We start from the raw sequence: 115,343 nt of genomic DNA, 5'->3' as shown, positions 1-115,343 counted from the left end.
GGCTGCCCTACAACAACGGGTTGCGCCCCGAGCCGGTGGTCGCGGTCTGCGTATTGCTCACCTGGTGCCTGGTGGAACGCTCCATCGCCACCCACCGGCTGTTGCCGTACGCCCTCGCGATCCTCGTCGCCGCCTTCAGTTTCACCGCGGCCCCGTCCGGAATCATCTGCCTGGCGCCGTTGCTGGCCGGCCTGCGCTCGGCGGTGGGATTCGGCGTCCCGCGAGCACGCGAGATGGCCGGCGCGGGCCCCGGCGCCGCGGTGTCGTCGAGCGCCTGGATCAAGGCCTACGGCGCGTTGCTGGCACCGCTGCTGGCGTCCGGAATGCTGGTGCTGGCCTTCGCCTTCGCCGTCGAACCGCTCTCGGCGATGTCGGAGATGCAGCGCGTGCACAATATCGTCGGGCCGTCGGACCCCTGGTACAACGACTACCTGAACTATCAGTGGCTGTTCATGCCGTCGGCCGACGGGTCCATCGCCCGCCGCTTCGGCATGGTCGCGATGTGGCTGGGCCTGCTGGTCTGCGTATTCGTCCTGCTGCGCAAGGGCGGCCGGATCCCGTTCACCGCGTCCGGCCCCGCCCGGCGGCTGCTCGGCGTGACGTTCGGGGCCATGGTGCTCATGGCGACCGCGCCGACGAAGTTCACCCACCACAACGGGGTATACGCCGGATTGGCCGGAGCGGTCGCGGTGCTGACCGCGGTCGCGGTGGGGCCTCGGGTCATGCGCTCGCCGCGCAATCGAGCGTTGTTCGCCGCGGTGGTGTCACTGGCGATGGCGCAGATCTTCACCAGCGTCAACCAGTGGTGGTGGGTATCGAGTTTCGGCGTTCCGTGGTGGGACGAGTCACCGTCGGTCCTCGGCATCGGGTTCAGCAGGATATTCCTGGTGGTGGCCGCACTGTGCCTGCTGCTCGCGATCTGGTGGCACGTGCGGGCGCCGAAACCCGGCACCCCGCACCGGGTATCCCCGCGCGCCTGGCGCCTGGCCAAGTTCCCGCCACTGACCGCGGCCGCCGCGATCCTGGTGGTGTTCGAGGTCGTCTCGTTCACCGTGGGGGCGCTCACGCAGTACCCCGGCTTCTCCCTGGCTTCCTCGAACATCCATGCCGCGGTCGGCAATCCGTGCGGCTTGGCGAACAAGGTGATGGTCGAGACCGACCCCAACGCCTCGATGATGACGCCGCTCGTCGGTGACGAGTTCTCCACCTTCACCGGCGGTGCCCGGGGCTTCGTGCCCAACGGTGTGGGCGACATCATGTCCCCCGACGAGAAGGAGGAGACCAGCAGCATCTCCAAATCCTTCGGCGACAAGTCCGGCAAAGGCAACCAGGCCGGCGACTCGGCCACCCAGACCGGCGGCGCCCCACTGCCCTACGGCCTCGACGCGGCGACCACACCGGAACTCGGGACCTACGAGCAACAGGAGCCCGCCGACCTCGTCACCGGCTGGTACCGCCTGCCCGATCAGCACGACCGCGGCGACATCATCTCGATCGCGGCGGCGGGCCGCGTCCAGGCGGTAGGCCCCGACGGCGCATACGTCGGCGGTGAGCCGGTGGAAATCGAGTACGGGACCACCGATTCCGCGACGAGTGCACACCCGCAGGGACGGGTGACCCCGATCGACATCGGCCCGGCGCCGTCATGGCGCAATCTGCGAGTGCCGCTGGACCGGATTCCCGCGCAGTCCAACGTGATCCGCATCGTCGCCAAGGACCACAACCTCGATCCGCAACGGTGGGTGGCGCTGACCCCGCCGCGCATCCCGCAGACGCACACCCTCAACGACCTGGTCGGTTCGAAACAGCCGGTGCTGCTGGACTGGGCTGTGGGCCTGCAGTTCCCATGCCAGCGCCCGTTCGACCACAAGGACGGCATCGCCCAGGTACCGGGCTGGCGCATCCTGCCCAACCGGCTGGGCGCCCACGACACCACGATGTGGGAGAGCCACGTCGGCGGCGGCCCGCTCGGCTGGAGCCAGCAGTTGCTGCGGTCGCAGACGCTGGCCACCTACCTCGAATACGACTGGGATCAGGACTGGGGCGAGCTGCAGCGCCTGACTCCCATCGACCCGTCGGCGGTGCCCGCGGCCCCGGCCGTCACCCAGGAGACCCACAGCGGTACCTGGTCACCCGGCCACATCTACACCTGGTAGCCCCCTCGGATACGCGAAGGACCGCCGGATGTTCCGGCGGTCCTTCGCGATCGGCCCGGCGCCCGGCCCGCGCTAGGCGGAGACCTCGCTGCGGTCGCCGCTCCACAGCGTGTGGAACTTCCCGGCGGCGTCGACCCGCTCGTAGGTGTGGGCGCCGAAGAAGTCACGCTGCGCCTGCGTCAGCGCCGCCGGAAGGCGCTCGGCGCGCAGGGCGTCGTAGTAGGACAGCGAGGAAGCGAACGCCGGGACCGGAATTCCGAGCATCGTCGCGGTGGCGATGACGCGCCGCCAGCTGTCGATGGCGTGTTCGATCGCTTCCCGGAAGTAGGGGGCGAGAATCAGGGTCGGCAGCACAGGATCCTGCTCGTAGGCCTCCTTGATACGGTTCAGGAAACGGGCACGGATGATGCACCCCCCGCGCCAGATGGTCGCCAGGTCGCCCGGGCGCAGGTCCCAGTCGTATTCGGCGCTGCCGGCCGCGATCTGATCGAACCCCTGCGCGTAGGCGACGATCTTGGACGCGTACAGGGCCTGCCGGATGTCCTCGGTGAATTGCGCTGCGTCAGCGGGCTTCTCGGCGAGAGTGCCGGAGGCCAGTCCCTGTGCGGCCTTGCGCTGCGCGCGGGAGCCCGACAGGGCGCGCGCGAAGACGGCCTCGGCGATTCCGGTGACGGGGATACCGAGATCGAGCGCCGCCTTCACGGTCCAGCGTCCGGTCCCCTTCTGCTCGGCGGCATCGACGATGACGTCGACCAGGGGCTTGCCGGTCTTGGCGTCGGTCTGCGAGAGGACCTGGGCGGTGATCTCCACCAGATAGGACTCCAGCGGGCCGGAGTTCCACTCGGTGAAGACATCGGCGATCTGCTTGGCGTCGAAGCCGAGCGCATCGCGGAACAGATGGTAGGCCTCACCGATCAGCTGCATATCGGCGTACTCGATGCCATTGTGCACCATCTTGACGAAATGGCCGGAGCCGTCGGGGCCGATGTGGGTGCAGCACGGCGTGCCGTCGACATCGGCGGCGATCTTCTCGAGGATGGGGCCCAGCGACTCGTAGGACTCCTTGGGGCCGCCGGGCATGATGGCGGGACCGTTCAGCGCGCCTTCCTCACCACCGGAGATGCCGGCACCGACGAAGTTCAGGCCGCGCTCCTTCATGGCGGCCTCACGCCGGATGGTGTCGGTGTAGAGGGCGTTGCCGCCGTCGATGATGATGTCGCCGGGCTCCATCGCGGCCGCCAGTTCCTCGATGACGGCATCGGTGGCCTCACCGGCCTTGACCATGATCAGCACCCGGCGCGGCTTCTCCAATGCCGCCACGAACTCCTCGACCGTCTCGGTCCGCACGAAGTTGCCCTCGTCGCCGTGGGCTTCGAGCAGGGCATCGGTCTTGGCGACGCTGCGGTTGTGCAGCGCCACGGTGAAGCCGTTGCGGGCGAAGTTGCGGGCGATGTTGCTGCCCATGACCGCCAGACCGGTGACACCGATATTGGCAATTGCATTGGTGGAGGCCATAAATACAGCTCTTTTCAGGTCGGGTCGCAGGTGGTCGGTCGACGGTGCCCGAACTGCCGGGCATGCCGGTAGTGCATGATAAGTGCGTTCGTGGAGCTGTCGAAACCGGGTGACCGTTCGGATCGAAGCTCGTCGTGGATACGGGTGGCGAGCTTCTTGCCGAGCTCGACACCCCACTGGTCGAACGGGTTCACACCCCATATCCACCCTTGCACGAATACCTTGTGTTCGTACACGGCGATCAGTTGCCCGAGCTCGTAGGGGCCGAGGCGGGGCAGCAGGAGGGTGTTGCTCGAGCGATTTCCCGGAAACGATCGATGGGCGGGCACCTCACCGGAATCGTCGAGATCGCCGAACGCCAGGGCGCGGGTCTGGGCGAACAGATTCGATATCAGCAGATCGTGGTGAGCCGAGTGCGGGTGCCCCGGTTCGAGCACACCGATGAAGTCACAGGGGGTCGGGGTCGTTCCCTGATGCAGCATCTGGAAGAAGGCGTGCTGACCGTTGGTACCGGGTTCGCCCCAGATGATCGGGGCGGTATCGACGGCGACACGGTTTCCGTCACGATCGACCGATTTGCCGTTGCTCTCCATGTCCAGCTGTTGCAGGTACGCGGGCAGCAACGCCAGCCGCTGGTCGTAGGGCAGGACCGCACAGGACTGTGCCCCACCGAAGTTCCGGTGCCAGATTCCCAGCAGGCCGAGCAACACCGGCAGGTTCCGCTCGAAGGGTGCGGTGCGGACGTGATGGTCGATGGCGCGCGCTCCGGCGAGCAGTTCGGCGAAGGAATCGGGCCCGAGGACGACCATCAGCGACAGTCCGATGGCCGACCATACCGAGTATCGGCCGCCCACCCAGTCCCAGAATTCGAACATGTTGGCCGGATCGATCCCGAAGGCCGAGACCTCCTCGGCAGCGGTCGACACCGCGACGAAGTGCCTGCCGACCGCGGCGGGGTCACCCAGGGCGTCCAGTAGCCATCGGCGCGCGGTGCGGGCGTTGGTCAGCGTCTCGATCGTGGTGAAGGTCTTCGAGGAGACGACGAACAGCGTCGTCTCGGGGTCGATATCGCGCAGCACCCGGGTGATGTCATGGCCGTCGATATTCGAGACGAATCGCGCCTGCAGGCCGTCCTGGGCCCGTTCCCGCAAGGCGTGGTAGGCCATCGCCGGCCCCAGATCGGATCCGCCGATGCCGATGTTCACCACGGTCCGGATCGGGCGTCCGGTGGCCCCGCGCCACCGGCCCGAACGCACCCGATCGGCGAAATCGCGCATGCGATCGAGCACCGCGTGCACCGACGGGACCACATCCTCGCCGTTGAGCAGGACCGATGCCGACGCGTCGGCGCGCAGGGCGGTGTGCAGGACGGCACGATCCTCGGTCGTGTTGATCCGCTCCCCGGCGAACATGGCGCCGATTCCCTCGCGCAGGCCACGGTCCGCGGCCAGGCGGATCAGCAGCTCCATCGTTCGCGCGGTGACCAGGTTCTTCGAGTAGTCCAGGACCACGCCGTCGTACTCGACCGACATGGCGGTCCCCCGCCGCGGATCCAGTCGGAAGAGCCGGGCCAGCGACGTCGTCGCCAATTCCGCACGGTGCGCGCTCAATTCGCGCCAGGCCGGCGATTCGACCAGGTCGCCCTCGTCGGCCAACAGGTTCAGCGTGCGACTCATGGATCCCTCGGTCCGTCATGCGCGAAATCGCGCAGCCAATGCTCGAAATCATGCACTGTGGTGATGAGGCAAGTCAACCGCCGCTCCGAGTACCATGCACGAAACCGCAGTACAGCACGACCGACGCAGGAAACCTGGTCTCGGAGGCACAGTTGCACGCCAGCACCCGACGGCGCGAAATCATGCACAGGCTGGTCACGGACGGCTACGTCGAGGCCAAGGCCCTGGCCGACGAACTGGGCGTCGACGCATCCACGATTCGCCGAGATCTCGACGCACTCGAGCGTGCGGGGCAAGCGCAACGCACCCACGGTGGCGCCCGTCCGACTCCCGGCGCCACGGCGAAGCTGCCCTACACGATGAAAGAGGGCGAACGCCGCACCGAGAAGGCCGCGATCGCGGCGGCGGCAGCGCGCCGGGTCCACGACGGTGACACGGTGATCCTCGACAGCGGTTCCACCACCTACGAGGTCGCACGAGCCCTGCGGCAGCACGCGAATCTGACGGTGATCACCAACGACCTGCGCATCGCCACATTCATCGCCGAAACACCCGGCGTGCGCCTGCTCGTCACCGGTGGCGAACTACTCGGCTCGGTGTACACCCTGGTCGGCGAGCGCGCGATCGCATTCCTGTCCGACTACACCGCCGATTGGGCGTTTCTGGGCGCCGACGCCGTGGATATCGACGCCGGCATCACCAATATGAACACCCTCGAAGTGCCGCTCAAGCGGGCGATGATCGCCGCGGCCGCCCACGCGGTCGTCGTCGCCGACAGCTCCAAATTCGGCCGGCGCGCCCTCGCCAAGGTCGCCGGCCTCGACGAGATCACCCGCGTCATGACCGATTCCGAACTGCCCCCGGATATCGCCCGCCAGTTCGGCCGAACCCTCACCTGCGCGCACGTGGCTTCTCCCCCACCGCATTCCGGCGAGACGGCGAACGACGAGGGCGATCCTGCGCCCTACGGCACCTAGCGCGATATCCCTCAGCTCGCGGCCGCGATGACCGCGGCGAGACCGTTGGGACGCAGGAGCGCGGTGCTGTCGGTGATCTGCTGACCGTTGACGGAGACCGTGGGCGTGGACGTCACACCTCCGGCGAGCACTTCTTTCGTCTTGATACGCAGGTAATTGTCGTAGGCCCGAGCGGTGATGCATTGCGCCACAGCGGCATCGGCATATCCGGCCGATCTCGCGATACCGACCAATTCGTCGTCGGTCAGTCCGTCGCCGCCCTCCTCCGGCTGCCGGGTGAACATCTCCGACAACCACGACTGATAGTGCTCGACACCTTCGTTCGCGACACAGAACGAGGAGTTGCCGGCGCGCGAGGAGTACTGGGTCGTGCTGGCCCGATCGAGGAACGTGATGACGCTGTATTCCACCGCGGCAGTACCGTTGCGGACGGCATCGGTCAGCACGGAGCCGTTGGCCGCTTCGAACATTTTGCATGCCGGGCATTGCAGGTCCATGACGACCCGGACGGTCACCTTCGCATGCGGATCACCGACCCGGACCGCGCCGTTGTCCAGAACGTGCGCGGCGGAGGTCGCCGCGCCGGCCGCCGTCGCCGTTCCCGGGATCTCCCTGGCCAGGGCGGTGCGAGCCACCACACCGAGCCCGATCGCGACGACGATGACCAGCACGGCCACGACCGGCACCAGGACGGTGCGGGAGCGGCGGGAGATGCCGCGCGGCGACGGTTGCGGCGGCGGGCCGCTCGGATCAGTGCTCATTCGGATTCCCCCGCTCGTCCGGACATATCGCGGTCAGCCTATGCGGCCGCCGTGATCCGACCGGAGTCGGCCGGGCCGATGGAGGCCGGCCGGCGCCCGTTGCCTGCCGATTTGTAAGCGAGCACTCACTGGATTTTCGATTCGATCCTGGGCAATTTTCCGGACGAGGCGATCGCCGCCGCGAACGACACCGATTACGGACTCGCCGGTTCCATCTGGACCGAGAACCTCGGCCGCGCCCATCGCGTCGTCAACGAACTACGCGCGGGCCAGATCTGGGTGAACTCCGCCCTCGCCTCGGATCCCTCGATGCCGATCTCCGGGCACAAGCAGTCGGGCTGGGGCGGCGAGCGGGGCAGGAAGGGTGTCGAGTCCTGCTTCAACATCAAATCCGTCTACATCGGCCACTGACGGCACCGGCCGGGCCACTCGGTCCACGGGCCGGTGACTTTCGTCCATCACGAATCCGCCGCCGATCGGACACGCTGGGAGGAATGGAGACCAACGACCCGTTCGCCGCACTCGCCGAAACGCATTCGGCCGTGGTCGTTCTGTACGGAGATCGGGCCTACAAGATCAAGAAGCCCGTCCGTACCGACTTCCTCGACTTCTCCACGCGTGCGGCCCGGCGGCTGGCATGCGATCGTGAACTCGAACTGAACCGCCGCTTCGCTCCCGACGTCTACCTGGGCGTGGCGCAGCTGAGCGACCCGACGGGCGAGGGGGACGAACCGGTTCTGGTCATGCGCCGACTCCCGGATGCCACCCGGTTGTCGCATCGCCTCGACGAGTCGACGGTAGCCCGCGACACGCTCTCGATGCTGGTGCGGCAGGTGGCCGCCTGGCACGACCGAGCGCCGACAGGCCCGCGGATCGCCCGGGCCGCGACCGTGGACGCCGTTCGCGACCGCTGGCGGTCGCTCCTGTCCGGGCTCACCTGTCCACCGATCGAGCCCGCCTCGGCAGCACGTGTCGCCGACTCGGCCATGCGGTATCTGGCAGGCCGCACAGCGCTGTTCGACGAGCGCATCGCCACCGGTCGTATCGTCGACGGACATGGCGACCTGCGCGCCGACGACATCTTCGTCACCGACGACGGCATCCGGGTCATCGACTGCCTCGATTTCGACGACGAACTCCGTCATGTCGATCGACTCGACGACATCTGCTTTCTCGCGATGGACCTGGAGCGCCTCGGACACCCGGACGCCGCCGACAGCGTGGTCGCGGAGTACCTCGACACGACCGGTGACCCCGCACCGGAATCGCTGCGCCACCACTACATCGCCTACCGTGCGACCGTGCGCGCGAAGGTCGACTGCGTGCGTCACCGGCAGGGCGATCGGCACGCGGCGGCCAGTGCGGTCGCCCACCTCGAGATCGCGCGGCGACATCTCGCGGCCGGCGCGGTGCGGCTGGTGCTGATCGGCGGCCTGCCCGGCACCGGAAAGTCGACGATCGCCCGCCGGCTCGCCGAGGCCACCGGCGCAAACCTGTTGTCCAGCGACCACATTCGCGGCGGCGCACGAGCCGACGGCATACTCGCGGGCACGAACGCCGAATACGACCGCGGGCTCTACGCCCCGGCCGCACGCGACCACGTCTACACACTCATGCGGGCCGAGGCGCGGACCCTGCTCGGCGCCGGCCGCTGCGTCGTTCTCGATGCCAGCTGGATCGACGCCGCGCAACGCCGCCGCGCCGAACAACTGGCGGCCGACAGCGCGGCAGAACTGATCGAGTTATGTTGTCGCACACCGCAGCAGGTCGCGGCCGAACGCATCGCCGCGCGACTCGGTTCCGAATCCGACGCCACGCCCGCGGTCGCGGCGGCGATGGCGGCCGACGAAGATCCCTGGCCCGGTGCCGCGGTACTGGACACCACCGCACCGCTGGAACAGACCGCCGCGATCGCACTGCGGATCTACCGGCGGGCCGGCGATCGAGAAACATCGTGAGTCAGCGGGCCTCCGCCACCGGCTCGTGATCGGACACCAGCGCCTCGTACAACTGCTCGACGCGGGCGCGCAGCCCCGGGCCGGTACCCGAGGTGGTCAACGCCGCGGTGGCCGCGGCGATACCCAGCCGAACCGCGTCCTCGAGACCGGATCCCCGGGTCAACCCGACCGCGATACCTCCCACCATCGCGTCACCGGCGCCGATTCCGCTGCGCACCGGCACCGGGATCGGCGCGAACCACCGCGACAGCTCGGTGGTGACCAGCAACGCACCCTCGACCCCCAGGGAAACGACGACGACCTCCGCGACCTCGGCGGTCACCAGCTCGCGGGCCGCGGCCACCTGTTCCGCGCGGCCGGGCAGGGTGCGCCCGACCAGCTGCGCGAGCTCCCGCACGCTCGGTTTGACCAGGAAGACACCTCGGCGGATCGCGTGCAGCGCCGCGCCCGAGGTGTCGAGTATCATCCGGACACCTTGTGCGGCAACCATATCCGCGAGGATCTGGTAGAACTCCGGTCCGACACCGGGTGGCAGGCTGCCGCTGGCGACCACGTAGTCCGCTCCGGCCGCGTGCCGCTCCACCGCGGCCAGGCAGCGGTGCTGCTCGACCGGTGTGAGTCGCGGGCCAGGGAAGACGAACCGGTACTGCTCCCCCGTGTCGTCCGCGTGGACCGCGATATTCTCCCGGCTCGGCTCGGCGGTCGGCACCGTATGCGAGGGGATCCCGGCCGCGTGGACCAGTTGTTCGAGGAAGGCGCCGGTATGACCGCCCGCCGGGTAGATCGCGGTGACGGACTCGCCGAGCACAGCCACGGTGCGAGCCACATTGATACCGCCGCCGCCGGGATCGAACCGCGGCGCCTCACACCGCATCTTGTCGGTCGGTGCGACCCGGTCGGTGTGGCCGGCGACATCGATCGCGGGGTTCATCGTGAGCGTGACGATCGGCATACCGTCGATCTCACGCGATCGGCGCTTCGCCGAGTAGGGCATTCCGGTCGCCGTGGGCGGTGACCGAAGTCCCGCCACGGCCGAAAGTCACCTCGACGCGCGAAACCGGTCACTCGAGTGAGGTCCCCGCGGTCCCTCCCGATGCGCGGGCGCGACTTCTACAGTCGGAGACGGGCACGATCCACCGCACCGGCGAGGCGCCGGAGGGAGGCATTATGGGCCGCACCATCGTCCGACGGCGACGGTGATCGACGGTGCTCGACTCCGTCTCACCCGGCACCGACCGCGCCGCGACCGGCGTCTCCGCGCAGGTCGAGGCCACCGAACCGCTCGACCTGCTGCTCCGGGACCTGCGCAGCTCACGGGAGGGACTGTCCACTCGCGAAGCGCGACGGCGGCTGATCCACGCCGGATCCAACACGCTGCGCCGCCGCGGCACCCGGCAGTGGCCGCGCCGGCTGGTGCGCCAGTTCACCCACCCGCTCGCGCTGTTGCTGTGGGCGGCCGCGGCGCTGGCGTTCTCGGTGGGCATCGAGGCGGTGGCCGTCGCGATCCTGTCGGTGATAGTGCTCAACGCCCTGTTCGCCTTCGTCCAGGAACGCCACGCCGAACACGCCGTCGAGGCCCTCGCCGCGTTCATCCCCCTGCACGCCACCGTCGTTCGCGACGGCGCGCGGCAGAGCATCGATACGGCCGACCTCGTACCGGGCGATGTGCTGGTCGTGTCCGAGGGCGACAAGATATCGGCCGACGCCCGCCTGCTCGACGGTGCCGTCGAGGTCGACATGTCGGCCCTGACCGGCGAATCGGTCCCGGTCCACCGCAGTGCCGGACCGGTCGACTCCACGGTGCCCCTGCTCCAGGCCACCGACGTGATCTTCAGCGGTACCGCCTGCACGCAGGGCGAAGCCGTCGCGGTCGTCTTCGCCACCGGGATGCGCACCGAACTGGGACGGATCGCGTCGCTGTCGGAACGAGTGCACACCGAGGAGAGCCCCCTCGAACATCAGGTGCGCCGGGTGGCATGGCTGATCGCGCTGATCTCGGTGATCCTCGGCGCGGCGTTCATTCCCCTGGCCATCTTCGGCGCCGGACTGCCCTTCCTGGACGCGGTGATCTTCGCCGTCGGACTGCTGGTCGGCAATGTGCCCGAGGGGCTGCTGCCGGTGATCACCCTGGCGCTGGCCATCGGGGTCCGTCAGCTGGCGGCCCGGGGCGCGGTGGTCAAACGGCTGTCCGCGGTCGAGACACTCGGTTCCACGGACGTGATCTGCACCGACAAAACCGGAACACTGACCGAGAACCGCATGCGGGTCACCACCGTGCACACCAGCGGCGGCGACATCGATCCCTTCGCCGACCCCGACGCCGAGCCCGGTGCGCTCACCCGCCGTGCGGTCCGGGCGATGGCGCTGTGCAACAACGCCCACCCCTCTCCCGCCGGTCCTCTCGTCGGCGATGCGACCGATATCGCCGTACTCGCCGCCGCGACAGAGCTCGACCCCGCGGCGGCGCGCGGACATCGCTTGCGCCAGTTCGCGTTCGATTCGGTGCGCAAACGCATGTCGACTCTCGACGAGGGCGACGGCGCCCGCACGCTTCACGTGAAGGGCGCGCCGGAGACCGTGGTCCCGCTGTGCACATCGGAAGCCGGCCCCGACGGCCACGCACGGCCGCTGACCGAGCGCCGGCGCGCGGAGGTCCTCGCGACGGTCGACGCGCGGGCCCAGGACGGATATCGAATGCTGGCCATCGCCGATCGCCCCCTGACCGCCGATCGGCCGGATCCCGCCACGCCCGATGCGGCCGAGGCCGAGCTCACCTTGCTGGCGGTGGTCAGCATCGTCGATCCGCCACGGCGCGAGGTGCCCGGCGCCGTCGCCCGCTGCCATACCGCCGGAATCCGGATCGTCGTCATCACCGGTGATCACGGCGCCACCGCGGCGGCCGTGGCGCGACAGGTCGGCATCGTGCGCGGCACACCGGCCATCGTCACGGGATCCGAACTGGACGCGATGAGTGAGGATCGACTGGATCGGCTTCTCTCGAGCACCGACGAGGTGATCTTCGCCCGCTCCTCGCCCGAGGCCAAATTGCGCATCGCCGACGCGCTGCGAGCCACCGGTCACGTGGTGGCCATGACCGGCGACGGCGCCAACGACGCCCCCGCCCTGCGGCGCGCGGATATCGGAATCGCGATGGGACGCAGCGGAACCGACGTCGCACGGGAAGCCTCCACGATGGTGCTCACCGACGACGACTTCGCCACCATCACCGTCGCGGTGGAGTCCGGGCGCAGGGTCTACGACAACATCCGGAAGTTCATCTTCTACATCTTCGCCCATGCCACACCCGAGGTGCTGCCGTTCCTGGTGTTCGCGCTGTCCGGCGGCGCGGTGCCGGTACCGCTGACGGTGCCGTTGCTGCTGACCTTCGATGTCGGCACCGAAACCCTGCCCGCGCTGGCCCTCGGCCGCGAACGCGCCGAGCCCGGCATCATGCGGCGCCCGCCTCGGCCTCGCGGAGAGCCGGTCATCAAGCGCCGAATGATGGTGCGCGCGTGGCTTTTCCTCGGCGTCATCTGCGCCGTGCTCGCGCTGGCCGGATTCTTCGCCGTGCTGCTGGCGGCCGGATGGCATCCCGGCGCCCCCACCGGTGCGGGGACCGCACTGCACCACAGCTACCGTCAAGCGATCACGATGGCGTTCGTCGGCATGGTCGCCGGCCAGATCGGCACCGCCTTCGCCGCCCGCACCGAACGAGCCTCGCTACGGTCGATCGGGGTCTTCTCGAACCCGATGCTGTTGTGGGGCATCGCCTTCGAACTGGTACTGACCGCGGCCGTGGTCTACCTGCCGCCGCTGCAGAAGGTCCTGGGCACCGCCGCACTCGCGCCGTGGATGATCGCCTTCGTGCTCCCGTTCCCGTTCATCGTCTGGGGTTGCGACGAGCTGTACCGATGGCTGCTGCGCCGCCGGAATCCCGGTTCGCCCCAGGCAGTCGCCTCGCCCGGCTGAACCCCGCCCGGCTGAACCCCGCCCGGCTGAACCCCACGGATCAGGGTGCCGGATTACGCGCTCTGCGCAGCAATGCCTCGATCTCGCCGGTGATCGCCGCGGGGATCATGTCGATGTCGGGAGTGGTGTCGAAGTCACCGGTGATCCCGAAGGCGAACTGGTCGGCATAGCTGAGCATCGCCACCGTGGTCCGGATCCGCATGGCGATCGGTATCCCCGGCCAGACCTGCTGCACCTCGCCCCCCGCGATGCTGAGGCGGTGGCGGGGTCCGGGCACATTCGTCGCCAGGGCACTGATGCCGTGTTGCGGAAAGCGGGCCGCCGCCCGGAACACCCACGCCGCCACCCCGGCCGGAAGGCGATCGGCCAGTGTCAGCAAGGACGCCTCCGCCTCGGCCTCGCCACGCGACCGGTGCCGGGAGATGCGCTCGTGGACCATGCGCAGCCGGTCCACCGGATCACCGATATCGACCGGCAGTGCCGCGATCACCGCCGAAACCTGGTTTCCCATGGCGTATTTCGCCTCGCTGGGACGCATCGACACCGGAATCACGATCCGCACCGATCCCGGTGCGGGTTGTTCACCCCGCTCGCACAGCAGCCGCCGGTACGCGCCCGCGAGCGCGGCCACCGCCACATCGTTGACCGTCGCGTCGAACGCCACGCCGATCTCGCGTAGCTCCGGTAGCGCAGTGTGCGCGACCGCATACCGGCGACGGCGCCCCAACGGGCCGTTGAGGGAGGACGCCGGCGAGGGGACCACCGTGTCGAGCAACACCGGCACCAGAGTGCGCGCGGTCCGGACAGCGAAACGCGAAGCGGTATAGGGCAACCGGACCATCGTGCCCGCCGCGCCGATCAGACTCGGACCGGTTTTCGCGGGCTGCGTGGCCGGACCGGGCGGCCGGTCCGGCTCCGCATCGCAGAGACTTTCGAATACGGCCACCCCGGCGATCCCGTCGACCATGCTGTGATGGGCCTTGACGATCACCGCCCACCGATTCCCGGCCAGATTGTCGACCATCACGACCTGCCACAGCGGATGCTCGCGATCCAGGCGACGGGTCAGTTCGTCGGCGACCAGCTCGCGCAGCGCCCGCTCATCACGCGGGCTCGGTAACGCCGCCCACCGGATGTGGCGCGACAACGCGAAATCCGGATCCTCCTGCCAGCTGGGCGCGGTGAGGTCCAGCGGCGCGCGCCGCATCCGCTGCCGCAACCGCTCGTACCTGCTCAGGGCACGGACCATGATCTGCTCGAACTGCTGTCTTCCGGGTGGCGGCCCAGCGACGATCGCGATCGCGGCGATCGCGACGTTGACATGGCGATCGCTGTCCTCCAGCTCCAGGAAACCCGTATCCAGCGGGCCGAGTTCACTCATCGTGATGACCGTTCGTGAACGTGCCGGCGCGCTGCCGGCGCGGTGCTTCCAGCCCCACCGCTGAGCCCGGCGCCGTACCACATCATCATCGCGGCATTCCCTCCTGCGATGTCTCCGTCTCGCCGATCACATCGGCATCGTCATCGGGCAGATTCCCTGCTGGTGCAGCCACATCATGACCGCGTGCATGACCTGCATGATCGGCGATTGCATATCCATGGTGTTCCTCTCCCTGCCGAACGGGCGGCGAGATTCTCCCGGCCCGGTTCCCAGCGTCATCCCGGGGTATGGGCGCCGGGCAGAGGCGAATGCCACTGCATCCACCGCCGTCGGTCCCCTCGTCGCGCGCAGATCGCGCCCGGCGTCGCCGGCCGGTGACCGCGACCGTGTCGTGGCCATCGCCCACCGGAGCGAGGACCTTCGGCCATGTCCCGGCATCACCCGACGGACGAGTCTGAAAGCGACGCACCCGGAGCAGATCGGAGCCGTGATGGGCGACTATGTGGCAAGTCTGAACGATATTCGGCTCGTGGACGCCGATCAGGCCGGCGGCAAGGGAGCCAACCTGGGCGAGATGGTCGCCGCGAAACTGGCGGTACCGCCGGGATTCGTCATCCTGCGCTCGACCTACGTGAGCGCAGTCGTCGACGGGCCCAACGGCCACCGGATCGACACTCTGCACGCGGACGCGCTGCGATACGCGGCCGCCGGTGACGAATCCGGCCGGCAGCATCTGGAGCTACTGTGTTCGCACATGCGCGAGCTGGTGCACGACATCCGGTTCGACGGGGCGATCGGGGACGCGATCGTCGAGGAATACCATCGGCTCGGCGACCGGGTGCCGGTCGCGGTGCGATCGTCGGCCGTCGGTGAGGACAGCGCCGATGCGTCGTTCGCCGGAATGAACTTGTCACGCACCAATATTCGCGGCGACGACCACCTGCTGGACGCGGTACGGGACTGCTGGGCGTCACTGTTCACCCCGCGCGTGCTCACCTACCGTGCCCGCCGCGGCATGAGCGGACGTCCCGAGATGGCAGTGGTCGTCCAGCAGATGGTGGCGGCCCTGCGCTCCGGGGTGGCCTTCACCGCCGACCCCGCCACCGGCAGGCGCGACCGGGTGGTGATCGACGCCGCGCGCGGACAGGGCGAGGTCGTGGTGTCCGGTTCGGTCGAGCCCGACACCTATGTCTTCGATGCCGACAGCCTCGCCCTCGTGCAATCACGAAGGGGCAAGCAGAGTTTCGCCATCGTCGCCGGCGACGACGGTGATCGGCGCATCGACATCGCCGCCGAGGAATCCCAGCGGCCGGTCCTCACGACCGAACAAGCCACGTCGGTCGCCCGTCTCGCGCTCGACGTGCAACGGCATTACGACGGCCGCCCGCAGGACGTCGAATGGGCCTTCGACGAATCCGGCCTCTGGCTGGTGCAGGCACGCCCGATCACCACCCTTGCCGGCGAACCGTCATCGCAACCCGACGAAACGCCGGCCGCGACGGTGCTCGTGCAGGGGCTCCCGGGCGCACCCGGACACGCGCGCGGCGCGGTACGCGTATTGCACTCCCCCAGTGAGGGAACCACGCTGCGAGACGGCGAGGTGCTCGTCGCACCGATGACGAATCCCGACTGGCTGCCGACGATCTCCCGAGCGGCGGCGCTGATCACCGACAGCGGCGGGATGACCTGCCACGCGGCCATCGTCGCCCGTGAACTGGGCATCCCTTGTATCGTCGGCGCGCGCACGGCCACCACCACGCTGCACGACGGCCGACAGGTCGAGGTCGACGCCGCCGCAGGCCGGGTGCTCAGCGTCGTGGCGGCCGAACACAGCGCGACCACCGCCGAGCCCGCCCGCTCGGCCACACCGGCCGGCCCAGCGGCGGCGCCGTCCGGCGAGACCACCGGCACCAGGATCTACGTCAATCTCGCCCTCCCGGAGATCGCCGAACGCGTCGCCGACACCGAGGTCGACGGCGTCGGGCTGCTACGCGCCGAAACGTTGCTCACCCGGGCGCTGGGCGGGCGTCATCCCCGCGCCGTCCTCGCCGCCGGCGACGAGAAGGAATTCGTCGACATCCTGGCCGGTTCGCTGGAGCGGATCGCCGTGGCCTTCGCGCCGCGCCCGGTGGTTTATCGCGCAACCGACCTGCGCAGCAACGAATTCCGGGGTCTCACCGGCGGCGCGGATTACGAACCGGCCGAACGCAATCCGATGATCGGCTTCCGCGGCTGCTACCGCTATGTGCGCGAACCCGAACTGTTCCGGCTCGAACTCGAGGCACTGGCCCGAGTCCGCGACCGCACCCCGAACCTGCATCTGATGATCCCGTTCGTCCGCACCCGGTGGGAGCTGGCCGCCTGCCTGGAACTGGTGGACGGCTCCCCGCTGGGCAGCGACCGCACGATGCACCGGTGGATCATGGCCGAGGTGCCCTCGGTGGTGCACTGGCTACCGGAATACGTGGGCCTGGGCATCGACGGAGTATCCATCGGCAGTAACGATCTCACTCAGCTGATCCTGGGCGTGGACCGCGACTCCGAGCAGTGCGCGGAGCTGTTCGACGAATCCGATCCGGCCGTACTGCACGCCATCCGGCGCATCGTCACCCTCGCGCGTGAACTCGGCATCACCTCGTCACTGTGCGGCCAGGCACCCTCCACGCGGCCGGAATTCGCCGAACATCTCGTCGCCGACGGCATCACGTCGGTATCGGTGACCCCCGACGCCGTGTACGCGACCCGCCGCGCCGTGGCGGCCGCCGAACGACGACTGCTACTCGACCGCTGCCTCGGCGACCCCCTGCACGCGGATCGAGTCGACCATGGTCGCGGCGGCATCGGGACCAATGGCCCCTCCGTCTCCGCTCGGGGAGTTCTACCGTGAATTCCATGAGCACCGCACCCACCCGCGAGGATGTCGAAGCCGCGGTCGAACTGGCCGGACGGGCGCCGTCGCTGCACAACAGCCAGCCTTGGCGGTGGATATTCGACGGCACGGCCATGCGCCTGTACAGCGTGCCCGAACGGATGCTGCCCGCCACCGACAACACCGGCAGACAGCTGACCATCAGCTGCGGCATCGTCCTCGACCACCTGCGTGCGGCAATGGCGGCCCAGGGCCGGCGCACGATCGTCGCGACCTTTCCCGATCCCAACGATCACACCCACCTCGCCAACGTCCGCTTCGAGCCTTCCCACTACGTCACCGAGGGCGACCGCGAACGCGCCGCGGCCATCGCACACCGGTACACCGACCGGCTCCCCTTCGACGCCCCACAGGACTGGGGCCAATTCGAGACCGTCCTGCGCACCGTCTTCGACCCCGAGGACGCCATCGTCACGGTCCTGCCCGACGACAGCCGGCCGGAACTGGCCCGCGCGTCCGATCTCACCGCGTCGCTGCGCCGCTACGACTCCGACTACCACGCGGAACTACATTGGTGGACAGGGCATGTAGTGGACCACACCGGCGTTCCCCGCGAGGCGCTGGTGACCGAGGACGAACGTGAACGCGTCGATGTCGGGCGCAGGTTGCCCACGGTCGGCGGTGATCCACGGCGGCCCGAACTGCGCGAGGATCACTCAGCGATCGTGGCCCTGTCGACCTACGGCGATACCGCCGCCGACTGGCTCGCCTGCGGCCGAGTGCTGTCGACGGTGTTGCTGGAGTGCACCATCGCCGGGTACGCGACGTGCCCGCTCACCCACCTCACCGAGGTGCCGCGCAGCCGCGGCGTGGTGGCCCGTTTGATCGGCACCCACGCCTTCCCCCAGGTGCTGGTTCGTATCGGCAGCGTCCCACAGACACAGCCCCGGCCGGAGCCGACTCCACGCCTGCCGCTGCACGAGATCCTGCGCATCACCGACGGCGCCGACTAGCCGTGTCAGCGAGCGGTCCCCACACCGCTGATCGACGAGCCCGGCCGGTCGCCCGCGGCCCCCGCGTCTCCACCCGGCTCGGACTCCGACCGTGCGATGGGCGCACTGCTTCGGATCGCCCGACACGACTTCCACGCGCCGTAACCGCCGACCTCGCACCGGAGAGCTGAACCATGACCTACCACGACGATCCGTTCGCACCGGCCGTGAACACCGCGCATGTATGGCTGCGCACGGTCGCGGACCGGCTCGGCACCGACGACCGCGCCTTCGCCCTGCGAGCCATGCGTGCGTGGCTGCACACCGTTCGCGACCGCCTGGACGTCATCGGCGCGGCGCATTTCGGCGCCCAGCTGCCCGAGTTGCTGCGCGGGATCTTCTACGAGGGCTGGGTGCCCGCGCATGTGCCGGTGCACCACGACGCGGCGTCGTTCGTCGACGGGTTCGCGCACGAAGCGGGAATCTCCGGCGACGAAGCGGTCGCGCTGATCGGCGCGGTGACCATCGCGCTGTCCGACGTCTTCTCTCCCGGACATCTCGATCACGTCCTCGCGGTGGTACCCGACCCGCTGCGCGCGGTACTTCTCGGCAACGATTTCAACGGTCCCGCGGCCACTGCTCCGCAGCAGGCGTGACGGGCGCCGCTGACCTCGCGGTTCCACCGACCGGACCCGTTTCGAGCGCATCCGCCGGTCACACCCCGGCGCGGCGTCGACGAGATCCCCGGCTTCGTCCACCGTTGAGGACGTTGGTCCCACAGGCATCGGGAACGACGACTCTCACCGCGGCTCGCCGGCGAGCGCAGGCTCGACATATGAGCCGTGAAACTCCCCGCATCGCAATCATTTTCGCCTCCGCCGAAGGATCGACCAGGGAGATAGCCGAGTACATCGGCGCCGACCTGGCCAACCGCGGCGCACAGGTCCAGGTCGCCGACGCCGAGCACGCACCCGAGCTGTCCCGTTTCGACGCGATCGTTCTCGGCAGCGCCATTCACAACGCCGACGTGCTACCCGAGATGTCGGAATTCGCTCGCACCCACCGCCACGAACTGACAGGGATGCGGGTCTGGCTGTTCAGCGTCGGACTCGGTCCCGCCCTACAGGGGCCGATCGGGCGCCGACTGGGCCGGGCGGTGCCCAAGAGGATCGCCGCTCTGCGTGATTCGGTCGAGGCGATCGACTACCACGCTTTTGCCGGTCACTTCGAGCGAGCCGGCGTCTCGTGGCGAGCGCGTACGGTCTATCGACTGCTGGGCGGCCCGCGGTACGGAGACCTCCGGGACTGGCCGGCCGTCTCCGAGTGGACGGCCACCGTTGCCCGGGTGCTGCGGCTGCCCCAGGCCTCGACCAGCATCGTCTACCCGTAACCGCCTTCGAATTCCTTCACGGTCCGGCCGGGGCTCGGATGCCGGATCCGATCCGCCCGGACCGCCAGGTAACCCAACGCCGACGCGCCGGTCATCACCATCAGGTCGGTGACGGCGACCGGTTCGGTGTGCAGCAGGTCCTGCAACGGGACCAGGTACAGGGCCGCGACCTGTAGTGCGAAGGAGACCGCGACCGCGACGGGAAGCAAGGGATTGGCCGCCGACCACGGGCGGGTGCGAGATCCCAGTGCCACCCCGAGCTGGGTCGCCCCCAGGGTGAAGAATGCCATGCTCTGCCAGGGCCGGTCGGTGTGCAGACCCCAGATCGCGACGGCGAGCGTCACCACCGTCAGGACCACGGCGATACGAGGAATTCGCTGCCACAACCCGGCACCGAGAATGCTCTGCGTGGGCGGACGGGGTGGGCGCGACATGATCGCTCGCTCCGCGGGCTCCCCGCCCAGCGCGACACCCGTGACCCCGTGAGTGAGCAGATTGACCCACAGGATCTGACCGGCGAGCAACGGCAGGGCGAGTCCGAACAGCGGCCCGAAGAGCATGACCGCGATTTCGGTGGCCCCGCCCGACAGTCCGTAGATCAGGAAGCGCCGAATGTTGGCGTACACGCGGCGGCCCTCCTCGACCGCCACGACCAGCGTGTCGAGATTGTCATCGGCCAGTACCAGATCGGCGGCCTGCCGGGCGACCTCGGTGCCGCGTCCGCCCATCGCCACCCCGATGTCGGCGCGCCGCAGCGCGGGGCCGTCGTTGACCCCGTCCCCCGTCATCGCGACGATCTGTCCGTCGTTCTGCAAGGCGGCGATGATGTCGAGTTTGTGGTTCGGGGTCGCTCGGGCGAAGACCGAGGCGGTGCGCAGGTCCTCGCCGGTCGCGCCGCCGCAGTCGACCACGGCCTCGCCGACACCGAGGATGCCGAGCTCGGTGGCGATCGCGGCCGCGGTCCCGGGGTGGTCGCCGGTGATCAGAACCGGCCGGATCCCGGCGCGACGGCAGGCCGCGATGGCCGCCCCGGCCGCGGATCGCGGCGGATCGAGAATGGCGACCAGGCCCAGTAGCCGCAGCCCGCGCTCAGGTTCCTCGCCCGGCACATCCGCATGATCGGCGGCCGCGATCGCCAGCACTCGATACCCCGCCCGCGCGAACTCCTCGGCACGCACGAGCGCGCGGGTGAGGTCGGCCGGATCCCCACCGACGAGATCGGACCGCAGAACCGCTTCCGGGGCCCCTTTACACACCGTTCGGAAGCCGCCGCCCGGCCGTCGGTGCACCGTCGTCATGCGTTTGCGATCACTGTCGAACGGCCGCTCGACGATTCGCGGCATACGGCCGCGAAGAGTATCGGTGTCGATACCGAATTTCGCGGCCGCACACTGCAACGCGGCCTCGGTCGGATCGCCCAGCACCGTCCATTCGCCGTCCGCCCCCCGGGGTGCGACCAGCCGCGCGTCGTTGCACAACACCCCCGCGGACAGCAGCTGCGCCAGCGCCGGTTCACCAGGTCCCGGCGACTGCCCGGCACCGACCAGAACCTGTCCGTCGGGGTCGTAACCCGTCCCGGTCAGCCGCGCCCGCGCCCAGGGCGTCCAGATCTCTCGAACCACCATCCGGCCTTCGGTGAGCGTTCCGGTCTTGTCGGTCGCCAGGACCGTCACCGAACCGAGCGTCTCCACCGCGGGCAGGGTGCGGATCAGGGCCCGATGGCCGACCATGCGCCGCGCGCCCAGGGCCAACCCCATGGTCACCACGGCCGGCAGCGATTCCGGGACCGCCGCCACCGCGAGGCTGATCGCGGTCACCAGCATCAGTTCCGGCGGCTGATGCCGGATCAGGCCCAGGGCGAGAACCACCGCGCAGAGCGCGACCGTGACTCCGGCCAGCAACCGCCCGACGTCGACCAGACGCCGTTGCAACGGCGTCGGGCCGGTACCACGATCCAGTAGAGCCGCGATCTGCCCGGTCGCGCTGGCGGCCCCGGTCGCGGTCACCGAGGCGGCGCCGCGGCCGCGGACCACCACGGTCCCGGCGGACAGGCTCCGGTCACCGGACACCGATTTGTCGACCGGCACCGACTCCCCGGTCAACGCCGACTCGTCCACCAGCAGCGCGGCCGCGTCGACCAGGCACGCATCCGCCGCGACGATATCGCCCTCGGCGAGAACCAGCAGATCGCCGACGACGACGTCGGTGGCCGGCACCTGCCGCTGTGTTCGGTCCCGGACCACCCGAGCCGTCGGCGCCGTCAACTGCTCCAGCGCCGAGATCTCGTGCTGGGCCCGTACCTCCTGGCCGACCCCGACGGCGGTGTTGACCACGATGACCAGCATGATCACCGCCATATCCGCCCAGTCGCCGGTCGCGACGGTGAGGACGGCCGCGATCAGCAGCACCACGATCAGCGGGTCACGCAGCTGAGTCAGGACCCGGCGCCACCACGGCACGGGCGGCGGCCGCGGAACGACGTTCGCGCCGTCGCGGGCCAACCGGGCGGCGGCCTCGGCGCCCGCGAGCCCGGCGGGCATCGTGTCCACGGATTCCTCACTCATCGCAGAGCTCCGTCCGGTGCGAGGGGGGACGACAGTCCCTCCGCGAGCGTCGTGGCACCGCTACCGGGTTGCATCACCACGCCCCCGGCGCCCCGACCGACCCGCACGCCGTAGCCCGTTTCGCTCAGCGGCCCCGGAGACGCTGCCGCACGACGGTGATCGGGCACTCCACCGAGTGGACCAGTGCCGTGCTCGTGGAGCCCAGCAGCATTCCGGTGAAGCCGCCGCGACCGTGACTGCCGACGACGACCAGCTGCGCGTGCTCGGCCGCGTCCAGCAGTGACCGCACCGGCCGATCGAGAACCACCCGCCGGTCCACCTTCACCTCCGGATAGCGTTCGGCGAATCCGGCCAGGCTTTCGGCCAGCAGGGCGTCCTCGGACGCACGCATCTCGTCCCAGCCGATGATCGACGGATCCAGACCGCTGCTGCGGTCACTCCAGGCATGCAGCACCACCAGTCCGACATTGCGGCGTGAAGCCTCCTCGAACGCCAGCTCGAGTGCCGGCACGCTGTTCTCGGTGCCGTCCACACCGACCAGCACGGATTCGACCGCGCTCACCGCATCCGTCGCCGACATCGCATGCACCACGGTGACCGGACATTCGGCGTGCCGGATGATCTCCGAGGCCACCGAGCCCAGCAGACCACGGCGGATCGCTCCCAGGCCACGGCTGCCGACGACGATCGCTCGCGCGTGCTTCGACGCCTCGATCAGATGTCCGATGATGGCGTCGGTGGTGACCTCGGTGGTGATCACCGCGCGATGCTCACCCGTGGCGGCGCGAGCGATTCGAGCGGCCTCGAGCAGAATGCGCTCACCGTCGAGGTGTAACCAGCTCATATCGTCTTCGGTCGGAATCGGCGTCGGGCCGAACCCGCCCCCGATCGCGATGGACGTCACCAGATGCAGGGGTCTGCTGTGCAGCGCGGCTTCGGCGGCCGCCCACGCCGCGGCGTGGTAGCCGACCGCCGAGCCGTCGACCGCGGCGATGATCGGGGGCTCGGTGTGGCGCTGCGGTGCAGCGGGACGCGGGGCCATGGTGTTCTCCTCTGGAATCGGAGCTCTCTCTCGAGTTTCTCCGGGGCGGTTGATCATTCACACGCGGAGCGGACCACCGGGTGGTCCGCTCCGCCATCCTCAGAGCCTGGTGAGGACGTCGTCGAGCGGTCTGCGCGGAGTCGGCGACGGCCGCGGGGAATTCGTTGCGGCCCAGCCGGTCCGGACGATCATCTGCGGGAAGCCGCTGTCGTCGAGCAGACCGGTGCGCAGCTGTGCGCGCACCTCGGGCACCTCGAGCGGTTCGGTGAGCGGGCAGGTCGCCAGGCCCAGCGTCGTCGCGGTCAACAGGATCGCGCTGGTCGCCTCGCCGGTCCGCAGCCAGCTGACCCGATCGTCGCCCGCGGTGTAGAGCACCAGCATGCGATCGGCCTCCGCCATATCGCGGATCACCGCCTGCGGCAGCCGGGGATCGGCGAACGGCCTCGTCGCCGCACCGGTGGCGGCGACGGCGTTGCGGGCGGGCACGCCGTCCGGGGTCGCGTGATGCCCGCTCCAGCGCGCGAGCTCGGCCCGATACTCGCTGTCGGCGTCGTGCACCGCGGCGGCGTGTTCGAAGGCTCGCAGCAATTGCACCCGGCCGGCCTCGGAGGCGATGTCGCGCACGAGGACTCCACAGGCGGCCGCTGCGGCCGTGAGTGCCCCGAGGTGGGCGTCGGGCACCTCCCACGAGGTGTAGCGGCGGCGGTCGCTGCATCGTTCGGTGATCGCTCGCGACAGCCGTACCGTCTCCACCTCGGGTGGGGCCGGGCGGAATTCCACGGCGGCCAGATGTTCGGGCAACGCGGGATTCGGCAGCCGGTGCACCGTCGTCGCCCAGCCCAGCGCGGCGGCCGCTATCTGCAGATGGTGCAGTGCCGCACCGCAACTCACCACCAGATCGCGCATATCGGGATCGGTGTGCAGTCGCCGATCGGTATCGGCGTAGAGCTGAACGGTGTCCGCACCGATCCGCCACAACCAGGGCTGGCTGTTGTGCACCGAGGGTGCCCGTACGGCCAGCGCCACCGCGGCGATCAGGGTGTCGTGATCGGGATGTTTCGTCATAGGTCTTCACTCCCCTGCCGAACTGGGCATGTGCAGGACTTGGCCGGCCGTGGCGCCACCGTCGACGATGAACTCCGAACCGGTGGAGAACGTGGCCTCCGTGACGATGAACCGCACCATGGCCGCGACCTCCTCGGGCTCGCCGAATCGCGCCAAGGGTTGTGCGGCGATGGCGGAGTCGTCCATATCTGCCGTCATAGGGGTGTGGATCGGGCCCGGATGTACCGAACACACGCGAATATTCGACGACCCCCATTCGAGCGCGGCGGCCTTGGTCAGTCCACGCAGGCCCCATTTGCTGGCGACATAGGCGCCCACATCCGCGTAGCCGATCAGGCCCGCGGTCGACGAGATGTTGACCACGACGCCACCGCCCGCCCGGCGCAGATACGGACCCGCCAGATGCATCCCCAGCCACGGTCCGTAGAGGTTCACGTCCAGCACATGGCGGAACATCACCGGCGGCTCGACCTCCACGCCGCCGAAATCGACGATCCCGGCGTTGTTGACCAGCACAGCCAACGGCCCGAACATCGCCTCGGCATCGGCGATCACCGCTTGCCAGCCATCCTCGTCGGCCACATCGAGCCGCCGGAAGATCGCATGGGCGCCCAGTGACTCCGCGGTGGCCGTGCCGTCGCGGTCGAGCAGGTCCGCCACGACGACACCGAGATGTTCCTTCGCGAGAGCGGCGGCCACGGCGGCGCCGATACCGCGCGCGCCCCCCGTCACGATCGCGCTGCGACCGCTGAACATGCTCATTGTCGTCATCCCTTCGACCTTCGCGCCTTCCGACATCAGCATCGCGCCGGCGGCACGCTGCGGGCATGGCCGAAAGTCACCGGCGGCCGAGTCTTCGGACCGTCGTCCCGCCCGGTCGCACCGGTGGACCGACGCTGCGGCACTCCGGGACCAAAGGCCCTTCCGGCACCGCGCGCGTGCCGGGAAAGTTCACGGTATGGCGGGGATCCTCCGCCGCCCGGCCCATGCCCGGGAGTTCGAGTACAGCGCCACCGACGCTCGGCGAAGCGTTCTCGGCGAAAGGATTTCATGATGTCCGCACAGTTCACCGAGGATCCGCACCACCTGGCCTCCGCGCCGATCGTGGTCGGTGTCGACGGTTCCGACGCGGCCCGGACCGCGCTGCTGTGGGCGGCCGGCGTGGCGCGCGAACGCGAACGCGCACTGGTCATCGCCTACGGACTCGACCTCGACAGCGCGCGGCGGGTGTTCAATTCCTACGACATCTCGGAGCCGTCGGTCCTCGAGCAGGTGCACACACGCGGATCCGCACTGGTCGCCCATGCCGCCCTGGCGGTGCGCGAGGTCATGCCCGAGGTGCGAGTGACGACGGAGGTGTCCTCCGAACACCCGGCACGAATGCTGTTGCGTCACAGCGCTACCGCCTATCTCGTGGCCGTCGGCGCACGCGGCACCGGCGGCTTCGCGGCACACGTCGGCTCCATCATGTTGTCGGTGATCAGTCACGCCGAGGGCCCGGTCGTGGTGGTGCGCGGTGAACCGGCCACGCCGACGCGGCCGCGCACCAGCGGCCCCGTGGTCGTCGGGGTCGACGGCGGCCCGGTCAGTGAGGCCGCGGTGGCAGCCGCGTTCGAGGAAGCCTCCGAACGCGGCGCCGAACTCGTCGCGGTGCACGCCTGGAGCGATCTGCCCTTCGGCACGTTCGTCGGCGACCCGTACACGTGGTTCCCGACGTCGGATATCGAGGTGAACGAAGAAGCGATCCTGGCCGAGCGCCTGGCGGGCTGGCAGGAAAAATACCCTGACGTCTCGGTGCGCCGGCACATCAGCATCGCCGACCCGGCCCCGCAGCTCCAGCATTGGAGCGAATCCGCTCAGCTGATCGTGGTCGGCAGTCACGGGCGGGGCAGCTTTCGCGGCCTGCTGCTGGGCAGTGTGTCCAATTCCCTTGTCCAGCACTCACACTGCCCGGTGATGGTGGTCCGCCCCGGCACGGAGTCGCATGAGCGTGAGAACCACTGACACGCGTCGTCACCGCGGTGGCGCGCTGTCTCGTGGCGATACCGGGATCGCCCGCCCCGGACGGTGGGCCGTATGCCGTCGCCCCGGGCCGAAAGTCCCCGCGGCGAGAGACCGCCGACCCGGACATGCCGGACGTTGCGCCCTTCCGACCGGCCGGAGCTCTCGGCGATGCTGAATCCGGCCCGACTCTCGCTCGCCGCGGTGTGCCCCCTCAGCGAAACCATCCGCGAACGGCACCCGGCGCACGAGCAGTGACGCCTCGAGACAACGTCAGGAGTTCAGATGCCGCATTGGCGAACCCCGCTGCAGCGCCTCCGGCCCGCCGAAGTCGTTGTCGCACCCGAGGTTCCGAACGTACCTGCCGATCGAATCCTCGCCGCCGCGGCCGAACTCGCGGCGCCGGCGTCCTGGTTCGGGGTCCGGGAGCCGGATCACCATGTGGCAGCAGAGACGGACGCGACGCGGCCGACGCACCGTCGTTCTTCTCGACTGCGGTGGCGATCCATCCCGGTCCAGGGCCGCACTGCCCGCTACGCGGTCGGTGGTCACGGTCCTCCCGTGCTCTTTCTGCACGGCTGGGGACTGGGGGGACATGCCTATGCCCGCCCGCTCGAGCAACTGGTCCACCTGGGAGTGCGGGTGTACGCTCCGGCGCTGCCCGGTTTCGGCGGCACCGCCGGCCTGCCGGTCGAGGACCGGACTCTCGCCGGATACGCCCGCTGGGTCGGCGACTTCGCCGCCGCGATCGGCCTACCCCTACCGGTGACCGTGGTCGGGCACTCGTTCGGCGGCGGCGTCGCGATCGAAGCCGCGCACGATCTGCCCGATCTCGCCGAACGGCTCGTGCTCGTGAACTCCATCGGCGGCTCGGCGTGGACCGACGGCCGCGGAGTGGTGCGTGCGCTGCGCGAACGACCGCTGTGGGATTGGGGTCTGCATCTGCCGGCCGACCTGCTGCCCGGCCGCCAGCTGACCAGGGTCCTGCCGGTGATCCTGCGCGATGCCGTCCCGAACGTGCTGCGGAATCCGACGGCGGTGTGGGAAGTGGCCCACCTCGCCCGGACCGCCAACCTGACCTCCGAACTCGCGGCGCTCGCCGAACGTCGTCTGCCCATCTTCGTGGTGTGGAGCAAGCGAGACACGGTGATCCCCGAATCCACCTCGATGTCGCTCCAGACGGCTCTCGGCGACCCGCGCACGATCACCGTGCCCGGCGGTCACGGCTGGCTCTTGGACGACCCCCATACCTTCGGCGAACTGATCACGAACGTCCTCCGCGAACCGGGCGCCGGCCCCGAGCCCACCGCCCAGCCTTCCGGATAGGGCCACGGGCCATATCGGGCGGTGATCGTCGCGGCGTCGCGGCGTCTCGACGATCGGGGCCCGCCGGGCCAGCGTTCTCCGCGCGGGACTCGCCGTACCCGGGGCTCGGGGATCGTCTACCGGCCCCTGTCGGAGCGCTGGTGCCGAATACCCATCTGCGCGGCGGTGAGGACATGCGCGTCGGGGCCAGGGAAGGTCAGGGCTCGATGGCCGGTGTCGGACCAGTGCACGAGATAGGGCGGACCTCCCCCGGCGCCGTGCACTTCCTCGATCCGACCGTGGCGAACCGGGCCTCCGAGCCGACGTCCTTCGACGACCAGCCAGTCTCCGGGTTTCGCGTGCATCGCGGGTGCCTCCTCGAATCGGAAAGGATCCGGCGGTGGACACATCGTCCCCACTTCGGACACGGGTCGGGAAGAGTCGTTGGTCCACGGCCGATCACGGGGCGGCGATGCAGGCGCCGAGCCAGATGAGCGGACCGGACCGACATCCACGCCAATCGTCGGGACGGACGGCCATGACCGGGCAATCAGCATGTTGCACAAGAGAATTGGAGGCCGACCGGTGGATCACAGCTTGTAGCCGATGCTGCGCAACAGGCGTTTGCGGTCGAGTTGATCTTCGGCGCTTTCCACCCCCAGCGGCGGTGGTCCGTCCACGACGCCGACGATTCCCCGCCCGAGCCCGGTCTCGGCGACGAGCACCTCCACCGGATTGGCGGTGGCGCAGAAGATGCCACAGACCTCCGGAACCTGGCCGATGGCGTTGAGGACGTTGACCGGATACCCCTCGCGCAGGAACACGATGAACGAGTGCCCCGCACCGATCACCTGTGCGTTCTTCGTGGCCAGCTCGACAAGTCCGTCGTCGTTGCCCGAGTGCCTCACCAGCCGGGGGCCGGAGGCTTCACAGAAGGCCAAGCCGAACTTCAGATGCGGGCTGACACCGATCAGCGCTTCGTGGAGATCCTCGACCGTCTTGATGAAATGAGACTGGCCGATGACGACGTTGAGCTCATCGGGCTTGTCGACGCGCACCGCGGTCACTTCCATCGCCCTATGGTCCGCCCGCGCCGTACAGACCGGGCAGGGCCTTTGGTCCCTGTGTCGATTGCCAACAGCCCGTCGCCCGCACGGTGTTACCCAGGTCACAATGGGTTCATGCGTGAGTTCGGCATACCGGCCGAGTACGAAGTCGCTCCCGGTAGCAACCTCGGTGATCTGATCCACCGCAACGCCGAGCAGTACCCGGACGTTGCGGTAATCGCCCGTAAGACGAATGGCCGATGGCGGGGGCTGACGGCCACCGACTTCCGCGCCGACGTACGAGCGATGGCGAAAGGGCTTATCGCCGAGGGTATCCGGCCGGGCGACCGGGTGGCGATCATGTCGCGCACTCGCTACGAGTGGACGCTGCTGGACTTCGCGATCTGGTGTGCGGGCGCGGTCACCGTGCCGGTGTACGAAACCTCCTCGGCCGAGCAGGTCGAGTGGATCCTCGCCGACTCCGGTGCCCTCGCCGTGGTCACCGAGAGCGACCACCACACCGCCGTGGTCACCGATGTGCGCGACCGGCTACCGGATTTGACCCATCTCTGGCAGATCGACACCTCTCGGACCGATACGGATGTGACGACCGTCCTCGGCCGAGCGGGTGGTCGAATCAGCGATGCCACCCTGGACGAGCGCCGGTCCCGGACGACGGCAGACACTCTCGCGACGATCGTCTACACCTCCGGCACCACCGGGCGGCCGAAGGGCTGCCAGTTGACGCACGGCAATTTCCTCGCCGAACTGGGCAATATCATCGCCCGGGTGCCGTCGCTGTTCCACACCGGCGAATCGTCGGTGCTGCTGTTCCTGCCGCTGGCCCACGTGATCGGCCGGATCGCGGAGGTCGCGGCCGCGATGGCGCCCATCGAGATCGGTCATGTCACCGACGTCACCGATGTCACCGCGGAACTCGCGGCGTTCCGGCCGACGTTGATGCTCGGCGTGCCGCGCGTGTTCGAGAAGGTCTACAACGCGGCCGCGTCGCGGGCCCAGCTCAGCGGTCGCGGCACGATCTTCGCGATCGCCGCCGACACGGCCGTCGCCTACAGCCATGCCCTGGACCAGGGGCACATTCCGATGATCTTGCGGCTGCGGCACGCGGTTTTCGACCGGCTGGTCTACCGCAAGCTGCGGGCCGCCCTGGGCGGCCGGGCCACGCACGCGATCTCCGGCGGCGCCGCGCTCGGCGCACACCTCGGGCACTTCTACCGCGGCATCGGTTTCACCGTCCTGGAGGGGTACGGCCTGACCGAGACCTGCGCGGCCGCCACCTTCAACCCGGACGACAAACCGAAGATCGGCACCGTGGGACAGCCACTGCCGGGCTCGGTGGTGCGGATCGCCGAGGATGGCGAGATCCTGCTGCGCGGCCCCAACGTGTTCACCGGCTACTGGAACAATCCCGCCGCCACCGCCGAGACCTTCCGAGACGGCTGGTTCGCGACCGGCGACCTCGGCACCCTGGACGAGGACGGATATCTGACCGTCATCGGACGCAAGAAGGAACTGATCGTGACCGCCGGAGGGAAGAACGTCGCCCCCGCGGTGATCGAGGACCGCATCAGGGCACACCCGATCATCGGTGAGGTGATCGTCATCGGCGACGGTAAGCCGTTCGTCAGTTGTCTGGTGACCGTCGATACCGATCACTTCCCGACCTGGAAGCAACTCAACGGCAAGCCGGCCGACGCCACGATCGCCGATCTCGACGGTGACCCGGATCTGCTCGCCGCGATCCAGGCCGCCATCGACGACGGGAACCGGGCGGTGTCGCACGCGGAGGCGGTGAAGAAGTTCCGGTTGCTGCAGACCGAGTTCACCGAGGCCAACGGCTACATCACGCCATCGCTGAAGCTCAAGCGCAATATCGTGCTCCGCGACTTCGCACCCGACGTCGAAGCCATTTACACGCGATAGCCGGCAGCGTCCGCACGCCGAGTTTCGCCGTGGCCGAACCGCTCACTGCCCGTCGGCCGGCAGGACCACGGTGCTTCCGGTCGCCAGAATCGCTGTGCGGCCCCGGCATTCGATCGTGATCGGCGCTACCCCGTCCGCGTCGGAGGTGATCTCCACGGCGGCGGCGTCGATCCGGACGGTGAGCCGGTGGCCTCGATACCCGATGGCGAACACCAGCGGTCCCAGCTGCGACGGCCACCGCGGCGCGAATATGAGGCGATCGGCACGGATTTCGAGCCCGGTGAAGCAGCGCTGGACCAGATCGATGCTGCCCGCCATCGCTCCGAGATGGACGCCCTCGGCCGTCGTCCCGCCCTGGATGTCGGCGATATCGGACTCGAGCACGCTGTCGAAGAAATCCATGGCCCGGTCCCGGTTCGCGCGGGCCAGCACCCACGCACAGACGACCGCGCTGAGTGTGGATCCGTGGGACGTGCGGGCCAGGTAGTAGTCGACCGTGCGGGGAATCGCCTCACCCGCCAGGTCGTAGCCCAAGCGTTCGAGCAGTTCTCGTAACTCGTCGGACGAGAGCAGATAGAACAGCATGAGCACATCGGCCTGTTTGGTGACCTTGTACCGGTTCACATCGTCATCCGCGGCTTCGAGGATGCGATCCAGGCGGCGGATGTCACCATGCTGCCGGTAGGAGTCCCAATCCAGTTCCGCCAGTTCGTCATAGCCGGTGAACTGGCTGATCATGCCGTCGTGAAAGGGGACGAACATGCGATCGGCGACCTCGCCCCACCGCGTCGGCTCGTAGGCGGCCACATCGAGCCGGTCCAGCAGTTCGGACCGGACTCGGGGCGCCAGCAGTTCCAGCGCATCCATCGCACGCCGGATCACCCAGACCGCCATGATGTTGGTGTAGGCGTTGTCATCGATGCCGTCGTAGGGCGCGTCCGGATACCCGGAATGGAACTCGTCGGGGCCGATGACACCGCGAATGTGGTAGCGGTTGCCGGCCGGGTCGTAGTCCGCCAGCTCCGCCCAGAATCGCGCGATTTCGACCAGCATCTCGGCACCGAATTCGATGAGGAACGAACGATCGCCGGTGGCCTGGTAGAAGTGCCATACGTTGTAGGCCACCGCCAGCCCGGCGTGCCGAGCCCGCGCGCTCGGATCGGGATTCCAGTGTCCCGATCGCGGGTTCAGGTGCAGGCGCTGGCTCTCCTCCCGGCCGTCGCTGCCCGACTGCCACGGATACAACGCGCCTCGGCGCCCCAGGGCGCGGGCCGCCCGGCGGGCCTCGGGCAGCCGCCGGTAGCGGTAGTGCAGCAGTGCCCGGGTCAGCCCGGGCGCCCGCAGCGTCACCACCGGCAGGACGAACAACTCGTCCCAGAACACATGACCGCGGTAGGCCTCACCGTGCAGCCCGCGGGCCGGCACACCGACGTCCAGGTCCGCCGTGTGCGGCGACAAGGTCTGCACCAGGTGCAACATATGCAGGCGCAGGGCGCGAACCGCCTCGACGCTGCCGTCGAGATCGATGCGCAGCCGCCGCCACACATGCTCCCACGCCTCGACGTGGTCGGCGAGCAGGTCATCGAATGCGGGGAGATCGGCCAGCAGTCGAAGCGCGGCGTCATCGGGCGCGGAGATGGCCGGATCACGTCCGGTGAACAGCACCGCCGTCTTGTCGATGACGAGGGTTCTTCCGCTGGCGGCGGATAGCTCGAACCGGTGTCCGATCAGCCCGTCCGCGGCGAACTCCGCACTCGTCACCGTATCGGCCGCGATCGACGTATGCACTGCGACTGCGACGGTCAGCAGCGATCGGCTGGTCCGCATCACCGCCAGCGTGGTGTCCGGGGCGGGCGCGCACGACCGGAGCTCGCTCAGATGTGTTCCGGACAGATCGCGGTAACGGTTCACTCCCGCGTTGCGCACCGCGGTGTCGATTCCCGAGCGGATCGTGATCGGCCCCGCCCAGTTCTCGGCGACCAGCGTGGTCCGCAGCGCGCACACATGTGACGAGTGCATCGCGGCGAACCGGCGCTGGGTCACGGCGGTGATGCGCCCGGCCGGGTCGCGGTAGCGCATCCGCCGGGTGAGAACCGCCCGTCGAAGATCGAATTCTTGTGTGTAGTCCAGTAATTCGGCGGAGTCGGGATCGAACCAGGCGCCGTCGCCGACCCGCCAACTCAGTGCCAGCCAGTTCGGCAGGTTCACCAGGCTCTCGTTCTCGACTGTGCGCCCGGCGATCTCGTCGCTGAGCCGGTTGTAGACACCGGCGATATAGGTGCCCGGGTAATGATGTCCGGTTGCCACCGATTCCGGTGCGGCGCCGCGAGTGACGAGGTAGCCGTTGCCGACCGCGCACAGCGCCTCACGCAACCGCTCCGACGCCGGATCGTATCCGGAATAGGTGAGACTCCAGGAATCCGCTGCCGCCCAGCCGCTTTCACCGGCGAGCAGGCCGGCCAGCCGGTCCAGCAGCTCCGCGGCGCGTTCGGGATTGTCCAGTGCGAAACGGGCAGCGGTGCGCCGGTCGCCGATGTCGTCGTGCCGTACCACGATCGGGATTCCGGTGACGTCGATCGCGTCGAAAGCGTCCTCATCGGTCAGATCGTCACCCAGATACACCGCGGTCACGGGCAGAGTCAGATGATCCAGGATCCAGCCCAGCGCTCGGCCCTTGTCCCAGTCGACGTCCGGGCGCAACTCGGTGACCTTGCGGCCGGTGGTGACCCGCAGCCGGTATCGGCGAGCGACATCGTGGACGGTGCCGACCACCTCCGCCACTGCCTCGGGCGCGACCCGGCGATGATGGACGGCGACCGCGAAACGCTTGTGCTCGACCACTACTCCCGCGATCTCGCGCAACCGGCCGGTCAGGTCCGTCGCCGCACCGGTGAGTGCCTGTTCGGCCTGCGGCCCGGCATCGTGGACGTGCACGGCGCCGTCGGGATCGGTCAATTCGAAACCGTGGCTGCCCGCGTACCAGATCCCCTGGACGCCGACCCGCTCGCGCAGATCGTCGAGGTCGCGACCGGAGACGATGGCGACCGGGCAACATTTGGCGAGTCCGGCCAACGCGTCGCGAACGCCGACGACCGGGACAGCGGCATTCGGATCGGCGACGATATCGGACACGGTGCCGTCGAAGTCCAGCAGCACCGCCACCCGTTCGCCTTCCACCACGTCGACGATCGACGGCCAGCACTCCAACGCATCCGGAACCTCCGAGAGGCGCTGGAAACCGCTGCGCACGTCCACCCGGGCGGCATCGTCGACGACGACATCGGCGCCGTAGTCCGCCAACCGGTCCGTATCTCCGGTTCGATCGATCCCGACGACCAGCCCGAATCCACCCCTGCGCCCGGCGGCCACGCCTGCTTCGGCGTCCTCGACCACGACGGTCCGTTCGGGCTCGGCTTCCAGCCGGGCCGCGGCCAGCACCAACGTCGCCGGATCGGGTTTTCCGGCCAATCCGAGCTCCTCGGCGACGACACCGTCGACCCGCACCGCGAACAGATCACCGATCCCCGCGGCCTCGAGGATCCGAGCGGCGTTACGGCTGGCCGAGAACACCGCGGTCCGCACGCCGGCGGCACGCAGACGGTGCACCAGCGCGACCGTGGTGTCGAATACCGGAACACCCGACTCGGCGATCCGCGCGAGGAATTCCTCGTCCTTGCCGTTCCCCAGTCCGCATATCGTCGCCATGTCGCCGGTGTCGGAGGGAGATCCGCGGGGAATCGAAATACACCGGGAGGCAAGGAAATCCGTGACTCCGTCGTAGCGCGGCTTACCGTCGACGAAGTCTCGGTAATCGGCGGCGTCGAACGGTGCGCAGTTCTCGCCCGGACCCGGCCGTCGCGCGGCGAGGAACCGATCGAACACCTGCGTCCATGCGGCGGCGTGAATCGAGGCCGTATCGGTGACGACACCATCCATGTCGAACACCACGGCATCGAAAAGACGGGTATCGATCACCGGGCCCGCCGGTTCCGCAGCCTCCACCCCCCCACCCTGCTCCGCTGCGCACCGCCACGGCAAGGTCCACAAGTCCTCATCCGCGCCGGTGACGGGGTGCTACTCCGGCAGGGGCTTTGGTCCCTGGTGGGACCGGCCGCTCGCCGGAACCATCGACAGTATGAACGGTGCCGCGGTGCGATCGCCCTCAGCAGCTGTCACGACCGCCGCCGCCACCACACTGCCCGAATCCCTGCCCGCGACCACCGCGGCCGCCCTGACTCCCGTACAGGTCACAACGCGGCTGTCCGCGACGGATACGGGCCTCACCGCGGCGGAGGCCGCGCGCCGACGGCGACGGATCGGGCCCAACGCGGTGCGTACTCATCGCGTACGGCTGGTCACCGTGGTGGTGCGTCAGCTCCGTTCACCGTTGCTGTTGCTGCTCGCGGTCACCGCCGCGGTGTCGTCCCTGCTCGGTGAGCATTCCGACGCGGTGGTCATCGGTGTCATTCTTGCCGTATCGGTGGGGTTGGGGGCAGTGAACGAGTTCCGCGCCGAACGCGCGGCCGAGGCCCTGCACGAGCGAATACGACACGGCGCCGACGTGATCCGCGACGGCCGACCGGTCTCGGTCGATGTGATCGACCTCGTCCCCGGCGACATCGTCGAACTGCGGGCCGGGCAGCTGATACCCGCGGACGTCCGGCTGCTGTCGGCGAACGGCCTGCAGTGCGACGAGTCGGTGCTGACCGGCGAGTCGGCCGGCGTCACGAAATCCGTCGAACCGGTGCCACCGGATACCCCGGTCGCGGACCTGTCCAGCTGCGCGCTGATGGGCACCGTCGTCAGCGCTGGTCACGCGCGCGGGGTCGTGGTGGCCACGGCGGGCGCGACCGCGTTCGGGCGCATCGCCCTCGGACTGGGAAAACGACAGCCCGACACCGAATTTCAGATCGGACTGCGCAAGTTCTCCATGCTGCTGGTCTGGGTGGCCGCGGCGCTCACCACCGGCATCTTCGCGGTCAATCTCGCGTTGCATCGGCCGGTGCTCGACGCGTTGCTGTTCTCGCTGGCGATCGCGGTCGGCATCTCACCGCAACTGTTGCCCGCTGTCGTGTCCACCGGTCTCGCCGCTGGGTCACGGCAACTGGCCCGGTGCAAGGTCCTGGTCAAACGCATGGTGTGCATCGAAGACCTCGGTGATGTGGAAGTGCTGTTCACCGATAAGACCGGAACCCTCACCGAAGGGCGCATCGAATTCTTGCGGTCGCTCGCGTTGGACGGCACCCCGGGCGCTGACCCGGTGGCGCTGGGGCTGGCCTGTACCGACGCCACCATGACGAACGGCCGGCCAGTCGGCGCGGACTCGCTCGACACCGCCCTGTGGACGGCATGTGGCGCCACACATCCTGGCGCGCAACGCTTTTCCAGACGAGCGACTCTGCCTTTCGATCACGTGCGCCGGCTGGTGTCGGTTCTCGTCGACCAGCCCGACGGCACCGCGACGGTCATCACCAAAGGTGCACCGGAAGCGGTGCTGGCACGCTGCACGAGGATTCCCGACACCGCCCGCGCCACACTCGATGACGAATTCGCGGCCGGACACCGGATCGTCGCGGTCGCCACCCGTCCCGCACCCCACCACGACCACCTGACCGCCGACGTCGAGACCGGCCTGACACTGAGCGGATTCCTCGTCTTCCTGGACCCGCCCAAAACCTCGGCGCGCCAAGCCTTGCAGCGCCTGGCCACCCTCGGTATCTCCGTCAAGGTCATCACCGGCGACAACCCCGCGGTCGCCGCCCACATCTGCACCGAACTCGGGCTCGAGGCGGGCCTGCCCCTGACCGGAGCCGACCTGGATCGGCTCGACGACCGGCAACTCGCCGAAAAACTCCCCACCACGACTATTTTCGCGCGGGTCGATCCCGAGCAGAAGGCACGGATCGTGCGCACCCAGCGTCACACCGGACTCGATGTGGCGTTCCTCGGCGACGGAGTCAACGACGCGCTGGCCCTGCACGCCGCCGATGTCGGGGTGTCGGTCGATTCGGCCACCGACGTCGCCAAGGATGCCGCCGATATCGTGCTGCTGGAAAAGGACCTGCGGGTGCTCGCCGACGGTGTCATGGCCGGACGGCGCATCTTCGCCAACACCATGAAATACGTGCTCATGGGCACCTCCAGCAACTTCGGCAACATGTTCAGCGCCGCGGGGGCCTCAGCGTTTCTGCCGTTCCTCCCCATGCTGCCCGCACAGATCCTGCTCAACAATCTGCTCTACGACACCAGTCAGCTCGCCATCCCGACCGACACCGTCGACCCCGAGCAACTCGCCCGCCCCGCACGCTGGGATATCGGGCTCATCCGCCGATTCATGCTCGTCTTCGGACCGATCAGCTCGGTATTCGACTTCGCCACCTTCGCGCTCATGCTGACCGTTTTCCATGCCGGTGAAACCCTCTTCCAGACCGGCTGGTTCGTCGAATCCCTGTGCACTCAAACGCTGGTGCTGTTCGTCATCCGCACCCGGCGCAGTCCCTTCTACCGTAGCCGCCCGAGTAACGGGGTCCTCGCCGCCGTTCTCGTCGCCGCCACCACCGGCGTCATACTGCCCTTCACCCCGCTCGCGAACCGTTTGGGGTTCACGCCGTTGCCGATCGCGTTCTTCGGCGCCCTCGCCCTTCTGGTCCTCGTCTACCTCGCTCTGGCCGAAACGGCCAAACGCCGGTTCTTCCGCGTACCCGCACCCGTGCCGGCCGAGCGCCCGCGCACCCCCGGCCATCGAGTGCAACGTCGGGCGGCCCGCTTCACGACCGGCTCGGCTCGACCATGCGGCAGGCGATCACCGATCTCGACCGCACGTCACCTGCGCACACGCGCCCACGAGAGGAGCTCACCATGACACCCGAACCGGTACTGATCGCCTTCGGTTCCACACGCGGTGGCACGGCCGAGATCGCGCAATGGATAGCCGAGGCACTGCGACGAGCAGGACTCGACCCGCGGGTGCGCCCCGCACGCGAGATCCGCTCGCTCGATGAATACGGGGCCGTGGTCATCGGCGGTTCTCTCTACCCGGGTCGCCGGCATCGCGATGCGCGGCGCCTCACCAAACGATTCGCCACCGTCTTCGGCGGTCGACTCGCACCTGATGCGCGCGGGTTCATCGCCTCGTCGATGGCCAAGAATCGCGCCGGTGACTTCCGGGACGAACAACGCGTCACCGACTGGGCAGCGGATATCGCTGCACAGATCATCCGTTGCTGATGACGCGGATCCACGCCCACCGGCACTGCGGAGAATGACGATGGATCTTTCCGACATCACCTATCGCACGCTCACCACACGTGACAAGGCCGCTATCCGCGATCTGCACGCGGCTCTCGACGACCGCGACGGCTACTACCGGTTCTTCGGCCCGCGGCCGAAGAACTTCGATCATCTGGCCGACGTGATCGCGAGCGACGACCCGCGACATTACGCGGTGGGCGCATTTCTCGGCGACCGGCTCATCGGCGTCGCGAACTATGTCGTGCTGGCCGATACCCACTGTGCCGAAGTCGCCATGGCGGTAGCCCACGAAGACCAGCAGTCCGGCATCGGAACCGCATTGCTCACGCGCCTGGCCGCCGACGCCCGCCGGCACGGGATCGATCGATTCGCCGCCGACATCATGGCGGCGAATTCGAAAATGATGGAGTTACTGATGGATATCGATCTCCCGATGGCCGCACAACGAGAAGACGGCGTCGTTCACGTGATCCTGCACTTGTGAGGTTCGAAAGCGGGACTTTCGCCCCTCGCGGCCGCTGCCCACCCCCGAGCAGACTCGATGTCGGATGTTCCTCCCCGACCGAAACGAGGTCGTTCGATGATGCCCGGTGACGCGGCGGTGATCGACCGAGCGGGCCTCGACCGCTTGGTGGAGGTCCTGCGCGCACACCGATATAACGTGATCGGCCCGCAGGTGCGTGACGGTGCGGTGGTGCTGGGCGAGCTCGAGACCGGTGCTGCGCTGCCCGACGGGTGGGGAGTGCAGACCGCGCCCGGACGATACCGCTTGGTGCGCCGAGAAGACGCCGCCGTGTTCTCGCATTCCGCCGGCCCCGGATCGTGGAAGCAGTTCCTGCACCCGCCCCGCCGCAAAATCGCCGACATCACTCCGGATCTGGAATCCGCTCCGATCGAGGAGGCCCCGGCCCGGTACGCATTTCTCGGCGTCCGCGGTTGCGACCTCGCCTCGATCGCGATTCTTCAGCGAGTCCTCGGCGGCGAACACGGCGATACCTCGTTCGACCGGCGGCACGAGGGTCTGTTCGTTGTCGCCGCGAACTGCATCGAACCGGGGGGCGTGTGCTTCTGCGCCTCCATGGGTACCGGCCCCGGTGTCTCGGCCGGATACGACCTCGCCCTCACCGAGCGTATCGACCGGCTCGGCCACCGATTTCTGGTCGATATCGGCACCGAGGCCGGCGCGAGCGTCCTCGCCGAGGTCGGCACCCACCAGGCGAGCGCCGCGGATGTCACACAGGCGCGAGAAGCCGTCACCGAGGCCGCGGGCCGGATGGGCCGATCGATGCCCGACCTCGACCTCCGGTCCCTGATCCGTGACTCGAGCGAGTCCCCGCATTGGCAGGACGTGGCGAGTCGCTGCCTCACCTGCGCCAACTGCACCATGGTGTGCCCCACCTGCTTCTGCACCAGCACCGAGGACGTCACCGACCTCGAGGGAGACCACGCCGAACGATGGGAGCACTGGTCATCGTGCTTCGAACTCGACTTCTCCTACCAGCACGGCGGCAGTGTGCGGCGGTCCGGGGAGAGCCGGTACCGGCAGTGGCTCAGCCACAAGCTGAGCACCTGGTACGACCAGTTCGGCAGCTCCGGGTGCGTCGGCTGCGGACGCTGCATCGCGTGGTGCCCGGCCGGCATCGATCTGACCGCCGAAGTGGCCGCGCTGGCCGAAGGGGCCGGTGATGACCAGCGTTGACGAGTTGTCGGAGTTCGCCCACCTGGCGACGCTGACCGAGTCGCAGCTACAGGCTCTGGCCGCCACCGGACGGGATGTGTCCTATCCGGCCGGCCGGCGGTTGATCACGGAAGGTGAAGCGGCAGAGCACTGTTGGCTCATTCGCAGCGGCCGCGTCCTGCTCGACGCGCAGGTGCCCGAGCAGGCCGACATCGCGATACAGACACTCGGTCCCGGTGAGCTGCTGGGCTGGTCATGGCTGGTACCGCCGTACCGCTGGCAATTCGGGGCGTGCGTCACCGAGCCGGTCGAGGCGATCGAATTCGATTCCACAGCTCTGTCCCGTCTGGCCGACGCCGATCCGCAGTTCGGGCTGGCACTGGTCCTCATGTTGTTCCAAGCGCTGCTCGACCGGCTGCAGGCCACCCGGGCGAGGCTGCTGGACCTCTACCGCAACCCCCTCGAATCCGGCCGTTACCACGCGCATTCCGACGACGGGTCAGGTCCGCGATGAACGTCGCGGCCGAGACTCGCCCGACCGCGGTCGGCGATACGATGCTGCCCTACCGGGTCATCGCACGCGTCCCGCAGACCCGGGACACCGTCACCGTCGCGCTCGAGCCGATTCACACTGCGGCACAACGATTTCGAGCCGGTCAATTCATGATGCTCTACAGCTACGGCGTCGGCGAGATCGCGGTGTCCGTCAGCGCGGACCCCACCACGACCGACAATGTGCTCGAACATACGATCCGGGCGGTCGGGGCGGTCAGCGCGGCGTTGCACGACACCACCATCGGCGGCGTGATCGGTGTGCGCGGACCGTTCGGCATCGGATGGCATCCGGAATCCGCGGCGGGGCGCGACCTGGTGATCATCGGTGGCGGTGTCGGGCTCGCGCCACTGCGGCCGGTCATCGCCGGTGCGCTTGCCGCGCGCGACCGTTATCGGCGCGTCATCCTCATCACCGGGGCGCGGACGCCGTCGGACATTCTCTTCCGCCACGACCAGGATCGCTGGGCCGCGACCGGTTCGCTCGAACTGCACCAGACCGTCGACCACCCGGCTCCCGGCTGGACCGGCGCGGTCGGATTCGTCACCGAACCCCTCGCTCAGCTGCGACTGGACTCCGCACACACCACGGCATTCCTCTGCGGTCCGGAACCGATGATGCGGTTCTGCGCCCGGACCTTGCGGCGCAAGGGCGTCGCCGCCACCGACATCCGACTGTCGCTGGAGCGCAACATGCAGTGCGGTGTGGCCCGGTGTGGACACTGTCAGCTCGGTCCGCTGCTGCTGTGCCGGGACGGGCCGGTCGTCGACTACGCCACCGCGGAACCACTACTGGCCATCCGGGAATTGTGATGGATACCCCGACACTCGCGGTCTGGAAGTTCACCTCCTGCGACGGCTGCCAGCTCACCCTTCTCGACTGCGAGGACGAACTACTCACCCTCGCCGACCGGGTGCGTATCGTGCACTTCCTGGAAGCCTCCAGTGCGGTCGAGCCGGGACCGTACGACGTCTCGCTGGTGGAGGGTTCGATCACCACGCCCGACGACATCCGGCGCATCACCGAAATCCGCGAGCAATCCAGAATTCTCGTGACGATCGGCGCCTGCGCGACTCACGGCGGCATCCAGGCGCTGCGCAATTTCGCCGATATCACCGAATTCACATCGCTGATCTACGCCAGCCCGCAGCACATCGCGACGCTGGCCACCTCCACCCCGATATCCGCGCACGTACCGGTCGATTTCGAACTGCGCGGATGCCCCATCGACCGACACCAACTACTCGGCGCCCTGACCGCGTTCCTGGCGGGTCGCAAGCCGGACATTCCGAATACCAGCGTGTGCACCGAGTGCAAACGGCGCGGCACCACGTGTGTGACAGTGGCACACGGCATTCCCTGCCTGGGCCCGGTCACCCAGGCCGGTTGTGGCGCCCTGTGCCCGGCGTACCGGCGCGGTTGCTTCGGCTGCTTCGGCCCCATGGCGAAGCCGAATATCGGTGCGCTGCTGCCGATCCTGCGTATCAACGGAATGTCCACCGACGACATAGACCACACCTTCAGCACGTTCGCGGTGGCCGCGCCGGAATTCGCGGAACGGGTTCACGATGAGCCATCGCAGTAGGCAATTGCGGGTCAGCTCGCTGGCACGGGTGGAAGGCGAAGGCGCGCTGCGTGTCGTCATCAGCGACGGCGTCGCGCAGCGAGTCGAGTTGAACATCTACGAACCACCGCGCTTCTTCGAAGCCTTCCTGCGGGGACGCGCGTACACCGAACCGCCCGACATCACCTCCCGCATCTGCGGCATCTGCCCCGTCGCCTATCAGACCAGCGCGTGCAACGCGCTCGAGCAACTGTGCGGGGTGGAGCTGGATCGGCCGCTGGCGATACTGCGCCGCCTGATGTATTGCGGTGAGTGGATCGCCAGCCACACCTTGCATATTCATCTGCTGCACCTCCCCGACTTCCTCGGCTACCCGGACGCCGTCGCCCTCGCCGCCGACCACCGAGACCTCGTCGAAGAGGGGCTGGCGATCAAGAAGGCCGGCAACGCGCTGCTCGAGTTCCTCGGCGGGCGCGCGATTCACCCGGTCAACGTGCGAGTCGGCGGCTTCTACTCCACCCCCTCGCCCACCGACTTCTCCCTCGTCGCCGAACAACTGCGCCGTGCGCTGGATTCGGCCATTCACACCGCCCGCTTCGCGGCGAACCTCGAATTCCCCGATCTGGAGCTCGAGCACGACCTACTGGCCGTCAGCGATGATGGCCGATACGCGATCGAAACCGGTGGCATCCACGTGAGCACCGGACTCGTCGCCACCGCGGCCGAATTCTGCGAACACGTTGTCGAACAGCAGGTTCCGCACTCCACCGCCCTGCACGCGACGCTGGACCGCAACCGCTACCTCACCGGTCCCCTGGCCCGCTACACCCTCAACTCCGCCCGGCTTTCACCACTGGCCCGGCAGGTCGCCGCCGAGATCGGCCTCGGCGACGAATGCCGGAACCCGTTCCGCAGCATCCTGGTTCGCGCGATCGAGGTCGTGTACGCCATCGACGAAGCCCTGCGCCTGATCAACGAATACGAGACCCCAGCTCGGCCCGCCGTTCCCGTCGCGCCGCGCGCGGGTGTCGGGCACGGGATCAGTGAAGCCCCGCGCGGACTGCTGTATCACCGTTACGAGGTCGACGCCGGCGGAACCGTCCGCTCGGCCACGATCGTCCCGCCCACCTCACAGAACCAGGCCGCCATCGAGGACGACCTGCGCCGGATGGTCACCGCCAATCTCGGCCTCGACGACAGCGCGCTGACCTCGTTGTGCGAGCGCACAATTCGCAACTACGACCCGTGCATCTCCTGCTCGGCCCATTTTCTCGATCTCGACCTGGAACGCCGATGACCCGGCCCCGGTTGGTGGTGATCGGCGTCGGCAACGAGTTCCGGCGCGACGACGGCATCGGCCCGCTGTCGGCCGCGCGGATCGACTCACTCCGGCTGCCGGACACTCTCGTCACGGTCTGCGACGGGGAACCCACCGCCCTGCTGGACGCCTGGGACGACGCCGACCTCGCCATCGTGATCGACGCGGTCCTCTGTGAGCCGTCCGCTCCCGGTCGCATCTGGCACACCACGGTCGACGCTCTCCGTGGTCTCACCACCGCCACCAGTTCACACGCTCTGGGCATCCCCGACGCGCTCCCTCTGGCGCGAGCCCTCGACCGAGTGCCACGCGAACTGGTGGTCCTCGCCGTCGAGGCAGCCGATCTCGGCCTCGGAACCGGGCTGTCCGCACCGGTCGCCGCGGCACTGCCCCGCCTGGTCGAGACGGTCCGGGCCGAACACGCCCGGCTGCGCACCCCCCTCGGCCACGGCGCATCCGGCGACGAATGATCCCGGCGCACGGATCAGCCGACCGTGCGCTACATCGGGGCGGGGACGGCGCCCTCGACCGCGCCGACGGGCCCGGCCGCCGGGAGCGGTGAGGTGATCCCCACGATGGTCCCGATCGCCGCCCCCAGCGCGCCACCGAGCGCGGCGGCCGGGCCCGCGACGACCGCGGCACCGACGGCCGCACCGAGCAGCGGACCGACCACCACGCCGGTGGGCAGGAACGGCAGACCGACAACGAATCCGGCGACCGCACCGGCCATGGCGGCGGGAATAGCCAGCGGCGCCGACACCGCCGCGCCGATACCGGCTCCGATGGCGGCGCCGACGCCCGCGTCGACCACGGTGGCGGCGCATCGGCCGGGCTCGGCGGGAACCTGCTCGCAGAACTCCTCGATCGGATGCTGGACCTCGGCCGGTACCGCATCCACCGGACCGGACGCGGGCGAACTACTGTCGCCGGCCACCGAATTCTGCGGGGCGAACGCTCCGTAGGCGAACGAGTTGTCCGGGGTGACGGGAATCTCGGCGGCGGGCGGATTCTGTGGGGCGACAGGTGCTTCTGCGGGCGGCAGTGGCAGAGGTAGCGGGAAGGGAAGCAGCCCCTGGACATCATGCGCCAGCGATTGCCAATCCAATGCCGGTGGCGGCATAGCGGGCGCCTGGGCGGCATCAGCCGGGGAGAGCACACTATCAATGGGCGACGCGGTGGCCACTCCCGTTCCTAGAAGGACCGCAAGTGGCAACATGCCCGCAATCAATATCGGACGTGACATGCGCCGATGACCGGCCTCCGGCATTTCACACCTCCTGGGCGAAGATCTCTCAGTGATTCCCGACCCTCTAACGTGTTTTATACGGTGCGGCTGAGGTATTTTAAGCGCCCGGCACGGCCGGCCAGTGAAGATTTACCAAATCCGTATCCGGCCGGATAAGTCGAAATCATCCCCGCCCACGCTCGAATCCGGTCGCCGGCATGGCCGAACGCAGGTCTTCGGGCAAATATATGGTCCAGCCCGAACGGCGCGCGACACGTACTGATACCGACGCCCGCAACAACTGTTCGCCACCGTGCGCCAATCGTTAGCTGCGGAGAATTTCTCACTACCCCGGTACGCCGCTGGGCCACGAACGGCACGGGCGATGCCGACGAACCCGCAGTACGACAGCGCCTTGTCGCGAGGTCATCCCTGCGGTTGGTCGCGAAAAACGAAGCCGCGCAATGCCAGGAAACGCATACCGCCGATCGCACCCATGATCGCGATCACCGCACTCGCCGCGGCGATATCGCCGAGCCCCGGCGCCCAGAATCGGAGGCCGGCCAGTGCCGCCGTGGTGATCAGAAGGCCGAGGAGCGCCAGGCCACCACCCTCCCACTGCGCGGTGATCCACCCGACGCGTCCGGCTGCCCGGAAGGTGAGCCGGCGATGTAGTTCGTTCGCGATAGCCGTACTGACGAGTGAGCCGACGATATTCGCGACGAGCGGGCCGAATCCGCTGATGACCATGAACAGCACGGCGTAGGCGATATTGCTGGCCCCACCGACCAGTGCGAAGCGGATCAGCTGGGCACAGGGATGTTCGCCGCGCAGATACCGTCGACCGCGGGTGAGCCATTCCGCGCGCAGCATCGGGGAGAGCCCGAGGCTCAGATCGACGTCTCCCAGGATCGTCGTGTCCCCGGGTACTTTCCGCGGGCCGCAGGAGGCAAGTGCTGCGCTGTTCATGACAACACTGTCTTCCGCCCCGCTGTCACCGGGCTGACGCCGACCTGACACGCCCCTTGCACGGGACCCGATTTCAGGGCTGCCTCGGCGTTCATCAACTAGCGTCTGGATTCACGACATCCGCGCTCGACCGAGGACCACGACGATTCCGCTGATCGGCATCGTCGGCGATGAACAGAACTGGCCGGCATCACGGCATGCCATCGGACAAATCTGTACCAGGGGCCCACAGAGGAGATGGACTGTTGGTTAGCGACTTCGCCTATACCGGATGTGACAATCTCGAAGTAATGGCCGCGGCGGTCAACTACAACACATTCCTCGCCGACACCGTCGGCACATATCTCACCTCACCCGGTATGCGGGTGCTGGATTTCGGCGCCGGATCGGGAACCTACGCCGACATGCTCACCGCACGGCGAATCACCCCCGACTGCCTGGAACCGGACGAGCGCCTGCAGAACACATTGCGGTCCAAGGGGTATCGGGTCATCGACCACGAAGCGCCGATTCCCGAGGACGAGCGGTACCACCTCATCTACACATTCAACGTCCTCGAGCACATCAAAGACGATCAGGCCGCAGCGGAACACCTGGCGTCGCTGCTGCGGCCCGGTGGCACCCTGGTCGTCTACGTGCCCGCGCTCGAAATCCTGTTCACCTCCATGGACGCCAAGGTCGGGCACCACCGCCGCTACCGGCGAGCCCAGCTCGAACGGCTGCTGCGCGACGCCGGCCTCGAGATCGTGGAATCGCGCTACTGCGATCCCATCGGATTCTTCGCGACCTTGGCCTACCGTGCCGTCGGCTCCGGCGACGGCACGATCGACCCGCGATCACTCGCGTTCTACGATCGCGTGGTCTTCCCCGTGAGCAGGGCACTGCACACCCTCACCGGCAAACTCTTCGGCAAGAACGTGCTGGTCGTCGCCCGCGCGACATGAGCTGCGGCGCCGTCCGCCTCACCGCCCGGGTGATGCGGGCGGCGCCTCGGTGCGGGGGGCGCCGCTCGGCGCGGCGCTCGAAGTGCTGTGTTGTGGTGCGGCATCCGGGCGTGGCGCCACTTCGCAGGCGTTCGGTGCCGGAACACCGGACAATCGCTCACCCAGCCACTGCGTGGATCCGAGAAAGCCGTCGAAGTAGCCGAGAATGTGTTCACCGCCGACGATGCTCTTCGTGGCGGGAACCCCCAGAGCGCATTGTTCGGCATAGAACGCTTCGGCTTTCGCGACCGGCATCCAGGGATCGTGCACGCCGTTGTAGACATAGATCGGCATGCCCGCCTTCTTACCTTTCAGGCTCAATCGCCGGAACATCGTGTCGGCGAATTCGGTATGGAGTGGGTCGGCCATATTCGCCAGGGCCGCATAGGGTACGAAGATCCCGACGTCGGCCATGGTCGAGCTGCACACGTCCTTGAGCGGGGAGATAGCCGCCCACTGCGCGAGATGATTCATGCGACCGAGAATTTCGGGATGTTCCCGGGCCAGCGCGAGAGTCACGGTCAACATCAGTCCCGAGGCGTAGGAGCCGTCGAAGGTCTTCGCGAAGGATTCGTAGTCGACGGGCAGGCCGCCCATCGCGGCACCGGCCAGGTTGGGTGCGAGTTCCGGGGCGTATTCGCGCTCGAGCATCGCGGCGGCGTAGCTGGCGATCGCACCGCCGGAATAGCCGGTCATCGCGAAACGGCTCGCGCCGAACTGGTCCGGCATCAGGTGGCGCACCGCACGCACGGTGTCGAGCATGATGTGTCCGGCCACGGTCGGCTCGGCGTAGGCCATCAACGGCCCCTCGTGGTCCGGGATCACCACCGCGTAGTTCTGGCTCGCGGCCCACATGGTCGGTGACGGGACGAAATCGTTGCCGTTGCCGGAGGTGAGGTCGTACCCGTGCGAGAACACCCAGCCGGGAGTGCAGCGCCGGTTGAGCGCGTTGATCGGTGGGGCGTTCAGCAGCACCGGGCGACTTCCCGGCCCGGTCCACTGCCCGAAGGGCAGCAGCAGCGTCGCGGTCCCGAACGACGGCGCACCGGAGGAATCCGTGGTCCGGAATTTCAGCTGGATCGCCCGCTGCACCGGCGTGAGCACCGTCAGGAACACCATCGGTACCGCCGGCCAGCTGACGTCACGCGATTCGATCACGTCACCGGGCGCGTAGCGTGCGAGGTCCGGCGGGGCGGCATCGAAGAACGGGTCACCGGTCGGGCTGGATTGAATCGCTTTCCACAGCGCCGACGGATCCTGCTGCTCTCCTGGTGCGGTGGCAGCGGAGCCGGTTCCGGACAGGACCGACGACGGCGCCGGAATATGGTCGTCGAGCCATCGCTGGAACGCCGATGGGCCCGGATCCGCATGGGCGACCGGCGGCGACGGTTCCGACGCGGTGGGAGCGCCCGGACCAGCGCTCGACGGCGCGGCCGCCGGACCGGAGGCGGGCGGCGAGGCTTGATCGGTGGCGGCCCTCGTGCCGGGTTCGGCGGCCGGCGGAGTCGTCGGTTCGGCGGCAGCCGGCGCCGGAGTCCGGGGCGGCGGGTCGGCCACCGCGACCGATTGCCCCCACGTCAGCGCACAACCCATCGCCATCGCGACCGCAATACTCCGTAGATATTTCACGACACCACACCCGTCTTGTCAGAGTGGTACTCGGACCGAAGATGCGCAGCAGTGCGGGCAAGGCCCCGGTAATCCAGCGAACACGGATGCGCGCCGCCGTTGGCCGGCGCCGCACCGACCTTCGAAAGATACCCGTGGACCAGCAGAAATCGGCAGATCTGTGACATTACATCGACTCGTGTCGGTCCGCCCATCACCTTCGGCGAACCGATCACCGATCGAGCGTCCGGGGCGGAGCCGGAGCCTCCCACCACGGTGGCCGCCGGACGCGTCGCCGCCGACGACCGGGACGCCTGCGCGACCGACACGTCGTTCCGCCGCGGCGGCGCGGGTGATATGTGCTGCCGCGCAGACGATCTCCGCGGCACTGGCTATGGTGATGACGTGGTGTCGACCGATCATCTCCTCGGATTCGCGGGGTTGGCCTTCCTGCTGGTGGTCGTCCCCGGGCCGAGCGTCCTGTTCACCATTACCCGCGCGATCACCCTGGGACGCCGCGAGGCCCTGCTCACCGTGGCGGGCAATGCGGTCGGCGTCTATTCACAGGTCGTCGCCGTCGCCGTCGGGCTCGGAGCTCTGGTCGCTACCTCGTCCACCGTCTTCACCACGGTGAAACTCCTCGGCGCCGGCTACCTGGTCTATCTCGGCGTCCAGGCGATCCGCCACCGCGGCGACCTCGCGGAATCCTTCTCCGCCGCCGCACCGGACATGCCGTATCGGACGGGCAGGGTGCTGCGCGACGGCCTCGTCGTCGGATTCGCCAACCCCAAATCGATCGTGTTCCTCGCCGCCCTCCTGCCGCAGTTCGTCACCCTCGACCACGGCTGGATTCCGGGCCAGATGCTGCTGCTCGGCGCCATCATCCCCGCGTTCGGCCTGGTCCTCGATACCGGCTGGGCCCTGGCCGCGGGCGCGGCGCGCACGTGGTTCGCCCGCTCGCCACGCCGGCTCGCGGCGGTCGGCGGCACCGGAGGTCTGGTGATGATCGGGCTCGGCACCTCCCTCGCGCTGAGCGGCCGGAAGGACTGAACGAGGCGCGTGCCGCGAGCGCGCGACCCCGGCGGACGGCTACCGCACTGTCGGCAGGTAGCGAACTCCGACACCGAAAGCACTGTGCGGCAGCAGAATCCGAGGACAGCCCCGCGCGGTCGGCCCCGAATCAACGGTCAGATCGGCGGATTTCGCTTCAGGCTGCCGACGCTGAGCGATCCGTTCGGCCCGGTGCGCAGCGTCATCTCTGCGGCGCGGACGTAATCGACGGGATCCTTGTCGACGGGCTCGACGCCGGCGTGGTTGCGCGCCTCGTAGGCGGCGAAGGCGACGGCAAGCCGATGGCGGCGTTGCAGCCCGGCCAGGCGACGGAAGTCGGTGAGCCCCTCGCGTTCTTCCTCGGCCATATGATCGCTGTTGGCCAGGTTCGCCGCCGCGACGGCCGCGTACCACTCGTCGGTGCCGACCCGGTGTCGCGCTACTTCGGCGACCGCGTCCCTGATCTCGTTGTGGTCGCCGATCGCGTCGAGTGTCTCGTCCTCCGGCCCGCTCGCGCGCCGAGCCTCGATCCCGGCCCGCAACAGCGCGGGATAGAAGATCTCCTCCTCGGCCTGCGCGTGCAGTTCGAGGAAGGCCGCCAGCCTGCCCCAGATCGCGGACAGCGCACCGGTTTCCCCGCGATCGATCTGCTCCAGGATCGCGAACAGCCGCCGCTGCTCGTGATGATCATCGAGAATCAGCTCGGTAATGTCCACATTTCCTCCCTGACGTCGCGTTTCGGGTAAGCACCGGACGCGGCCGCCGACTGCCGCTCGCACAGCCGGGATGTCCGCGAGAACCCGACGATAAGCCATCACAACCACGCGGGTCCACGAACAGCGACTGATGACGGCGCCGTCGCGTGCTCGGAGCCGATGCCGTGATCACACCATCGACCGACCATATCGGCATCCTCACACTCCATGCGGTGATGTGCGTTGCCGACGTCGAAACAGTAACGCCGCGACTGTCATTCGCGCGGGGGGCCGGCGAATGCGAGCCACGCTCACGACAACCGAGGAGCCACGCACCGAGGAACGATCGCTCACTCAATCGCGCTGTCCGACAGTGCCGTCCAGGTCGACATCGGCGAAGGGCTCGCCCAGGTGACGAAGCACTCGCAGGCACGTATCGATATCCGCGCCGGTGAGGTTCCCGCCGACGCCGCGCAGCACGGCGTGTTCGTGAGCGGCGGTCGAGGCCATCACCGCCCGCCCCTTCGCGGTCACCCCGACCAACGGCGAGCGTTGATGCCTCGGGTTCTCGCGAGTGTCGACAAGCTCCTGTTCGAGGGCGTCGTTGACCATCCGCTGGACGAACTGGCGACTCAACGCCAACGCGCGCGCCATCTGCGGAACGGTCATCGGCTCGCGGGCGGCGAGCAGATCGCAGACGGCGCGGACGCCGACCGACAGTCCCGGCGGCAGCGCGTCCTGCTCGATCTTTCGATACACATGCCGGTAGAGGATGCCGACCTCGGCAAAAACCTCCATCAGGCGACGTGCGAGCTCATCGGGCGCGAGGGAATCGTCCACGACGCCAAGTATGACACCCGAGTTGTCAAACTGGCCCTATTTATGACACCTTGGTTGTCATGTTGGGCGCGACCGATTCACTCCCCTTCGACACCGACGACGGCGCTCTGGCGTATCGCGACACCGGCGGCGAAGGTCGTCCCGTGGTGCTGCTGCACGCGAGCTTCGTGGACTCCACCATGTTCGATCCCCAGCTGTCGGCCCTGGGCCGACGGCATCGAGTGATCGCCCCGGACGCTCGGGGGCACGGCGAATCCGCGAACGCGACAAAGCCTTTCCGTCAAGTCGACGACCTGGCCGCACTCCTGCGTCAGCTGGAGGTGACTTCCGCTGTGCTCGTGGGCGTATCGATGGGTGCCATGCTCGCGGTCGACGCCGCGATCGAACATCCGGAGCTGGTCGACGGTCTGATCGTCAGCGGCCGCGGCATCGGCGAGCCGGAGTACCGCGACCGCTGGTCGAAGAAGACCGCCGAAAGCCAAGCGGACGCGCTGGCGCGCGGCGATATCGCCGCATGGATGGACGGGTTCATCTCCTGGGCAGCAGGCCCGACCCGTTCGCCGGCCGACGTCGACCCGGCCGTGATCGAGAAGCTTCGACTGATGGCGGGCCGGACCCTGGCCAAACACACTGCCCCGGAACCGGATTACCATCTTCGCGTCGCCGATGTCGCAACTCGCGCGCGGACCATCCGCGTCCCCGTACTCGCCGTCGACGGCGCACTCGACTCCCCCGACCTGACGGCGACCGTGGACCGCCTGCTGCACGCGGTCCCGCACGCTCGCCGCACCACCATCGACCACGCGGGTCACTACCCGAATATGGAGCAGCCCGCGAACTACAACAGCCTCGTCGAGAAATTCCTCGACGAAATCGGCTGATCCCTCAGCACTCGGCGAAGCGACCTGAGTTTCACCCTTGCCGCTTCCCTATCTACGCGCAGACCGATAACCCGTCCGAACACGCCATGCGCGTGTGTGCGAACTGCCCGGTACCGACACGCTGCCGCGACCATGCCATCACTTCCCCCGAGCCGCGCGGCGTTCGGGACGCGCCGACACCGGGTGAACGGATCGAACCCCGATGGACTCAGCGCCGGCGCAACCCGCATCGGCGCACGGCATAGTTCCTGTCTGTTTACCCGGGCCGGTCGCGCGGACCAGAACCGTGCCGCCCACCACTACGAGTCGGCGGCCGCCGACCAGAGGCTGCGAAGCGTGTGGTTCTGCCTCAAGGCCTCGCCTGCACATCCCAGAACTCCAGCTCGAACCGGAGACCTTGCCGGAAAAGACGTTCGGCGCGGGCGGGGTCGAGGGCGACCTCGTCGAGCATCCGGGCACAGCGGCGAGTCGATGCGGCGAATTCCGGATCGGCGTAGGTCTCGATCCACCGTCGATAGCGCGGCTCGTCGGGCAGGTTCCGCGCCAGAATCGCACCGAGCGTGGAGTAGCCCCACATGCACGGGTACAGCGCCGCCAGACCATCAGCGTAGGACGCCGCCGACTCCAGCAGGAAGGCCGAATACTCCGCGCACGTCCGCCCTTTCGCCGCACCGTCGAGATCGGCCCCGAATTCGGCGGCCAGCGAGCGATGCAACGAGAGCTCGTCGTGATAGGTCGCGTGGGCCAGATCCACGAGATCGCCCAGATGGGACGCCGGTGCCTGCCAGGCGAGTCGCGCGAAGACCCGGACGTAGTCGAGCAGGAACAGATAGTCCTGCTCGAGCCAGGACCGGAAGACCTGTTCCGGCAGATCACCCCGGGCGATACCGGCCACGGTGGGATGGGCGAGCTGTTGCCGGATCTGCGGAAGCCCGATGTCTTCGAGATGCGTCGAAAGGCTCATCCGTCGAGTCAATCAGCTGACAACGTCGGAGACAGCGCACCTGCTCGACACCCCCGCCAACGCGCGGCACCTGCAGCCTGGGCTCGCGGAATTCGCCGCGGGTGTACCCGTCCCCCGCGAACGTCTGGACGTGCCCGACGACTGTGATCCGGCGGGAGTGGTGTCAAGCTGCAACTCCACACCGAAACGGGGACCAACGACGTCTGGACGGTAGCCAACGACCGAGCCGCCGCACGCACGATCAATCGCCTGTTCGACGACATTGCGGTCACCGGCCACGCGGACGGAATCGGACAGCCGGAACCCTTGCCACACCATCTGTCCGGATGGTGGTCGCGACGCATCACCCAGGACCACCGGCTGGTGTACCGGGTCGAGCACGCGGTCATTCACATCCTGTCGTGCCACCCCGAGCAAGCCGGGAACCCGAATCGCCCAGCGATCGGCGACGGGTCTGTAGCACCGGTCCAGCGGCTGTCTTCGCTGAGGCGATGCTCGATGATCTCAGGGGGGACTTCTTCTCTACCTCCGCCCACAACTTTGCGCTTCCGGCAGCGACACCGGCTTGTCTGCGCTTTCCGTGACGTGGTCGCGCATACACCGCGCTGCTCGACGGCAGCGGCACAGAAGCGTTCGGCCGATGAGGCTGAGCTACTATCTGTTTCGCTCAATGGTTTCGAATAAGACTCCGCTCCAATGACTTCCGAGTAGCCCCGCAGCCCGCGCGGCGCATCCATGCGATGATCACACGGAAGCTACTCGGATACGCAGATGTTTACTAGACAGTAACCATGGCTAGTCTGTGGGCCGGGCCTCCTGTTTCACCCGATCGAAAACCGCTCGACCTCTCACCGATGCAAGCCTGATCGATTACTCGTTCCGGACCGCATCGGTCGCAAGTCAGAACGTTCGTCGAAAGGACTGAGGGACAGTGCACTACCTGGATTCGAGCTCAGCCACGGTTTCGCCGGTCGGTGGTAGCCGGTGACAGCCGAGATGGAAATCCTCGAACTGACCGACGACTTCTACCAGGATCCGCATGCGACCTACCGGGCGCTGCGCGAGCGCGGCCCCCTCCATCGAATCCGATTGGACGGTGTCCTCGGCTGGTTGATCGTCGATCACGACGTGGCCAAGCAAGCCTTCGCGGAGCCGACCATCAGCAAGCGCATCGGGTCACCCGAGGGACAGGCCGTGCTGGCCAAAAACGGTGCGGCCGAGATGTTCAACACCGCCATCAGCGACAACATGTTGTTCGCCGATCCGCCCCAGCACACCCGATTGCGCCGCCTCGTCGCGAAAGCGTTCGCGGGCCCCGCCATCCGCGACCTGCAACCGAGGATCACCTCGATCGCCGACACCCTGCTCGACGACATCAGCGCGCGAACGACTGTCGACCTCATCGACAGCTACGCGTTCCGGCTGCCGATCGCGGTGATCTGCGAACTACTCGGGGTGCCCGACGACGACAAGGCAGACTTCCGCTCGTGGACCGCTGTCGTCGTCAGCGACACCGCCACGAACGAGGAACGCGCCACCGCCGGGGTGAAGTACTTCACCTACCTGACGAAGTTGATCGCCGCACGCACCGACGACCCCCGCGACGACCTGCTCTCCCAACTGATCATCGCGAAAGACCACGAAGACAGCCTGGACCAGCACGAACTCATCGCCATGCTGCTCCTGCTGCTGATAGCGGGGCATGAGACCACCGTCAACCTGATCGGCAACTCGGTACTCGAGCTACTGCGCGAGCCCGCAATCGCCGAGCGGTTGCGCGCGGACCCCGAGGCGATACCCGCCTACGTCGAGGAGATCCTGCGCTGCCAGGGCTCGCTGCACCTTGCGACGGCCCGCTACACCACCGCCCCGATCACGTTGGGCGATCAGGACATCGACGCGGACGAGTTCATCCTGATCTCGCTCGCCGCCGCCAACCGCGACCCCGCCCGGTTCCCCGAGCCGGACCGCATCGACCTCGAACGACCCGGGAACCGGCACATCGCCTTCGGACACGGCATCCATCACTGTCTCGGCGCCGCCCTGGCCCGCATGGAGGCCACGACCGCGATCTCGCGGCTGCTGGCCACCTTCCCGGATATGTCGCTCGACGGGGAACTCAGCGATCTGACGTGGCGAAAGAGCCTGCTCATTCACGGCTTGACCAGCCTGCCGGTCCGGCCGGCCACACGCCCCGATTCTCCTACGGTAGCGATCACCGACGCGGACCGCGTCTCCGCGATGGCCTGACCTGCCGGTCGACACGACGGGGGTGCACCGCGGCGAGCCCTTTCCGGGACTCGGTCACCCGCTGTGTACCACTCGTCTGTGCGGGACCTGCGCCGCTGCGTCGACAGCTGTCGGCGCAGCATTCGATCACACCGGCGGGCTCGAGGCTCGGATCACCGACTCTGCGTTCGGTCCGGAAGTGTGGAAGCGGTTTCGGGCATGGCCAGTTGCACCAGCATCGCGCCGATCAGCATGATCACCGCTCCTGCTATCTGCGCCGGCCCGAGCGACTGGCCGAGCAGCAGCCATGCCAGCACGGCGGCCACCAATGGCTCCACCACGACCAGCACGCTCGCCGGAGCCGAGGGCAGATACCGCAGAGCTCGAAGCCCCGCCAGGTAGGGCAGCACGGTGCCGACCACGGCCAGTACCAGCAGCACCAGCCACACCGGCACCCGCACACCACTCAATTCCGCAGGGGCCGAGAGTAGCTGGGAGGGCAGCGACCAGGGCGGGGTGAACAGGCCCACCACCACGGCACCGATCGCCAACCCGGCCGCCGTCAGCCCGAGCGGGTCATGCTTGCTCGCGCCGTGCTCACCGAGCAGGAAATATCCGGCCGAGCAGATCGCCGAGCCCAGCCCGGCGATACCGAGCAGGTCCAGCCGCGCGCCCTGCCAGAGCTGCGCGACGAACGCCAATCCGACGACAGCCAATCCGATGCCGAGCCACACCCGCCCCGCCAGCCGAGTACGCCGCACGATGCGCACCCACAGCGCGACGAGCGCGGGCGCGAGATTGACCAGCACCATCGCCACTCCCACCGGGACCCGGGCTACGGCGACGAAGAACAGCAGCTGTACTCCGGCGACGCCGAGCACCCCGTAGCCGAGCAGCAACCACAGATCGGTAGGACGGAACCGCAACGCCCGCGGTCGCAGCAGGGCAACCACCGGCACCAGTAGTGCCACGGCCAGCGTGATCCGCACCGAGGTCACCGTCGCCGCCGACCAACCGGTCACCATCACCGCCTTGGCCAGTGATCCGGAACTCGCGAACAACGCCCACGAGATCAGACACCATCCGATCGACCGGGTTCGGATCGACACCCGCCCGGTCCGTCCCATCGTCGCCACAGCTGCAGTGTGCCAACCGGTTCGGTCGGACGCGGGCACAGCTCGGTCGTATCGGGAAGGTCCTACACCCCGGCAGCGGAGCCGGTTCGGTGGGTCAGGGGGTGATTCCGTCGAACATCAGCCGCTGGATCGCTCGACTGAGTCGCCGTTGCCGTTCGGTCGGCTCGTTCCCATCCACCGCGGCCGATTCCGCGGTATCTCTGGCGACGGCCAGAACACCCGCCAGCAGCATGCCCATAATCGCCTCTGCCGTGTGGTCGACATCGAGTTCGGCGCTCAGATAACCGCGTTCGATCCCGTGTTCGAGGTAACCGGCGGTCAGCGTGTTGGCCGAGTCGAGGACGCCGAACATTCGCTTGTTGAGTTCGGAATCGACACCGCCCAGCCCGGTGAACAGCAATCGGGGAATGCGGGGGTCGGAGTACAGCAGGTCGGTCAAGCCGTCGGCGATGCGGCCGACCTGGGCACGGTAGTCCTCCAGAGTATCCGCGGCGGCGGGGGCGTTTTCGGCCGCCAGCGCTTCCAGGACCCGGCCGAACAGGTCGTCCACGACATGATCGACGATGTCGCGCTTGTTCTGGAAGTACCGGTAGAAGGTGCCGTGGCCGATCCCCAGCCGGGTCGCGATGTCAGCGATCGAGGTGTCGTGGTATCCGCTTTCGGCGAAGCAATCGAAGGCGGCTTCGATGATGTCGCGGCGCGTTTCCTCGCGCATGCGTTCCGCTCGCTGAGCGCGCTTGTCCCCGATTGACTTCGGTCCGGCCACGCCAGTGATGATAGCTTCCATCGAAGTTGAGTGACATTTCATTCCGTCAGTGGAATGATACGTCAGTCCACTTGTGGACGTGGCTGGAGCAAGGAGTACGCATGAGCCGAACATCCCCACGACGCGGGCTCGCCATCGGGTGCGGCGGAACAGTCGGGGCCGCATGGATCGCCGCTGCCCTCGATTCCGTGGCGACCGCCCTGAATTGGGACCCGCGTGAAGCCGACGCCCTCGTGGGGACGTCGGCGGGCGCGGAGTTCGTCACCATGCTCGGCAGCGGAGTCAGCGTCGACGACGTGGTCGCCATGCAAGCCGGAACCAGCACCGATCCCGTTCTGGCCGAACATATTCGGTCCGCCCCTGGACGCCTTCCGCCGGCACCGCGCCTTCGCTGGCGCCTGCCCGAGCGGGAGTTGCTGGAAGCGGCGAAGGCCGGGCAAGGCCTGCTGACCTGGGGTTCGGCCCTACTTCCGAGCGGACGAGGTGATGCCGGCTGGTTGCAGCGCATGGCCGAACGCCTCAACCCTGGCCGCACCTGGGTCCCGCATCCGGCGACGTGGCTGGCCGCGATGGACTACGCCACCGGTCAGCGCGTCGCGTTCGGGTCACCCGAGGCCCCCGCGGCGACCATCGGACAAGCGATCCGCGCATCCTGGGCGATACCGGGCTGGTTCCCGCCGGTGCCGATCGCCGGGCGGCGGTATGTCGACGGCGGAACCGCGTCGACCGCCTCGGTCGACCTGCTCCTACAACTCGAGCTAGACGAGCTGGTGGTGATCGCGCCGATGGCATCCACCGAACCGGTACCGGCCACCGGTCCGGCGACCGCGCTGGAACGACAGCTGCGCAGGCGGATGAGCGAACAGCTCGACCGCGAGGTGACCGGATTGCGCGACAACGGCACCAAGGTGCTTCGGCTGCATCCGGACGCTGAGGATCTGGCGGTGATGGGCGCGAACTTCATGGATCCACGCCGGCGCCTGGCCACCTTCGAACATTCTCTGTCCACTACCCGGCGACAACTCGATCAGCACAACGGCTTCCGATGAATCGCGGGCGTCTTTCCGCATTGCCGCGTCTCCCCGACGCCGGGCCGCACCGCCACCGATGCGCTGAACTCCTTGCCCATCTGTCAGAGAAAGCCGACCATCCGTGACCACGACCGCACCGCGTGACCCGAAGATCGTCATCATCGGCGCCGGCGTCGCCGGAATCACCGCCGCTGTGATCTTCAAGCAGGCCGGATTCGAGAACTTCGTCATCGTCGAGAAGGGCTCCGACGTCGGCGGGGTCTGGTACTGGAACCGGTACCCCGGCCTCACCTGTGACGTCCCGTCCCAGATCTATCAGTTCGGCTTCGCACCCAAACCCGACTGGACCCGAATCTGGGCCGAGGGCAGCGAGATCCAGCGCTACCACCGCGACGTGGTCGAGCAGTTCGGCCTGAACGATCACCTCGTGCTCGACAGCGAGGTCACCGACGCCGTCCACGGCGCCGACGGGTGGACCGTCACCCTCGCCGGTGGCCGAGAGTTGCGAGCCGACTTCGTCATCGCCGCCACCGGCGTGCTGCACCACCCCTTCACTCCCGACATCCCCGGTATCGAGCGGTTCACCGGATCCGTCGTGCACACCGCCCGATGGGACGATGCGATCGAGACCGCCGGCAAGCGCGTCGCGGTGATCGGCAGCGGATCCACCGGCGTGCAAGTGGTCTCGGCGCTGCAACCGCGGGCGGCACAGCTGACCCACTTCGCCCGGACACCCCAGTGGGTGGTCTGGGCGCCGATGGGCCTGCCGCAGCCGCGACTGTTCGCACAACTGCTCGCCGCCGCACCCGCCGCGCATCGGCGCCTCTATGCCGGCCTGTTGTGGACCTCGGGCATTCTGGCCGATATCGCGTTGAAACCGACGTGGCGACGCCGAGCCGCGCAACAACTCGCCCGCTGGTCACTGACGACCCAGGTCCGCGAGCGCGGGTTACGTGCCGCGTTGACTCCCGACTACGAGCCGTTCTGCAAGCGGCAGGTGCTCTCGGGCACGTACTACCGCGCGATCGGCGCCGATAACGCGGCCCTGGTGACCGAGGCGATCAGCGAGATCACCGAAACCGGAATCCGCACCGCCGAAGGCACCCACCACGACCTCGACGTGATCGTCTTCGCGACGGGCTTCCACCCACACAACTACATGCGCCCGATGAACCTGCGTGGCCGCGACGGTGTGAGCATCGACGAGGCCTGGGCGAAAGGCCCCCGCGCCTACCGGATGACCGCGATCCCCGGTTTCCCTAACCTGTTCACCGTCCTCGGGCCGAACTCGCCCACCGGGTCGATCTCGTTGCAGTACTCCGCCGAGGTGACCGCCCGCTACATCACCCGGTGGCTGGAACGCTTCCGCGACAGCGAGCTCGACACCGTGGAAGTGACCGAGGAAGCGACCGTCCGATTCAACGACAGCGTCGCCGAGGCGATGGCACCGACCGTGTGGAACACCGGTTGCGATTCCTGGTACTTCACCGAGGAGAACACCATCGACCTGTGGCCCTTCGACCGCAAAACCATGACCGCCATGCTCACCGAGCCCGACGACCGCGACTTCACCACCACCTGAATGGGGACAACGATGTCTGATACTTCCCGCATCAACCTGGACGGCGCCGTCGTCGTGATCACCGGCGGCGGGCGCGGAATCGGCGCCGCTACCGCGGAAGCGTTCACTGCCCGCGGTGCCCACGTGTGGATCGGCGACATCGACACCGATGTCGCCGCCGCCACCGCCGCGCGACTGCCGCACTGCTCGAGCGGAACCCTCGACGTGACGAGCGTCGATTCCTGGCGCGAATTCCTCACCCGGGTCATCGAGGCCGAGGGCCGGATCGACATCCTGGTCAACAACGCGGGGGTGATGCCGTTGGGCAGCTTCGTCGACGAATCCGAGGCGACCACCGACCTGATCCTCGACGTCAACGTGCGCGGGGTCGTCAACGGCATGCGCGCGGTACTGCCCGGCATGGTCGAAGCAGGACGTGGCCACATCGTCAACGTGGCCTCGATGGCCGGCATGATCCCGCTCGCGGGCATGGTCACCTACAACGGATCCAAGTTCGCCGCCCTCGGGTTGTCGCTGGCCGCACGCCGCGAATACAGCGGCACCGGCGTCACCGTCACCGCGGTCCTGCCCTCAGCGGTTCGCACCGAACTGGCCTCGGGGGCACCCCTGGGCAAAGGTATGCCCACCGTCGATCCCGAAGACGTCGCCGCGGCGGTGGTGGACAGTGTGCGTCACCGCCGCGAGCGGGTCTCGGTGCCCGGCTGGCTCGCACCGGGGTGGACCGCGGTGCAGACGCTCGTTCCCCGATTCATCGAAAACGCCGTCCGGCGCCTCGTCGACGATCGGCGCGCTCTGACCGGGATCGACGCCGCCGTCCGCCGCGCCTACCTCGACCGCATCGAACGCCACGCGGCCGACCACACCGCGGCATCCACCGCTGCGCCCAACCGAACTCGCGAGCAGGGGCCCCGATGACGACCGACCACCTCGCCCGAGCGTGACACCCAACTCTGGGACAACGCCGCCTTCCTGACCCAGCTGGGCCTGTCGCCCGCGGCCGCCGACGCCTGACAACGCGAGCGAAAGCCCCGGGGAGACAACACGGTTGATGGGCGCTGCGTGCGCTGAGCGGGCAGCCCCGCCGCGGTAGCCGGAACGCGGGACGCAGCTGTGCGCAACGGGTGGCGTAGCTGCGCATCAGCTGGTTCGGGGCGGCTCTACTGGGCGATACCCCTGCACGCTGGTGGATGCGAACGAGGTGGACCACCGCAGTGAGCCCACTGTCCGTCGGAGTCGACGATCCGTCCCCGCTGACCGCCTGCCGTACAAAACGGGACCCGGCCGAGTTCGCTCGCGGAGGAATCGAACCGGAGTTCTCGGCCGCTCACGGCCGCATTCCAGCCAGTGGCCGGACACAAACGGGTTGGCAAACGTCCCTGAAATCTCCTCGTCGCGTAACGATTTCAAGATCATCTCCTATTATCTGTCATAATCCCGATCTGGCCGCAGGTCGGGTCCGTCGGGTGGAGGATGGATCATTGTCTTCTCTTGGTTCGCGTGCGAGGTCACTGGATTCCAAGAGATACCTGTGGATGCTGGGCTTGATCGCGCCGGGATGTGCCTTACTCCCGTCCCAGCTGGTCGCCCACACCGGAATCGAAGCCTTCTGGTGGATCGGGCCCATCATCGTGCTGATCATGATTCCGCTGCTGGACATCATGGTCGGCGACGACGACTCCAACCCGCGCGACGAGGACTACGAGCGCCTGTCCCGCGACCGGTACTACCGCTGGTGCACCTACCTGTTCCTGCCGATCCAACTGGCGGGGCTCGCGATCGCGGCCTACCTGTGGGCCGGTCCGGAACTCGACCTGATCGACAAACTCGGCCTGGCCGCGACGCTCGGCCTCGTCAGCGGCATCGGAATCAACGCCGCCCACGAACTGGGGCATCGCGTCGAGCGATCCGAACGCTGGCTCGCCAAGATCGCGCTGGCTCAATCCGGGTACGGCCATTTCTTCGTCGAGCACAACAAGGGACACCATGCCCGAGTCGCGACTCCGCAGGATCCGGCCAGCGCCCGATTGGGTGAGTCGTTGTGGATGTTTCTGCCCCGCAGTATCGGCGGCGGCTTCCGCTCCGCCATCCACATCGAACGTGATCGGCTGCAGCGCAGAGGCTTACGCTGGTGGTCGGTGCACAACAACATCCTGCAGGCCTGGTCGATGACAGTGGTCCTGTTCGGTGCGCTGATGCTGGTTTTCGGTCTCGGCATCCTGCCGTACCTGCTGCTGCAGGCCGTGATCGGATTCTGCCTGCTGGAAACGGTCAACTACGTCGAGCACTACGGACTGTTGCGGAGCCGGCTCCCCAGTGGCCGTTGGGCCCGCTGCTCACCGGCCGACAGCTGGAACTCCGATCGCCTGGTCACCAACATCTTCCTGTTCCACCTGCAGCGCCACAGCGACCACCACGCGAATCCGGGCCGGCGCTACCAAACCCTGCGCAGCACTCAGGAGGCTCCGCAACTACCAGCGGGGTACGCCACCATGATCTTGCTGGCCGCGGTGCCGCCGTTGTGGCGGCGAGTGATGGACCCGCGAGTGCGCGCGCACTACGACGGAGACGTGACCCGCGCCAATATCGCACCGCACAAGCGCGAGCGCATTCTGGCGTCCTACGGACTGGCGAGCTGACGCGAAATCGACTGCGGCACCGTGCCACGATGCCCGCATGAGTACGACCACGATTCGCCCCGCCGAAGACGACGAACTGGCCGCCGTGGCCCAACTGCGCTGGCGGTGGTTCCTGGAAAACCAGGGCACGCCTCCCGGGCCACAGGAGGAGTTCATCGAAAGCTTCGCCTCCTGGGCACGAGATCACCGAGCCTCCCACCACTGCCTGGTCTTGATCGAAGACGAGGCATTCATCGGGATGGCATGGCTGGCGATCACCCCGCGAGTTCCAGGCGTGCTCTCGCGAGATCGAGCCATGGGCGATCTGCAGAGCATGTACGTGATCCCGGAACGCCGAAACGATGGACTCGGCGGCCGGCTCATCGATGCCGTTGTCGACCTCGCCGGTCGACTCGGACTCGAACGCGTGACCGTCCAGTCCACCAAGAACGCCGTCAACGCCTACACCCGCCACGGCTTCGCGACATCACCTGGACTGCTGCATACCGAACCCCGGGTCGACACCAGCGCCGACACCGTGTGAACTCCGGCCGGTATCGAAGCATCGATCGCGGGCTCGAGGAGTCATCAATTCACCGCGCAGACAACAGGCCCGCGAGATCGACAGCCCCCGCAGGGTCGCGCTGAGCGGAGAATGCGTCCGGTCACCGGAGCTGGAAAGCTTGCTGTTCATGCCCAAGCTCCGCGTCGGTGTCCTCGTCTCGCACAACGGCTCCAACCTTCGAGCTCTGCACCGTGCCGCGGCCGAACCCGCGGCGCGGTTCGAGGTAGTGGCCGTGATCAGCAACAACAGTGGCTCGCCTGGATTGGCGTATGCGCGGGAGCACCGGATCGCGACCCGGCATCTCTCCGGCAAGACCCACCCCGGTCCCGATCAACTCGACGAAGCAATTCGTGCGATGTTCGTCGAGCATTCGGTCGAGTTGGTCGTCACGGCCGGCTATATGAAGAAGCTCGGCCCGCGAACTCGAAAGCAGTTCGCGCCCAACATTCTCAACATCCACCCCGCGCTCTTGCCGCGCTTCGGCGGGCCCGGGATGTATGCAAACCACGTTCACCAAGCAGTTCTGGACTCCGGCGACACCGTCAGCGGCCCGTCGGTCCACATCGTCGACGACGAATACGACACCGGCGCGGTGATCGCCCAGCTCGAGGTTCCGGTGCTCGCCGCCGACACCGTCGACACACTCGCCGCGCGTGTGCTCACCGCGGAGCACACTCTCCTGCCGCTGGTCGTTCAGCAGATCGCCACCGGCCACCATCTCTACCTCGATAGTCGACCCTGACCACGCGATAGCCACGCTGTGCGGCGTTATCGCGATGCGATGGTCAGGGTTCGAGGACGGTCACGAGGGGAGTTTCTATCGAGCGCCGGAGCGACCGAACATCTGACTCAGACCGCGGCGATGGGGCGCCGGCTGATCACCGGGGTACGGTGCGGGCGCGGCACCGGTGACATCGGTGGTGCCGAGCAGACGTGCCAGGCCGGCGACTCCGATGCCGCCGACCACTATGCCGTAGAGGAACAGCACCCCGGTCGAACCGGTGACGTGTTAGCCGAACACCGCGAAGTCGTCGGTCAGTGTGTGCGCGGAGCCGCTGTTGGCGAACACTCCCGCGACACCGACGAGTACAGCGGCGACAAGGATGACGAGTCCGATGATGACAATCATGGCGATCCCTCGGATCTGTTGGGTACTTCCAGTGGACTCGGCCCCCGCCGACCTCATCGGCGGCGCCGTGGCGTAATCCGCCGCCGGGCTCCGAGCCATGCCTCGATATCGGGCGCCGCGCGGTCTTCGGAATCCTGGCGCCTGCCCGCGCCCGTCGTGGCCGCGGCCGGAGCGAGGAGCCGAAGGGTCAGTGTCGCGTCGATCCCGACGATGACGAGGGTGCGCGTTTGCCGGAGCCGGTAACCGTCGAGCCGGACACGCCGTCCGCGGCATACCAGTTCGCCTGGGGCGGTGGACCATTCGTCGAGGTGGTAGATCACGCGCCGGATCGGCCCGAAGCCCGGCCGCAGCGCCGCGAACAGACCCGCGAGTTCCGCGGCGAGGTCGCGGCTGTACGGCCACCACACACCGTCGGCCATTGTGTCCGCGACATCGAACTCCAGCCGCACCCGGCGGGTCGCCCACTCCCGTCGGCAAACCTCGAACGCGTTCGATTGTGATGTCATGGTCGGTACTCCTGTCATGGCCCCCGCGTACGGCCTCGGATCGGCGTGCGTCATACGCAACCGGCCACCTCGAGGGCTCGACTCGGCACGGGGAGATCCGCTGGTTCGACTCTGCGCACCTGCGATCTTCTCCGTCCGAGCGGCCCCGATTGCCTCGCCAATGCGCGCAGCGCCGAGCGCAGGCCACTGCGGCCCGTCGAGCCGGGGGCGGTTCCGGGGCGGCCGTCACCGCATTCGTTGCGGTCTCGGAATTTCTTCTCCGAGGCCGTCTCGGGCGCATCGTCACTGGTCGCGATGAGGAAGCGGTCCGGTAGGGCCAGTTTCGTGATGGTGCGCAGAGTGAGCAGATATTGGCGCAGCAGCGGGCCGGTCGTGTACGGGAGGTCGTATTCAGCGCACAGCGCTCGCACCCGGTGACTCATTTCGGCGTAGCGGTTGCTGGGCAGGTCCGGGAAGAGATGGTGTTCGATCTGGTAGCACAGATTTCCGCTCAGGAACGCCAGCAACGGCCCGGCGTCGAAGTTGGCGGTGCCAAGCATCTGCCGCAAATACCACTCCGGCTTCGATTCCTCCTCGACCACGGCGGGTTCGAATTTCTCCGCGCCGTCGGGAAAGTGGCCACAGAAGATGACCACGTACGCCCAGAGGTTGCGGGCCACGTTCGCCGCCGCGTTCGCCGCCAGCGTCCGGCGCCACCGCCGCCCGCTCAGCGCCGGGAACAGCAGATAGTCCTTGCCGAGCTGTCTGCCGATCTTTCGCACGAACGCCTTGGTCTCCGCGGCCTTTCCCGCGGGGGTGGCGGCACGATCGCGTTCGGAGTACAGGTCGTGCAGGGCGATCCCCCATTCGAACAGGGCCGCCAGCACGAAGTTCTGGAGCGGCTGCAACAGTAGCCGAGGCCGCCAGGGCTGGTCTCGGGTCACGCGCATCACGCCGAAGCCGATATCGTCGTCCATACCGAGGACGTTGGTGTACACGTGGTGGCGGAAATTGTGGGCATAACGCCATTGCGACGACAACCCCGCCATATCCCATTCCCAAGTGCCGGAATGAATTTCGGGATCGTTCATCCAATCCCATTGACCGTGACCGACATTGTGGCCGAGCTCCATGTTCTCGATACTCTTGGCCACCGCCAGTCCGGCCGTCCCCAGCGCCCAGCCCACTGTGCCCCGGCTCAGGGCGATGACCAATCGAGAGGTGACGTCCAGGCCCCGCTGACAAGTGATTGTGCGGCGAATGTACGCCGCGTCCCGTGCGCCCCGCTGTGCGACGATGTCACGCCGGATCGCGTCGAGTTCATCGCCGAGCGCTTCGATATCGACGGGACGGAGGTGCGCGTAGACACCGATTTCGGTTATTGCCATTGTCCATACCCTCGAATTGCCGGGTCTCGCGGTGCGCCCGAACCGATGCCGGACGCTCGCGCCGATTGCCCGCTCGAGGAGCGACTCGGCGTGCGAACGCGCTTCCTCTGGCGTTCCCGGCTCGGCCATCTACGCCTTCGCTGCCCGAACTCGGTGATTGATCTTGTATTTCATGGCCATCGGAATGGTCCCGTATCCGGTATGCGCATCGGACCCCGGTCGTCCGGATTGTCCGATCGGCCGACGCACGACCCGGTTCGCAACCGCCAGCCTAGACCCTATAACACCGTCTGTCTACAATGTAGAATTACACTGTAAGCATACAGCGATCGGACAGGTGGTACGGGTGATGAACGAGACCAGGGCCGGTCCGTCCGACGGACAGGATCGACGCAACGACGTCACCGCGGACCACGGTGCCCATCCACTGACCCGTCCGGTCATCCTGGCTGCCGCGCTCGAGATCATCGACCGCGACAGCATCGACCGGCTATCCATGCGACGCCTCGGCAACCGGCTCGGCCACGATCCGACAGCGCTCTACCGGCACGCCGCGAACAAGGCCGCGCTGCTCGACGGCGTCACCGAGTACGTGCTCGACCAACTGACCGTCGACACCACCGATCCCGACTGGCGCCACCAACTACGCCTCGTCGCCCGCGATTTCCGCCGACTCGCCGTGGCGCACCCGCACGCGGTGCCGCTGCTGGTCACCCACCCGCTGGCGACGCCGCTGGGACTGCGCCCCCTGGGCACCCTGCGTCCGCTGGAACATATTCTCGACCTGCTCACCCAGGCCGACTTCAGCGGCAGCGACGCCCTGCACATCTATCGAGCGCTGTTCGGATTCCTCTACGGGCACATCCTCAACGAGTTGCAGGAAATCGTCGACCGGCCGGAGGAAACCACCGACCTGCTACGCCTGGGCCTGCACCATCTACCGATAGCCGAATTCCCGCTGCTACGCGGCCTCGCCTCACAGCTGGCGGCCTACGACGGTGTGGCCGAACTGGAACGCGGCCTCGACACGCTGCTCTCCGGCCTCACCGCCACCATCACCCAGGCTGCACCACGCTCGTCGAATCCGGACTGAACCATCACCCGGCGGCGGGCGCATCGCCTGGACCGGGTAATACGGCCTCACCCGACCGGGAGGTAGCGGGATGCGGTCCAGGCAACGTCGCCGCGAGGCCGGCCAGCAGGATGTCGAGCCCGCGTTCCAGCTCCACGGCGCCGTCGTAGTCCGCCAGCACCGGCGCCAGGCCCCGGACGAGCGGAAACTCACCGATCGGCAGCCGATACAACCCCAGCCGCAGCAGATCATCGGTTTCCTCGGGACGTTCCACGATCTCCTGCAACTCGTTGAGCACATGCCCGTACAGGAACCCGAACAGCGCTCGATAGATGTGCAACGCGTCGACCACCGAGTACCCGACATGCGTGAGCAGCGCGAGCATGTCCTCCAGCGGCCGCACGACCGCGCGCGGCCGCTGTCCCAGCGGCGTCGCCAGCGGCCGGGTCACCAGCAGCGGCACCACTCGCGGATGCGCCAACGCCACGCGCCGGAACTCCCGGGCCACGCGCCGCACTTCGGCAACCCAGTCGGCGGCCGTGGCATCGACCGACAATTCGGCGAACACCACCTCCGCGACACCATCGAGCACCGCCGCCTTGTTGGACACGTGTCGGTAGATCACCATCGGATCACGACCGACCGCCTCGGCCAGGCGACGCATCGACAACCCGTCGACCCCATCGCGGTCGACGATCGCGAGCGCCGCCCTCAGCACAACCGCCCGGGTCACCGGACTGTCCCGGCGACCGGCCCCGGTTTTCCTGCGACTACTCGAGGGTTCAGCCATCACGAAGGCGCTCCGTTCTCAGGGCGGATTCCGTACGTAGATCTACAACGTTGACAGATCCGGACCGTCACGTCCAGTTTGCGATAGCCCGCCGGCCACCAGCGACGAATCCCGCCGCACCGCGACCGAGGTCAACCGGCAGCACAGCGGGCCACGGTCGGCCCCGCGCGCCGTGGCAAGCGAACGGATCTCATCGCCACGCGGGGTTTCGCAGGGCGCGCGGTTGTAGACCTACAGTGTTGACTTCGCGCTCCGGGCAGGGTGTACTGGAGCGATAGCAGGCCCAGACTGCCTCGACGATCGCCACAGCCGGGATTGTCGTCCCGCCCATCGGGCGGTGCTATCAGCCGAGAATTCGGCTCACCGATACTCCGCGGCCCGGCCGGCCATGTCGACAATCCCCTCCGGCCGGCACTCCCGCCTCGCACGCGCCGGGTCGCTGCGGACAGGTCCTTGTCGAAATCACCGGGAAGGCGCCACCGCGAGTCCAGCGTCCGGCGGGTAGTTCAGGAGAACGATCCGATGGACAACACACCCGATACCGTTCATGGCGAAGTTGCCGCCGCCGCGACAAGCGCGGATCCCCCCGCCGTGCGCTGGCCCGACCCCAGCCCGCTGGCCGACTGGTGGATCGAGGTCATGCGCCATCATCCGACCGAAGCCGCACGACCGCCAAGCCCGGCTCCGGCACGGAATCGCCGCGCGCGATAGCGCCCTATTCGCCGGCCCACTCGTTCCGAACGGGATGACACATCCCCACCCGCAATGGAATTCGCCGTTGCCCTCGCCCCGGTTCCTTCTCGCTTGCCCACCCGAGGGCGGGCACATCGCACTCATGTCGACAAAGCGCGCACAGATGCGCCTGGATTCGATCACCTGCACCTGAGGAGTCCCCCGTGACCGCACACACCAGCAGTATCCGACCGGCCCCGTCACCGTCCGCCCGCCGCGCCAACCGCGGCCACGACCCCTACGACGGAATCGAGCCCCGGCTCGTCGAACTCGCGGCCCTCGACCCGACCGACCCCCACCGCCCGACGCTGCGCGACGAGATCATCGGGCGTTGCCTGCCGCTGGCCGACCATATCGCTCGCCGGTACGCCGGCCGCGGCATCGAATTCGACGACCTGCAACAAACCGCGCGCATGGGCGTGGTGCACGCCGTCGACCGGTTCGATCCCGCGGCGGGCGCCCCATTCGTCTCCTTCGCCGTACCGACCATCATGGGAGAGGTACGCCGCTACTTCCGCGACCAGAGCTGGGCCGTCCGCGTCCCACGCCGGCTGAAGGAACTCCGCGCCAGGATCACCTCCGTCACCCCGCTCCTCATGCAGGAACTGGGCCACATCCCCACCGCTCGCGACATCGCCACCGCACTCGACGCCGAGGCCGAGGAGATCACCCAGGCACTGATCGCGTCCAACGGCTACACCGCCGACTCCCTCGACACCACCCCCGGCACCGACAACGACAGCGGCGACCTTCCGCTGTCGCATGCCGACCGGCTCGGCGCCATCGACCCTTGCTACGGCCTGCTCGAGGACGCCGCGGCGGTGCGGCCACTACTCGCCCGACTCCCCCGCAGCGACCGGCGAGTACTGACCCTGCGGTACTACGACAACAGAACCCAGCAGGAGATCGCCACGACGATCGGCTGCTCCCAGATGCAGGTCTCTCGCATACTCACCCGCATCCTGACCACGCTGCGGGAGCAGGCCCTCGACGAACCGGCCACCGTCCGCGCCGCGGCTGATCGGCGACCGAGATCTCGGGATCACTTCGCCGCCTGTTCACCTTCCGGACCGCGTCCGGTCCGTCGGTCCGACAACGAGCGCACTGCCTCGCCCCGCGGCGCTTGATCCCCTCCATGTCCTCCACCTGCCATGTCGATGCCATCGAACACCCGACCGGCGGAAAGAGTGCGGAGCGAGGGCGCCATCTCGGCGGGTTCAGCCGCGAGGCACGGCACCCGGACGGCTCATGCTCACTGATTACCGTGTGCGACAAGATGTTTCGTTCGATCCGGCGAGGAGGTGAGAACGTCGATGCCCACGGTCCGTCGTAACTCCTCGAGGATATCGGCCTGCTGGCGTGCGCGTTGCTCGAGCTGGTCGAGCCGGTCGCGGGCGAATCTGTCGTCGTGCTCGGCCAGTGCGCGCAACAGCCGCCATCCGGCGGCCTTGCCCTCGACGGCGACGAGCATCGCCTCGAGTTCGATGAGCGAACTCAGCGGCGACCGACGGAGCAGGCGGCCGTTGAGTTTGAGCCGCGCGACCTTCTCCCCGAGCCATGCCGCCAGGCGGCGATACAGCGCGGGCCGGATGCCCAGCCCGGCCATGATTTGCCGCAGCGCGTCCCGATCGGACGCCACCTCGTCCGCGATCTCGCGCAGTTGCTCACCTTCGGGACTACCGCGATGCGAACTGGCCAGGCGGCGGGCCAACTCCGCGCCCCCCACCGCACCGGTGTAGTGGTCGGACAGGTAGATGGTCAATAACTTGCTCATGTCGGGCCTTCCGTGCCTCGAGGACATCGTCTGCGGGCCGAATTGCCTACGCCGACCCGCCCACAAGCGGCGACTACCCGAAGCCTGGAGGTTGAACAATTCCCGTGCCCCACACCCCACAGACGGAGGCAACTCGCGCTCGCCGCTGCCGGTGAACCAGGTGTGACACGATCAGGGAGAAGGTGTGACGCACGCCCAGACGCAGCACTCCGGCGTCGTGGCAGCGTTGCAGCGTTTCCTCGAATGGCAGCCACGGGTAGTAGCCGGGAAAGTCGCGTGATCGCCCTTCGAGACAAGCCCAACTGACCGGTTTCACCTCGGCCGTTGCGCTCGCCGGGGCATCACTGATGCTGTTCGGATTCTTTTCCCGTGTCGGTAACGTCGGTCTCATGTCGACCGGACCGGCGCTGCATCTCAGCTGAATCGTCGACCCGCGCTCGCAGCGCGACCGCGAACGGTGAAAGCGTTTGCCTCCCGGTCGACTTCGGCTATCAGGTCGCGATAGGTGATGTCGCGGGTTCCGTTGTGTTCGACCACTCCCCGATGTCGACCGCCGAGCCACAGGCCGGTTGACGCAACTCACTGGTTGCAATAGTATCGCAACCAGTGAGTTGCTATCTATGGAGGTGGTTATGGGGTTTCCCGATCGCATCGAACGGACGATCGAGCTGGCGCACCCGCCGGCGAAGGTATGGGCGGCGCTGACCACGGCCGAGGGGTTGGGCACGTGGTTCGGCAACGAGGCCGGCATCGAGCTGCGCCCGGGTGGTAAGGCATGGATGCGCTGGAACGAAGGAGGCCACACCGCGGACATGCGGGTGGAACGGGTCGAGGAACCGCACGTATTCGGGTTCACCTGGCACATTTTCGGGCTTCCCGAGGAAGATCCGCGCCGCACCTATGTGGAGTTCACGCTGGAGCCGGTAGCGGCGGGCACCCGGCTGACCGTGGTCGAGACCGGTTTCGCCCAGCTCGCGGAGGACGCCTACAAGGCGGCGTTCGAGGGCAACACCCGCGGGTGGCAGAACGAGCTCGGTGAGCTGGCCGACTACCTCGATGCGGCCTGACCAGGAGGCGGTTGCCGAGCAGGTCTTCGTAGCCCTGGCGGACCCCAGCCGGCGCGCGATACTCGCGGCGCTGGCCTCCGCCGGGCCCGCCACGGCGACCGACCTGGCGGCTCGGCTGCCGATCACCCGCCAGGCGATCGCCAAACATCTGACGTTGCTGTCCGACGCCGGGCTGGTCACCGCGGAGCCGGGAGAGCGCCGCCGGGTGCGTTACCGATTGCGTTCCGCGCCGATGCAGGTGGCGCAACAATTCCTCGCCGCGCTGGCGCGGGACTGGGACGGCCCGCTCGACGCGTTGAAGAACATCCTCGATCGAGACTGATCGATCCGACACCGAACAGGACACCGCGATGAAGACACCGCCGATCGTTTCCGTGAACGAGTGGGAGACAGCGCGTTTGGAGCTACTGGCGCAAGAGAAGGAGGTGATGCGCGCCCACGACGCCCTGGCGGCCCAACGCCGCCGCATGCCGTGGCTGGCCGTCGACAAGCAGTACACGTTCGACGGACCCGACGGCGCGGCGAGTCTGCTCGACCTGTTCCAGGGCCGCCGCCAGCTGATCGTCTATCGCGCATTCTTCGAGCCCGGCGTGGTCGGCTGGCCCGATCACGCCTGCCGCGGCTGCTCGATGATCGCCGACCACGTCGGCAATCTCGCGCACCTCAACGCCCGCGACACCACGCTCGCATTCGCCTCGCGCGCACCGCAACCCGAGATCGAGAAGGTGAAGGCCCGGATGGGCTGGTCACCGATCCCCTGGTACACCATCACCGACCAGTTCGACGTGGACTTCGGCGTCGACGAATGGCACGGCACCAACGCCTTCATCCGCGAGGGCGACCGGGTCTATCGCACGTATTTCATCAACCGGCGTGGCGACGAGTCCTTCGGAAACACCTGGAGCTACCTGGACATGACGGCCCTCGGACGACAGGAGAACTGGGAGGATTCGCCCGAGGGCTACCCTCGGACACCGCCTTACGAGTGGTGGAACTGGAACGACGGATACGCCGCCGCAGTCGACGAGACCGGAACGGACTGGCTGGATCGCGTCGCCACCGCCATCGACGGCGGTGTCGCCGGCCGCGGACAGCGGCAAACACCGCACGACTGCTGCGCACACCCGCCGCAGTGACCGTCCGCCCGCCGGCGTCAGCGCGCACGCTGCGCCGGCGGTGTCGGCGGCGGCGAATTCACCGACCCGGACGAACGCCGAGTCAGTCGCGACCGAGAGCGTGGGCGAGCTGAGACTTGTTCATCTTGGAACGGCCATCGATATTGCGCTGGCGAGCCTCGTTGTACAGCTGGTCGTAGGTGGGACCCTGCGCACCGGAATGCGAGCGTTTCCCGCCCCGGCGCTGCGGTGAGAGGTCCTGGACCGAGGATCGGCTGGCGCTGCGTGACTGGCCGGACCGGGCACGGTTCTTGTTCACAGTCCGCGCGCCGATCTCCTTGGCCCGCTTGTCGCTCGCACCGCGAGACTTCTCCGATTCGCGGATGTGCTCGTATTCGCGTTCCTGTTTCGCGGTCCATTCCTTCGGCATCACATACCTCCTGTCGGGATAACCGTGTTGTTTCGGGCATCGCCTGCACGTGGTCGACTACCCCCTCGAAGGCGAACGACACCGCCCGCTGATCGAGCGATGCCCACGGCCCGATCAGCGCCACCCGGTGCCGGGTATGCGGGTGTGGGCGGTGAGCAGCAAATGATCGAAGGCGGTGACAGCATCCGGTTGCAGTGCCGGCGCCTCCGCGAGGTCGTCGACGAGCTGGGCCGCCAGGTCGCGGAGTTTGGTGTTGGTTTCCTGTGAACGCCAAGCCAGCACCTTGAACGCCTGCGTGGAACTGATTCGGTAGATGTACATCAACACCCCCTTGGCCTGCTCGATCACCGCCCGGTGTTCGATGACATCGGGAAGCATCGCGGACAGGGTCACGCGTTCGGTCTCGGCGAGGGTGTCGGTCAGATCGATATAGAAGCCGGTCGTGCCGGTGACCGTGCCGCTGTCGTCGTAGATGCGGTCGGCGACCACCAGCACCTGATGGACCCCACCGCCAGTGTCGACGAAGCGGTGCCGGCTGGAAAAGGATTCCCCCAGCTCGATCGCCCGTGCGATGGTCTTGGCGACCTCGTCGCGGTCGTCGGGATGCTTGTGCGCCAGCAGCAGTTCGGTGGTCGGCACGACCTCGCCCGGGGCGTAGCCGTGCATCCGGTAGACCTCCTCCGCCCACTCCCAGCGCCGCGTCGCGAACCAGAACCTGAACGACCCCACCCGCGGCACTTCGGCAGCGAGCGAAACAACCGGGCGAGCATTGTTGGTGCTGGTCGGATCGGTGCGACGCATAGAGTCGATTATGACCGCGAGAGCGCGCGATTCGTCCCCTTCGAGCCATGGGAATTCAGTGCGACAGGGGCCCGGTTCCTCAGCGTGTCCGTGGATATCGCCACCGGGCGCGGGACTGGTCGGCGGACAATACGGGCCTCGTTCGCCGACCTCGCTACGCCCCGGCGGCCTGCTCCTGAGCACCGCTGTGCATCCCGGAATCACCCCTGCCCACGCCGCCGCGTACGGCCGTCGGGCCGTGTTCCCACCGACTTTCGATGGACTTCACCAGGGCGGTCAACGTCGAGTTCACCGGCGCCTCGAGGTCGATCCGTCTCGCCTGGCTGGGCACCGCGCCGTTGATCACGTCGATTTCGCTGACCCGCCGCGCCTCGTGATCGAGTAGTGCCGACGGTTTGGCGGCCGGCATCCGGGCGCCGAACGCTCGCACGTGTTCGATCGGGTCCGTCACTGTTATCGCGATGCCGGATGCGCGGGCGATGGTCCACGCCTCGGTGGCGGCCGCGCGGCTGACGGGTCCCATCCGCGCGTCGTCCATGACCTCGCCGACGGTCATGCCGGTCAATGCGCACGGCGCGCTGTAGGCGACGTTGCAGATCAGTTTTTCCCACTGCATCGCGGCGATATCGGCCGCCGCGGCGGCATCGAAACCCGCGTCCCGCCAGACGGCGGAGATGTTCTCCGCGATCGCGTGATCGAGGGTGGAGTAAGCGCCGAACCGCATCGCGCTCATGGCGTTGTGGTGTACGTGGGCGGGCCCGCGGCGTGAGGCGCCGAAACCGCTCGCGATGCCCACCGCGACGCGATGCGCCCCGACGATCCCGGCCACCGTATCCGCCGATCCGAGGCCGTTCTGGATGGTCAGGACGGGGGTCGCCTCGCCGAGCAGCGGCAGCGCGGCTCGCGCGGCGACAGCCACGTCGGCGGCCTTCACGGCGAGCACGACGAGATCCATCTCCTCTACGGGAGCCACAGCGGCGCGCAGGGCGACCACCACATCGGATTCGGGCCCGGTGATCCGCATGCCGTGCAGGGAGATTTGCTCGGCGGTCTCCTGCCCGCGGACGACGGCCAGGACATCGTTGCCGGCGGCGGCGAGCTTACCGGCGTAGATCGAGCCCATTGCGCCACAACCGACTATCGCGATCTTCATGGGTCGTTCCTCACGCCAGCAGTTCGGTGATGAGATCGGCCAGGCCGGACTTCTGTTCGAGACCGAAACCCGGAGCGTCCGACGGCGCGATCCGCCCGTCGGCGAGGACACATTGCTCGCTGTAGCCGCCGAAGGGTTGGAAGACGCCCGGATAGGACTCGCAGCCGCCGAGTCCCAAGCCGACCACGATGTGCAGGTTGAGCAGATGCCCGCCGTGCGGGAACGCGAATGTCCGGTCGAAGCCATGTGTTTCGAGGACGCCGAGCATGCGGGCGTACTCGGTCAGTCCGTAGCCGAGTCCGGCATCCATCTGGAAGATGTCGTGGCGCCGGCGCATGCCGCCGAATCGCACCAGATTCGTCACGTCCTGTACGGAGAACAAGTTCTCTCCGGTCGCGACCGGCCCCGGGTAACCGTCGGTGAGCTGACGATTCAGGTCGAAGTCCAGGGGATCACCCGCCTCCTCGTACCAGCGCAGCCCGTAGGGGCTCAGCGACGTGCCCCAGTCGGTGGCGGCGGACAGATCGAACCGGCCGTTCGCGTCGACCGCGACCCGATCGGCGGCGCCGGCGATATCGATGACGGCCTCGATCCGCGCGAGGTCCTCGGCCAGCGGCGCGCCGCCGATCTTCATCTTGTACGCGTCGTACCCCAGATCCCGGTACCCGCTCATCTCCTCGCGCAGTCGGGGGATCCCCCCGTCCGGGTAGTAGTACCCGCCGGCGGCGTATACCGGCACTCCGCCGGTGATCGGCTCACGCCCGAAATGCCGTGCGATGCGGGCATACGCGGGTTCGTCGTCGAGTTTGGCGTTCAGATCCCAGCAGGCCAGTTCCAGCGCACTCGCCGCCGCCGCCCGGTCACCGTGGCCACCGGGCTTCTCGTCTCGCATCGCGGCCCGCAGTACCTCGGCCGGATCGATCCGATTCTGTTCGTCGAGCAGCGAATCCGGCTGTGCCGCAAGGACACGCGGGATCATCCGGTCGCGCAGTATCCCGCTCTGCGCGAAGCGGCCGATCGAGTTGAACGCCACCCCCGCCACCGGCTTGCCGGCACGGATCACGTCCGAGACCACAGCGACCAGCGAGATCGTGTGGCCGGAGAAGTTCACCAGCGCGTTGGCGACATCGCCGTGCAGCCGGACCGGGATCTCCACGATCGCGGTGATGCGCATCGGCATTGCTCCTTTTCGGGGATGGCGGCGGGCGCGGCCCGCACGCGGTTTCGGCGTCGGTGCCGGCTTACGGGTTCGTCGCGGTGAGACTTTCGGGACGGTATCTGCGCACGTCCGCACTGGCCGCGGTGTCCAGGTACTCCTCGATGCGAGTGATCCGCCCGCCCGCGACGGTGACGAAGAAGCAGGCGCGCACGGTGATTTCCTCACCACCGGGGCAGTGTCCGCGCAAGACGTGCCGTTGCACGTAGCCGTCGCGAGCAGGCATCCGCACGACCTCCTCGTAGCGCATGTCCCGCAGGGTTGCCGACAGCCAGGCCAGCGTCGCGAGGTTCTGCGCGACGGTCATCTCGACGCCGTCGCTGTTGTGCCAGATGATCGCGTCCGGGGCATAGATGCGCTCGGCGATCTCGTCGGTATCACCTCGCTCGACCGCGGCGATGAAATCCGCGGCCAACCGCTCCAGTCCAGGATCGAGCCGATCGGCCGGCGCCGATGCGTCGCTCGCGCTCTCGCTCATGCGAACCGCTTTTCGATCCAGGCGGTCATCAGATCGGCGAGTTCGGTACGGGCACCGGCCGGTTCGAGGAAATAGTGGTCCGCGTGCACATCGTGGCGCTGTTTGTCGGTGCCGGCCAGACCATCGAAGATGGCGGCGGCGTCACTGGGAAAGACCCCGGTGTCGGCATCGGCGTTGACCACCAGCGACGGCACCACGATCCGGGCCAGATGCGGCTGCGCGCGGGTCTGGGAATCGTCGAGGCTCCACAGGCTCAACCAGGTGCGCAGGGTGGACGCGGCGGCGATGCCGTAGACGGAGCGGTTGGCCCGCACCGGCTTGCCCGCGTAACAACTGTTCGGCCGGCGTCGGGTCGGCTCGAGCGTCGGGTCGACCGTGCGGGGGTCGGCCCAGGTGCGGAACACGCTGAACGGCCGGTCGTGATATCCGCCCTCGGTCAGTCGCGCCAGCTCGGCCTTGACCCACGCGGTGATGCGCCGGTTGCGCGCGGCCTGCGCGGCCCGGTAGCGGGCGACGAATTCCGCACTGTACGGCGGTTCGTTGTGCGGCTCGAAAAGATCGAGGGACGGATCGGTTTTGAGCGGATCGTTCTCGTCGACGACCGCGCCGTCCATCCACGCGGTCAGCACATCGGGCCGGCCCAGGTGCGCGGCGACGGAGATGTAGGCGTCGCCGGCGGGCAGTTCCTCGACACCGGCCGCCAACCGCATACCCGGCAGCGGCGTCACATTCGGCTCGACCGCCTGCGACTGATACGCCGCCATCAGCGACCCACCGCCGGAATTGCCCAGCAGCACAACGGTCTCCACCCCGGCGACCTCACGCAGCCAGCGGACACCGACGCCGATGTCGACCAGTGCGTGATCGAGCAAGAAGTGGTTCTCATCCCCCCGGAAGCGGGTGTTCCAGCCGAGGAAACCGAATCCGCGCTCGGCGAGATATTCGGCGAGATAGTGCTCGGAGAAATCGATCTGATAGTGGGTGGCGATCACCGCCACCTTGGGGGATCTACCCGCCGGGGTGTGGTAGACGCCCTGGCACGGGTGCCCGCCCGCGCCCGCCCTCCCGATCGCCGGGGAGGGAAGTCCGATGAATGTCTTGTCGATCGCCATTGGTCGCTCCTGCTGTGATGATGAAAGGTGTACTCGCGGAGGGCTATCCGACCCTGCGGCCGTCTCTCGGCCAATAACGGTCGCGCAGCACCCGTTTGAGGATCTTGCCGCTCGGATTGCGGGGCAGGTCGTCCACGACGTCGACCGTGGTCGGGCACTTGTAATGGGCCAGCTGCCCCCGGCAGTAATCGATGATCTGCCCGGCCTCGAGCGCCGCACCCGGGCGCGCCACCACGACCGCCTTGACCGTCTCGCCCCACTTCTCGTGCGGCACACCGACGACCGCGGCGTCGGCGACATCCGGATGTTCCATGAGGGTGTTCTCGACCTCGGCCGGATAGATGTTCTCCGCACCCGACACGATCATGTCCTTGACCCGGTCGGTGATGTAGAGATAGCCGTCGTCGTCGAAGTAGCCGGCGTCGCCGGTGCGCAGCCAGCCGTCCTCGGTGACGGCGGCCGCCTGCTCGGCGGGCCTGTTGCGGTAACCGGTCATGAGCAGATCGCTGCGAGTCCACACCTCCCCGACCTGCCCGGACGACAGCCGTTCGCCCGCGACCGGGTCGAATACGGCGACCTCGACGCCGTCGACGGGCCGCCCGGCGGAGGTCAATCTGTGCGCCGGAGCGTCTGCCGTGTGATCGGCCGGCCACAGGAAGGTGATGGGCCCGTTGCTCTCGGTCATGCCGTAGGACTGGGTGAGCTCGCAGCCGAACACCTGCCGGGCCTCCGCGAGCACAGTCGTCGAGGTCGGCGAGCCGCCGTAGATGATCATCTTCAGGTGCGAGTAGTCGACCTCGGATGCCACGGGGTCGCGCGCCAGCATCTGCAGCACCGCCGGCACCACGAGCGCATGTGTGACGCAATGGGTTTCGAAAAGCCGCAGCACCTCGGCGGGCACGACCTCGTTCACATACAGCGCGTGCGCGCCGCGCGCGAGACACAGGAACAGCCATCCGCTGCCGGACAGATGGAAGGTCGGGGCGGGCACGAACACCACATCGTCGGGCCCGATCGACCACGGCGCGGTTTTGGCCAGGTTGGCGCTCACGCTGCGGTTGGCCAGCTGGACGCCCTTCGGCCGTCCGGTGGTGCCCGAGGTGTAGAAGAGGAAGGCGATATCCTCCGGCTCCGGCTCACCGCCGGGATCCACGGCGCTCTGCCCATCGAGCCAGGCCCGCAGCGGCGTGGCCACCCCGTCGACCACCAGGCAGTCGCCGTCGCCGGGCTCTCCCGCGGGCAGGCCGAGCAGCGGCAGCAGCTGCGGTTCGCACACGATGGCCGCGGGTTCGGCATCGGCGAGGATCTCCGCCATCTCCGGCCGTGCCAGACGCCAGTTCAGCGGCGCTCCCGCCGCCCGCACCTTCGAGGCGCCGACCAGCACGGTTGCCCAGGTGCGGGTGTCGCGGCCGAGAAAGGCGATCCGGTCCCCCGCCCCGACATCGAGCCCGCGCAGCCCGTTGGCGAATCGCGAAGTCAGCTCGTCGAGTTCGCGATAGGTCAGCGCCCCTCGGCCACCCACCGTAATGGCGGTCGCGTGCGGGCGAACCCGCGACCAGTGCCGCACCATATGTGCCAGTGACGCATCGACCTTCATCGGACTCCTGTGTTTCTGCGGGACCGCGCTGTCCGTCCGCCCGAAATGTAAATCTGATGTCATAATCATGTCCGAGGATTGCGCGACTGGCAAGACCCGATCTGCGATCGATCAGACCCGGTCGGCGGGCTTCCAGTAGATGGCGCGGTACCAGATGTCGGTGAGCGCGGCGACAGCCTCGTCGTCGTCGACGTCGGGAGCACCACCGGCGAGGTGGTCGTAACAGAACTGATTGAGCATGGACACGATCGCCGAGGCCGTGACCCGCGGCACCAGGTCCGGGCAGTAGCCCTCGTCCTGCGCACGCACGATGGATTCCGCGATGCCGGCCACCGCGTCGTCACAGAGTTCGCGCCAGTATCGGGCGAACTCGTCGTTGACCATCGCCAACTGGCTGACGCCGACCATCTCGGCGAGGCGCTCCCGATAGGTGTCCCAATGCGCCTGCACGGACCGCGCGACTCGTTCCCGATGCGACAGACCAGGACCGTATGCGGGCCGCGCACGACGGCTCGCCTCGACCTTGAACTCCTCGGCCCAGTGTGCGAGCAGGTCTTCCTTGGAGTCGAAGTAGTTGTAGAACGAGGCGGGCGAACGCCCCGCTTCCTTGGCGATGTCCGGAATCGTCATCTTGAGAAAGCCTTTGTCGGCGATCACCTTTCGTGCCGCAGCTTCGATCGCGGCCAAGGTCTCCCGGCCACGAATCGTCGGGCGCGCACGTTCGGTCATATCCGGACTCCTCACCTCGTCGGACACGACGATAGCGGCCGGAGCGACAGGGCCGCAGGAGGCAGGAGGCAGGAGGCAGCCTATGGCCGTTTTATGAATCTGATGTTAACCTCAGATTCATAAAATCACGGCAGCCAGGAGGACGGCGATGACGCGAGAGAATCCAGAATTTCAGCTCAGGGGCTTCAATCATGTCGCGCTGGTCTGTTCCGACATGGCGCGAACGGTCGAGTTCTACACCGGAGTCCTGGGGATGCCGTTGATCAAGACGCTGGACCTCCCCGACGGACAGGGCCAGCATTTCTTCTTCGATGCCGGCGGCGGAAACTCCCTGGCGTTCTTCTGGTTTCCCGACGCCCCCGAACCGGTCCCCGGCATCTCCGCGCCGGTCGCCGTGCCCGGATTCGGCGAATGGTCCAGCGCCATCGGCTCACTCAACCACGTCGCCTTCGACGTCCCCGCGGACAAGTTCGACGAGTACCGCGCCGAACTCAAGGCCAAGGGCATCAAGGTCGCCCCCGTCGTCAATCACGACGAAAGCCCGACGCAGGTCGCCACCACCATGCACCCCGGCGTCTACGTCCGCTCGTTCTACTTCCAGGATCCGGACGGGATTCTGCTCGAATTCGCTTGCTGGATGCGCGATTTCACCGAGGCGGACGTGGCGCACGCACCGCGGACCCGGGCCGACCGCACCCTGACCGCCTGACAGCGGGCCCGTCGCCCGAAGGGACATCTCATGCAGAGCTGGATACACGTGCTGGAGTGGCGGGCCATCGGGCGGCGCGACCGGCCCGCGCTGCGCGACGCCGACAACGCCTACACCTACGGCGAACTCCTCGCCGAAGTCGAGCGGCGGGCCGGTGGCTGGGCCGCGCTGGGCATCGGCTCAGGTGATGTGGTCGCGGTCATCGCACGCAACAGCGCGGCCTACCTCATCCAAGCGCTGGCCCTGATGCGGGCCGGGGCGCTCCCCGCCCTGATCAACTGGCGGCTGTCCGCACACGAGTTGACGCCGCTGCTCGCCATGCTCGATCCGGCGGCGGTACTGGCCGGCCCGGATCTGGTCTCCACGGTGGATGCCGCCGAACTCCCCCATCGGGTCGAGGCCAGGGTCGTACTCGCCGGCCAGGGAGACGACGGCTGGCGACCGGAGGCCACCGCGGCCGCACCGCCGCGCCCGGTCGAGCGGCTCACCTCCGATTCGGTGTTCGCGCTGATGCACACCAGCGGAACCACCGGTCGGCCCAAGCTCATCCCGCTCGATCACGGATCGCTCATCCGGTCACTGTCCGGCTTCGCCCTCGATATCGGCGACCAGGTCACCGGATCGCGGCACCTGCAGATCATGCCGCTGTTCCACCTGGCCGGCTTCGCCCAGGCGATGCAGGTCATGCTGACCGCGGGGACGCTGACCGTGCACGACACCTTCGACGCCGCCGCGGTGGTGGACACGATCGAAGCCGAGGGCATCGAGTTCTTCACCGCCGGACCGACTCTCATCGATATGCTCGTCGACGAGGTCCGCTCCCGCGACCACCGGCCCGACCTGTCCGCGCTCGTGGAAATCCAGTACGGCTCGGCACCGATCACCCCTGCCCTGCTGCGCGCGGCCGTGGAAACCCTCGGCTGCCGGTTCCGGCAGATCTACGGCGGCACCGAATGCCAGTCGTTCGTGAGCCAACTGCTTCCACACGACCACACCCCCGAGAGCCCGTATCTGACGAGCGCCGGCCAGCTCACCCTCGGCTGGGAGGCCAGGGTGACAGCCCCGGACGGCACCGATGTGGCGGCCGGCGAGCCGGGCGAACTGCTCATCCGCAGCGAGAATCTGTTCCCCGGGTATTGGGGCGATCAGGACGCGACCGATGCGGCCTTCACCGACGGCGGCTGGTACCGCACCGGCGATATCGCCCGGCTCACCGCCGATCGGTATCTGTTCATCGTCGACCGCGCCAAGGACATGGTGATCAGCGGCGGCGAGAACATCTACCCCGCCGAGGTCGAGTTCGCGCTGGCCGAGCACCCCGACGTCGCCGAGGTCGCCGTGATCGGTCTCCCCGACGGGAGATGGGGCCAGCGCGTACACGCCGTCGTGGTCCCGAACAGCGGCACGACGGTGACCGAGGCGGATCTCGTTCAGTGGTGCCGTGGGCGGCTGGCGCACTTCAAGTGCCCGCGTTCGGTGGAATTCGCCGACGAGCTGCCGCGGGGCGCGACCGGCAAAGTGCTCAAGGCCGAACTGCGCGCCGGACACCGATAACCCGCTGACCGATCCCCACCGCGCCACACCCTTGCCGCCGGCGACAGTGCGGGCAGGACGTGCCGACCGACGAGGTAGGCGACCTGAACGAGGGTAAAGTTCATGCGTTCAGCAACGGAACGGCGGTTCCGTCAGGGCGACAGCGGCGCGGTAGCGGAAAACTGGCCGCGACCGAATGGGGAGTGTATGGCCAGGACAGCGCGCGGCCGCGCGACGCGAGAAGCGTTCCGGGAGGGTGCCCGCCGGGTCTTCACCCGGGACGGCTACCTCAACGCCCGCTTGAGCGATATCGCCGCCGAAGCGGACCGATCGCCCGCGTTGCTCTACCAGCACTACGACGGCAAGGAAGCACTGCTGGCGGAGCTCGCCGAAGACTTCAGCGAAAAGCTCCAGGCCAAGATCGCCGAGCCCTACCGCAGCGGCCTCACCCCGATCGCCGCGCTGCGGGAGGCGATCCGGTTGTTCTGGCTGCACTACCGCGAACATCTGGCCGAGGTCATCGGAATCAGCCAGGCCGCGATGATCGACCCCGCGTTCGCGGCCCGGTGGCGCGAGATCCACCGCAGCGCAACAGAACTCATCGCGCGCGACATTCGCGCGGCCCAGTCCGCGGGGTACTGCCCCGGCCTGCATCCCGAGATCGCCGCGTCCGCACTGACCGCCATGATCGAACAGTTCTGCCTCACCTGGCAGTACCAGAACGACGACCCCCACATCGAGCTCACCGACGAGACCGCCGTCGAGACGCTGTGGCAGCTGTGGGGTCACGCGGTGTACTGGACCGACCCGCTCCCGGCGACCTCGACCGCCAGGTGACCTCGACGCCTGTCGACAGACATTCTCTGTGCTCGCTCACTGTCGGGACTGAAGCTCGAACCGCCCGGCCAGAAGTTCCTGAACGTGGATCTTCGCGTGGGTCACCGGTATGCGATAGCGGGTCTCACGACGCTGTGCCGAGATCTGCTTGGCGGGCCGGTCACGATATCTCCAGCGTGCCCACGGAGACTGCGGCCGGGCCAGCCGGATCGCGCCGACGATCAGCAGGGGCGGAAAGAACAGCCCGATGAGCCCGGTCCAGAGCTTGCCTTTGAAGAGGGTCACGAACGCCAGCGCGTACTGCAGGATCAGGAACCCGATATCGGCGGCCAGGACGGCTGCTCCGTCGCGCTCGAGATCGCCCTCGGCAAGTCCCAGCGGATGCACGCCGAGCACGAACAGGACGGAGATGGCGAAGGCGACGAATACCGCGTCGACACTCGCGCGGCCCTCTTCGCTCCAGTACACGTCGCGCAGGTGGAGTATGAGCGCGAATTCGTCGAGGACCAATGCCGAACCGACTCCGAATACCGCCGCGAGGATGCAGTTGGCGACGGGGGTCTCATAGTTCGCGAGCGCGACGAAACCGAGGCCGGACGCGAGCATCATCACCAGCCCGAAGACAACGTGATGAATGTGCAGCCCACCTGGGGTCACATTGCCGGGCCACCAGCTCACTTCGGCTCGGATGAGCCGCGTACTGATCCGGATGAACGCGAAGGCCAGCGTGAAGGCGACCATCATCGCGAACAGCGGCAGCCGTCCGGTGTCGACGATGGTGGTGCTGAACCAGTGCGTCATCGGCGTCCGAACGCCGGCGCGATCGGGGGTTCGATCGCGGTGGCTTCTTCCATGGCGCGACACCTGCGCATACTGTCCAGTGTCCACCGCGAACACGATCGGCGCACACAACGTCTACGGGCAGATTCCAGCTCACACGGCGGGACCGGGTTCGGGTGCGCGGCCACCATCCCCACCCCGCCGTATTCCCGACACCGCCGCGGATCGGTCACCGAAGTGGGCGTTGTGGTGCGACGCATCGGCACGATGTAACGAGCGTGTTCCTTCCTGTCGGTTCCTTTGACAATCGCCCTGACGCCACTTAAGTTCCACCCTGGCAACGGGCTGTATGCCACGGTTGGTGCTGCAAGGGGCAAGGGATGCCACGATTGGGAACGACGCGCAGATCCCTCCTGCACGCGGCGGGTATCGGCGCGGCGGCGCTCACCGCGGCGGCGTGTACCGGCTTCGCCACCACCGGCGGTGGCGCAATGATCCTGCTGTCCACCCAGTTTCGTCCCACGGACGAGGCCGAACGCTTCCGGTCTCTGCTGGGCCGGACCGCGCCCGGCATCAGCTACGTGACCGTCGAGGAGGGCCCGTTCTCGACGCAGGTGCGCAGCCAGGTGGGGGCGGGTTCGACGAAGATCGGCCTGCTCGCCGGGCTGCACGGCGACCTGGCCCCACTGGCACCGAAATACCTGCAGGACTCGACCGGCCTGCTCATCGATCTCGGAAACCGCGGCTGGTCACCGGATTACCTGCGGCTCGCGAAGTCCGGCACCGACCGCACCTGGTACATCCCCTGGGCCACCGCGAGTTACGTGCTCGCCGCACACGCCGAGGCGCTGGAGCATCTGCCCTCCGGCGTCGATGTCGCGGCGCTGACCTACGACCAATTTCTCGACTGGGCTGTCGCGGCCCGCCGCGCCAATGGCAATCACCCGATGCTGGGCCTGCCCGCGGGCCCGAAAGGGCTGCTGCACAGGTTCACTCAGGGTTATCTGCTGCCGTCGTTCACCGGCGGTCAGATCACCACGTTTCGTTCCGCCGAGGCCGTCACCGCCTGGGAGTACTTGCGCGAGCTGTGGTCCAACTGCGTGCCGGCGAGCACCACCTACGACTTCATGCAGGAGCCGCTCGAGAGCGGCGAGGTGCGCATGGCCTGGGATCACGTGGTGCGCTTGGTGCACGCGCCCGAACGCGATCCCCGGAATTGGCGGATGGTGCCCGCGCCCCGCGGCACACATGGACTGGGCTACATGGCCGTGCTGGCCGGGCTGGCAATTCCCAAGGGCTGTCCGGATTTCGAGCTGGCACAGCGCACGATCACCGCATTCACCCAGCCGGACAACCAGATTGCGCTGCTGCGCTCCAATGGTTTCTTCCCCGCCGTCAGCGCGGCGATCCCACGAGATCTGCCCCCGGCGATCCAACTCGAGGCCGAGGCGGTGCAACGCCAGCAGCGGGCGCCGGGCGCGATCGTCTCGCTGCCACCGGTGGGCCTGGGCCGGCGCGAGGGTGAGGTGAACAAGGTGTTCCAAGACAGTTTCCGCTCGATCGTGCTGGGTGGGGCCGATATTCGATCGACGCTCGATCAGCAGGCACGGGTGTTGCAAAGTATCCTCGACGACCTGAAGGTGCCGTGCTGGGCCCCCGACCCGGTCGCCGAACTGTGCCGGGTGGAGTAACCATGACCGCACGATTGCGCTCCCCGTGGATGCTGCTGCTGCCCTCGCTGGTGCTGATGGCGGCGCTGTTCGGCTGGCCGCTGATACAGGGAGTGCTCGCCGCCTTCGAAGACGGCCACGGGTTCACGCTGGCCCACTGGCATCGTCTGTTCGGTGATCCGTACTTCCTGAAAGCGCTGCGGAATACGTTGTTGCTGCTGGTTATCGTCGTCCCGATCCAGCTGGTGCTCGCCGTCGGGATGGCGCTGCTGCTGCAGGCCCGGCCCGGACTCGCGGGTGGGCACTTCTATCTCTGGTGCCTGCCCTTGGCGATCTCGGAGCTGGCCGCCGGCCTGGTGTGGCTGTCGATCTTCGGCAATCGCGGTTACCTGAATTCGCTGCTGGTATGGCTCGGGGTGTCCCACGACGGGGTGCAGTGGCTGAGCTACCAGCACACCGGCACGATGCTGTTGGCCGTCGTGCTCGCCGAGATCTGGCGCGCCACGTCGCTGGTGTTCGTCATCGTGGTCGCGGGAGTGCAGCTGATTCCGCGCGATTACGAGGAGGCCGCACAGGTTTTCGGCGCGAGCCTCTGGCAGCGGCTGCGCCACGTCACGCTGCCGCTGCTCGGACCGAGCCTGCAGGCGGCGCTGATCCTGCGAACCATCCTGGCGCTGCAGGCCTTCGCGGTCGCGCAGGCCCTGACCGGGCGCGATTTCCCGCTGCTGGTCGGCGAGACCTACCAGTGGTATGCGAATCTGCAGAATCCCGCGGTGGCGAGCTGCGTTTCCCTTGTCGTGCTGGCCATTTCACTCGGCACCGCGGCGTTGTATCTGCGGACCGTGCGACAGCCGAAGGATGCACGATGAGCGAGGTGTTCCCGGGCACCGGTGCCGCCGAGTCGCGAACTGCCCTACCGCCGGTCGATCGAGCACCGCTACGCAGGCGGCGGTGGCGGGCCGTGGGTGTCCAGCTGGGATGCATCGCGGTGACGGTGTTCATGGCGTTGCCGATCGTGCTCATCGGGCTCTCGGCGGTGTCCTCGCGCGAGACTCTGGACAGGTTTCCGAAACCGTTGATCCCCGATCACTTTTCGGTCGAAACGCTGTCGTCGTTCTTCCGGGCGACGGGAACGGCGCCCGCTTTCGGTAACTCGGTGCTGGTCGGGCTCTACACGGTGTTCTGGTCACTGGTGATCGGCGCGCCCGCGGGATATGCGCTGGCGCGCTACGCGTTCCGCGGTAAGGACACCTATCAGGTGTTCATTCTGCTGGTGCGCGCGTTGCCGATCGTGGTGCTGTCGGTGCCGCTGGCGACGATCTTCCTGCACGCCCACGTCTACGACACAGTGCTGGCCGTGACACTGGTACACACCACCCTGGCCCTGCCGACCACCGTACTCATCACCGCGAGCATCTTCGTCGCGGTGCCGGCCGATCTGGAGGAAGCCGCGCAGGTCTTCGGCTGCACACGCTGGCAGGCCGCCCGCACAGTGGTGGTGCCGCTGGCGCTTCCGGGGCTGGCCGCCTCGTCGATCTTCACCTTCGTGCTGTCCTGGAACGAGATCCTGGGAGCGACGATCGTGACATTGGGCCACCGCACGCTGCCGGCACAGGTGCTCACCTCGCTGTCGGAGGCGTCGGCGCCGTACCGTTTCGCGGGCGGGTTCGCGCTGATCATCCCGGCGCTGTTGTTCATCCTGGTGATGCGCCGCTATCTGGTGAATATGTGGGGGACGACGCTTCGATGAAAGACCTTCCGACGACAGGGATCCGCGATGGCTGAGGTGGTCCTGCGTGACCTGGTGAAGACCTATCCCGGCGGCGCGGCCCGCGCCACCGACGAGGTATCGCTCACGGTCGACGACGGCGAATTCGTGGTGCTGCTCGGGCCTTCCGGCTGCGGCAAGACGACATTGCTGCGGATGATCGCCGGACTGGAGGTGCCGGACTCGGGGCAGATCGTGATCGGCGGCCGGGACGTCACCTATCTCGAACCGCGACGGCGCAACCTGTCGATGGTGTTCCAGTCCTATGCGGTGTTCCCCAACAAAAAGGTCTCCGACAACATCGGTTTCGGGCTGCGCATGCACGGGGTGTCAGGCGAGGAGGTGCGGCGCAAGGTCGCTTGGGCCGCCGAACTACTGCAGCTCACACCGTATCTCGATCGCTATCCGGCGAAACTGTCCGGGGGGCAGCGCCAGCGGGTCGCGGTGGCCCGCGCGATCGTGATGGACGCCGATGTCCTGCTCATGGACGAGCCTTTGTCGAATCTGGATGCCCTGCTGCGCATGTCGTTTCGCGCCGAGTTGAAGAAGCTGGTCGCCGAGCTCGGCACCACCACGATCTACGTCACGCACGACCAGGTGGAGGCGCTGTCGCTGGGCGATCGGGTGGCGGTCATGCGCGCGGGCGTGGTGGTTCAGTGCGGCGCACCCACCGACGTATACGACGATCCCGCAACGGAATTCGTCGGCGCCTTCCTCGGCGGCCCGCCCATGAACTTCCTCACCGGCACGATCACGGCCGGCGAGTCCGGCCCCCGTCTCGACCTGGGCGGCCGATCACTGCCCGCACCCGCTGCCCTGTCCACCTTTGCCGGGAAGGCGATCAGGCTCGGCATCCGCCCCGAGTCCATCGTCGTGAACGGCGAGCACCGAGGCCACGCGGTAGAGGCCGAACTCCAGGTTTTCGAACCCCTCGGCTCCGCCACCCTGCTCACCACGACCCTCGCCGGACAGACGGTGAGAGTCCAAGCGCCACCGACCTTCCGCGCCGAACCCGGCACTGTGCTGTCACTCCTCCTCCCCTGGCGATCCTGTCGCTGGTACGACCCCGAGACGGGCCTGCTGCTGCCGATCGATCGCACCTAGCGCGCCGACGAAGCTACTTCGAACCGCGGACCTGTTCACGCATCGAGAGACGGTGTGGCTCGTCGGTGACGGTCGATATCGGCGGGTCGAGGCGGATCGTCAGACTGCGGGTGGGACAGCGACGACCTTGCCGTGGATCTCGCCCGCGTCGGCCTGCCGATGGATCGCGGGCAGCTCGCTCAGCGGCACGCGCCGGGCGATCTCGACGTGAAGATCACCGCGGTCGACGAGGGCGACGAGGTGCGCGAGCACGTCGGCGTCGGGGTGGACGAAGATCGTGGCCGAGCGCACGTTTCGCTCGTCGTCGCCGGGCGTCGTCACGGTCGGTGTCGTGGAGACGACCACGCCGCCATCACGGACGCGCGTGACCAGGGCGGTGAATCCTTCAGGGGTGATCGGGGCCAGATTGAGCAGCACATCGACCGGCTCGGTCACCGCGTCGAGCACGGCGGTGGCCGTGTAGTCGATGATCTCGTCCGCACCGGCCGCCTTCACGATCTCGCCACTGCGCGGGCTCGCCGTGGCGATGACGTACGCACCCGCGCGCTTGGCCAGCTGCACGGCGTACCCGCCCACCGGGCCGCCGGCACCGTTGATCAGCACCCGTTGCCCGGCCTCGAGCTCGCCCGCCTCGAAGAGTGCCTGTGACGCGGTGAGCCCGACCGACGGCAACCCGGCCGCCTCGGCCAGCGGGATGCTCGTCGGAGCTTTCACCAGCGCTTCCACCGGGGCGACGACGTATTGCGCTGCCGAGCCGTCGGCATTCATGGGTATGAACCCGACGACGTTCTCACCCACGGTGCGGCCGTCCACCCCGTGGCCGATCGCGTCGATCGTGCCGGACACGTCGTAGCCCGGAACGTGCGGCAACGTCACCGGGATCGGCAGAAAGCCGCCGCGGATTCCGGCGTCGGCCGGGTTGAACGCCGACCCGGCCACCTGGATGCGCACCTCACCGGCACCGGGGACCGGCAGGTCCGCGTCTTCGTAGCGCAGAACCTCCGAGCCGCCGGTTTCGTGGAACCGTACTGCCTTCATGGTCTTCCCCTTCCGATTGCTTACTTCGAATTCGAAGCAACTGTCGATTACGCTAGCACTGCTTCGAACTCGAAGCAAATGCTTCGAGTTCGAAGTACTGATAGGCTCGGCTCATGCCCTCGTCGCCGCCGTCCTTGGATGCCACCCAGTTGGGCGCGTACTTCGCCCTCATCGAGGCGAGCAGCCTGCTGAAGCACGCCGTCGAGCAGCAGTTGCGGGAGGCCGGGGATCTCAGCTACGTGCAGTTCCAGCTCCTGGCCAGCCTCGGCGATTCCCCGGGGGGCAGTCGGCGGATGACCGATCTGGCCGACGGCGTCGTCTACAGCCGCAGCGGATTGACCTACCAGGCCCAAACACTGGAGAAGCGGGGCCTTGTGACCCGCACGCTGTCCTCCGATGACGAGCGCAGCATCACCGTCACCATCACCGACGAGGGCCGCGCCGTGCTCGCGGGGGTCTTCCCCGGTCACGTCACTGTCATCGACGACCTGCTGTTCGCCCCACTGTCCCGCTCCGACATCGAGACACTCGCCGATATCCTCACCCGCGCGCGAGACCACATGCGTCGGACGCCGCCGCGGTCGGCCGAACCACGGCGGCGCAGGAAAGCGGCCGGGACGGACCGACCTGCGTAGAGCGACAGGGTACGCCGCGACCGCTGCATCGGTTCGCACGACGGAGCCGCCGGGGGTGAGGCCGGATCGGATCGCGGCCGACTTCGGGATCCATTGCCTTCGAGTGCAATTCGAGAATCGCAGCCCCGAGCCACGGGCCATCGACGTCGATCCAGGAGAGGATTATCGAGGCTTGGCAACTCGTCGAGTGCTCCATGACCTCGAACAAGAGCGACGTCGAGGCACACCGAGGGCCCGCTCTCGGGGCGGCTCCGCACGGGCACCGGCGGCGGGCGGCCTCTGCTCGACATTCGACCAGCGCGACGGCCGGCACGGCGCTACGCTGAAACACGTCCCGCGCTCCTTGCGGACGTCGTGAAGTGGTCTGGTTGGTCCGGGCGATTCAGCCCGGTAGTAGGGCCGGTCCCGAAGCAATGGTGGTCGTTCGTAGCCTCGACAGCGGAGGCGGCCGGCTTCCCGCATGAGGGGAGTTGCTTCACGCGCTCCCTCGGACGACGAGGGAGAGTGGCACGGATGAGTAGTGCTGCGACGGTGAATCAGAACGTCAATTCGATGATGACTCTGTGCGCCTTTTCGCCGATCGCCGCCGTTCCGCTTCCGGACGGTGAGACGTCGGCGCAGCAACAGCAGCGAATGCTCGACGGAATCAGATCGATGATGGCCGAGACCCCGGGCCTCGACTCGTGGAAAGTCGTGTGGCTGGGGCTGAGTTCCTTTCGCGCGAACATGGCGTTCGTGGTCCAGAACGTGAAAGACCCCTCGGAGCTGGCAGTCTGCTTCCGTGGGACGGTGTTCAGCTCGCTCATAGATCTGGCCGAGGATTTCGAGGTTTTCACGCAGGTGCCGTTCCCGCGGGGCGGCACGCCGCCTCCCGGTTCGGCACCCGTGATCGCGAAGGGCGCCTCGGCCGCCTTCGACGACATCATGGCGGCGAGGTGTGTTCTCGGGCTGCCGGGCGGATCCGGGACGCTGGTGTCCGCGCTGCAAACTCTCTGCGGTACGAGTGAACCGGCTACCGTTCACCTCACCGGCCACAGCCTCGGCGGCTGCCTCGTCACGACAGTGGCGTTGTCTCTGCAGTCCCAGTTCGCGAAGATCAACCCCCACGTCACGTTCGACACCTATACCTTCGCCGCCCCGACTGCCGGAAACCAGGCCTTTGCCACGTGGTTCGACAACCGGTTCCCCAATGGCCAGGCGACATGGAACAAATACGACGTGGTCGCGAACGTGTGGTGGAACCTGGGGCCGGGACCGACCAGCATCCAGTCCTTCTTCCCCGACCCCGGCCCCTACGCGAGCGAATGCACGGATGAGAAAGGCCAGACCGTCCAGGCCCAGATCCAGGACCTCGCGCAGAAGCTGGTCAAGAGCGGCGTGTCACCGTACGTGCAGCCGACTCAACAGCCTCCGCTGAACACCGACTACGCGGTCCACTCATCCGACGCGCTCGGCAAGACCGAGCAGGATTGGATGGGCCAGCTCGCCTATCAGCACGCCAACAACACCTACCTCAGTCTCCTCGGGGCGCCGACCGTGAACATCGATGTGCCCCAGATCAAGTCGGTGTCCCCCACCAGCGGTCGGGCGGGCACGCCGGTGACGATCGCGGTCCCGTCGACCACCGCGTTCGCCTCGGCCTGTGTGGTCTACTTCGGGTCCGCGCGCGGGACCGACGTCAAGGTCGGCGACAATTCGATCACGGTCACCGCGCCGCGCCATCTCGGGATCGAGAAGACCGTCGCCATCGCCGTCACGAACCTGTTGACCATCTCCGACACGAAGAAGACCGCCGTCAACGAGTTCACCTACAACAACCAGGCCGGTTGAACCCACTGCTCGTGACGAAGTAGCGACCGGTGACGGTTCCCATCGCGAGTGCACCCGTCGCCACGTGCGCAACACGTGCGGCGGGTGCTACGCACGACCGCGGCCGGCGGTCTGCCGTTCGCCGGGACCTACGACCCCACGGATGGCGCGGTCGCCGAACGCGTCGACATCGTCCACACCTCCGGCCGCGCACCGAAGTCACAACAGCCTTCGCCGCGATGTCACAGTCGGCCGGGCTGCTCCGTCGACTCTGTAGCAGGCGCCAGCGGGTGCCACACACCACCGACACCTACGGAGTTCCGGTGACCGCTTCCGCGCAGACCGCCCCCGTCCTCGTTCGCGCCGACGAGGCCGAGGCCGAACTGCTCGTGGTCTTCACTCCGGGATTGCACCGGTTCGACTTCTACCGGCTGCTCGAGCGGTGCACCGCGGCGAAGCGAGCGTCGAGGAGATCCGCGCGAGCTCGCAACACTGCGACAACCAGTACGTCGACAGCCCGATCTGGCGCGACGAGCTCGCCCAAGCCTGATCACCCGAACCTGCACGCCGACATGATCATTGACGCGGTGACGCAGTGATCCCTCAACAGCCGCCACACGGCGCGCTCTCGAAACAGGTGCACCTGCGATGACAACCGCAGCGTCGGAGCTGCTCCGACGCACCGGTCAGCGCACCGCGAGAGGCGACCCGGATGAGAAACGAATTCACGGCCATGACCTCCCTCGGATCGGGGCTGGTTCATCCGGGGCCCACCGTGCGGACCAGGTCCGCGTGCTGGGGCCTGCCCTGCCGCTGCTCCGCCCTGCGTGCGGGTGCGCCCGAAAAGGGCGCACCACGGGCGTAGACACGCTGTCACCTGACTGTGGCGCGGAACGCAGGCAGGCAATCGGAAAGTACCTGGTAGTGGTGGCGGGTACCCACACCGAGCTGTGCGATGAACGTGCGCGCATTTGCCAATTGTTGCCTGATCCACGCGGGACGCGAAAGTCTGGCAGCTGGGGGGGCTACAGTTGGTGTCGGGTCGCGGCTGTGTGAGTGCGCGTCGGTACGCGAAGTGCGGAGCGCGCCGCGCCTTCGATGGGATGTATCGCTATGGCTGACCGCGCAGAATTGTTTCGTCGTTTGCAGTTCGAGCATCGCTCGGCACTGTGCAGGTACGCGAATGTTCTGACGCGTGATCACGGCCAGCGTGAAGAAATCGTGCAGGAAACGTTCGTTCGTGCGTGGCTGCGGCCCGAGGTGTTGGATCAATCCGGCATCTCGGTTCGCGCCTGGCTGTGCACGGTGGCGCGCAATCTGGCGATCGACGCTCACCGCAGCGCCCGGAACCGGCGTGAACTTCCGACCGCGACGGTGCCCGAGCGGGCGCGGGGACCGGACGAGTTCGGACGAGTTCTCGATTCGTGCGTGCTCGCCGATGCCCTCGGTTCGCTGGATATTCGCCAGCGCGTGGTGATCGTTCTGGCCTATTTCGAGGGACGGTCGACCGATGAGATTGCGACCGAGCTCGATATCCCGCCCGGGACGGTGAAGTCACGCATGCACTTCGGGGTCGCACGGCTCAGGCAATCGCTACGCGACCTTGGGGTGAACGGATCGGTGACATGCGCGTGATCGACCGCACGCCACTCGAATTCACTCGCTCACCGGATCGAGGGTAAAAGGCCGTGCGTTTCCCTGCCAAGTATCGTCGAGCACCGATGCGGCGGCCCCATGTCATCGATCACCGGTCTTTGACCGACAGGTCGTCCAGTGTGGTGGTGCTGTCGCCCCATCTCGACGATGCCGTCTTCGCCGTCGGCGCGTTCATCGGCTCCGAGACCGCCGCGGGCGTACCGGTCGTCGTGCAGACCATCTACTCGGGTGATACCGCGGTGAGGGCGACCACCCGACGACAGAGGGCTTTTGCCGATTATTCGGTCAGGTGCACCGAGGATGACGAGGCGCTGCGGATATTGGGCGCATCGTCGCGCCGGATCGGCTTGCGGGAACGACTGTTCCGGCCGCCACCGTTGCGTACGCCGGCGCAGATCTTCAGGACCCCGCGGTCGGCCGGCGAGTTGGGTGATGTGGACTCGATCCAGGCCACGATTCACGACACTCTGGCCAACCCCGGCGTCGTGGTCATGGCTCCGCTCGGAGTCGGTAATCACGTCGACCACGTCGCCGTCGCCGTCGCGGCATTGCGGTGCGCGGTGGGAAACGGCGGCGTGGGCAGAATCGCGTTCTACGAAGATTTCAACGCCTTGTCGGAGTGTTCGCGGCGGCGACATCCGGTAGCACGCACCGCGCCGTTTCCTTGGCGCGACGCGCCCGGCTGGGCAAGTCCGCGCAGCGGTCTGGGCATGGAGGCGATGTCGTTGCTCGCAGCCGGGCCGGCGGCGACCGACTACCTCCGCCAGGAGAGCGCGGGCGTCGGCCTCGACGAGTGGAATTGGATTCCGTACACGGTTCCCGCCGCCGAATACGAGCAGGTGAAGCTCGACGCCGTGTGTGAATATCGCAGTCAGACAAAAGTTCTCGGCGGTGAGAGACAACTGTGTGCGATGATCCATCGCTCACTCGCCCGCCGCGGTGGCGAGGTCGTGTGGCGTCTACTCCGGCGGAGTGCGCGATGATTTCGGCGCGTGTGGCCGCGGTGCTGGCGATTATCGTGCTGGTGTCGGCGTGGATGGGAACCGCCGCCGCCGAACCCGCGCGGGCTCCCGGCGGCGCCGCCCGCATCGATCACATCGTCCCGATCACCGACCGATGGTTGCAGGTGTTCGTCGATTCACCCGCGATGGGGCGGATCGTGCAACTCGACGTGCTGCTTCCCACCGGATCGCACTCACCGCGCCCCACGGTCTACCTGCTCGAGGGCGGCGACAGCGTGCTGCCCGACCAGAACGATTGGACCTACGAGGGCGGCGCGATCTCGTTCTTCTCCGACAAGGATGTCAATGTCGTGCTGCCCGTCCACGCCCCGGGCAGCTACTACACCGATTGGCAACACGACGATCCGGTGCTCGGCCACCAGAAGTGGGAGACGCTGCTCACCCGCGAGGTTCCGCCCTTGTTCGACGCCCGGTTCGGCGGCAACGGGGCCAACGCCGTCATGGGGGTGTCGATGGGTGCACAGGCTGCGATGATGCTTGCCGAGCGCGGCGCAGATCTGTACCGCGGGGTGGCCGCGTTCAGCGGGTGCTACGCCACCAGCGACCCGGGCGGGCAGGCCGAGCTTCGTTATGTGGTCGGTTCCAAAGGGGCCGAGCCCGACAACATGTGGGGACCGCCCGAGGACCCCGACTGGCCAGCCCACGACGTCGTGGCCAATTCCGGGGCGCTGCGGGGAAAGACGGTCTACGTGTCGAGTGGCAGCGGTGCGCCCGGACCGCATGAGACACCGTCGAATCCGGACCTGACCAATTCGGTCATCGCCGGCGGACCACTGGAATTCGCCGTCAACTACTGCACCAGGCGGCTGCAGGACGACCTGAGCCGGATCGCGGTGCCGGCGACCTTCGACTACACCCCGACCGGCACCCACAGTTGGGCGTACTGGCGAGACCAACTCGTCTCGAGTTGGCCGATCATCGCCCGGTCGCTGGGGATGTGAGCCAAGGTCGTCGAATGCGAATCCTTGTCGTGGCCACACCTTTGATCGGGCACCTGTTTCCGATGATGCCGCTCGCCGAATACCTGCACCGCTCCGGCCACCAGGTGATGATCGCCACCGGCGGCGATGCCATGGTCGCCCGAAAGTCGGGCATCCCCGTGCGAGAAGTGTGGCCGCGGATGTCGATGCCGCCGATCGTTGTGCGCGCTTTGCTGTTGCACCCCGCCGCAGCGCTGCGCTCCGGGCGGGGCATGGCCGATGCCGACGGAGCAGGGCGAGTTTTCGCCGGAATCAACCGGACGGCCGTCGAGCAGGTGGTAGAAGCCACGCGGGCCTTCGCCCCGGACCTCGTCGTCCATGAACCCTTCGCCGCGGCGGGGGCGGTGGCCGCCGCGCGCTGCGGTATCCCGTCGGTCCTGCACAACATCGCCTTCGACAACGGCGCCGAGGTCCGCGAACGAACGTTGCGGCATATGGGGCGGGCCTACCCGGCGACCGACCCCGTCGCCACGATCTCGATCGCGCCGGCCAGTATCGTGTCCGTTCCCGGTCTGCCCCTAAGGCCCGTCCCGTACTCGGCCCCGGGCACCGCCACCGCCGAATGGTTGCTCGAGCCACCCGCCCGGCCCCGAATCCTCGTCACCCGTAGCACCATGCTCGGAAACGGGCCGAACGCGATGATCACCTCGATCCTGCGCGCGGCCCCGGCCGTGGACGCCGAGTTCGTCATCGTCCGTCCGAACCGGACAATCCAGCGCGCGAACGACCTGCCGCCCAACATCCTCACGGTCGGCTGGACCGTCCTGTCGGACGCATTGCGACACTGCCACGGCGCAGTCAACCACGGCGGCGCCGGATCCATCTACGCCGCACTCGCCACCGGTGTCCCGCAACTCGTCACACCCGCGCCCGGCGACCGACGCTGGAATGCGACGCTCATCGAACGGCGAGGAGCCGGGCTGTCCCGACGACCTCACCACATCGACGCCGCCGCGCTGACGCGACTGATCACCGACGGCGACCTCGCCGCTACGGCGACACAGATCGCCGCCGAAATCCAGGCCATGCCACCGGTGGCAGAGCTGGCATCCACGGTCATCGCCGCGGCCGCACCATGAACCGGCGGTCGCGGCCCGGTCGAGATCATGCCGCTGCTCGGAACTCGGACCACTGGGTGTGGAATTCTTCGCCACCCATCGCCTGCCGCTCGCGGCAGCCGCCGACGCCTACCGAATGTTTCAGCACAAATCCGATGGTGCGGTGAAGATCTTGCTCGACCCCGGCCTCGAGGGCAGTCGGGGACACACCAGCACTCATGAACACGGCCGATCCATACCGAGCTCCTCCGACGATCCCCCCTCCGGCAGCCCGCCGGCACGAACACCGGATAGAGATCCGCGACGACCGACGGCTGAGATACCCAGCGGATTCTATTGCCGGACTTCAGGTTCCATAGAACTCATCGAGCAAGGGCTGAATCGCGGCCTTCGCTTCGAGAGAGGGGTCCAGAACAGCGGCTGACCGCAGCGCCGCGCCTGCCAGCTCGATCAGACGTTCGACCACCGCCTCCACGGGGAACGGCTCATCGTTCTGCAACCAATACACGGCAGCCTCGTCGATCGCGCCGACAACCGACCGGAGCATCATACGCAGCGCCTGGTTCCGAGAGTCGAGACCCAGCAGTGAGATCCAGGCTTCGATCGTTTGCCAGCGCCCTGCCTCGAGCATTTCCCAAGCCTCGGGATCTGCGCCTCGACCGCCGAGCACCAGGCGCAATGCGAGCCCTCGATGGGCGGCCAGATATCGGAATTGCGCAGTGAAGGCACTGCGGAGCTGTTCGACCGGCGACATACCGGGGCGCAGTATGTGGGTCTGCAAGACGCGATTCGACGTCTCCCGTACCGCCTCCAGGTAGAGGCCACGTTTGGTACCGAAGTAGTGGAATACCAACCCGTGGGCAGCATCGGCAGCCTGGCAGATGTCCGCCACCGCAACCTCGTCGTAACTGCGTTCTGCGAACTTTTCGACCGCCGCATCGATGAGACGTCGCCGGGTTTCGGCAGCCCGCGCAGCCCGCGAGGTCAGCCGGCCCCCATCGGTCGTGCTTGTCATCGCGCCCTCCATCGCCGAACACTCACAGAGCCCGATAGTGCACCCCGACCTGGCATAACACAAGTTGATTCGAAGTCATTGACATTGAATCAACGAACTGCTTACACTGCCGAGAACAATAACGGCAACACTGTTACCGACATGTTGGATGTGGCGAACACCCTGCCCCGTATAGAGATTGGAGAAGCGATGATCCCTGACGGTCGCCTGCTGCCGCGGGACGGAAGCGGGCTCACGATGAACGAGTCGCTGACCGGCCATGAAGTAGGCGATGGGCTCCTCGAGGGGACGGCTTTCGCGGGGCGTGGAGGCTTGTCATGACATTCGACGTTGCTGTGATCGGGCTGGGCCCGGTCGGAGAGTTGGCGGCACTTCTTCTGGCACGTGCGGGTTTGAAAGTCCTCGCAGTGGAGCGGGAGAGCGATGTCTACTCCAACCCCCGGGTCGGTGTACTCGACGGTGAAGCCCTGCGCACGCTGCAAAAGGCGGGAGTGTACGCATGCGCCGCCAGCGACATGCTCCTCGGGGCGGGCGCCCAGTGGGTCTCGGCTCGCGGCAAGGTCGTCGCGACAACGCTGCCCACCGAGCAGCTTCAGGGACATCCGTGGCTATCGGCGATCTATCAGCCGTTGCTGGATCAGCAACTACGGACAGCCCTTGCGGAGTACCCGGATGTCGATATCCGTCTGGCCCACCGGCTCACCGGTTTGACGCAGGACGACGAAGGGGTCGAACTGACATTTCGTCGAGGTGACGGCGGCACTGCGAACGCGAGTGCACGCTTTGTCATCGGCTGCGATGGCGCCAAGAGTGCCACCCGCGACGCGGTCGGCGTCGGGTTGGTCGGATCCGAATACACGGATACCTGGCTCATCGTGGATGCGAAGTTACCGGAGCCGATTGCTCATATTCCCTATTTCCAGATGACGCTGAACCCGACGGCACCCCGCCTGACAGGTCGACTCGCTGCCGGAGGGCACCGCTGGGAACGGAAGGTAATGCCGTGGGAGGATCACGACGAGCTCCTCACACCAGAGGCCGCGCGGCGAGTGATCGCTGAGGACGCTGACCCCGACACTGCGGAGATTCTGCGTCATCTCATCTACACCTTCCGAGCCAAGACCGCCGAACACTGGCGGATCGGAAGGGTGCTGCTGTGCGGGGACGCTGCCCATCTGATGCCTCCGATGATCGGACAGGGGCTGAACTCGGGAATTCGCGACGTAACGAACCTGACCTGGAAGATCGCGGCAGTCGTGAACGACGGTGCGCCACTGCGAATCCTCGATAGCTATGAGGCAGAGCGTCGGCCACACGCCGAGGCGATGACCAAGATGTCGGTCCGGGCCGGCCGTCTGGTCACCCTGCAATCGCGTTCGGCAGCGACGATTCGTGATGCGGTGGGCGGGGCGCTCGGGCGTATCCCGCCATTTCGAGAACGCGTTCGCCAAGGCCGGTGGCGTCCACCCGCCCGGTATCGACGTGGTTTCCTTCTGGCATCGCCTTCGCCGCGTTCGCCGGTCGGCCGCTTGTTCCCCCAGCCGCTCGTGCGAACCTTCAGCGGAACGCATCATCGGCTCGACGACATCGCAGGCTCTGGCTGGCGCATCATCGGTTGGGAAGCCGATCCACGCGAAGCGCTGTCGGCACTCGGCCGCCGCATCGCCGACAACGACCTCGAGGCAACCTACGTAACACTGACCTCACCGGGGCGACGGCCCGTCCATCGTGATGCGACGCAGCGGATCCTCGAAGACCTCGACGAAGTTGCCCGCCCGTACTTCAAGCGACAGCCGTTCGTCGTGCTCCGTCCTGACCACTATATCTGCGCCAACCCCTCATCGACCGAGCTGGACAGCACTGTTCGGGAGTTGATGCAGCAGATATCGAATGAATCGGGAACCAGCCAGTTGCCGTCGCACACTGCGGCTTTCAGGCGAACCGGTATCCGGGAATTGGAATCCGCCACCGCGGACATCGGCTTTCGCGCCCGCGGGCTCTGGGGGCTGCTCCCCCTCGATCTCCACCGCTTGCGCGGTCTACTGAAAGTAGCCGGCTCATGAGCATTTCCGTGCTCCGCACCAGCGACGCGTGGTGGGTGCAGACACCAGCCGGCGCCGCCCGTATCGATACGTCCGCCACGACCACCAAGGAGCTACTCGCCGATCGTTCGGCAGTCGAAGCGGCCCGCAGCGCGACCGACCTCGTTCCCGTCGAGAGACTTTCGCTGCTCTCACCGGTGACTGCGCCCTGCCGCGTCGTTGCGCAGATGACCAATTTCGTGTCGCACGTGAAGGATTCCGGTGGTGATCCGGCTACTGTTCCGCTGACCTTCTTCCGGAAGGCATCCGGATCCATCAGCGGCCCCACCGATGACATCGAGCGGCCGGCCCACGTGCAGTTGCTGGACTACGAGGTCGAGATCGGTTTGGTCATCGGTCGCGAAGTACCGGTAGGCACCACCATCGATGCCGGCAAGCCGGCCGAGTTCGTCGCCGGCCTGGTAGTCACCAACGATGTCTCCGCACGTGATATCCAGTTGCCGAAAACCCAATTCTACGAGGCGAAATCGTATCCGACATTCACCCCGGTGGGGCCTGCGCTCGTTCTCGTCGACGCGGAGGAGCTGGCCCGATTCACCGAACTTCGACTGCGACTGTGGGTCAACGGTGAGGTCAGGCAAGACATGACGGTCGCCGACATGATCTACAAGCCCGGCGAAGCACTCCAGGCGCTCACTCGCTTTCAACGCCTCGATGCCGGAGATCTCATCCTCACCGGAACCCCGGTCGGGACCGCGATCAGCGCACCGCCGAAACCGGTCGAGCTCCTCGGATCGCTCCTTCCGGCGGCGCTGAAGTGGCGGTTGTTCTTCAAAGGCCAAGCGAAAAATCCCAAGTATCTGCAAGACGGTGATGTCGTCGAAGTCGCCGTCGCCACCGACGACAACGCCATCGATCTGGGCCGTCAGCGCACCACAGTGAGGTACAAGTGATCACCGACAATGCAGCAGCCACCACGGAATTGTGGCCTCGCTACGCCGAACCGGGCGACCTGCGCGCCATCGAATCCATCCCGCTGGCCGAGCGCGGCCTGCCACAGTCGACGTACGCTCTGCTCGCTCGCGCCGCACACCTGTGGCCCGACCGGGTCGCACTCACCGTGCTGCCCGAAGCCGCCCGCTGGCAGGAACCGGTCCGGCGCACCTTCGGTGAGCTGCTCGCCGACGTGCATCGCTATGCGAACCTGCTGCGTCGACTCGGTGTCGGCCGCAGTGACGCGGTCGCGCTGATGGCACCCAACTGCGCGGAACTCGTTCCCGCCACACTCGCCGCGCAGCTGGCCGGGATCGCCGCTCCGATCAATGCCGCCCTCTCGGGCACACACATCGAGGAACTTCTGCGTCGCTCCGGCGCACGAGTTCTCATCGCGGCCGGACCTGATCTCTCGCCCGAGACCTGGGAGTCCGCAGCGGCATTGGCGACCGACGGTCTTGTCGATATCGTCCTCGTACTGCGCCCGACCGACGCCGACGCGATCCAGGCGCTGCCCGCGCCCGAGGCGGCACACACCGGATACCTGGATGCGCTCGCCTCCGACGAACCTTCGAGCAGCTTCTCCGGCGAGCTCCCCCGATCCGAGGATTTGGCGAGCCTGTTCCACACCGGGGGCACCACCGGTGTACCCAAACTCGCGGCCCACACCCACGGCGGAGAGGTCGCCAATGCCTGGATGATCGCCGCCAACTCGCTACTCGACACCGACGACGTGGTCTTCGCGGCACTCCCGCTCTTCCACGTCAACGCGTTGGTGGTCACCGTGCTCGCGCCGCTGTTCAAAGGGCAACAGGTTGTGTGGGCGGGCCCGCTCGGGTACCGAGATCTCGCGTTGTACGCCAACTACTGGAAGATGGTCGCGCACTACCGCATTGCCGCCATGAGCGCGGTCCCCACCGTGTACGCGGTACTCACCAACTGCCCGCTCGACGCCGATATCAGCACTCTTCGCTACGCGATGGTCGGTGCCTCGCCACTCCCACCGGCAGTCCGTGACAACTTCGAGCGCCATACCGGAGTCACGCTCGTGGAAGGGTACGGACTCACCGAGGCGACCTGCGCAACCGCGCGCAGCTTTCCCGAGCGGCCACGTCCCGGCGCGGTCGGGCAGCGGATGCCCTACCAGCAGGTGAAGGCGGTCCGCGTAGGCGACGACGGCTCCCACGAGGACCTGCCCCCGGAAACCACCGGTGTGCTGTGCGTCAGTGGTCCGACGGTATTCCCCGGATATGTCATCGACCGCAACGAAGACGGACATGTGCTCGACAGTCTCGGCAGCGTGGCGAACGGCTGGCTCGAAACCGGCGATCTAGCTCATATCGACAGCGACGGGTTCATCCACCTGCACGGACGGGCGAAGGACCTGATCATCCGCGGCGGACACAATATCGATCCGGCAACCATCGAAGACGCGCTGCTGTCGCATCCCACCGTCACCGCGGCAAGTGCGGTCGGCCGTCCTGACCCGCACTCAGGCGAGGTACCGATCGCCTACGTGGTCCTCAGCACCGGTGCCACCACCACCGAATCCGAGCTGCTCGAGTGGGCGTGTGAGCGGGTTCCCGAACCCGCCGCCGCACCGAAGGCGGTGCTCGTGCTCGACGCATTGCCGGTCACCGACGTCGGAAAGCCCTACAAGCTCGGACTGCGTGCCGACGCGACGCGACGCGCGGTCGCCGAAGCCCTCGCCCACATCGACGGAGTACACGCCGTCACCGCGGCGATCACCGACGGCGAGGTGGTCGCGACCATCGAAATCGATCGCGATACCGACAACGCCGCTGTCGCGACCGCATTGAATTCGTTCGCCCTGACCTGGAAGGCAGTGAGTCGGCCATGAGCATCCCGACAATCACGCTGACAGTGCTACTGGTCGCGCAATTCACACTATTCGGCGTCCTGAAACTCGCCGCTGCGAAGCACATGCGGGACCGTGCCGCTCACGTCGGTATGACGGTGACGACGTACCGAATGATCGGGGCCCTCGAAGTTGCCGCTGCTGCTGGGCTGGTGATCGGAACCGTCTGGTGGCCGGCGGGATTGGCCGCGGGCATCGGTCTGGTTCTGCTGATGGTCGGTGCCATCGCGACGCACCTGCGAGTGCATGACAAGCTGTCGGCGGCGGCCCCCGCGATTGTGACATTCTTCCTTGCCGCCGGCTACGTCGCACTGGTCCTGACCGTAGATCGATGAACATCGACGTTGCGCCGGTCGTCATCGTGGGGGCCGTCCCCACCGACTCACCACCGCGATCCTGCTCTCCCAGTTCCTCTGAGACCGAGCGAAAACCACCTGCCGACGCCCGCGCCGATCCGCCCGGACGGCATCGTCCCGCAGACCGGTAGACGAGTCGCGGATCTGCGAAATGTTCTCCCCCACTTCGTTATTCGTACTCCGCCGCCATCCGCGAACGATGGCGCCGAGACCGACGATAGGAACTTCGATGCTCGAGCGTGCTGACGTTCCGGTCTATCAGCCGGACCTCTACTCCGAGGCTGCGATCCGCGATACCTACCCCCACTACACCCGTCTGCGAGAGCTCGGACCCGTGGTGTGGCTGGCCAAACAACGGGCATACGGACTGCCCCGCTACGCCGAGTGCAAGAAGGTACTTCTCGACGACGAAGCCTTCGTGTCCGGCGAGGGAGTGGGGCTGAACCCGATCACCAATCGCCTCTCCCGTGGGACCACGCTCAACAGCGATGGCGACGAACATTCGCGGCGCCGCGCTCTCCTGTCCCACCGGCTGACCCCACGAGCGCTGCGGTCGATGCGCGAAACCATTGACGAACAAGCCACCGCGGTTGTCGCGGAAGCCGTCGCACGCGGGAGCATCGATGGCGTCAACCTGGCCACCGCGCTGCCGATGTCGGTCGTGCCCGATCTCATCGGGTGGCCCGACCACGGCCGCGAACATCTCCTACGCTGGGCCGGAGCCACGTTCAATGCCCTCGGCCCACTGAATCTGCGGTCGGTACGAGCGGCGCCGTCCGGGCTGGAAATGATGCATTTCGCCCGGTGCATCTCCCGGGATCGCGATATAAAGCCCGGCGGCGCGGGACACGACGTGCTGCAGGCCGCCGACGAAGGCAAGCTCGCCCACGCGGAATGCCCAGCGCTGATGCTGGACTACCTGGCGCCGTCGCTGGACACGACGATCGGTGCCATTTCCGCCTCGCTGTACCTGTTCGCCACCAACCCGGATCAGTGGAACCTGCTGAAGGCCGACCCCGGCCTGATCCCCAACGCTGTCAACGAGGCTGTCCGCCTCGAGTCGCCCGTTCGGGCCTTCTCCCGCAAGGTCACCCGCGATACCGAGATCGCCGGCACCAGCCTCCCGTCCGGCGCCCGGGTGGTGGTGATGTACGGGTCCGCCAACCGTGACCCCCTCGAATGGGATGCCCCGGATACCTTCGACATTCGTCGTGACGCCTCGCGTCAACTCGGTTTCGGCCACGGGACCCACGGCTGCGCCGGGCAAGGTCTGGCCCGCCTGGAAACCCAGGCCATCCTGCGCGCCTTGGTCGAGCGAGTCGACCGCATCGAGATCACCGGGCCCACCGAATGGGCCATGAACAACATCATCCACCGCTTCAATCGCCTGCCCCTGCAACTGATCCCCGCCTGACAGAAAGGTTCCCCGATGAAGATCACCGTTGACTACCACCGCTGCGAAGGTCACGGGCTATGCGCCGAACAGGCACCTGCCGTATTCGATCTCGACGACGAGGGTGAATTGATCTATCACTTCGACGGAACAGATGTACCCGATGGACAGATCGCCCGGGCGCGGGCCGCCATCAATTCCTGCCCGGTCGCCGCTCTGCGAGAGCAGCGATGAGCCAATCCGCCACAGTCGTCATCGTCGGCGATTCGATCGCGGGAGTGACCGCCGCACGTGAACTGCGGACCCTGGGACACGATGGCCGGATCACTCTCATCGGAGCCGATCCACACGGCGCCTACTCCCGGCCACCGCTGTCGAAGACCGTCCTCAAAGACGACTCCGCTGACACCACCCTCGGCTACGACCTGGACGGCCTCGACGTCGAGGAGCTACGTTCGGCAGCCGTCGGCGCGAAACTCGATCGGAAGCGAATCACCACCGCCGGCGGACACATCGTGGGCTACGACGCGCTGGTCATCGCGACCGGCGCGCAAGCACGGCGACTCGCCCGGCCGGACCAGGACGGTGAACTCGTCCTGCGGACGCTCGAGGATGCACGAGCCCTGCGGACGCGGCTCGACACCGCCACTTCAGCGATCATCATCGGTGCGGGATTCCTCGGCATGGAGGTGGCCAGCGCGTGCGTCGCCCGAGATATCCCGGTGACCGTAGTCGACGTCGACCGCCCACTCGAACGAGTCCTCGGGCCGTATCTGTCGGAGCTGATCGCCGAACGCGCTCAGCGACACGGTGTTCGGCTCATTCGAACGCCGGGCTTCGTTTCCCTTTCCGGAAATCCGGTACGTGGTATAGCCCTGCCCGACGGTACCGAATTGCCGGCGGACCTCGTGGTGAGTTGCGTCGGAGAAGCGCCCAACACTGCCTGGCTACAAGGCACCGGCTTGGCCGATCACATCGGTATCGGCATCGATCACGCCTGTGCCACAGCCTTTCCGGATGTCTACGCCGCGGGAGACGTGTCCTACCTGCGGAACACCAACCGTCGGTCCGCGTTCTGGTCCAATGCCGTCGCGCAGGGACGGGTCGCTGCCGCGTCAGCGCTCGGCCACACACCGACATCGGCACCGAGCGATGACTACTTCTGGACAGAGATCCTCGGAATGAGCATCAAAGTCGTCGGGTCCCTGCCGTTGATCGGCACACCTAGCCACATCGACGGTGACCCGACCGCGGGGTCCGCGCTCCTCACCTGGAACCGCACCGGCGAAGGCGCCACGCTCGTCGCCTACGGCATCCGTAAGCCGGTCACCAAACTCCGCACGATGGCTGCGTCGCTGGTTGTCTGAGCCTGAGCCTCCCGGTGCATTGCTCGAAGCGCCCTCGAGTTTCGGCCGTCGTCAGCAGCGCAACGCCCCTGCAGGAAGTGATGATGCGTCCAGAAGCGGGAGTTCTATACCGGCCAGCAGTCCGCGGTAGCGGTCCGCCAACTGCGGAGGAGCCTGGCGGCTGTAGGCGACGATCTCGCGGAAAACTCCCGAGCCGATCCGGCGGGTGTGACGTGTCCAGCCGCCTGGTACCGCGTTCGCCGGCGCCAAGGTGACGCCCAATCCCTCGACGGCGAAGGACAACCCGGCGGCGACCTGGCCGGTACGAGCGACCACGCGCGGAGCGAAGCCGATCGTGGCCGCCAGCCAGTCGGCCACCTCGCTCATTCCCTGTTCGGGCTCGTAGAGAACCCAGTCCGCGGCGGCGAGCTCCGTCGGGTCGGCGACGGTGCCGGGCTCGTGCTCCTCCGCGCCGACGAGCACCATCTCCTCATAGCCGAGCGGCACCACTGGTCCGTCCCAGCCGACCGGGCGCGGCCCTACCGACAGGTCGCCTCGACCGGCGCGTGTGGCGGCTTCGAGATCGCGACGGTGGGAGAAGTCATGTAAACGCAGCACCGTGTCGGGATACATCGCATGCCAACGCGCGGCACTGGGCGGCAAAACTCCCGCGGCCACCGACCGGACGGTGAGCACGTGTACATCACCGTTGCTTCCGTCGACCACGTGCCGAACAGCGTCGGAGGCGTCTTGGACCGCGTGGAGAATTCGACGCGCGATCGGCAGCAGAGCCCGACCCGCGGGGGTCAGTGACAGGCCGTGGTGTCCGCGTTCGAGCAGGGGTGAACCCAACTCCTTCTCGAGAGCCCGAATCTGCTGCGACAGTGACGGCTGTGACACATACAACCGTGTCGCGGCCGCGCTGAAAGAGCCTGTGTCCCAGATCAAGACGAAATACTCCAGTTGTCGCAATTGCATCGCCGGTGGTATCTCCTCTCCCCCCGGGGACCGGTCGTAGCGGTGTAGGTCGCGTGGTTGGCCGCCGGTACCCGCACGAGCGCGCCGGCTCGACACGATCAGCCCACGAGCACGACGCGGGGGTCACGGCGAGCGAGCCGTTCGAGCAGGTAGTCCACCTCGGAGCGGGTGTGTTCCGACAGTACGCCGCTGGGCGTCCGCTGCGTATCACTGGCCAGTAGCCCACGACGTTTCATCACGTACTTGCGCACCGCCAAACCGATCCCCGGCTGCTGCTCGTAGCGCAGCAGCGGCAGGTGAGCGTCGAACAGATCATGACTGTCCTCACGACGCCCGGCCGCGGTCCGGGTAACGACATCGACGAGCAGTTCCGGGAAGCAATAGCCTGTCATCGCACCGTCGGCGCCCCGCTCGGTCTCGAAGTCCAGGAACAGCCCGCCATTGCCGCACAGGATCGACAAGCGAGGCATGTCCTGGTTGGCCTCCAGATGTCGCAATGTGGTGATCTTGTCGAGTCCCGGCCAGTCCTCGTGTTTGAGCATGACACAGCTGGGGATATCGCGCGCGATCCGAGCGATGACCGAAGGCGTCATCACCACCGAGAACGACAGCGGATAGTCCTGCAGCACCAGCGGAGTCTCCTGCCCCACGGCCGCGGCTGCGCCTTCGTAATAGCTCACGATCTGGCTGTCGGCGCGCAAGGTGTTGGGCGGTGCGACCATGACACCGGCTGCGCCGGCGGCCATGACTTCCTGCGCGAGCGAGCGCATCGGCGCATAACCCGGCGCCGAGACTCCGACCACCACCGGGAGAGTGGTCTTGCCGAGAACGTAGGAAACGACGGAAACAGATTCGGTGTGCGAGAGCTTAGGAGCTTCACCGAGCTGACCGAGCAAAGTCAACCCGGTCACGCCTGTCCCCTCGTAGAAATCGATCAGGCGGCCCAGAGACGAATAGTCGATATCGCCTCGGTCGTCGAATGGAGTCGGCGCGATGGCGAACACGCCGGAGGTTTCCCGGGTAACAACGGCCATGTGGAATTTCCTTCTCGTTTCTGTTCGGTGGTCTCTCAGATGCTGGCGATCAGGCCGCCGTCGACACGGAGGACCGACCCGGTGATATATGCCGCGCGTGCACTCGCAAGAAACGCCACCGCGGCGGCGTACTCGGCCGGTTCGCCGTAACGGCCGACGGGAATGGAGGCGACGCTCTCCGCGCGGACCTGATCGACACTCCTGCCGTCGCGCTCGGCCTTGGCGCGGTCGAGATAGTCGGTGCGGCCGGTACCGATTCGTCCTGGCACGATCACATTGGACGTCACACCGTCGGGGGCAACCTCGCGCGCGAGCGTCTTCGACCATCCCAACAAGCTCGCGCGCAGCGTATTCGACAAGCCGAGATTCGGAATAGGTGCCACGACACCGGAACTCGTGCTGGTGATCACGCGGCCCCAGCCACGGTCCCGCATACCCGGCACCACCCGGTCGGTGATCGTGATGACCGACAACACCATCGACTCGAAGCTGTGCCGCCAGACGGTAGCCGGCTGCCCGCCGATCGGTGACGGCAGCGGGCCACCGGTGTTGTTGATCAGGATGTCGATCGGACCGAGTTCGCTGTCGACGGACGCGACCCGCTCCTCGACTATCGACGGATCGGAGATATCCCACTCCAGCGCCACCGCACGTCCGCCGGCGGCGGTGATGGCCTCGGCGCGCACGGTGGCGGCCTCCGCCGCGATATCGGCCACCACCACCGCCGCGCCCTCGGCGGCGAGGCGCTCGGCGACCGCGCCGCCGATACCCCCACCCCCGCCCAGTACCAGCGCAGTACGCCCGGCAATCCCCAGGTCCATGAAAATGCTCCGTTCTCGTTCTCGGAATGACCGGAAACTCATTTGCTTTTCGCGTGACATTAACACCGACAATTGACGGATAACCAATAACAATTTCCGAACCACCCCATAAGATGATCTTATACGCGCAGCTCAACAACGTAATCGCTGGACAAAAAGCAGGATTCTCCACGTCAACGGATTTGGACTCCAAGCATATTTTCGATCTACAGTCCAAGCCACGCCAATTGTGAATTTTCCAGCGGAAGGGTTCGGAATGTCTTTGCCGGAAACTATGACGGCAGCCGTACTCGGGGAACCCGGTGTGATTACCACTCGCACCCTCCCTGTGCCCGAAATCGGGCCGGACGAGGTGCTGGTTCGCGTTCACCGAGCTTCACTCTGCGGTACGGATGTCAAGATTCGTAGTCGTCACTTCTTCGCAGACGGGGGCCCGGCCCCGGGCACCTTCGTCCCCGGACACGAATACGCCGGAACGGTTGCCGCCGTCGGGGCGAGCGTCGACGAGTTCGCTGTCGGCGATCGGGTAGTCACCGAGGCCCACCGAGGCTGTATGCGGTGCGCCAATTGCCTGGCCGGCGCGTACACCGACTGCCTGAACTACGGGAACCGCGGCAAGGGCCACCGCACCCAGGGCATGACCGTCAACGGCGGCTTTGCCGAATACGTCGCCAACCACGTCTCCACGCTCACGAAGCTGCCCGACACCGTCGACTTCGACGCCGCGGTGGTTCTGACCACCGCCGGCACGGTGATCCACGCCTTCGACGCCCTCGGGACGATCCTCGCCGGTGCCAGTATCGCGGTCATCGGCCCCGGACCGATCGGGTTGCTCGCTGTGCAGCTCGCCCGGCAGCTGGGCGCACACCCGGTGACGTTGGTCGGGACCCGTCGAAGCCGCCTGGATATCGGCGCCGATTTCGGCGCCGACCAGGTAATAAACTCCCGCGACGACGACGCGATCACGGCGGTACGTGACAGCACCGGCGGACTGGGCGTCGACATCGTCCTGGAGTGCTCGGGCGCGCCGACCGCCGTGGACGACGCACTGCGGATGACGAAACGCTCGGGCACGATTGTTCTCGTCGGATTCTTCCCACAGCCGGTCACCGCCGACCTCAACCACGCGGTGATGAACGGGATCTCGCTGCTGTCGGTCCGCGGCGAAGGGACCGGATCGGTACGCCGAGCCGTATCCCTGGCCGGCCAGGGACGCTTGCACACCGATTCTCTTGTCACTCACCACTTTCCGCTGGACGAGATCTCCGACGCATTCGAGACTTACACCACCCGCTCCGACAACGCCATCAAGGTGATGATCGATGTCGTCGAATGAGGACGAGGTAGCCAACGCAATGAGCGCGGCCACCCGAGCCTGGCTCGAATCACTGAAGCCCACCCAACTTACCCACGCCCACTATGGATCCCCGCTCGCGCCGGACGCGGAGGCCGAGCGCGTGAGATGGTTCTACACTCCTACCGACCACGGCGGCCTGGCGCTACGCGAACAGAGTCCACGCCAGCAGAACCTGGCCATGCAACTACTCGCAACCGGCCTCTCGGAATCGGGTTACGCCACCGTGGCCACCGTGATGGGTTTGGAGAACATCCTCGATCAGGTCGAGGGCTGGGGTGTTCATTGGGGACGAGAGCGCGGCCGCGACCCGGAGCTGTATTGGCTGAGAGTCTTCGGGGAGCCCGGCGACACTGTCTGGGGATGGCGGATGGGAGGGCATCACATCTCGATCAACAATCTCATCGTCCGGGGCCGTGTGGTCGCCACGACTCCCAACTTTCTCGGTGCCGATCCTGCCACGACCACTCTGCTCGGCTCGTCCTTGCGCCCACTGATGGGACTCGAGGAGCTCGCCCGTCGCCTGGCGCGCAGCCTCGATCCAGCGCAGTGGGAGCATGCACGGCTGCACTCTTCCGCGATCTCCGACATCGTGTCAGGAAACAGGCCCCGCGTCGCGCACGGCGACACCATGATGCACATGCAAGACCTCTGGCGAGGCCGATTCACCGACCCGGAACTCATCGCCCTGGTCGACGAAGTCGACCGTCGCGCAGAAGCCGCCAGTGGATACACACGCAGCGACCACAGGGCGATGGCGATCACCGCCCCACCGAAAGGCGTCGGTGCGCGCCGGCTCGACCAACGCCAACGCGACGACTTGCGGCGATTGATCGGCCTGTACACCGGACGAGCACCGATGCCGATTGCCGACCGGCACACCGCGTACTACTCCCGCGACAGCACACTCGACGAGGTGCACTTCGGCTGGGCGGGCAGCATCGACGCCGGGAACCCTCACTACTACCGGATCCAGGGACCGCGCCTGCTGATCGAATACGACAACACCCAGCGCCACGCCAACCACGCCCACTCGGTATGGCGCGACCCGGTCGGCGACTTCGGCCTCGACAGCCTTGCCGAACACCGGCACCGCTCCGCGCACTGACCGGTCCTGTACCTCAGACCTGCCCGTGCACTCATCGCCGCGCCGCGAAAGCCAGGGCGTCGCGATCCACGCCACCGGGGTGGTCATCGGTCACGCGTGTCCTGGAACGCAATGAGCAGAATGAAGCTCGCGAGGATTCCAGCGCCATCGTCACCGCTACAGTAAACCAATGTCCAGTAGGTCCCAGCCGATCCCAGAGACGACGGACACCGCCCCGACCGACGAGGACGCGAAGCCCAAGCGGGGACGTGGCCGCCCCAGGGTCCCGTTGGAACGAATCGTCACGGCCGCATTGGCTCTCGTCGATTCCGAAGGCGCCGGCGCATTGTCGATGCGCACCCTCGCGCAGCGGCTCGACACCGGAACCGCCGTTCTGTATCGGGCCGTGGCCAATCGATCGGAACTGGTCTCACTCATTGTGGACCGAGTCTTCAGCGAGGTCGCCTTCGACAACGACCCCACTCGCACCGACTGGCAGGAGGCATGCCGCTCGACGGCACAAAGGTTGTTCGACACCCTCAACAACCATCGCGGAATCGCGCCGTTGCTCATCGAACAGGTACCCGTCGGCCCGAGCGTGATGGCCCACCGCGAACAACTTCTGGCGATGCTGCTGGCCAACGGCTTCAGCCCGGAGGACGCCGCACGCACCTACACCACGGTGGCCCGGTTCGTGGTCGGCTTCGCCGCGCAACTACAGGGTCACGACTCGACCTCCAACCAGGACACCGCCCAGCTGGAGACACTTTTTCACCAGCTCGACCCGGCACACTTCCCGGCGACGGTGGCAGTCGCGGACCGCCTGCCGAAAATGACCTTGGAGAAAGAATTCAGCTTCGGCCTGGACCTGCTCATCGCCGGGCTGGCCGCTCGCCACAATCCCGAAAGGGGAAGCACCGACAAAGCACGGTGACCACACGACCCGACGGCGAATCATCCTCCGGTGACGAGTACCTGGTCCGCGCGCCCTTGACACCCCACCAGGTTTTCGGCCACAGTGTTACCGAATTAAGTCTTACCGTCGTCCCATCCACCGGCTGTCCCGCCGCAGAGGCGGGCATCCCGGACGGACGACCATGGGCACACAGTGGAGGCGACATGCGGCGGACGATCCTGAAAGGGGCCCGGGTCATCACGATGGAGCCGGGACGACCGGACCATGAACAGCTCGACATACTCGTCGAAGACGACCGGATCGTCGCCCTGGCAGAGCACATCGACGAAACAGATGCCGAGATCGTCGCTCTACCCGGCCGGATCGTAGTTCCAGGCTTTGTCAACGCGCACCTTCACACCTGGCAGACAGGCCTGCGGGGCACGGGCGCCGATTGGACATTGCACGAGTATCTAGCAAGAACTCATGGCGAAATCGCGCGCCGTTATACCGCCTCCGACCTACATATCGGCACCCTCGCCGGTGCGCTGAGCCAACTAGACTCCGGGGTGACGACGGTCGGCGACTGGTGTCACAATTGCCGAACATCGGACCACGCTGATGCCGCCATCGAGGCCCTTTCCGAGGCAGGAATTCGCGCTGTCTTTCTGCACGGGACTGCGCACGGTGGTCCGAAAAAACCTCACAACATCCACGAAGTAGACCGGCTTCTGTCCGGTCCGATTGCCGGGAACGAACTGCTGACACTGGGAATGGCGATCAAAGGGCCTCAGCTCTCGGCGAGCGAGACCGCGTTGACCGACCTCCGCGCCGGCGCAGAACGAGGTCTGCTCGTCTCTATGCACCAAAGTGTCGGCCGCCCCAGCGCCGCCTGGAAAAAGGTCGCAGACGCAGGACTGTGGGGCCCTCGCACCAATATCGTGCACGGAACAGGCATTTCGGGCCAGGTGTTGCACATGATGGTGGAGGCCGGCGCGACCTTCACCTCTACGCCGGAAAACGAACTCGCACAGGGCCACTGCACATCGATCATCGAAGACTTGTCGTCCATCGGTGCGCAGGTGTCGCTGGGAACCGACACCGAGATCGCCGTGGCCGGCGATGTATTGACCGCCGCCCGCATCTCGTTGGCGCGCGTACGAGCACGCGTCCACAACCGCTCCCGTTCCACCAGCGGGCTGAGCGCACCCGAGGTCGAGATCAGCACCAAACATGCGCTCAGTTGGGTCACCACCGAGGGGGCCAGGGCTCTGGGATTGGATCACCGAACCGGGTCGATCAAGCCAGGCATGCAAGCCGATATCGTTGTCATCGACGCCCGAGCATTCAATCTCTGGCCGGCCCACAATCCCCTTGCGGCCGCTCTTCACTCCCACCCGGGAAACGTCGAGGCGGTCATGGTCGGCGGCGAGTGGCGTAAACGCGACCATGCGCTTATCCATCCCGATTTACGACGAGTCGCACACGAGTTGGAACGATCCGCCGAGCGGTTCATCCACGAAAGCATGTCCACCGGAGTCCTGACCCGCGCGCGGCGTGAAGTCGTCCGCCGCGTCGTTCACCACGCCATGCTCCGGCAGGCACGATCCGGCGAGGATACGTCTACATCCCGGTAGTTCTGCGGTGTCCGAGCAAGTTCCGGCTTTCCCGGTGAGAAGGGCTGAATCTCGGCACGAACCTCGCCTTGCGGCCGAGCACGCGGGCGGCATCGACTGGACTTTAAAACGGAAACGCCGTCGCCGAAATAGATTGCCGGAGATGGAATTTTCAGCTACGGTGTATCCGTAAATAAAGTCCTCTCCGCTGCGACACGACCGCTCTCCGGTTCAGCGAGGCAAGCCCCGCGGGGCTCCGGTCGCCGCACTCGATCCACACTTGCCGGGAGACCAGCGAATGACCTCTGCGCTCCGCGCCGCCCTCAGCACCTGCGTCGGCATCACGGCACTGTTGACCGCCGGCTGCGCATCGGCCCCGAACCCGATGGCCCACAAGACACACATCACCGCCGATTTCCGCAGTGTCGCAGGTGTATTCGAGGGAAACCCGATCACCGTTCTCGGCCTGGAAGTCGGCAGGGTGGAAAAAGTTGTCCCCCATAGCCAATACGTAGAGGTCCATATCACCGTCGACAGCGATGTACAGATTCCGAAAAACGTGACGGCCGCATTGATTTCGCCGTCCATAGTTACCAACCGGCACATCGAGCTGACACCCCGATACACAGGTGGACCGACGTTACCGAACGATGCGCATCTCACTGTGGAGTCCACCCGGACGCCGGTCGAATTGGACACCATGATCAAGACCATCGATCAGTTCGCCGCTGCACTGAAACCCGCCGACGGTACGAATAGCGGTCCGTTGTCGGGCACGGTACTCCATGCCATGGTCGACGGTCAGGGCGCCAAAATTCGCGACACACTCGAGGCCTTGTCGGGCGCCTTGAAGGTCGGAGTGACGAACAAGGACGCGATCTCGCAGATCATCCTCGAGCTCAACGAACTGACTTCCATGCTTGCCGACAACGATCAGCAAGTACGCGACTTCAGCGACAAGGTGACGCAGCTGACACAGCTGCTTGCCGAGCAGGCACCCGGCCTGCAGGCAACCCTCGATCAGATGAACGCTTTCCTGTCCAACACCTCCGGAACATTGAGCCGGTACCAGGACCAACTGGCCTCGAGCCTGACCGGGTTGAAGGCAGTCACCGATCAACTGCGAGCCAACGCCGCCGGCGCGACCGAGGTGGTCGACACGGCACCGCTACTGATGCAGAACATCTCGCGGTCAATGGATGCCCAAGGCGGGTATTTCCGCTCTCATGTCGTTCTCGGAACCGCACTGTCCGGAGAAGTCGTCAGCCTGTTCTGCGAACGAATCCAGATGCGTGCCGACGGGTGTCGCACCGGAAGAATCGAAGATTTCGGCCCGGACCTCGGGTTGACCGCAGCCCTGTTGGGCCTTACGAAATAGGAACTGAAAACATCTGCGCAACCGATCGATCCCCATCAGCCTCTGCTGCCGTGGCCGGATCATTCCCGACCATTTCGAACCGAGGTCCGTCCCACCGTCCACGACGTTTCCGCTGAGACGCACCTCTGCAGCGGTACAGGTCCCTCGACTGGATGAACCCGCGATGGCCTCAGGGCCGCCCGCGAACCCTCCGGCGCCAAGAAATGGCATAACCCGAGTCTGTCGACCCGGATGACGGCGAGATTCAGCATCATCGCCCTGACCGCGGCTGCACCGCTGCGGGCAAACGACCACTACCCTCCGCTGTGTACCGGCGCCGTGTCGGCAGAGGCCGGGGTCATCGCTCGCGCCGCTGCCCTGATGACTTCGACACGACCGTTTCTGATCGCGATCGACGCGATGTAGCCGTCCGGACGGATCAGCAGCACCGACGGTTCGTGCACCCCGTAGGTACGGGCGAAGCAGCCGACGATATCGGCGAGAACCACGTCCGCGGCGGCCGCCGGGCCGGCATCGATGGCAACCCGACGCAGCGGCGCGCCCGCAGCGGGCCACGGCAACGCCTGCAGGTCCGCTGCGGCATCAGCGCCGTAGGCGACGGCGGTGAAATGCGGCCCCCGCATGATCTCGAACAGACGCAGGGGCCCGCCTTCCGCGGAGAGCAGCTTGGCGTCCGGCGCGCGGTCACCGACCTGCAGGGTGGTCGTGCGTTCGACCTCGTGCGATGCCAGCGGTCCGCCACGGTAGGTAATCGCGAGCTGGCTTTCATCCTTGCCGCGTTTGATGCTGGCCGGATCGAGCTTGCCGATACCGTCATACTTGTCCGTCGACAACCTCAGCACTCCGGCCGCGATCGGAAGTCGTTCTGTTTCATAGGTGTCCAGCAGGACATCGGGTGCGCCGGCCAGCACCTGCTCGATCTTCCAGCCGAGGTTGTAGGCGTCCTGAACCCCGGTATTGAGCCCCTGCGCTCCCGCGGGGGTATGCACATGGGCAGCATCACCCGCGACGAAAACGCGGCCTGATCGATACCGATCGACCATACGAATGTTGGGCCGGAATACCGATTTCCAGGTGATGTCGCTCAAGCGGATCTGCTTGTTGCGGGTCTGCGCATGAATACGCGCCATGATCGAGTCTTCGTCCATCGGAGGGTCCTCGTCCGGCCGCAGGCGAATCATCCACTGGAACTGGCCGGACCCCGGCAGCGGGCATGCCCCTACAAACCGACCCCGCGGGCCCGCCCAGATATGCCATCGATCGCGGCTCAGTCCCGATACGCCGGCGTCGACAAGGAGGATCCTGTCCGTCTCGTCCGTGGAACCGAGAAAGCCGAGGCCCATCCCCTTACGAACCGCACTCGATCCGCCGTCGG

General features: G+C 67.2%; 100 protein-coding genes and 4 pseudogenes (2 of these 104 only partly in view). 64 read left to right on the top strand and 40 right to left on the bottom strand.

The annotated features are described in order from the left end of the window. On the top strand, nucleotides 1-2,156 hold the 3' portion of the coding sequence (locus LKD76_RS15370) for an arabinosyltransferase domain-containing protein (RefSeq protein ID WP_227982014.1). Its footprint begins 1,129 nt before the window's first position; the window shows 2,156 of its 3,285 coding nt (coding positions 1,130-3,285); the start codon falls outside the window, past its left edge; its stop codon occupies nucleotides 2,154-2,156. Between the two features lie 72 nt (nucleotides 2,157-2,228). Here the strand turns inward: LKD76_RS15370 and gnd are convergent, their stop codons facing one another. Beyond that, nucleotides 2,229-3,671, bottom strand: a complete 1,443-nt coding sequence (gnd, locus tag LKD76_RS15365; RefSeq protein ID WP_227982013.1) for an NADP-dependent phosphogluconate dehydrogenase — start codon at nucleotides 3,669-3,671, stop codon at nucleotides 2,229-2,231. 14 nt (nucleotides 3,672-3,685) lie between these two features. After that, nucleotides 3,686-5,347 carry a glucose-6-phosphate isomerase gene (gene pgi / locus LKD76_RS15360; RefSeq protein ID WP_227982012.1) on the bottom strand — a complete coding sequence of 554 codons (1,662 nt, stop codon included), beginning with the start codon at nucleotides 5,345-5,347 and terminating at the stop codon, nucleotides 3,686-3,688. A 152-nt stretch (nucleotides 5,348-5,499) separates the two neighbouring features. Here pgi and LKD76_RS15355 point away from each other — a divergent pair, with 152 nt between their 5' ends. Beyond that, nucleotides 5,500-6,324: a DeoR/GlpR family DNA-binding transcription regulator gene (locus LKD76_RS15355; RefSeq protein WP_255660086.1), complete on the top strand. Its 825-nt coding sequence runs from the start codon at nucleotides 5,500-5,502 to the stop codon at nucleotides 6,322-6,324. Nucleotides 6,325-6,335: 11 nt separating this feature from the next. Here the strand turns inward: LKD76_RS15355 and LKD76_RS15350 are convergent, their stop codons facing one another. Continuing rightward, nucleotides 6,336-7,085 (bottom strand): DsbA family protein, encoded by a 750-nt coding sequence (locus tag LKD76_RS15350; RefSeq protein WP_227982010.1) that lies wholly within the window; start codon nucleotides 7,083-7,085, stop codon nucleotides 6,336-6,338. A gap of 162 nt (nucleotides 7,086-7,247) precedes the next feature. Here LKD76_RS15350 and LKD76_RS15345 point away from each other — a divergent pair. Continuing rightward, nucleotides 7,248-7,496: pseudogene (locus tag LKD76_RS15345) on the top strand (aldehyde dehydrogenase family protein); the annotation flags it as partial. Nucleotides 7,497-7,579: 83 nt separating this feature from the next. Next, nucleotides 7,580-9,043 carry a bifunctional aminoglycoside phosphotransferase/ATP-binding protein gene (locus LKD76_RS15340; RefSeq protein WP_227982009.1) on the top strand — a complete coding sequence of 488 codons (1,464 nt, stop codon included), beginning with the start codon at nucleotides 7,580-7,582 and terminating at the stop codon, nucleotides 9,041-9,043. 1 nt (nucleotide 9,044) lies between these two features. On the opposite strand, the gene LKD76_RS15335 is transcribed toward LKD76_RS15340, so the two are convergent. After that, nucleotides 9,045-9,995, bottom strand: a complete 951-nt coding sequence (locus LKD76_RS15335) for a 1-phosphofructokinase family hexose kinase (protein ID WP_255661516.1) — start codon at nucleotides 9,993-9,995, stop codon at nucleotides 9,045-9,047. A 254-nt stretch (nucleotides 9,996-10,249) separates the two neighbouring features. Between LKD76_RS15335 and LKD76_RS15330 the strand changes: the two genes are divergently transcribed. Further along, nucleotides 10,250-13,012: a cation-translocating P-type ATPase gene (locus LKD76_RS15330; protein ID WP_227982007.1), complete on the top strand. Its 2,763-nt coding sequence runs from the start codon at nucleotides 10,250-10,252 to the stop codon at nucleotides 13,010-13,012. 40 nt (nucleotides 13,013-13,052) lie between these two features. Here LKD76_RS15330 and LKD76_RS15325 read toward each other — a convergent pair whose 3' ends face one another. Then, nucleotides 13,053-14,393 carry a wax ester/triacylglycerol synthase family O-acyltransferase gene (locus LKD76_RS15325; protein WP_227982006.1) on the bottom strand — a complete coding sequence of 447 codons (1,341 nt, stop codon included), beginning with the start codon at nucleotides 14,391-14,393 and terminating at the stop codon, nucleotides 13,053-13,055. Nucleotides 14,394-14,883: 490 nt separating this feature from the next. Here LKD76_RS15325 and ppsA point away from each other — a divergent pair, with 490 nt between their 5' ends. The 4 genes from ppsA to LKD76_RS15305 all read left to right on the top strand — a co-directional run bounded on the left by ppsA (nucleotide 14,884) and on the right by LKD76_RS15305 (nucleotide 19,644). After that, the gene (gene ppsA, locus LKD76_RS15320) at nucleotides 14,884-17,280 is read left to right on the top strand and encodes a phosphoenolpyruvate synthase (RefSeq protein WP_227982005.1); all 2,397 of its coding nucleotides are present in this window, start codon (nucleotides 14,884-14,886) and stop codon (nucleotides 17,278-17,280) included. A gap of 5 nt (nucleotides 17,281-17,285) precedes the next feature. Beyond that, nucleotides 17,286-18,275: an Acg family FMN-binding oxidoreductase gene (locus LKD76_RS15315; RefSeq protein WP_227982004.1), complete on the top strand. Its 990-nt coding sequence runs from the start codon at nucleotides 17,286-17,288 to the stop codon at nucleotides 18,273-18,275. A 173-nt stretch (nucleotides 18,276-18,448) separates the two neighbouring features. Beyond that, on the top strand, nucleotides 18,449-18,910 hold the full coding sequence (locus tag LKD76_RS15310) for a DUF2267 domain-containing protein (RefSeq protein ID WP_227982003.1): 462 nt from the start codon (nucleotides 18,449-18,451) through the stop codon (nucleotides 18,908-18,910). Between the two features lie 179 nt (nucleotides 18,911-19,089). Beyond that, nucleotides 19,090-19,644 carry a flavodoxin domain-containing protein gene (locus tag LKD76_RS15305; RefSeq protein WP_227982002.1) on the top strand — a complete coding sequence of 185 codons (555 nt, stop codon included), beginning with the start codon at nucleotides 19,090-19,092 and terminating at the stop codon, nucleotides 19,642-19,644. Here the strand turns inward: LKD76_RS15305 and LKD76_RS15300 are convergent. From LKD76_RS15300 to LKD76_RS15285, 4 genes are all read right to left on the bottom strand, one after another. Then, nucleotides 19,635-22,208: a cation-translocating P-type ATPase gene (locus LKD76_RS15300; RefSeq protein ID WP_227982001.1), complete on the bottom strand. Its 2,574-nt coding sequence runs from the start codon at nucleotides 22,206-22,208 to the stop codon at nucleotides 19,635-19,637. The genes LKD76_RS15305 and LKD76_RS15300 overlap by 10 nt on opposite strands. A gap of 124 nt (nucleotides 22,209-22,332) precedes the next feature. Further along, the gene (locus LKD76_RS15295) at nucleotides 22,333-23,250 is read right to left on the bottom strand and encodes a universal stress protein (RefSeq protein ID WP_227982000.1); all 918 of its coding nucleotides are present in this window, start codon (nucleotides 23,248-23,250) and stop codon (nucleotides 22,333-22,335) included. A 99-nt stretch (nucleotides 23,251-23,349) separates the two neighbouring features. Next, nucleotides 23,350-24,315 carry an Acg family FMN-binding oxidoreductase gene (locus LKD76_RS15290; RefSeq protein ID WP_227981999.1) on the bottom strand — a complete coding sequence of 322 codons (966 nt, stop codon included), beginning with the start codon at nucleotides 24,313-24,315 and terminating at the stop codon, nucleotides 23,350-23,352. A 6-nt stretch (nucleotides 24,316-24,321) separates the two neighbouring features. After that, nucleotides 24,322-25,077, bottom strand: coding sequence for an SDR family oxidoreductase (locus LKD76_RS15285; protein ID WP_227981998.1), 756 nt, complete (start codon nucleotides 25,075-25,077; stop codon nucleotides 24,322-24,324). A gap of 288 nt (nucleotides 25,078-25,365) precedes the next feature. Here LKD76_RS15285 and LKD76_RS15280 point away from each other — a divergent pair, with 288 nt between their 5' ends. After that, a complete protein-coding gene (locus tag LKD76_RS15280) occupies nucleotides 25,366-26,319 on the top strand; it encodes a universal stress protein (protein WP_227981997.1) in 954 nt (317 codons plus the stop codon). Between the two features lie 282 nt (nucleotides 26,320-26,601). Continuing rightward, nucleotides 26,602-27,642, top strand: coding sequence for an alpha/beta fold hydrolase (locus LKD76_RS15275; RefSeq protein ID WP_227981996.1), 1,041 nt, complete (start codon nucleotides 26,602-26,604; stop codon nucleotides 27,640-27,642). Nucleotides 27,643-27,758: 116 nt separating this feature from the next. Here LKD76_RS15275 and LKD76_RS15270 read toward each other — a convergent pair whose 3' ends face one another. Further along, nucleotides 27,759-27,986, bottom strand: a complete 228-nt coding sequence (locus LKD76_RS15270) for a DUF1918 domain-containing protein (RefSeq protein WP_227981995.1) — start codon at nucleotides 27,984-27,986, stop codon at nucleotides 27,759-27,761. A 225-nt stretch (nucleotides 27,987-28,211) separates the two neighbouring features. Beyond that, nucleotides 28,212-28,694, bottom strand: a complete 483-nt coding sequence (locus LKD76_RS15265) for an adenosine-specific kinase (RefSeq protein ID WP_227981994.1) — start codon at nucleotides 28,692-28,694, stop codon at nucleotides 28,212-28,214. Nucleotides 28,695-28,802: 108 nt separating this feature from the next. Between LKD76_RS15265 and LKD76_RS15260 the strand changes: the two genes are divergently transcribed. After that, nucleotides 28,803-30,611: an AMP-dependent synthetase/ligase gene (locus tag LKD76_RS15260; protein ID WP_227981993.1), complete on the top strand. Its 1,809-nt coding sequence runs from the start codon at nucleotides 28,803-28,805 to the stop codon at nucleotides 30,609-30,611. Nucleotides 30,612-30,653: 42 nt separating this feature from the next. Here LKD76_RS15260 and otsB read toward each other — a convergent pair whose 3' ends face one another. Beyond that, on the bottom strand, nucleotides 30,654-34,613 hold the full coding sequence (gene otsB, locus LKD76_RS15255) for a trehalose-phosphatase (RefSeq protein ID WP_227981992.1): 3,960 nt from the start codon (nucleotides 34,611-34,613) through the stop codon (nucleotides 30,654-30,656). A gap of 133 nt (nucleotides 34,614-34,746) precedes the next feature. Between otsB and mgtA the strand changes: the two genes are divergently transcribed. From mgtA to LKD76_RS15210, 9 genes are all read left to right on the top strand, one after another. Continuing rightward, entirely contained in the window at nucleotides 34,747-37,473 is a 2,727-nt protein-coding gene (gene mgtA, locus LKD76_RS15250) for a magnesium-translocating P-type ATPase (RefSeq protein ID WP_227981991.1), read from the top strand. After that, a complete protein-coding gene (locus tag LKD76_RS15245) occupies nucleotides 37,470-37,838 on the top strand; it encodes a flavodoxin domain-containing protein (protein ID WP_227981990.1) in 369 nt (122 codons plus the stop codon). The genes mgtA and LKD76_RS15245 overlap by 4 nt, the downstream gene beginning before the upstream one ends. Before the next feature lie 40 nt (nucleotides 37,839-37,878). Continuing rightward, nucleotides 37,879-38,346 carry a GNAT family N-acetyltransferase gene (locus LKD76_RS15240; protein ID WP_227981989.1) on the top strand — a complete coding sequence of 156 codons (468 nt, stop codon included), beginning with the start codon at nucleotides 37,879-37,881 and terminating at the stop codon, nucleotides 38,344-38,346. 96 nt (nucleotides 38,347-38,442) lie between these two features. Further along, nucleotides 38,443-39,561: a 4Fe-4S dicluster domain-containing protein gene (locus tag LKD76_RS15235; RefSeq protein ID WP_227981988.1), complete on the top strand. Its 1,119-nt coding sequence runs from the start codon at nucleotides 38,443-38,445 to the stop codon at nucleotides 39,559-39,561. Further along, the gene (locus LKD76_RS15230; RefSeq protein ID WP_227981987.1) at nucleotides 39,548-40,054 is read left to right on the top strand and encodes a Crp/Fnr family transcriptional regulator; all 507 of its coding nucleotides are present in this window, start codon (nucleotides 39,548-39,550) and stop codon (nucleotides 40,052-40,054) included. The genes LKD76_RS15235 and LKD76_RS15230 overlap by 14 nt, the downstream gene beginning before the upstream one ends. Next, complete coding sequence (locus LKD76_RS15225; RefSeq protein WP_227981986.1) at nucleotides 40,051-40,905, top strand: FAD/NAD(P)-binding protein; 855 nt, start codon at nucleotides 40,051-40,053, stop codon at nucleotides 40,903-40,905. The genes LKD76_RS15230 and LKD76_RS15225 overlap by 4 nt, the downstream gene beginning before the upstream one ends. After that, nucleotides 40,905-41,678, top strand: coding sequence for an NADH-quinone oxidoreductase subunit B family protein (locus LKD76_RS15220; protein WP_227981985.1), 774 nt, complete (start codon nucleotides 40,905-40,907; stop codon nucleotides 41,676-41,678). Before LKD76_RS15225 ends, LKD76_RS15220 begins: the two co-directional genes overlap by 1 nt. Continuing rightward, complete coding sequence (locus LKD76_RS15215) at nucleotides 41,662-42,954, top strand: Ni/Fe hydrogenase subunit alpha (RefSeq protein WP_227981984.1); 1,293 nt, start codon at nucleotides 41,662-41,664, stop codon at nucleotides 42,952-42,954. The genes LKD76_RS15220 and LKD76_RS15215 overlap by 17 nt, the downstream gene beginning before the upstream one ends. Continuing rightward, the gene (locus LKD76_RS15210) at nucleotides 42,951-43,445 is read left to right on the top strand and encodes a hydrogenase maturation protease (RefSeq protein WP_227981983.1); all 495 of its coding nucleotides are present in this window, start codon (nucleotides 42,951-42,953) and stop codon (nucleotides 43,443-43,445) included. The genes LKD76_RS15215 and LKD76_RS15210 overlap by 4 nt, the downstream gene beginning before the upstream one ends. Before the next feature lie 29 nt (nucleotides 43,446-43,474). Here LKD76_RS15210 and LKD76_RS15205 read toward each other — a convergent pair whose 3' ends face one another. Together LKD76_RS15205 and LKD76_RS15200 are read right to left on the bottom strand one after the other, a co-directional pair. Then, a complete protein-coding gene (locus LKD76_RS15205; protein ID WP_227981982.1) occupies nucleotides 43,475-44,131 on the bottom strand; it encodes a hypothetical protein in 657 nt (218 codons plus the stop codon). Between the two features lie 495 nt (nucleotides 44,132-44,626). After that, nucleotides 44,627-45,073, bottom strand: coding sequence for a GtrA family protein (locus tag LKD76_RS15200; protein ID WP_227985256.1), 447 nt, complete (start codon nucleotides 45,071-45,073; stop codon nucleotides 44,627-44,629). 341 nt (nucleotides 45,074-45,414) lie between these two features. On the opposite strand from LKD76_RS15200, the gene LKD76_RS15195 reads away from it, so the two are divergent. Then, nucleotides 45,415-46,113 carry a class I SAM-dependent methyltransferase gene (locus tag LKD76_RS15195; RefSeq protein ID WP_227981981.1) on the top strand — a complete coding sequence of 233 codons (699 nt, stop codon included), beginning with the start codon at nucleotides 45,415-45,417 and terminating at the stop codon, nucleotides 46,111-46,113. An 18-nt stretch (nucleotides 46,114-46,131) separates the two neighbouring features. Here LKD76_RS15195 and LKD76_RS15190 read toward each other — a convergent pair whose 3' ends face one another. Then, entirely contained in the window at nucleotides 46,132-47,751 is a 1,620-nt protein-coding gene (locus LKD76_RS15190; protein ID WP_227981980.1) for a lipase family protein, read from the bottom strand. Between the two features lie 414 nt (nucleotides 47,752-48,165). Between LKD76_RS15190 and LKD76_RS15185 the strand changes: the two genes are divergently transcribed. Continuing rightward, nucleotides 48,166-48,810 (top strand): LysE family translocator, encoded by a 645-nt coding sequence (locus tag LKD76_RS15185; protein ID WP_227981979.1) that lies wholly within the window; start codon nucleotides 48,166-48,168, stop codon nucleotides 48,808-48,810. Nucleotides 48,811-48,947: 137 nt separating this feature from the next. Here the strand turns inward: LKD76_RS15185 and LKD76_RS15180 are convergent, their stop codons facing one another. Both LKD76_RS15180 and LKD76_RS15175 read right to left on the bottom strand, forming a co-directional pair. Next, on the bottom strand, nucleotides 48,948-49,526 hold the full coding sequence (locus LKD76_RS15180) for a hemerythrin domain-containing protein (RefSeq protein WP_227981978.1): 579 nt from the start codon (nucleotides 49,524-49,526) through the stop codon (nucleotides 48,948-48,950). A 333-nt stretch (nucleotides 49,527-49,859) separates the two neighbouring features. Continuing rightward, nucleotides 49,860-50,345, bottom strand: a complete 486-nt coding sequence (locus LKD76_RS15175) for a MarR family winged helix-turn-helix transcriptional regulator (protein WP_227981977.1) — start codon at nucleotides 50,343-50,345, stop codon at nucleotides 49,860-49,862. Nucleotides 50,346-50,404: 59 nt separating this feature from the next. Here LKD76_RS15175 and LKD76_RS15170 point away from each other — a divergent pair, with 59 nt between their 5' ends. Next, nucleotides 50,405-51,226 carry an alpha/beta fold hydrolase gene (locus LKD76_RS15170; RefSeq protein ID WP_227981976.1) on the top strand — a complete coding sequence of 274 codons (822 nt, stop codon included), beginning with the start codon at nucleotides 50,405-50,407 and terminating at the stop codon, nucleotides 51,224-51,226. Beyond that, complete coding sequence (locus tag LKD76_RS32330; RefSeq protein WP_227985255.1) at nucleotides 51,205-51,471, top strand: WhiB family transcriptional regulator; 267 nt, start codon at nucleotides 51,205-51,207, stop codon at nucleotides 51,469-51,471. Before LKD76_RS15170 ends, LKD76_RS32330 begins: the two co-directional genes overlap by 22 nt. 104 nt (nucleotides 51,472-51,575) lie before the next feature. Here LKD76_RS32330 and LKD76_RS15160 read toward each other — a convergent pair whose 3' ends face one another. Next, nucleotides 51,576-52,190: a TenA family protein gene (locus LKD76_RS15160; protein ID WP_227981975.1), complete on the bottom strand. Its 615-nt coding sequence runs from the start codon at nucleotides 52,188-52,190 to the stop codon at nucleotides 51,576-51,578. 168 nt (nucleotides 52,191-52,358) lie between these two features. On the opposite strand from LKD76_RS15160, the gene LKD76_RS15155 reads away from it, so the two are divergent. After that, nucleotides 52,359-52,874: a Txe/YoeB family addiction module toxin gene (locus LKD76_RS15155; protein WP_227985254.1), complete on the top strand. Its 516-nt coding sequence runs from the start codon at nucleotides 52,359-52,361 to the stop codon at nucleotides 52,872-52,874. 300 nt (nucleotides 52,875-53,174) lie between these two features. Beyond that, nucleotides 53,175-54,440, top strand: a complete 1,266-nt coding sequence (locus LKD76_RS15150; protein ID WP_227981974.1) for a cytochrome P450 family protein — start codon at nucleotides 53,175-53,177, stop codon at nucleotides 54,438-54,440. A gap of 152 nt (nucleotides 54,441-54,592) precedes the next feature. Here LKD76_RS15150 and LKD76_RS15145 read toward each other — a convergent pair whose 3' ends face one another. Together LKD76_RS15145 and LKD76_RS15140 are read right to left on the bottom strand one after the other, a co-directional pair. Further along, entirely contained in the window at nucleotides 54,593-55,546 is a 954-nt protein-coding gene (locus LKD76_RS15145; protein WP_227985253.1) for an EamA family transporter, read from the bottom strand. 103 nt (nucleotides 55,547-55,649) lie between these two features. After that, nucleotides 55,650-56,270 carry a TetR/AcrR family transcriptional regulator gene (locus LKD76_RS15140; RefSeq protein WP_227985252.1) on the bottom strand — a complete coding sequence of 207 codons (621 nt, stop codon included), beginning with the start codon at nucleotides 56,268-56,270 and terminating at the stop codon, nucleotides 55,650-55,652. A gap of 152 nt (nucleotides 56,271-56,422) precedes the next feature. On the opposite strand from LKD76_RS15140, the gene LKD76_RS15135 reads away from it, so the two are divergent. From LKD76_RS15135 to purN, 6 genes are all read left to right on the top strand, one after another. Continuing rightward, entirely contained in the window at nucleotides 56,423-57,370 is a 948-nt protein-coding gene (locus LKD76_RS15135) for a patatin-like phospholipase family protein (RefSeq protein ID WP_227981973.1), read from the top strand. Nucleotides 57,371-57,473: 103 nt separating this feature from the next. Continuing rightward, nucleotides 57,474-58,934, top strand: a complete 1,461-nt coding sequence (locus LKD76_RS15130; protein WP_227981972.1) for a flavin-containing monooxygenase — start codon at nucleotides 57,474-57,476, stop codon at nucleotides 58,932-58,934. A 12-nt stretch (nucleotides 58,935-58,946) separates the two neighbouring features. Continuing rightward, the gene (locus tag LKD76_RS15125; protein ID WP_227981971.1) at nucleotides 58,947-59,849 is read left to right on the top strand and encodes an SDR family oxidoreductase; all 903 of its coding nucleotides are present in this window, start codon (nucleotides 58,947-58,949) and stop codon (nucleotides 59,847-59,849) included. A 617-nt stretch (nucleotides 59,850-60,466) separates the two neighbouring features. Beyond that, complete coding sequence (locus tag LKD76_RS15120) at nucleotides 60,467-61,570, top strand: alkane 1-monooxygenase (protein ID WP_227981970.1); 1,104 nt, start codon at nucleotides 60,467-60,469, stop codon at nucleotides 61,568-61,570. 37 nt (nucleotides 61,571-61,607) lie between these two features. Then, nucleotides 61,608-62,093, top strand: coding sequence for a GNAT family N-acetyltransferase (locus LKD76_RS15115; protein ID WP_227981969.1), 486 nt, complete (start codon nucleotides 61,608-61,610; stop codon nucleotides 62,091-62,093). Between the two features lie 148 nt (nucleotides 62,094-62,241). Then, nucleotides 62,242-62,856, top strand: a complete 615-nt coding sequence (gene purN / locus LKD76_RS15110) for a phosphoribosylglycinamide formyltransferase (RefSeq protein WP_227981968.1) — start codon at nucleotides 62,242-62,244, stop codon at nucleotides 62,854-62,856. A 183-nt stretch (nucleotides 62,857-63,039) separates the two neighbouring features. Here the strand turns inward: purN and LKD76_RS15105 are convergent. From LKD76_RS15105 to LKD76_RS15095, 3 genes and pseudogenes are all read right to left on the bottom strand, one after another. Further along, a pseudogene (locus LKD76_RS15105) lies at nucleotides 63,040-63,243 on the bottom strand (hypothetical protein); the annotation flags it as partial. Nucleotides 63,244-63,296: 53 nt separating this feature from the next. Continuing rightward, nucleotides 63,297-63,749 (bottom strand): DUF5994 family protein, encoded by a 453-nt coding sequence (locus LKD76_RS15100; RefSeq protein ID WP_227981967.1) that lies wholly within the window; start codon nucleotides 63,747-63,749, stop codon nucleotides 63,297-63,299. Between the two features lie 50 nt (nucleotides 63,750-63,799). Continuing rightward, on the bottom strand, nucleotides 63,800-65,116 hold the full coding sequence (locus tag LKD76_RS15095; RefSeq protein WP_227981966.1) for a fatty acid desaturase family protein: 1,317 nt from the start codon (nucleotides 65,114-65,116) through the stop codon (nucleotides 63,800-63,802). A gap of 349 nt (nucleotides 65,117-65,465) precedes the next feature. Between LKD76_RS15095 and LKD76_RS15090 the strand changes: the two genes are divergently transcribed. Further along, nucleotides 65,466-66,209, top strand: coding sequence for a TetR/AcrR family transcriptional regulator C-terminal domain-containing protein (locus LKD76_RS15090; RefSeq protein WP_227981965.1), 744 nt, complete (start codon nucleotides 65,466-65,468; stop codon nucleotides 66,207-66,209). 4 nt (nucleotides 66,210-66,213) lie between these two features. Here the strand turns inward: LKD76_RS15090 and LKD76_RS15085 are convergent, their stop codons facing one another. After that, nucleotides 66,214-66,978: a TetR/AcrR family transcriptional regulator C-terminal domain-containing protein gene (locus tag LKD76_RS15085; RefSeq protein WP_227981964.1), complete on the bottom strand. Its 765-nt coding sequence runs from the start codon at nucleotides 66,976-66,978 to the stop codon at nucleotides 66,214-66,216. Nucleotides 66,979-67,874: 896 nt separating this feature from the next. On the opposite strand from LKD76_RS15085, the gene LKD76_RS15080 reads away from it, so the two are divergent. Then, nucleotides 67,875-68,837: a SigB/SigF/SigG family RNA polymerase sigma factor gene (locus LKD76_RS15080; RefSeq protein WP_227981963.1), complete on the top strand. Its 963-nt coding sequence runs from the start codon at nucleotides 67,875-67,877 to the stop codon at nucleotides 68,835-68,837. Nucleotides 68,838-68,962: 125 nt separating this feature from the next. On the opposite strand, the gene LKD76_RS15075 is transcribed toward LKD76_RS15080, so the two are convergent. Next, nucleotides 68,963-69,484, bottom strand: a complete 522-nt coding sequence (locus LKD76_RS15075; protein WP_227981962.1) for a hypothetical protein — start codon at nucleotides 69,482-69,484, stop codon at nucleotides 68,963-68,965. A gap of 632 nt (nucleotides 69,485-70,116) precedes the next feature. On the opposite strand from LKD76_RS15075, the gene LKD76_RS15070 reads away from it, so the two are divergent. Genes LKD76_RS15070 through LKD76_RS15060 form a run of 3 tightly spaced genes read left to right on the top strand, consistent with a single transcriptional unit; the run spans nucleotide 70,117 to nucleotide 71,687 of the window. Further along, entirely contained in the window at nucleotides 70,117-70,551 is a 435-nt protein-coding gene (locus LKD76_RS15070) for an SRPBCC domain-containing protein (RefSeq protein WP_227981961.1), read from the top strand. Then, nucleotides 70,541-70,873, top strand: a complete 333-nt coding sequence (locus LKD76_RS15065; protein WP_227981960.1) for an ArsR/SmtB family transcription factor — start codon at nucleotides 70,541-70,543, stop codon at nucleotides 70,871-70,873. Before LKD76_RS15070 ends, LKD76_RS15065 begins: the two co-directional genes overlap by 11 nt. A 28-nt stretch (nucleotides 70,874-70,901) precedes the next feature. After that, a complete protein-coding gene (locus tag LKD76_RS15060; protein WP_227981959.1) occupies nucleotides 70,902-71,687 on the top strand; it encodes a DUF899 domain-containing protein in 786 nt (261 codons plus the stop codon). 82 nt (nucleotides 71,688-71,769) lie between these two features. Here the strand turns inward: LKD76_RS15060 and LKD76_RS15055 are convergent, their stop codons facing one another. The 8 genes and pseudogenes from LKD76_RS15055 to LKD76_RS15020 all read right to left on the bottom strand — a co-directional run bounded on the left by LKD76_RS15055 (nucleotide 71,770) and on the right by LKD76_RS15020 (nucleotide 79,182). Beyond that, nucleotides 71,770-72,096, bottom strand: coding sequence for a plasmid stabilization protein (locus LKD76_RS15055; RefSeq protein WP_227981958.1), 327 nt, complete (start codon nucleotides 72,094-72,096; stop codon nucleotides 71,770-71,772). A gap of 114 nt (nucleotides 72,097-72,210) precedes the next feature. Further along, a complete protein-coding gene (locus tag LKD76_RS15050; protein ID WP_227981957.1) occupies nucleotides 72,211-72,897 on the bottom strand; it encodes a PAS and ANTAR domain-containing protein in 687 nt (228 codons plus the stop codon). 244 nt (nucleotides 72,898-73,141) lie between these two features. Beyond that, nucleotides 73,142-74,050, bottom strand: a pseudogene (locus LKD76_RS15045) (ketopantoate reductase family protein); the annotation flags it as partial. Nucleotides 74,051-74,060: 10 nt separating this feature from the next. Then, complete coding sequence (locus LKD76_RS15040; RefSeq protein WP_227981956.1) at nucleotides 74,061-75,224, bottom strand: enolase C-terminal domain-like protein; 1,164 nt, start codon at nucleotides 75,222-75,224, stop codon at nucleotides 74,061-74,063. A 67-nt stretch (nucleotides 75,225-75,291) separates the two neighbouring features. Next, on the bottom strand, nucleotides 75,292-75,744 hold the full coding sequence (locus LKD76_RS15035) for a nuclear transport factor 2 family protein (RefSeq protein WP_227981955.1): 453 nt from the start codon (nucleotides 75,742-75,744) through the stop codon (nucleotides 75,292-75,294). Next, entirely contained in the window at nucleotides 75,741-76,856 is a 1,116-nt protein-coding gene (locus tag LKD76_RS15030) for an alpha/beta hydrolase (RefSeq protein ID WP_227981954.1), read from the bottom strand. Before LKD76_RS15030 ends, LKD76_RS15035 begins: the two co-directional genes overlap by 4 nt. Nucleotides 76,857-76,899: 43 nt before the next feature. Continuing rightward, nucleotides 76,900-78,453 carry a long-chain-fatty-acid--CoA ligase gene (locus LKD76_RS15025; RefSeq protein WP_227981953.1) on the bottom strand — a complete coding sequence of 518 codons (1,554 nt, stop codon included), beginning with the start codon at nucleotides 78,451-78,453 and terminating at the stop codon, nucleotides 76,900-76,902. A gap of 111 nt (nucleotides 78,454-78,564) precedes the next feature. After that, entirely contained in the window at nucleotides 78,565-79,182 is a 618-nt protein-coding gene (locus LKD76_RS15020; protein WP_227981952.1) for a TetR/AcrR family transcriptional regulator, read from the bottom strand. Between the two features lie 148 nt (nucleotides 79,183-79,330). Here LKD76_RS15020 and LKD76_RS15015 point away from each other — a divergent pair, with 148 nt between their 5' ends. From LKD76_RS15015 to LKD76_RS15005, 3 genes are all read left to right on the top strand, one after another. Next, nucleotides 79,331-79,891 carry a VOC family protein gene (locus tag LKD76_RS15015; protein ID WP_227981951.1) on the top strand — a complete coding sequence of 187 codons (561 nt, stop codon included), beginning with the start codon at nucleotides 79,331-79,333 and terminating at the stop codon, nucleotides 79,889-79,891. Nucleotides 79,892-79,921: 30 nt separating this feature from the next. Next, nucleotides 79,922-81,445 (top strand): class I adenylate-forming enzyme family protein, encoded by a 1,524-nt coding sequence (locus tag LKD76_RS15010; protein WP_227981950.1) that lies wholly within the window; start codon nucleotides 79,922-79,924, stop codon nucleotides 81,443-81,445. Between the two features lie 186 nt (nucleotides 81,446-81,631). After that, entirely contained in the window at nucleotides 81,632-82,261 is a 630-nt protein-coding gene (locus tag LKD76_RS15005) for a TetR/AcrR family transcriptional regulator (RefSeq protein WP_227981949.1), read from the top strand. 57 nt (nucleotides 82,262-82,318) lie between these two features. Here LKD76_RS15005 and LKD76_RS15000 read toward each other — a convergent pair. Beyond that, a pseudogene (locus LKD76_RS15000) lies at nucleotides 82,319-83,062 on the bottom strand (hypothetical protein); the annotation flags it as partial. A 359-nt stretch (nucleotides 83,063-83,421) separates the two neighbouring features. Here LKD76_RS15000 and LKD76_RS14995 point away from each other — a divergent pair. The 4 genes from LKD76_RS14995 to LKD76_RS14980 are packed head-to-tail and all read left to right on the top strand — an operon-like array spanning nucleotide 83,422 to nucleotide 87,583. Next, a complete protein-coding gene (locus tag LKD76_RS14995) occupies nucleotides 83,422-84,732 on the top strand; it encodes an ABC transporter substrate-binding protein (protein ID WP_227981947.1) in 1,311 nt (436 codons plus the stop codon). A gap of 2 nt (nucleotides 84,733-84,734) precedes the next feature. Continuing rightward, nucleotides 84,735-85,580 (top strand): carbohydrate ABC transporter permease, encoded by an 846-nt coding sequence (locus LKD76_RS14990; RefSeq protein WP_227981946.1) that lies wholly within the window; start codon nucleotides 84,735-84,737, stop codon nucleotides 85,578-85,580. After that, nucleotides 85,577-86,461: a carbohydrate ABC transporter permease gene (locus LKD76_RS14985; protein ID WP_227981945.1), complete on the top strand. Its 885-nt coding sequence runs from the start codon at nucleotides 85,577-85,579 to the stop codon at nucleotides 86,459-86,461. Before LKD76_RS14990 ends, LKD76_RS14985 begins: the two co-directional genes overlap by 4 nt. A 27-nt stretch (nucleotides 86,462-86,488) precedes the next feature. Then, nucleotides 86,489-87,583 carry an ABC transporter ATP-binding protein gene (locus LKD76_RS14980; protein ID WP_227981944.1) on the top strand — a complete coding sequence of 365 codons (1,095 nt, stop codon included), beginning with the start codon at nucleotides 86,489-86,491 and terminating at the stop codon, nucleotides 87,581-87,583. A gap of 99 nt (nucleotides 87,584-87,682) precedes the next feature. Here LKD76_RS14980 and LKD76_RS14975 read toward each other — a convergent pair whose 3' ends face one another. Continuing rightward, on the bottom strand, nucleotides 87,683-88,621 hold the full coding sequence (locus LKD76_RS14975; protein ID WP_227981943.1) for an NADP-dependent oxidoreductase: 939 nt from the start codon (nucleotides 88,619-88,621) through the stop codon (nucleotides 87,683-87,685). Between the two features lie 113 nt (nucleotides 88,622-88,734). On the opposite strand from LKD76_RS14975, the gene LKD76_RS14970 reads away from it, so the two are divergent. The 7 genes from LKD76_RS14970 (at nucleotide 88,735) to LKD76_RS14940 (ending at nucleotide 95,802) form a co-directional block, all read left to right on the top strand. Next, nucleotides 88,735-89,256, top strand: a complete 522-nt coding sequence (locus LKD76_RS14970) for a MarR family winged helix-turn-helix transcriptional regulator (RefSeq protein WP_227981942.1) — start codon at nucleotides 88,735-88,737, stop codon at nucleotides 89,254-89,256. 654 nt (nucleotides 89,257-89,910) lie between these two features. Further along, complete coding sequence (locus LKD76_RS14965; RefSeq protein ID WP_227981941.1) at nucleotides 89,911-91,086, top strand: lipase family protein; 1,176 nt, start codon at nucleotides 89,911-89,913, stop codon at nucleotides 91,084-91,086. A gap of 269 nt (nucleotides 91,087-91,355) precedes the next feature. Beyond that, nucleotides 91,356-91,664 carry a hypothetical protein gene (locus LKD76_RS14960; protein WP_227981940.1) on the top strand — a complete coding sequence of 103 codons (309 nt, stop codon included), beginning with the start codon at nucleotides 91,356-91,358 and terminating at the stop codon, nucleotides 91,662-91,664. Nucleotides 91,665-92,178: 514 nt separating this feature from the next. Continuing rightward, nucleotides 92,179-92,700, top strand: a complete 522-nt coding sequence (locus LKD76_RS14955; RefSeq protein ID WP_227981939.1) for a sigma-70 family RNA polymerase sigma factor — start codon at nucleotides 92,179-92,181, stop codon at nucleotides 92,698-92,700. A gap of 119 nt (nucleotides 92,701-92,819) precedes the next feature. Then, nucleotides 92,820-93,704: a PIG-L deacetylase family protein gene (locus LKD76_RS14950; RefSeq protein ID WP_227981938.1), complete on the top strand. Its 885-nt coding sequence runs from the start codon at nucleotides 92,820-92,822 to the stop codon at nucleotides 93,702-93,704. Next, entirely contained in the window at nucleotides 93,701-94,684 is a 984-nt protein-coding gene (locus LKD76_RS14945) for an alpha/beta hydrolase (protein ID WP_227981937.1), read from the top strand. The genes LKD76_RS14950 and LKD76_RS14945 overlap by 4 nt, the downstream gene beginning before the upstream one ends. A gap of 14 nt (nucleotides 94,685-94,698) precedes the next feature. Continuing rightward, the gene (locus LKD76_RS14940; protein ID WP_227981936.1) at nucleotides 94,699-95,802 is read left to right on the top strand and encodes a glycosyltransferase; all 1,104 of its coding nucleotides are present in this window, start codon (nucleotides 94,699-94,701) and stop codon (nucleotides 95,800-95,802) included. A 325-nt stretch (nucleotides 95,803-96,127) separates the two neighbouring features. Here the strand turns inward: LKD76_RS14940 and LKD76_RS14930 are convergent, their stop codons facing one another. After that, the gene (locus LKD76_RS14930) at nucleotides 96,128-96,796 is read right to left on the bottom strand and encodes a TetR/AcrR family transcriptional regulator (protein WP_227981935.1); all 669 of its coding nucleotides are present in this window, start codon (nucleotides 96,794-96,796) and stop codon (nucleotides 96,128-96,130) included. A gap of 317 nt (nucleotides 96,797-97,113) precedes the next feature. Between LKD76_RS14930 and LKD76_RS14925 the strand changes: the two genes are divergently transcribed. From LKD76_RS14925 to LKD76_RS14895, 7 genes are all read left to right on the top strand, one after another. Beyond that, entirely contained in the window at nucleotides 97,114-98,859 is a 1,746-nt protein-coding gene (locus tag LKD76_RS14925; protein ID WP_227981934.1) for a bifunctional 3-(3-hydroxy-phenyl)propionate/3-hydroxycinnamic acid hydroxylase, read from the top strand. Next, complete coding sequence (locus LKD76_RS14920; RefSeq protein WP_227981933.1) at nucleotides 98,856-99,791, top strand: fumarylacetoacetate hydrolase family protein; 936 nt, start codon at nucleotides 98,856-98,858, stop codon at nucleotides 99,789-99,791. The genes LKD76_RS14925 and LKD76_RS14920 overlap by 4 nt, the downstream gene beginning before the upstream one ends. Next, nucleotides 99,788-101,692: an acyl-CoA synthetase gene (locus tag LKD76_RS14915; protein ID WP_227981932.1), complete on the top strand. Its 1,905-nt coding sequence runs from the start codon at nucleotides 99,788-99,790 to the stop codon at nucleotides 101,690-101,692. Before LKD76_RS14920 ends, LKD76_RS14915 begins: the two co-directional genes overlap by 4 nt. A gap of 23 nt (nucleotides 101,693-101,715) precedes the next feature. Next, a complete protein-coding gene (locus LKD76_RS14910; protein ID WP_308188529.1) occupies nucleotides 101,716-102,045 on the top strand; it encodes a DoxX family protein in 330 nt (109 codons plus the stop codon). Between the two features lie 250 nt (nucleotides 102,046-102,295). Next, the gene (locus tag LKD76_RS14905; protein WP_227981930.1) at nucleotides 102,296-103,480 is read left to right on the top strand and encodes a cytochrome P450; all 1,185 of its coding nucleotides are present in this window, start codon (nucleotides 102,296-102,298) and stop codon (nucleotides 103,478-103,480) included. Nucleotides 103,481-103,495: 15 nt separating this feature from the next. Beyond that, nucleotides 103,496-103,693: a ferredoxin gene (locus LKD76_RS14900; RefSeq protein WP_227981929.1), complete on the top strand. Its 198-nt coding sequence runs from the start codon at nucleotides 103,496-103,498 to the stop codon at nucleotides 103,691-103,693. Continuing rightward, complete coding sequence (locus tag LKD76_RS14895) at nucleotides 103,690-104,826, top strand: NAD(P)/FAD-dependent oxidoreductase (protein ID WP_227981928.1); 1,137 nt, start codon at nucleotides 103,690-103,692, stop codon at nucleotides 104,824-104,826. Before LKD76_RS14900 ends, LKD76_RS14895 begins: the two co-directional genes overlap by 4 nt. Before the next feature lie 51 nt (nucleotides 104,827-104,877). Here LKD76_RS14895 and LKD76_RS14890 read toward each other — a convergent pair whose 3' ends face one another. The 3 genes from LKD76_RS14890 to LKD76_RS14880 all read right to left on the bottom strand — a co-directional run bounded on the left by LKD76_RS14890 (nucleotide 104,878) and on the right by LKD76_RS14880 (nucleotide 107,743). Beyond that, nucleotides 104,878-105,783: a LysR family transcriptional regulator gene (locus LKD76_RS14890; RefSeq protein WP_227981927.1), complete on the bottom strand. Its 906-nt coding sequence runs from the start codon at nucleotides 105,781-105,783 to the stop codon at nucleotides 104,878-104,880. A 98-nt stretch (nucleotides 105,784-105,881) separates the two neighbouring features. Beyond that, nucleotides 105,882-106,787: a dihydrodipicolinate synthase family protein gene (locus LKD76_RS14885; RefSeq protein WP_308188528.1), complete on the bottom strand. Its 906-nt coding sequence runs from the start codon at nucleotides 106,785-106,787 to the stop codon at nucleotides 105,882-105,884. Between the two features lie 65 nt (nucleotides 106,788-106,852). Next, entirely contained in the window at nucleotides 106,853-107,743 is an 891-nt protein-coding gene (locus LKD76_RS14880) for an SDR family oxidoreductase (protein WP_227981925.1), read from the bottom strand. 151 nt (nucleotides 107,744-107,894) lie between these two features. On the opposite strand from LKD76_RS14880, the gene LKD76_RS14875 reads away from it, so the two are divergent. From LKD76_RS14875 to LKD76_RS14855, 5 genes are all read left to right on the top strand, one after another. Beyond that, on the top strand, nucleotides 107,895-108,974 hold the full coding sequence (locus LKD76_RS14875) for a zinc-dependent alcohol dehydrogenase (RefSeq protein ID WP_308188527.1): 1,080 nt from the start codon (nucleotides 107,895-107,897) through the stop codon (nucleotides 108,972-108,974). Further along, nucleotides 108,961-110,100 carry a DUF3500 domain-containing protein gene (locus LKD76_RS14870; protein WP_227981923.1) on the top strand — a complete coding sequence of 380 codons (1,140 nt, stop codon included), beginning with the start codon at nucleotides 108,961-108,963 and terminating at the stop codon, nucleotides 110,098-110,100. The genes LKD76_RS14875 and LKD76_RS14870 overlap by 14 nt, the downstream gene beginning before the upstream one ends. Nucleotides 110,101-110,269: 169 nt before the next feature. Then, nucleotides 110,270-111,013 (top strand): TetR/AcrR family transcriptional regulator, encoded by a 744-nt coding sequence (locus tag LKD76_RS14865; RefSeq protein ID WP_227981922.1) that lies wholly within the window; start codon nucleotides 110,270-110,272, stop codon nucleotides 111,011-111,013. Between the two features lie 185 nt (nucleotides 111,014-111,198). After that, the gene (locus LKD76_RS14860; RefSeq protein WP_227981921.1) at nucleotides 111,199-112,611 is read left to right on the top strand and encodes an amidohydrolase family protein; all 1,413 of its coding nucleotides are present in this window, start codon (nucleotides 111,199-111,201) and stop codon (nucleotides 112,609-112,611) included. A 277-nt stretch (nucleotides 112,612-112,888) separates the two neighbouring features. Beyond that, entirely contained in the window at nucleotides 112,889-113,968 is a 1,080-nt protein-coding gene (locus LKD76_RS14855; RefSeq protein WP_227981920.1) for an MCE family protein, read from the top strand. Between the two features lie 293 nt (nucleotides 113,969-114,261). Here the strand turns inward: LKD76_RS14855 and LKD76_RS14850 are convergent, their stop codons facing one another. Next, a protein-coding gene (locus LKD76_RS14850) for an FAD-dependent monooxygenase (RefSeq protein WP_227981919.1) crosses the window boundary here: on the bottom strand, nucleotides 114,262-115,343 show its 3' portion. 490 nt of this gene lie beyond the right edge of the window; only the last 1,082 of its 1,572 coding nucleotides appear in the window; its start codon lies beyond the right edge, outside the window; it ends in the stop codon at nucleotides 114,262-114,264.

It is taken from the genome of Nocardia spumae (assembly GCF_020733635.1).
GTDB classification, from domain to species: Bacteria; Actinomycetota; Actinomycetes; order Mycobacteriales; family Mycobacteriaceae; genus Nocardia; species Nocardia spumae.
This window is presented reverse-complemented; position numbering and strand designations above follow the sequence as displayed.

Excerpts from the sequence above, each read along its gene's own strand:
- ppsA (WP_227982005.1), top strand. The coding sequence starts at position 14,884 with ATGGGCGACTATGTGGCAAGTCTGAACGATATTCGGCTCGTGGACGCC.
- LKD76_RS15050 (WP_227981957.1), bottom strand. The coding sequence starts at position 72,897 with ATGCGTCGCACCGATCCGACCAGCACCAACAATGCTCGCCCGGTTGTT.
- LKD76_RS15015 (WP_227981951.1), top strand. The coding sequence starts at position 79,331 with ATGACGCGAGAGAATCCAGAATTTCAGCTCAGGGGCTTCAATCATGTC.
- LKD76_RS15265 (WP_227981994.1), bottom strand. The coding sequence starts at position 28,694 with ATGGAAGTGACCGCGGTGCGCGTCGACAAGCCCGATGAGCTCAACGTC.
- LKD76_RS14970 (WP_227981942.1), top strand. The coding sequence starts at position 88,735 with ATGCCCTCGTCGCCGCCGTCCTTGGATGCCACCCAGTTGGGCGCGTAC.
- LKD76_RS14875 (WP_308188527.1), top strand. The coding sequence starts at position 107,895 with ATGTCTTTGCCGGAAACTATGACGGCAGCCGTACTCGGGGAACCCGGT.
- LKD76_RS14985 (WP_227981945.1), top strand. The coding sequence starts at position 85,577 with ATGAGCGAGGTGTTCCCGGGCACCGGTGCCGCCGAGTCGCGAACTGCC.
- LKD76_RS15290 (WP_227981999.1), bottom strand. The coding sequence starts at position 24,315 with ATGACGAAACATCCCGATCACGACACCCTGATCGCCGCGGTGGCGCTG.
- LKD76_RS15230 (WP_227981987.1), top strand. The coding sequence starts at position 39,548 with ATGACCAGCGTTGACGAGTTGTCGGAGTTCGCCCACCTGGCGACGCTG.
- LKD76_RS14955 (WP_227981939.1), top strand. The coding sequence starts at position 92,179 with ATGGCTGACCGCGCAGAATTGTTTCGTCGTTTGCAGTTCGAGCATCGC.
- LKD76_RS15060 (WP_227981959.1), top strand. The coding sequence starts at position 70,902 with ATGAAGACACCGCCGATCGTTTCCGTGAACGAGTGGGAGACAGCGCGT.
- pgi (WP_227982012.1), bottom strand. The coding sequence starts at position 5,347 with ATGAGTCGCACGCTGAACCTGTTGGCCGACGAGGGCGACCTGGTCGAA.
- LKD76_RS15315 (WP_227982004.1), top strand. The coding sequence starts at position 17,286 with ATGAGCACCGCACCCACCCGCGAGGATGTCGAAGCCGCGGTCGAACTG.
- LKD76_RS14930 (WP_227981935.1), bottom strand. The coding sequence starts at position 96,796 with ATGACAAGCACGACCGATGGGGGCCGGCTGACCTCGCGGGCTGCGCGG.
- LKD76_RS15285 (WP_227981998.1), bottom strand. The coding sequence starts at position 25,077 with ATGAGCATGTTCAGCGGTCGCAGCGCGATCGTGACGGGGGGCGCGCGC.
- LKD76_RS15210 (WP_227981983.1), top strand. The coding sequence starts at position 42,951 with ATGACCCGGCCCCGGTTGGTGGTGATCGGCGTCGGCAACGAGTTCCGG.
- LKD76_RS14900 (WP_227981929.1), top strand. The coding sequence starts at position 103,496 with ATGAAGATCACCGTTGACTACCACCGCTGCGAAGGTCACGGGCTATGC.
- LKD76_RS14925 (WP_227981934.1), top strand. The coding sequence starts at position 97,114 with ATGACATTCGACGTTGCTGTGATCGGGCTGGGCCCGGTCGGAGAGTTG.
- LKD76_RS14895 (WP_227981928.1), top strand. The coding sequence starts at position 103,690 with ATGAGCCAATCCGCCACAGTCGTCATCGTCGGCGATTCGATCGCGGGA.
- LKD76_RS15170 (WP_227981976.1), top strand. The coding sequence starts at position 50,405 with ATGTTGGGCGCGACCGATTCACTCCCCTTCGACACCGACGACGGCGCT.
- LKD76_RS14865 (WP_227981922.1), top strand. The coding sequence starts at position 110,270 with ATGTCCAGTAGGTCCCAGCCGATCCCAGAGACGACGGACACCGCCCCG.
- purN (WP_227981968.1), top strand. The coding sequence starts at position 62,242 with ATGCCCAAGCTCCGCGTCGGTGTCCTCGTCTCGCACAACGGCTCCAAC.
- LKD76_RS15235 (WP_227981988.1), top strand. The coding sequence starts at position 38,443 with ATGATGCCCGGTGACGCGGCGGTGATCGACCGAGCGGGCCTCGACCGC.
- mgtA (WP_227981991.1), top strand. The coding sequence starts at position 34,747 with ATGAACGGTGCCGCGGTGCGATCGCCCTCAGCAGCTGTCACGACCGCC.
- LKD76_RS15260 (WP_227981993.1), top strand. The coding sequence starts at position 28,803 with ATGCGTGAGTTCGGCATACCGGCCGAGTACGAAGTCGCTCCCGGTAGC.
- LKD76_RS15350 (WP_227982010.1), bottom strand. The coding sequence starts at position 7,085 with ATGAGCACTGATCCGAGCGGCCCGCCGCCGCAACCGTCGCCGCGCGGC.
- LKD76_RS15055 (WP_227981958.1), bottom strand. The coding sequence starts at position 72,096 with ATGCCGAAGGAATGGACCGCGAAACAGGAACGCGAATACGAGCACATC.
- LKD76_RS14995 (WP_227981947.1), top strand. The coding sequence starts at position 83,422 with ATGCCACGATTGGGAACGACGCGCAGATCCCTCCTGCACGCGGCGGGT.
- LKD76_RS15125 (WP_227981971.1), top strand. The coding sequence starts at position 58,947 with ATGTCTGATACTTCCCGCATCAACCTGGACGGCGCCGTCGTCGTGATC.
- gnd (WP_227982013.1), bottom strand. The coding sequence starts at position 3,671 with ATGGCCTCCACCAATGCAATTGCCAATATCGGTGTCACCGGTCTGGCG.
- LKD76_RS15005 (WP_227981949.1), top strand. The coding sequence starts at position 81,632 with ATGGCCAGGACAGCGCGCGGCCGCGCGACGCGAGAAGCGTTCCGGGAG.
- LKD76_RS15040 (WP_227981956.1), bottom strand. The coding sequence starts at position 75,224 with ATGCGCATCACCGCGATCGTGGAGATCCCGGTCCGGCTGCACGGCGAT.
- LKD76_RS14905 (WP_227981930.1), top strand. The coding sequence starts at position 102,296 with ATGCTCGAGCGTGCTGACGTTCCGGTCTATCAGCCGGACCTCTACTCC.
- LKD76_RS15215 (WP_227981984.1), top strand. The coding sequence starts at position 41,662 with ATGAGCCATCGCAGTAGGCAATTGCGGGTCAGCTCGCTGGCACGGGTG.
- LKD76_RS15075 (WP_227981962.1), bottom strand. The coding sequence starts at position 69,484 with ATGAGCAAGTTATTGACCATCTACCTGTCCGACCACTACACCGGTGCG.
- LKD76_RS15190 (WP_227981980.1), bottom strand. The coding sequence starts at position 47,751 with ATGGCGATGGGTTGTGCGCTGACGTGGGGGCAATCGGTCGCGGTGGCC.
- LKD76_RS15300 (WP_227982001.1), bottom strand. The coding sequence starts at position 22,208 with ATGAGTGAGGAATCCGTGGACACGATGCCCGCCGGGCTCGCGGGCGCC.
- LKD76_RS14965 (WP_227981941.1), top strand. The coding sequence starts at position 89,911 with ATGATGGCCGAGACCCCGGGCCTCGACTCGTGGAAAGTCGTGTGGCTG.
- LKD76_RS15030 (WP_227981954.1), bottom strand. The coding sequence starts at position 76,856 with ATGGCGATCGACAAGACATTCATCGGACTTCCCTCCCCGGCGATCGGG.
- LKD76_RS15275 (WP_227981996.1), top strand. The coding sequence starts at position 26,602 with ATGCCGCATTGGCGAACCCCGCTGCAGCGCCTCCGGCCCGCCGAAGTC.
- LKD76_RS15220 (WP_227981985.1), top strand. The coding sequence starts at position 40,905 with ATGGATACCCCGACACTCGCGGTCTGGAAGTTCACCTCCTGCGACGGC.
- LKD76_RS15100 (WP_227981967.1), bottom strand. The coding sequence starts at position 63,749 with ATGACATCACAATCGAACGCGTTCGAGGTTTGCCGACGGGAGTGGGCG.
- LKD76_RS14945 (WP_227981937.1), top strand. The coding sequence starts at position 93,701 with ATGATTTCGGCGCGTGTGGCCGCGGTGCTGGCGATTATCGTGCTGGTG.
- LKD76_RS15085 (WP_227981964.1), bottom strand. The coding sequence starts at position 66,978 with ATGGCTGAACCCTCGAGTAGTCGCAGGAAAACCGGGGCCGGTCGCCGG.
- LKD76_RS15200 (WP_227985256.1), bottom strand. The coding sequence starts at position 45,073 with ATGCTGCGCGCGGAATGGCTCACCCGCGGTCGACGGTATCTGCGCGGC.
- LKD76_RS15070 (WP_227981961.1), top strand. The coding sequence starts at position 70,117 with ATGGGGTTTCCCGATCGCATCGAACGGACGATCGAGCTGGCGCACCCG.
- LKD76_RS15010 (WP_227981950.1), top strand. The coding sequence starts at position 79,922 with ATGCAGAGCTGGATACACGTGCTGGAGTGGCGGGCCATCGGGCGGCGC.
- LKD76_RS15120 (WP_227981970.1), top strand. The coding sequence starts at position 60,467 with ATGCTGGGCTTGATCGCGCCGGGATGTGCCTTACTCCCGTCCCAGCTG.
- LKD76_RS14870 (WP_227981923.1), top strand. The coding sequence starts at position 108,961 with ATGTCGTCGAATGAGGACGAGGTAGCCAACGCAATGAGCGCGGCCACC.
- LKD76_RS15035 (WP_227981955.1), bottom strand. The coding sequence starts at position 75,744 with ATGAGCGAGAGCGCGAGCGACGCATCGGCGCCGGCCGATCGGCTCGAT.
- LKD76_RS14980 (WP_227981944.1), top strand. The coding sequence starts at position 86,489 with ATGGCTGAGGTGGTCCTGCGTGACCTGGTGAAGACCTATCCCGGCGGC.
- LKD76_RS14890 (WP_227981927.1), bottom strand. The coding sequence starts at position 105,783 with ATGCAATTGCGACAACTGGAGTATTTCGTCTTGATCTGGGACACAGGC.
- LKD76_RS15295 (WP_227982000.1), bottom strand. The coding sequence starts at position 23,250 with ATGGCCCCGCGTCCCGCTGCACCGCAGCGCCACACCGAGCCCCCGATC.
- LKD76_RS15240 (WP_227981989.1), top strand. The coding sequence starts at position 37,879 with ATGGATCTTTCCGACATCACCTATCGCACGCTCACCACACGTGACAAG.
- LKD76_RS15140 (WP_227985252.1), bottom strand. The coding sequence starts at position 56,270 with ATGCGCGAGGAAACGCGCCGCGACATCATCGAAGCCGCCTTCGATTGC.
- LKD76_RS15115 (WP_227981969.1), top strand. The coding sequence starts at position 61,608 with ATGAGTACGACCACGATTCGCCCCGCCGAAGACGACGAACTGGCCGCC.
- LKD76_RS15135 (WP_227981973.1), top strand. The coding sequence starts at position 56,423 with ATGAGCCGAACATCCCCACGACGCGGGCTCGCCATCGGGTGCGGCGGA.
- LKD76_RS15245 (WP_227981990.1), top strand. The coding sequence starts at position 37,470 with ATGACACCCGAACCGGTACTGATCGCCTTCGGTTCCACACGCGGTGGC.
- LKD76_RS15020 (WP_227981952.1), bottom strand. The coding sequence starts at position 79,182 with ATGACCGAACGTGCGCGCCCGACGATTCGTGGCCGGGAGACCTTGGCC.
- LKD76_RS14855 (WP_227981920.1), top strand. The coding sequence starts at position 112,889 with ATGACCTCTGCGCTCCGCGCCGCCCTCAGCACCTGCGTCGGCATCACG.
- LKD76_RS14920 (WP_227981933.1), top strand. The coding sequence starts at position 98,856 with ATGAGCATTTCCGTGCTCCGCACCAGCGACGCGTGGTGGGTGCAGACA.
- LKD76_RS15160 (WP_227981975.1), bottom strand. The coding sequence starts at position 52,190 with ATGAGCCTTTCGACGCATCTCGAAGACATCGGGCTTCCGCAGATCCGG.
- LKD76_RS14860 (WP_227981921.1), top strand. The coding sequence starts at position 111,199 with ATGCGGCGGACGATCCTGAAAGGGGCCCGGGTCATCACGATGGAGCCG.
- LKD76_RS15025 (WP_227981953.1), bottom strand. The coding sequence starts at position 78,453 with ATGAAGGTCGATGCGTCACTGGCACATATGGTGCGGCACTGGTCGCGG.
- LKD76_RS15090 (WP_227981965.1), top strand. The coding sequence starts at position 65,466 with ATGAACGAGACCAGGGCCGGTCCGTCCGACGGACAGGATCGACGCAAC.
- LKD76_RS15340 (WP_227982009.1), top strand. The coding sequence starts at position 7,580 with ATGGAGACCAACGACCCGTTCGCCGCACTCGCCGAAACGCATTCGGCC.
- LKD76_RS15095 (WP_227981966.1), bottom strand. The coding sequence starts at position 65,116 with ATGGCAATAACCGAAATCGGTGTCTACGCGCACCTCCGTCCCGTCGAT.
- LKD76_RS14940 (WP_227981936.1), top strand. The coding sequence starts at position 94,699 with ATGCGAATCCTTGTCGTGGCCACACCTTTGATCGGGCACCTGTTTCCG.
- LKD76_RS15325 (WP_227982006.1), bottom strand. The coding sequence starts at position 14,393 with ATGAGTGAACTCGGCCCGCTGGATACGGGTTTCCTGGAGCTGGAGGAC.
- LKD76_RS15280 (WP_227981997.1), top strand. The coding sequence starts at position 25,366 with ATGATGTCCGCACAGTTCACCGAGGATCCGCACCACCTGGCCTCCGCG.
- LKD76_RS15305 (WP_227982002.1), top strand. The coding sequence starts at position 19,090 with ATGAGCCGTGAAACTCCCCGCATCGCAATCATTTTCGCCTCCGCCGAA.
- LKD76_RS15065 (WP_227981960.1), top strand. The coding sequence starts at position 70,541 with ATGCGGCCTGACCAGGAGGCGGTTGCCGAGCAGGTCTTCGTAGCCCTG.
- LKD76_RS15145 (WP_227985253.1), bottom strand. The coding sequence starts at position 55,546 with ATGGGACGGACCGGGCGGGTGTCGATCCGAACCCGGTCGATCGGATGG.
- LKD76_RS15270 (WP_227981995.1), bottom strand. The coding sequence starts at position 27,986 with ATGCACGCGAAACCCGGAGACTGGCTGGTCGTCGAAGGACGTCGGCTC.
- LKD76_RS15335 (WP_255661516.1), bottom strand. The coding sequence starts at position 9,995 with ATGCCGATCGTCACGCTCACGATGAACCCCGCGATCGATGTCGCCGGC.
- LKD76_RS15225 (WP_227981986.1), top strand. The coding sequence starts at position 40,051 with ATGAACGTCGCGGCCGAGACTCGCCCGACCGCGGTCGGCGATACGATG.
- LKD76_RS15310 (WP_227982003.1), top strand. The coding sequence starts at position 18,449 with ATGACCTACCACGACGATCCGTTCGCACCGGCCGTGAACACCGCGCAT.
- LKD76_RS14975 (WP_227981943.1), bottom strand. The coding sequence starts at position 88,621 with ATGAAGGCAGTACGGTTCCACGAAACCGGCGGCTCGGAGGTTCTGCGC.
- LKD76_RS14990 (WP_227981946.1), top strand. The coding sequence starts at position 84,735 with ATGACCGCACGATTGCGCTCCCCGTGGATGCTGCTGCTGCCCTCGCTG.